This is a genomic window from Saccharomonospora sp. CUA-673, from assembly GCF_001942305.1.
Taxonomy (GTDB): Bacteria; Actinomycetota; Actinomycetes; order Mycobacteriales; family Pseudonocardiaceae; genus Prauserella.
Window position 1 is genome coordinate 115,344 of the sequence record NZ_MKKE01000055.1, and the last position, 101,001, is coordinate 216,344.

Here is a 101,001-nt window from a genome sequence, read left to right on the forward strand (position 1 = left end):
GCAGGGTGTGCTGCTCATGGCGATCATGGGCATCCTGATGACCGAGCGGCTGCAGACACTCAACGGCATCAAGAACGTGTTGTCGGCGGCGGTGAACATCGTCGCCGGCGTGGTCTACGCCTTCGTCGCGCCGATCAGCTGGCCCGTCGTCGCACTGCTGGCCGTCGGGTCGGTCATCGGTGGTCAGCTCGGTGCCAAGGTCGGCAGGAAACTGTCCCCGCGGATGTTGCGCGGCGCCATCGTGGTGATCGGCTCGGCAGCCGTCGTGCAGCTCGTCGCCACCGGCTGGTGACCCGGGAACGTAAAGGCGGGCCCTGCGCGAGGGGGGAGGTGCGCAGGGCCCGCATGTTGCAGATTACGGGGATATCGGTGATCACGCCGTGAAATCCGGGCGACGTGGCCACCTCGTGTCCACGCCGTGCCGTGGCGTTGCTCCGATCGGCCCATCCGACTGGGTCGGTTGCCTCGGTGTTTGTCCGATGTGCACCGTTCCGCCGGATGCTGTGCAGCCTGCGGCGAGGTAGTCGCGGGTCGCAGCTGCATCGTCGCCCCGATCACGGCAGACTGTTCCGCCGTGAGCAACGAGGGGGATCCGGTGACGACGACCGGTCGCACCATGCGCATCGCACGAGCATCGATCCTGGCTGCAGTGGCCGCCGGGAGTCTGGTTGTCGCCGCGTGCGGCAACGAACAGGCGCCGGAGCGGCAGGAGGCGGCGCCGGCCTCCGATCAGGCGCCGCAGGGCCAGGCCGTCGATCCGTGCGACATCACGACCGTCGACGTCATCCAGGACGTCGTCGGACATCCACTGAAGGACGCGACGACGAACGGCCCGATGTGTTCCTACACAACGACGGTCGATGCGCCGCACCTGAGCGTCTTCGTGTCGTCCGGTGTGCCGGCCATGGATGAGACCGCCGACGAGGAACAGATCACGGTGAACGGCCTCGAAGCCACTCGCGGCAGTTCCGGGGATTCGTCCTGCGTCGTCAGCGTTGAGACCGGCGACCCTGCCACGTCGCCCATCGCCATCGCCGTGGAAGCGGAGTTCGACGGCGCCGACCCGTGCGGCTGGGCCACGGGTATCGCCGAGCGGGTCGCGCAAGACCTCCCGGAGTGACGGCCGATGCCTGAATGGTTCTGGTACATCGTCTCGCCGCTCGTGTTCGGCGGATACTTCTACTACCGCTGGAAGCAGAAGCAGCAGACACACAACGAGTACGCCGAGATCGCAGACAAACTCGGCTGGGAGTACGTGAAGTCCGACCGGTCCTACGTGAGCCGGTTCGGGCGTTACGAACCGTTCGACGACGGCCGTTTCCGCCGCGCCGAGCATGTGTTCCGCGGCGTGTATCGGGGCCGCCCGTTGACGGTGTTCGACTTCAGCGCCGTGGTGGACCGCGGCGAGAACCGCACCGAGCGTCGGCACCACCAGGTGGTCGCGGTCGGACTTCCGTCACCGCAACCGTCGCTCGCCGTGGGTCCTCGCGGGTTCATCGGCGGATTGGCGCAGCGCATCGGGTTGTCGTTCAACGAAACCGGGGACGAGAAGTTCGACAGCCGGTACGCCGTGACGACCCGCGACAAAGCCTTCGCGGCGCGGTTCCTCAACGACGACGTCCGCCGGTTCCTGCTCGCCCGCAGCAGCGAAGCCGTGTTTCGCATCATCGACGACGAACTCGTCGTCTGGCGCCGCGGTCCGCTCTACATCGACGACCTCGAGCCCTACGCCGACTTCGTGAACAACCTCCTGGACCGCGTCGGCGAGTTGCGGAACGCGTAGATGGCGTTATGTTCGCCAGCGGCGGCACCGCCGCTGATCAGCAGCAACGAGCACGATCAGGAGCGGAACATGAGCACACCGAGCATTCCGGAACCGGTCGCGTCGTTCATCGAGCGCGTCAACGCCCACGACGAGCAGGGTTTCCTCGACGCCTTCACCGACGGTGGCGCCGTCGACGACTGGGGACGCACGTTCACCGGCCGCGACGCGATCAAACAGTGGAGCGACAAGGAATTCATCGGCGCCCGCGGAGTCCTGACCGTCGAGGAGGTCGAGACGTCGGGCTCCACGATCACGGTCGTCGGCGAGTGGCGGTCGAACTGGGCCAACGGACGCTCACAGTTCACCTTCGACGTCGACGGCGACAAACTGGCGAAAATGACCATCCGCGAGGGCTGACTCGCACCTGGCGCGGTTATCGGGAGTCGAGGTCGGCATCCTTGCCGGCCCGGAACGCGGGCTGAGCATGAAGTACGACCCGATCCTCGGCGAATGACCCACTCCGCCGGCCCCTGCGCCTGACCGATCTCGCCCGAGTCGCCGCGACGCGAGATGCCAACACGGCGACGTGGGGTGCTGACACGGCCGCGTGGGGTGCTGACACGGCGACGCGAGGTGCTGACACGGCGACGTGGCCTCGGCTACGGCGGCTGTCGTCGGGCGTGATCTGGGGGTGTGCCCTCGCTGGTTTGCTGAGCCAGCGGGTTCTCGACGTCGCCGTGGATGGTGGGTGACGTCGGATGCGGCTCCAGTCCTCGGGCCCTCGCGGTGGCCATGAGTGACAACACCGTGCCCACGAGACCGACGATGCACAGCAGTCCCATCGCCAGTCCGAAGCCGACGATGACGGCCGTGGGTGGGTCGCCGTCAGGGAGGGTGGCCTGGAGGACATCCTGTCCGAGCTGGGTGGACATCCCGACGGTCAACAGGGTGAAGGCCAGCGCCAGGCTGAGGACGTTGCCCGTGCTCTGCATGGCCAGGCGCATGCCGTTGACCACGCCCAGGCTGGATTCCTGAGTGGCCTCGAGCAGCGACGTGGCGTTCGAGCCGATGAACAGGCCGGTGCCACCCCCCATCAGCACCAGTCCGACCACGAGCACGCCCTCGTGCCCGGCGATCATCGCCGCAGTCAGCACACCGATGCCCAGCTGACCGACCACGGCTCCGGCGGACGAGATCTGCCGCGAGTTGAGGCGACGCGACAACCAGCCCACGCACAGCGAGCCGACGATGCTCCCCACCGGCATGGGCAGCAGCAGCGCGGCCGCCTCGAAGGGGCGCAGACCCATCGGCCCCTGCAGGAACAGACTCACGAGCACGATGGCGGGAAAACGGCCTGCACTGAGGAAGAATCCAGCGAGCAGCAGCAGTCCGATGCCACCGGTGCGCAGCGTGGCCATGTCGACGACGGGGTCCTTGCTGCGCCGTTCGGCCAGGGCGAGGAGCGGCAGGACGAGGGCAGCACCGAGCAGGCTTCCGTACACGAACGGGTTCGCCCAGCCGAGCTCGGCGACCATCGAGATGCCGATGGTCGCCAGCGAGATGAAGGCGACCACGAGCAGGTTTCCCGGCAGGTCCAGGCTCGTCGGTGGGCGCTCGGCTCGGCGGCGACGTAGCAGGAAGCACCCGAAAATGAGCCCGACAAGCCCGATCGGGACGTTCAGCCAGAAGACCCAGCGCCAGTCCGCGATCTCGAGGACAACGCCGGCCGCGATAGGCCCGGCGAGGGTGGCCACCGGGAAGGACGCCGCGTACAGGCCCATGGCGGTCCCGAGAGACGTACGGGGGAACGCCGCGTGGATCAAGGTGGCGCCGTTGCCCAACAGGACCGCACCGGCCAACGCGGCAAGAATGCGAAGGCCGATGAGCCAGTCGACGCTCGGTGCCAGCCCGCACGCCAGGCTGGCGAGCACGAAGACGGCAAGTGCGCCGAGATAGAGGAGCCTCTGGTTCACGATGTCGCTGATCCGGCCGAAGAGCAGCAGGCAGGCGGTGTTGGCCACCATGTACGACAACAGGAGCCAGCTCGCCTCGACCTGGCTGGCGTCGAAGTGACGGGTCAGCGAGGGCAGCGCGACATTCACGGTGCTGGTGTTGAGGCCGATCAGCATGCTGACGATGCACACGACGAACAACGTCGACCACGCCGCGGCGCTGGCGCCGGATCGACCTCTGCTCACGTGACCTCCAAGTAGAATCAAATTCTAAAACATGGTTCGGTCGAAAGTCGAGGCCACGGTGCATTGAGCGCACGCAGAAGGCGATCCGAATGGGATGTGACCCTTGACACAGGGGGTTTCCGGTTGGATGCTCTTTCCATCCTAGAGTGAGATTCTAGATTGGGAGTGGGCTCGTGAGCCGGCCGGGTGAGCAGATCGTCACCGTGGACGACCTCCACGTCGAGTTCGAAACCGGGGGCCGCAGCGTCGAGGCGGTAAGCGGTGTCAGCCTGGAAATCCGAGAGGGCGAAACGCTCGCCGTCGTGGGCGAGTCGGGCTCGGGCAAGAGCGTCACGGCTCTCGCGATGCTCGGCCTGCTGGGCAACGGACGGGTCAGCGCCGGGACGATCACGTGGGACGGGCGAGACATCACCAACGCGTCCAACGCCGAGATGCGGGGCATCCGAGGAAACGAGATGTCGGTGGTCTTCCAGGACCCGATGACGGCGCTCGATCCGCTGTTCACGATCGGCAGCCAGCTGCGCGAGGCACTGCGGGTGCACCGCCGGATCCCGCGCAAGCAGGCTCGCGCGCGGGTCGTCGAGCTGCTGTCGCAAGTGGGCATCCCCGACCCCGAGTCCAAGGTCGACGCCTATCCGCATCAGCTCTCGGGAGGACAGCGTCAGCGCGTCATGATCGCCGGCGCACTGGCGTGCACGCCGCGCCTGCTGATCGCCGACGAGCCCACGACCGCGCTGGACGTCACCGTCGAGGCGCAGGTGCTTCGGCTGATGCGTGACCTGCAGACCGAGACCGGTGTCGCGCTGATGCTCATCACCCACGACATGGGCGTCGTCGCCGAGATGGCCGATCGGGTCGCGGTCTTCTACGCCGGCGAGGTGGTCGAGACGGGGACCGCGGAGCAGATCCTCACCGACCCTCGACACCCATACACCCAGGCCTTGCTTCAGGCGATCCCTCGGCCCGACACCCCGCGCGACAAACCGATGCCGGCCATCCCCGGAGTGGTGCCCACGCTCGACGAGATGCCGTCGGGGTGTCGCTTCTCCACCCGGTGTCCACTCGCCGACGGCGACCGCTGCGAGCTGCCCCAGACCCTGCACGACGTGGGTGGTCGGCAGGCGAGGTGCTGGCGGGCCGAGACGCCCGCCGAGACCCGGCGCATCGCGGAGGTCGCACCGTGAACGGATCACCCGGCGTGGCCATCAACGACGCGGTCCCGTTACCGGCGACCGACACGGACGACGCGACGTCACCGATCCTGCGACTCGACAGCGTCGTGAAGCACTTCGGCGGGCGTCGGCGGAAGCCACCGGTACGCGCGGTGGACGGCGTCTCCCTCACGGTCGGCCGCGGCGAAACCGTCGGGCTGGTGGGGGAATCCGGCTCGGGCAAGTCCACGCTCGGTCGCCTGGCTCTGCGCCTGCTGGAGCCCACCGCAGGGACCGTCACCTTCGACGGCTCGGACGTCTCGCGGCTGCGCCGTCGCGAGCTGGCACGTCTGCGCCGCAGGATGCAGCTCGTTTTCCAGGACCCGCTCAGCTCTTTCAGCCCGCGCATGACGATCGAGGAGATCCTCACCGAACCCATGACGGTGCACGGCATCGGCACCCCGAAGACCCGGGTGGCCAAATGCCGCGAGCTGCTCGACCTGGTGGGCCTCCCCTCCCACGCGCTCGAGCGCTACCCGCACCAGTTCTCCGGCGGTCAGGCGCAGCGCATCGGCATCGCCCGCGCACTCACCACCGACCCGGACCTGATCGTCTGCGACGAGGCCGTCTCGGCGCTGGACGTGTCCGTCCAGGCGCAGATCCTCAACCTGCTGCGTGAGGTGCAGCGCGAACTGGGTCTCAGCTACCTCTTCATCGCCCACGACCTCAACGTCGTCCGCTACATGTCCGACCGCATCAGCGTCATGTACCTCGGACAGGTCGTCGAATCCGGTCCGGCGGACACGTTGATGGACTCGGCGATGCACCCCTACTCGCAGGCACTCGTCGGGTCGGTGCCGTCGCTCGACCGGCGCGGCGAGCTGCGCACGCCGCTGGTCGGCGAGGTCCCCAGTCCCACGAGGCCGCCCACCGGCTGTCGATTCCATACGAGGTGTCCTCGACGGTTCGAACCGTGCGACCACGTCGATCCCGAGCTCCTGCAGATCGGGCGACGGTCGGCCGCGTGCCACCTCCTGACCTCCGAGGTGGGCGCATGATCACCTACACGGGCCGGCGACTCGGCTACGGCCTCCTGGTCCTGGCCCTGGTCACCACTTTCACCTTCCTGACACTGCGGCTGATCCCGGGCGACGTCGTCCGGGTCCAGCTGGCCGACGCCCCCGGGGTCACCGAAGCGCAGGTGGCCGAGCGGGCTGCCGAACTGGGGCTGGACCAGCCGGTCACCTCGCAGTTCGTCGAGTTCATGGCGGGGGCACTGCGGCTCGACTTCGGTACGTCGTTCGCCGACGGACGACCGGTCATCGAGCACATCGCGGAGCGGCTGCCCGCCACGCTCGAACTCGGGCTCCTCGCTCTCCTGCTCGGACTCCTCCTGGGCGTGCCGCTCGGCGTGATGGCCGCCCTGCGGCAGAACTCGCTCACCGACCAGCTCCTACGGGTGCTCGCCGTGGTGGGGATGTCGGTGCCGAACTTCTGGCTCGCGCTGCTGCTCATCACATACCTCGCGCAGTGGTTCGGATGGACGCCGCCGCTGGTCTACTCCAGTCCCGGGGAGGACCTCGGCCAGAACCTCACCCACATGGCCCTGCCGGCGTTCGCGCTCGCCGTGAACTCCATGGCCGGCATCGCGCGAATGCTGAGATCGTCGATGCTCGAGGTGCTCGGGTCCAACTTCGTGCGGACGGTGCGCGCACGTGGCGCCTCCGAGTGGAACGTCCTGTTCAAGCACGCCGGCCGCAACAGTCTGATCCCGGTCTTCTCCCTGCTCGGCCTTCAGGTGGGCGGGATCCTCGGCGGCACCGTGATCCTGGAATCGATCTTCTCCATCCCGGGCATGGGCTCGCTGATCTTCGACTCCGTCCAGGCCCGCGACTACCCCGTCGTCCTGGGCTGCGTGGTGGTCTACGGCGCCATCTTCATCCTCGTGAACCTGCTGGTCGACGTGCTGTACGCCGTCGTCGACCCGCGGATCCGGTACTGAGAGGAGCTCGGACATGTCCCTTCACCTGCCCAGGCTCGGCGGCACCACCGCGGTGACCGGCCAGCGTCGCGGGGTGCTCCGCTATCTCAGGGAGCAGCCCTTCGGCGCCGTCGCCGCCACGGTGATCGTCGTGTTCGTCGTGCTCGCTGCTCTGGCACCGCTGATCACGCCGTACAACCCCCTGGAGCAGAGTCGAGACGCCATCATGGTGCCGCCCGGGGCCGACCACCTCATGGGCACCGACGAGCTGGGTCGCGATGTCCTCAGCCGCACCCTCTACGGCGCCCGCACCTCGTTGCTGATCTCGGTGGCCACGCTTGCCCTGGGAGGACTGATCGGGAGTCTTCTCGGCATCGTCTCGGGATATTTCGGCGGCACGTGGGTCGACAGCGTCATCCAGCGCATCATGGACTCCCTGATGGCGGTCCCCTCCATCGTGCTCCTGTTGTTCGTCGCCTCGCTGCTCGGACCCAGCGTCCGCAACACCATCCTGGCGCTGGCACTCCTGGTCATCCCGGCCTTCAACCGCGTCGCCCGGGGAGAGATGCTCCGGATCCGCGAGGAGACGTACGTCGAGGCCGCCAAGGCGGTCGGCTGCAGCACGCCGCGCATCCTGCGGCGCTACGGGCTGCCGAACCTCATGGCGCCGCTGTTCGTCGTCACCAGCTTGCTGTTCGCCATCGTGCTGATAGCCGAGTCCGCTCTGAGCTTCCTCGGCATCGGCACGCCACCGCCGACGCCGTCGTGGGGGCGGATGCTCAGCGAGGCCTCGCGACAGCTGGAGATCGCGCCCTGGATGGCGCTGTTCCCCGGCCTCGCCCTGGCGGTCTCGGTGCTCGCATTCAACCTGCTCGGCGACGCGCTGCGCGACTTCTTCGACCCACGACAACGTCGCTGATCCGAACCCCGCCAACCGCGCCGTACCCGTCCCCCTTCGCGGCAAAGGAGCCACGATGTCTCGTCCACACAAAACCGCCGGCGCCCTGTTAGCCGTCGGCCTCCTCACCTCGGCCTGCTTCGGCAGCGGCTCCGGCGCGTCCGACGGCGAGGCCGGCCAGCTGGTGCGCAACGACGGGCCGCCCCAGTCCGGCGGCACCTTCCAGATCGCCGGGACCACCGACACGACCTCACTCGACTTCCAGAAGGAGGCCGCCTACGCGGTCCACACCTCGGTCGGCGCGGTGTACAGCCGACTGCTGGCCTTCCGGACCGGTGACGACGTCGAGTACGGCACGAACGAAGTGGAGGGGGACCTCGCCGAGGAGTGGGAGGTCAGCGACGACGCCAGGACCTGGACGATCACCCTGCGCGACGGCGTGAAGTGGCACGACAAGGAACCGGTCGGCGGGCGCGCCCTCACCTCCGACGACGTCATCTGCACGTTCGACCGGCTCAAGGAGATCCAGGGGCACGCGCTCAACCTCATCGCCGACGTCGAGTCGATCGAGAACCCGGACGAGCGCACCGTCGTCTTCAGGTTGGGCTCGCCGTACACCGCCTTCGACGAGACACTCGCGAACCCGTTCCTCGCCATCATCCCCTGCGAAGCCGCCGAGGGCGGCGTCGACCTCGCCACCGAGGCGATCGGAACGGGGCCGTTCATGCTCGAGAGCTGGAATCGGGACCAGGAGCGGGTCTACGTGAAGAACCCCGACTACTTCGTCGAGGGACAGCCCTACCTGGACGGCTACACGACGACGATCATGCCGGACGTTCAGGCCCAGATCGCTGCCCTGCGCAGCGGCAAGATCGACATGATGACGGCGCTGTCCACCGAGAAGCGCCAGGTCGACCAGCTGCTGAGTCAGGTCGAGGGGTTGCAGAAGAGCGAGGAAGAGGGCACGACGCAGACCCGGGTGTTCATGAACGCGCAGGAGGAGCCGTTCGACCAGCTCGAGGTGCGTCGCGCGGTGGCGCTGGCGATCGACAAGCAGGGCATGATCGACACGATCCGCTCCGGCGGCGCGGTCTCGGGACCGATCACCCCGTCGATGTTCGGCTCGATGCCGACCAAGGACGTCGAGGAGCTCCTCCCGTACGACCCCGAGGAAGCCCGGCGTCTGCTCGCCGAGGCCGGGTACCCCGATGGGTTCCAGGCCACGATGGTCGTCACCACCGGATACGGCGAGACCATCGTGCGCGAGGCCCAGTGGGTACAGGAGGACCTCGCCAAGGTCGGCATCGACGTCGAGTTGGACGTCCAGGATTACGCCACCTACGCGGGCGACACCTGGCCGAACGGCGAGTACCAGATCTCCTACGGGCTGCAGACTCCGATGCTCACGGCCGACGAGTACCTGTCCACCGAGTACCACTCCGACGGCAGCCGCAACTGGTCCTTTGTAGACGATCCGACGCTGGACGACTTGATCGAGAAGCAGCGAACGATCGCAGACGCCGACGAGCGCGAGCAGGCGCTGCAGGAGATAGACCGGTACGTGCTGGAGAACGTGGCGACACCGCTGCCCCTCTACGTCTTCAACGGCCAGACCCTGCTGTCACCTCGCGTCCGCGGATGGAACCCACATCCGGACTACTCGACGCGCGAGTACGAGAACATCTGGCTCAAGGACTGACGTGTGGGATATCGACACCTCGCCTCCAGCGCCGGGCGAGCCGCTGGAGGTGGCGCCCGGCGTGCACCTCGTGCTCGCGCCCAACGCCAACGCATGGACCTTCGAGGGGACCAACACCTGGATCCTCACGCGGGCCGGGGACGCCATCGTGGTCGACCCCGGTCCCGACGACCCGGCACACCTGGACGTCATCGACGCCGTGGTGAAGAGTGCGCGGGCCCGTGTTCGCGAGGTGGTGCTGACCCATCATCACGGCGACCACTCCCAGGCCGCGCGACCGCTTGCGGCACGCTGGAAAGCCCCGATCAATCCGCGTGTCCAGCGCGGGATCGTCGCGGAGGGAACCCGGTTCGACGTCGGGACCCTCGAGGCTCGGTCCATGAGGACGCCCGGTCACACGTCGGACGGCATCAGCCTCGTGCTGCCCACGGAACGGCTCGTGCTCACCGGCGACACGGTCATCGCGAGGGTCAACTCCTACATCGGCCACCCCGACGGCACGTTGAGCGACATGCTCGGCTCGATGCAGCGCCTGGCCCAGGTCGCCGACGACGACTGGACGTTCCTCCCCGGACACGGACCCGTGGTGCGTGAGCCCCGGCGGTACGTGGCCGACCGCACGAGCGACCGCATGCGCCGGGTTGAACAAGTCGCCGCGCACGCGCACCGGGGGTGGTCCTCCGCGGAGATCGCCCGCAACCTCCACCCGCGTCTCGACGAACGTCGTCTGCGCGCCGCACAGGCCTCGATCGAGGCGATTCTGCACTACCTCGATGTCCACACACCTGAACGCACCTGAGGAGAGCCCGACCATGCCAGCGCATGACACCACCACACGTGAGGACGACGCGCCACAACGATTCGTCCCACGTGCGACCCCGGAGACCCAGCCCTACTGGGACGGCGCCGCGGCCGGCGAGCTGCGCGTCACCTCCTGCCGTGCCTGTGACCGGCCGTTCTTCTACCCCCGCTCCTCGTGCCCGCGGTGCGGTTCGTCGGACATCACGTGGATCACCTGCTCGGGCCGCGCGACGCTCTACTCCTACGTCATCTCGGCCCGTCCGGCACCGGGGTTCGATGCGCCGACCGTCATCGCCGTGGTCGAGCTCGAGGAAGGCCCGCGCATGATGACCAACGTCGTCGGGGTCGAGCCCGAGCCGGAGAACCTGCCGCTCGACCTTGCCCTGCGGGTCACCTTCGAGCAACGCGGGGACATGGCCGTGCCGGTCTTCACTCCCGACGCCGAACGAGGTGTGCGATGAGCGACGTCGTCATCATGGGCGCGGCCGAGACCGAGGAAATCGGCAAGCTGCCGCACATCTCCACACTGGAGCTGCACGTGCAGTCGGCGCGGCGTGCCCTCGCCGACGCCGGCCTCGATCTCGACCAGGTGGACGGCATCGCCTCGGTCAGCGCGGGCGGACCGGGACCCGTGGGTGTCTCGCACGCGCTCGGCATCACCCCGACCTACATCGACGGAACCTCGGTCGGCGGCTCCTCCTTCCTGTTCCACGTGCGCCACGCAGCCGCCGCGATCCAGGCCGGTCATGCGCAGGTCGTGCTCATCACGCACGGCGAGTCAGGACGTTCCCGCGTCGGGGCGTCGCCGTGGGCCAGGCCCAAGGACTCGATGCAGGCGCAGTTCGAGCTGCCGTACGGCGTGCTCGGACCTTCCACCACCTTCACCGTCCCCGCCCTGAGGTTCATGCGGGAGACCGGAACGACGCTCGAGCAGCTGGGGCAGGTCTCGGTAGCCCAGCGCCGATGGTCCTCGCGCAACTCGCGTGCCATGTTCCGGGAGGAGATCACGGTCGACGACGTGCTGGACGCCCGCGTCGTCGCCTGGCCGTTCACACTCCTCATGTGCTGCCTGGTCACCGACGGCGGCGGCGCTCTCGTGGTCACCTCACGCGCGTTCGCCGAGGCGCACGGCGCGGACAAACCTCTCGTCCAGGTGAGTGGCACGGGCGAGGCAGCCACGACGCCGTTGGTGTCCCAGATGGAGGACATGAGCCGCTGCCCGCAGTTCGAGCTTTCCAGCAGCGCCGCCTTCAAGGAGGCCGGCATGGGACCCGCGGACATCGACCACCTGATGATCTACGACGCCTTCGCCCACGTCCCCCTGTTCGGACTGGAGGACATGGGTTTCGTCGACCGCGGCGAGGCGGGTGCCTTCGTGGCGGACGGGCACACCTCGCCAGGGGGCTCGCTGCCCATGAACACCAACGGCGGCGGTCTCTCCTACACCCACACGGGCATGTACGGGATGTTCGCCATCCAGGAGTCCGTCCGACAGCTGCGCGGGGAGGCCGATGCCCAGGTCGACGACGTCGAGACGAGTCTCGTGCTGGGCAACGGCGGCATGTTCATGAGTGCCGCGACCCTCGTCCTGAGCCGCGGCTGACCCATCAGTTCCCAACCCAGGAGGTAGCGATGTCTGCATTGGACCGTCAGGTCGTCATCATCACCGGGGCCGGTCGTGGCCTCGGCCGCGCACATGCACTCCAGCTGGCCGAGCGCGGTGCGGCCGTGGTCGTCAACGATCTCGGAGCCTCGCTCGACGGCACCGGCTCGCAGGTGGAGCCGGCCGACGAGGTGGCCGAGGAGGTACGCCGTCGTGGGGGCCTGTCCCTGGTCAACGGCGACGACATCAGCGAGCCCGAAGGTGCCGCTCGGCTCCTCGAGGCCACCCTGGACGCGTTCGGCAAGGTCGACGTCCTGGTCAATAACGCCGGGATCCTACGGGACCGCATGCTCGTCAACATGTCCGTCGAGGAGTGGGACGCCGTGATCAAGGTGCACCTGCGGGGCACGTTCGCACCGACGAGCGCCGTCTCCCGGCACTGGCGCCAGCTCAGCAAGGACGGGCACGACGTGGACGGGCGGATCATCAACACCACCTCGTCGTCGGGGATCTACGGCAACGCCGGGCAGAGCAACTACGGAGCGGCCAAGGCCGGCATCGCGGCCATGACCATCATCGCGGCCCGGGAGTTGGCCCGCTACGGAGTCAAGGTCAACGCCATCGCGCCGGCTGCACACACGAGGATGACCGAGAACCTGCGTCCCGACCGGCCGGTGATCCCCGAGGGTGAGTTCGACCCCGGGGCGCCGGGGAACGTCTCCCCGCTCGTCGCCTGGCTCGCGAGCCCTGCGGCGAAGGACGTCACCGGGCGGGTGTTCAACATCCGTGGCGGGCACATCAGCGTGGCCGAGGGGTGGATCGCCGGCCCGGGCGTCGAGGAGACGCGTCGGTTCCGGGTGGAGGAACTGGACGACATCGTGCCCGACCTCCTCGACCGCGCCCGACCGCACGCGATGCCCAACGGCCGGGTTCCCGAGGAGGCATCGGCATGAGTCTCGATCACGACCTCATCGGCGTCCGCTCCGATCCGGTCGAGCGGTCCTGGGACAGCACGGACGCCATCCTCTATGCGTTGGGTGTGGGCGCCGGTCACGACAACCCGCTGGAGGACCTGGCCTACACCACCGAGCACGGCGCCCCGGGAGGCGAGGAGCAGAAGGTACTGCCGTCGTACGGCGTCATGCTGACGTGGGGCGTCCGGGGTCGACGACTCGGCGACTTCGACCCGGCGATGCTCGTGCACGCCGAACAGTCGGTGCAGCTACACCGCCCGCTGCCCACGTCGGGCACGGTCTCGATCACCTCGATGGTGACGAGCATCGAGGACAAGGGCAGTGGGGCACTGGTGCGCTCACAGGCGGAGGCGGTGCTGGCGGACTCGGGAGAGCCGCTGGTCACGGCCGGCTCGGGAGTCTTCGTCCGGGGCGAGGGCGGCTTCGGCGGCGAGCGGGGCGCGCCCTCCGGCGACATCGTGCCCGAGAGAACCCCCGAAGAGCGGGTGGAGACCGGATCATGGCCGGGCCAGGCACTCCTCTACCGCCTCAGCGGCGACCGCAACCCGCTGCACAGCGACCCGACCTTCGCGGCACGGGGCGGGTTCTCCCAACCGATCCTGCACGGACTGTGCACCTACGGAATCGCCTGTCGGGTGTTGGTCGGGGCCGTGGCCAAGGGCGACGGCGACGCGATGCGTTCGATGTCCGGCCGGTTCTCGGCCCCCGTGACACCCGGCGACGACCTGGCGGTCGAGATCTGGGACACCGACACAGGGCAGGTGGCGTTCAGGGTGCGGCGCGGTGACGGGACGGTGGTGATCGATCGCGGCCGAGCGACGTTTGCAGCGTGAGCTCCGCCCGTCAGCGGGGGCCCGGGTACAGCCGGCGAATCAGGACCACGGCGTGCTCGGCGACCCGTCGTGCCTGAGCGGCGGTGCGGCAGCCGGCGGTGATGCGGGCCGCGTCGCCGACGACGGACGTCAAGCTGGCGACGGAGAGCCGATCCTCGACGTTCTTGCCGAGGCCCAGGATCATGACGTTGCGCCGGACCCACTCCTGGCTTCGCTCGCGCCGCATGGTCTCGAACTCCGGCGGCGCGTCCCCGGAGTAGAAGATGGAGTAGAGGTGGCGCCGGCGCCACGTCGCGTCGAGGTAGGCCCGCGTGCCCGCCTCGAACTGCGCCAGCGGGTCCTCGACCCCGGAAGCCCGGACCTTGGCGACGGCATCGGCGGCGGCATGGGCGAGCTCGCCGACGTAGCTCTCCCACAGGGCGAGGTAGACCTCCGCCTTGCCGCCGAAGTGGTGGTAGACGCTCCCGACGCTGGACCCTGCGCGGGAGACGATCTCGGAAACCCCTGTCCGCGTGTACCCCTGCTCGATGAAGACCGCCGCCGCCGCGTCGAGGACCTGCTTGCGGGTCTCCTCCGTTTTGGCCCAGCGTCGTCCGGTGGTACCTGCCCGCGCCCCTGTGGCCACCGTTCGCCTCCTCGTAACTCGGTGTGACGTCGTCAAGGGTAGGCCCGAAGTGGGCCTTGACGTGAATGGGTCGAGACGTGATCCTGAAAACAATTCTAGAGTTGAGTTCTAGAAACTGGTTCAAAGGGAGAGGTCATGATCGACTTCGAGCTCAGCGAGGAGCAGCGGGCCGTCAAGGCCGCGGTGCGCCAGTTCATCACCAAGGAAGTCGCCCCGCTCGAGCCCACGGTTCTGCTCAACGAGCGCGAGGGCCGCCCCGGGATCGACCGCGAGACGCTACGCGACCTGCAGGCGAAAGCCCGCAAGTACGGGTACTGGGGCATCAACACCCCCGAGGAGTACGGCGGGATGGAGGCCGGCCCGGTCATGGCGGCGATCATCGCGGGGGAAGCCGGACGCACCTTCGTGCCGTTCCGCTTCGGTGGCTCGGCCGACAACATCCTCTACGCGGGCAACGAGGAGCAGAAGCAGGAGTACCTGGTCCCGACTATCGAGGGCGATCGTCGCAGCTGCTTCGCCATCACCGAACCCGGTGCCGGATCCGATGCTCGCAATATCCGCACCCGTGCCGTGCGCGACGGTGACGACTGGGTCATCAACGGCGAGAAGATCTTCATCACCAACGGCAACGAGGCCGACTTCGTCATGGTCTTCGCGGTGACGAACCCCGAGCTGGGCGCCAACGGCGGCGTCACGTGCTTCCTCGCGGATCGAGACATGGGCTGGGAGTCCACGCCCATCCCCACGATGGGCGAGTGGGGCCCGGCCTCGCTGAGCTTCCAGGACGTCCGGGTGCCGCACCGCAACATCCTCGGGGAGGAGGGGCGGGGCTTCGAGCTCGCGATGCAGTGGATCGGCCAGGGACGCTTCATGATCCCCGCCGGCGCGCTCGGTGCGGCCGAGCGGATGATCGAGATGGCCATCGAACACGCCAACAACCGCGAGTCCATGGGACACCCGATCGCGGAGTACCAGGCGATCCAGTGGCACATCGCTGACAGTGCCGTCGAGCTCGAGGCCGCCCGGTGGCTGACGCTCCGGGCGGCGTGGCAGGTGGAGCGCGGCGAGGATGCGCGCCACTCCTCCTCCATCGCCAAGCTCTACGGCACCACGATGGCCAACCGTGTCGTCGATCGCGTCCTGCAGATCCACGGCGGCATGGGATACACCAAGGAACTGCCGATCGAGCGCTGGTACCGCGAGTTGCGACTGCTGCGCATCTTCGAGGGGACCGACGAGATCCAACGCCGCACCATCGCCCGCAACCTCTTGCGTGGCCACGCGAAGGTGGGGGCGTCACTGTCGTGAACACTCAGCCGATCGACCCGATGGCATTCTTCCGACCGAAGTCCGTCGCGCTCGTGGGCGCAACCGACAAGTCGGGATGGTCCCTGTCAACCTTCAACAACCTGCAGGCCAACGGGTTCGAGGGCGACGTGTACCTCGTGAACCCGAGGGCCGAGACCGTGCACGGCACCCGGGCCTACCCGTCGCTGTCACACACTCCCCGCCCGGCCGACCTGGTCTATGTCATGACGCCGATCGGGGTCGTCCCCCAGGTCATCCGCGACGGGGCTGCCATGGGCATCCGCCACTACGTCGTGCTCACGGCCGGCTATGGCGAGGTCGGTGGTGAGGGGATCGTGCGGGAGGAGGAGCTACGGACGCTCGCGGCCGAGCTCGACGTCACGATCCTCGGCCCGAACGGCAACGGGTTCATCAACGCCGCGGACGCCGTCACGCCGTACGGGCTGCCCATCCCCCAGCCCCTGATCGCCGGCTCGGTCGGCGTCGTGCTGCAGAGTGGCGCCCTGGCCAGCAGCGTCCTGTCGTTCGCACAGTCGCGCAACATCGGCATCTCCTTGCTGGTGGCCATGGGCAACGAGACGGTGATGTCGGTGACCGACGTCGTGCGGGCCCTCGTCGAGGACCCGAAGACCAAGGCCATCGCGCTGTTCCTGGAGGCGGTGCGCCGACCCGAGGAGTTCGCGGCGGTGGCCCGCGCGGCACTGGACGCAGGCAAGCCGATCGTGGCGCTGAAGATCGGGCGCAGCGCCAAGGCGTCGCGCACGGCCCAGGCGCACACGGGAGCTCTCGTGGGCGACGACAAGACCGTCGGGGCCGCGTTCGAGCAGCTCGGCGTCATTCGCGTGGACTCGCTCGAGGACCTGATCATCACGTCCGGGCTGCTGGCGGAGACCGGTCCCTTCCGGGCCACCGCGTCGGCGTGGTCACGCCCTCCGGGGGTGCATCGGAGATCATCGCCGACCGCGCCGAGGACGAGGGTCTCGAGCTCGTGGAGCTCGCAGAGGAGACAACCAGTCGTCTCACCGAAGTGCTTCCGCCGTTCGCCACCCCGAACAACCCCCTGGATGTGACCGGCTACGTCCTGCTCGATCGCGAGCTCATGGGCAAGGCGCTGAGGGTCGTGGTCCAGGATCCGAACATCGACTTCGTCCTGGTGCTGCAGGATCTGCCCCGGCAGACGCCGGACATGCAGTTGGCCATCGACACCTTCCAGCGCAACGCGGCGATCATCCGCGAGTCACCGAAGTTGGTCGTCCCGGTCGGCAACGTGCTCACCGACGTCAACGAGACCGGACGCACCATCCAGGCCGAGTCCGGCTACCCGACCGTGGTCGGCGGCATCGAGCACGGCATGAACGCGATCGGACACGGGGTCCGCTGGTCTGAAACGCTGAGACGGCACCGGGAGAGCACGGCGCCTCCACGGCGGGTGGACCCCGTGATCCCCGACGGTCTTCCGCCACGCCGTGGCTCGTGGGCCGAAGCACAGGCCGCCTCGTTCCTGGCTGCCAACGGCGTGCCGATGGTTCCGGCCGAGTTGGTCACCTCGGCCGACGAGGCCGTCGATGCAGCTGGGGCCCTGGGCTATCCGGTGGTCCTCAAGGCCGCCGTCGAGGGGCTGGAGCACAAGAGCGACATCGGTGGCGTCGTGCTCGGAATCGCCGACGATGACGAACTTCGGGCGGCGGTCGACGAGGTTGGTGGTGCCATGACGAGCGCCGGGCACACCGGGACCCGACTACTGGTCCAGCCACACCGCCGCGGCGGGACCGAGCTGCTGGTCGGCGTCGTGCGGGACCCGGCCTGGGGCCTCACGCTGGCCGTCGCCCTCGGTGGTGTCTGGGTGGAGCTGCTCAACGAGAGCGCCCTACGCATCCTCCCTGTGGCGGAGGACGAGGTCCGTCGAGCCGTCGACTCGCTGCGGGGTCTGCAGGTACTGCGCGGCGCGCGGGGCGCCGAGTCCGTGGACCTCGACGAGCTTGCCCGAGTGATCGCCCGGATCGGCGCCCTGGCCCACGCACTCGGCGACGACCTCGTGGCCATGGAGGTGAACCCGTTGCAGGTCTCAGCCGAACGGATCGAGGCGTTGGACGCACTGATCACCTGGCGCGACTGAGAAATGACCTGCACCCACCTGGATCGCCAACACGGCGACGCGAGGTGCTGACACGGCCGGAAACAGAAACGGTCCGCGTCCTCTACGGACACGGACCACACATCTGTGGAGCTAAGGGGAATCGAACCCCTGACCTCCGCCTTGCAAAAGCGGCGCTCTACCAATTGAGCTATAGCCCCTGGGCCCGCGAGTGGCTCGCGGGCGCTGCTCAGTTCTGGTTGACGCTCGCGCTCGCCGGCGCGCTGCCGTTGAGGTACACGCCGTTGACGTGATTGTCGCTCGGCGCGGTCGCCTCACGCCAGAGGTCGGCCTCGGCCTTGGCGTCCTTGTTCCGCTTGATCACGAAGAACACGCCACCTGCGATCACAGCCAACGCCAACAGCTTCTTCACGGTCGTAGCCCTCCCTCTGGCACGAACTGACCCGGCCACTCGATCGTACTGCACTCGACCTCGCCCAGTTTATCTGGTGCACGTCCAGGGCAGCCGATGCGCGGACCAGGCGTGACACGACGCGTAGGAGGCTCGGATGACGGACAGGGACGAGAAACAGGAAGGCCTCAAGGGCGCGGTCGAAGACGCCAAGGGCCGCGTGAAGGAAGCAGCCGGCTCCATGCTCGGCCGGGACGACATGGAGCGCGAAGGCGCCGAGCAGCAGGAGAAGGGCCAGGCGCAGCGCGAGGTCGCCGAGAAGGAGAACGAGGCCAAGGAGGCCGAGCGCAAGGCCGGCCGCCACGAGGCCAACGAGCGTCATCGGCAGTAGCGACCCACCTCTCCTGCGAAGCGGGGTTGGTTCCACGTGGAACCAACCCCGCTTCTCTGCAGGTCGATAGGCATTTCGGTGCCGCGGACTTGCGTCGGGATATTCCGGATGTCTAGTGTCCAGGTTGTGCGGATGAACGAGGGCGTCGAGTGGGCGACCCACACGTGCCTCAACCTGGCCTGGCTCGGAGCCGAGCGTGCGGTGCCGGCCGCCCGCCTCGCTGCGTTCTACGAACTGCCCGCCGCCTACCTCAACAAGCAACTCCAGGCGTTGACCAGGGCGAACATCCTCACGTCCGTGTCCGGGCCGCGCGGCGGGTTCCGGCTGGCGAAGGCGCCGGAGCAGGTCACGCTGATGGACGTCGTCACGGCCATCGACGGCCCCGACCCCGCGTTCCGCTGCACCGAGATCCGTCAACGTGGCGGGTCCGGGGAGGCAGCCGGACCCACCTCCGCGCCCGCGGCGCCGTGCGCGATCGACGCGGCGATGCGCAAGGCCGAGCTCGCGTGGCGGCGCGAACTGGCCGCGCAGACCCTCGCCGACGTCATCGCCACGGTCGAGTCCAGCAATCCCGGCGTGCCCGACAAGGTGCGGCGCTGGTTCGACGACACCCGCTGAAGCATCCACGTGGGGCAACCGGTGCTCCACGTGGCGATTAATTCTGGATATTCAACATCCACAAATGGAGGAATCATGCAGGGACGGATCACCGAACTCCCCACCCGCGCCCGCGACGGCTACGCCGCCATGGTCGCGCTCGAGGGGTTCATCGCCGGCACGCCCATCCCCGCCGGGCTGCGCCACCTGATCAAACTGCGGGTCAGCCAGATCAACGGATGCGCGTTCTGCGTCGACATGCACGCCCGCGAGGCGCGCGCCGACGGCGAGAGCAACGAGCGCATCGACGGCGTCGCCGCGTTCCGTGAGATGCCGTACTTCGACGACGCCGAACGCGCCGCATTGGCCTTGGCCGAGGCGGCGACGCGGCTCGCCGACAACCCGCACGGCGTCGACGACCAGGTGTGGGACGAGGCCCGGCGGCACTACGACGAGGACCAGCTCGCGGCGTTGACCATGACGATCGCCGCCATCAACGCCTGGAACCGCATCAGCGTCACCAACCGCACCGTCCCGGGAAGCTTCCGCCGCTAGGAAGCCACCCCGCTTCAGTCGTCGGTGCCGCCGTCGAGCCAGATGCAGGGCGAGGATGCGCCGAGGGAGAGGTCGCCCTCGACGCTTTCGGCGATCGACATGCGGAACCCGTCGTCGGGGTGCTGCACGGACAGGAAGCGGTCCTCGGAGGAACGCCGGTCGGCGAGCACCGTGAATCCGGCTTCGGACCAGTGCGCCGACAGGGCGTCGACGACCTCGCCGTTGCGTTCGGCGGGGACGTCGTCGAGCCAGTACGTCTTGCCGACCTCGTAGCGGCCGGCCGGGCCCTTGTCGTTCGGCCGGTCGCATTCCATGGCGTCGTCGCGTTTCAACGTAGGCGTCACGGACACGTCGGACGGCAGCGCTGCGATCGCGCGGTCGATGTGTTCCTGCGCGCGTGTCCGGGCCTGTTCGTGCGTCAACGTCCGCATGGTCTCCACGTTCCCCTCTGGTCGCCGGTTCAATCCCGCGCGTTCTCGTCGTCCGGCATGGCCTCGGGTTCGCGGCCGAGCGCGATGCGCGCCATGTTCCGCAGCGACGCGGAATCGATGTTCCAGTACTCGGCGTGAGCGTGGTCGACAGTCCACCCGTGTACCACCCACCGTCGCTGCCCGGGTCGGACTCGAACTCGACGGCGCCGAACTCGTCGTCGATCGGTTGCCTGCCGTGGATGAAGTTCGGGGTCGCGCGGATGACGTCGTTCCCGGCGGTCGTGGCGTACACGTCGGCGCCGTCCGGCAGTTGCAGCTCGGACACGTCGTCGACGCCCACGCCGGGGCTGCCCACAAACACGAGCGCGTCGACGTCGAGCAGTGCGTCGCGTGCGGCGTAACCGGCCACAGTGGACCCGTAGCTGTGCCCGATGACCGTGTTGTACGAACGGTCCTCATTGGTCGCCCGAAGTCCGTGCTGGAAGTCGCGCAGCACCGTCGCGGCGTCGGCGGCCGACGAGTCGCCCGCGGCGGCAAGCAGGTGGTCGGGTGCGTCGTAGCCGATCCACGTGATGACGGAAACCGTGCTGCGGCGGGAAAGTTGGCGCACGCGGTCGAACACGGCGTCGGTTCGGTCGAGCTCGGCGCTCATGGTCGCCAGGCTGGATCCGCTACCGGGAACGTTGGTGACGACGTAGTCCGCGGTGTCCGGGTTGCCGATCGCGACGACCCCCACACCGTCGTCGTCCGGCAGGAAGTCGATCAGGTACGCCTCGGGCCGGTCGGGCCCGCGGTCCTCGTCGAGCCTGCGGCGCACGGCGACCATCCCGGGCAGGATGCGGTCGATGCGCGCACGTTCGCCGTCGCCCTCGTCGAGCTCGCCGCGCAGGGCGATCAACTCGGCGCGCTGCTCGGCGAACCGCACTCGGTTGGCGCGATCCCGCGCCGCCACGGGGATCCCGTCGAGCCGGCCGACGACGTCACCGTGCCGCGTCACCGTGGTGTCGCGCTGCGCGTCGGACAACCCGTCCCACCACGCCTTGACCTCCGACGGCGTGGAGCCGTCCGGCGGGAACGCGACATCTCCGCCGGCGCTGTTCGTGCCGGCGCCGGCATCGGTGTTGGTGTCGGTGTCGGTGTCGGTGTTGCCCGCGGTCTCGGTACCCATCTCGCCCTCACCCAGCCTCACCTCGACGGGTTCGGACCACAGGGTAACGACGCCCACCCCACCGGGAACCGCCTTTCGGTGAAGTTCACGAAGACGCCGCCGGCGTACGCGGATCGCCAACACGGCGACGTGGGTTGCTGACACGGCGACGGGGGTTAGCGTCGGGTGGTGGAGTTGGGGTTGGACGAGATCCGGGCGGTTGCCGCGTTCGCGGCCGACTGCGCGCGGCCCGCGTTGCCGATCTTCGAACGTGCGTGTCCCGGCGACGATCGTCCTCGGCGCGCCATCGACGTCACAGAGCAGTTCGCCGACGGTGGGCCTCGCACCAAGGAGATCCGGGACGTCGCGTGGGAAGCCTGGCGTGCCTACCAGGAGGCACGTGACGCCGGGATGGCAGCGGCGGCCGAGCACGTCCGCGCATCTCGAGCGCGTTCGGACTCTGGCGAGGCCGGTGGTCGTCGACGTCCTCCGCCGATACCCGGCCGCACCGGCCGGTGGCTCGCGGCCTGGCGAACTGATCCGCCACCTCGACACGGCCCTGCGCAACCCGCCCCACTGACCCCGCCCGAGCGCAGATCTCGGCGCGGGACGTACGCGGATTGCCAACACGACGACGCGAGCTGCTGACACAGCGACGCAGGATGCTGACACGCCCGCGCAGATTGCTGACACGGCGACGTGGGGTGCTGACACGGTGGGGGTGGGAAAGCAAAAGTGCCCTCCGCGTTGCGGAGGGCACCTTCTCGGTGGGCCCAGGAGGACTTGAACCTCCGACCTCATCGTTATCAGCGATGCGCTCTAACCACCTGAGCTATGGGCCCGTGCAGCGGTAGAAACTCTACCCCACCGCTGCTAAGGGAGTTACACCGGGTCACTCGCGCTCGGAGAGCGTCATCTCCAGGCCACCGGCGAGGTCGGCGGACACGTTGTAGATGAACGCACTCACCGTGGTCAGCGCCGAGATCAACACGATGTTGATCGCGCCGACGATCGCGGCGATGCCGAAGACCCGGGGTGCGGTGATGAACGGGTCGCCCGCACCCTCGGTCAGTTCACCCTGCACGAGGGAGGTGTAGGTGCCGTTGATCTGGTCCCACACGCCCATGCCCTCGAGCACCGTGTACAGCACGCCGACCGCGACCAGCCAGATGAAGAACAGCGCCACGCCCAGCACGAGCGAGAGCTTCAGCACCGACCACGGGTCGAACCGCTTGATCTGCAGGCTCGCCCGCCGCGGACCACGACCCGGCCTGCGCAGCGCACTCACCGGCGTCGACCGCTTGCCGCCACCGGACTCGGCCGAACCGCCGCCGCCCTGCGCGGCGCCGACGCCGGCCGGCGCCGCCATCTGCTCGGTCTCCGGGTCGTGCTGCGCTCGGCCGCCGAAGAGTCGCCCGGCGGCCGAGCCGGTCACGACCTGCGTGTCCGCGCCGCTACCCGCGTACTCCTGCCCGCCGAACGCACCGGCGCCCGCACCGTTGCCGGCCGAGCCCGACCCCGAACCGGCGCCCGCCGAACCGGCCGACGCCGACCCGGAGGCGGCACCGGCGGACGCGCCGCCCGCCGAGTACTGCTGGTACGACGTCTCGTCGGCGGGCAACTGCCCCGCCGACCAACGTTGTCCGAAATCGTCGTCACCGTCGGAGTCCGACACGGCGTCGGCGTCCTTCGCGACGCGCTGCCACGGCGGGGCGACGTCCTCGTCGGCCCCCGCGCCGGCCCCAGCAGAGCCCTTCGCGCCGCGCTGTTCGTTCTCGGGTGGTGTCACAACCGGTCAGTCCCTCGTCCACATCCGCGCCGTCGGTGTCGCAGCGGTGCCGTACTTATTCCTGTCCGTTCTGCGAGGATTCGTCGCTCGCGGACTCCGTATCCGTCGAGCCTGCCTCATCCGGTGTTACACCACCATCAGAAGCGGCCGCATCCTCGCCACCCTCACCCTCGTCGTCGCCGTCGGGGACGTCGGACGGCTTGTCGGCGTTGCGCGCGACCGTCAACAACGTGGTCCCGTCGTCGAGGTTCATCAGGCGCACGCCCTTGGTCTGCCGGCCGGCCTTGCGGACGTCGTCGGCGGGCGTGCGGATGACCCCGCCGCTCGAGGTGATGGCGTACAGCTCGTCGTCGGCCTCGACCACGAGCGCACCCACCAGCCTGCCACGTTTGCGGTCCTGCTGAATGGTGAGCACGCCCTTGCCGCCGCGGCCCTGCACCGGGTAGTCCTCGATGGCCGTCCGCTTGGCGTATCCGCCGTCGGTGGCCACCAGCAGGAACGTGTCCGGCTTGACGACGCTGATCTTGAGCAGCTCGTCACCCTCGTTGAACCGCATGCCGAGCACGCCGGACGTGGCGCGGCCCATCGGGCGCAGCGTCTCGTCGTTGGCGTGGAAGCGGATGGACTGGCCCTCCGCGGACACGAGCAGCAGGTCGTCGTCGGCCGAGGCCAGCACCGCGCCCACGAGCTCGTCGCCCTCGCGCAGGTTGACCGCGATCAGACCACCGGAGCGCGCCGAGTCGAAGTCGGTCAGCTTCGACTTCTTGACCAGGCCGTTCCGCGTCGCCAGCACGAGGTAGTCGGCCGCCTCGTAGTCCGGGATGTGGATGACGCCCGCGATCTCCTCGTCCGGCTGGAACGCCAGCAGGTTCGCCACGTGCTGACCACGCGCGTTGCGGCTCGCCTCGGGCAGGTCGTAGGCCTTCGTCCGGTACACCCGGCCCTTGTTCGTGAAGAACAGCAGCCAGTGGTGCGTCGAGCAGACGAAGAAGTGCTGCACGATGTCGTCCTGCTTGAGCGTCGCGCCCTGCACGCCCTTGCCGCCGCGCTTCTGCGAGCGGTACAGGTCGGTCTTGGTGCGCTTCGCGTACCCGGTGCGGGTGATGGTGACGACCACGTCCTCCTCGGCGATGAGGTCCTCGATGGACACGTCACCGTCGTAGGGGATGATCTTCGTGCGGCGCTCGTCGCCCCACTTGTCGACGATCTCGGTGAGCTCGTCCTTCACGATCTGCCGCTGGCGTTCGGGCCGCGCCAGGATGTCCTCGAGGTCGGCGATCTTGGCCTCGATCTCGGCCAACTCGTCGATGATCTTCTGCCGCTCCAGGGCCGCGAGCCGCCGCAGCTGCATGTCGAGGATCGCGGTGGCCTGGATCTCGTCGATGTCGAGCAGCTCGATCAGACCGGTGCGCGCCTCGTCGACCGTCGGCGACCGGCGGATCAACGCGATCACCGCGTCCAGCTGGTCGAGCGCCTTGACCAGACCGCGCAGGATGTGGGCGCGCTCCTCGGCCTTGCGCAGCCGGTAGCGGGTGCGCCGGACGATGACGTCGATCTGGTGGTTCGTGTAGTGCCGGATCAGCTGGTCGAGCCGCAGCGTGCGGGGCACGCCGTCCACCAGCGCCAACATGTTGACGCCGAAGTTGTACTGCAGCTGGGTGTGCTTGTAGAGGTTGTTCAGCACGACCTTCGCGACCGCGTCCCGCTTGAGCGTGATCACGATGCGCATACCGCTGCGGCTGTTGCTCTCGTCGGCGATGTCGGCGATGCCGGTGAGCTTGCCGTCGCGCACGAGCGTCGCGATGTTCTCGACGAGGTTGTCCGGGTTGACCTGGTACGGCAGCTCGGTGCACACCAGCGTCGTGCGGCCCTTGGCGTCCTCCTCGACCTCCACGACGGCGCGCATGCGGATCGAGCCGCGGCCCGTGCGGTAGGCGTCCGAGATGCCCTGCGTGCCGAGCACCAGACCGCGCGTCGGGAAGTCCGGGCCCTTGATGCGCTGCATCAGGGCGGCCAGCGTCTCGTCGTCGTCGGCGTCGGGGTTGTCCAGCGCCCAGACGACGCCGTCGGCGACCTCGCGCAGGTTGTGCGGCGGGATGTTCGTCGCCATGCCCACCGCGATGCCCGAACCACCGTTGACCAGCAGGTTCGGGATCCGGCTCGGCAGGACCTCCGGCTCCTGCGTGCGGCCGTCGTAGTTGTCGGCGAAGTCGACGGTCTCTTCCTCGATGTCCCGCAGCATCTCCATGGCGAGCGGGTCGAGGCGGGCTTCGGTGTACCGCATGGCGGCGGCGGGGTCGTTGCCCGGCGAGCCGAAGTTGCCCTGGCCGTCGATGAGCGGGTACCGCATCGACCACGACTGCGCCAGCCGCACGAGGGCGTCGTAGATCGCCGAGTCGCCGTGCGGGTGGTAGTTGCCCATCACGTCGCCGACGACGCGCGAGCACTTGTTGTACCCGCGGTCGGGGCGGAAGCCCGAGTCGAACATCGAGTACAGCACGCGCCGGTGCACGGGCTTGAGACCGTCGCGCACGTCGGGCAGCGCGCGCGAGACGATCACGCTCATGGCGTAGTTGATGTACGAGTTCTGCATCTCCTGCTGGAGATCGACCGGCTCGACACGCCCTTGCTGACCGTCGGGGGGCAGGGTTTCAGTCACGGGTGGTTGTTCCTTTCACGCCTCATACCGGATGCTCGTCGTCGCGTCGGCGGACTCCTCGGTCCACTTCGGACTCAGATGTCGAGCATCCCGGCGGCCTTGGCGTTGCGGGTGATGAACGAACGCCTCGCATCGACGTCCTCGCCCATCAGGACCGAGAACAGTTCGTCCGCCGTCGCGGCGTCGTCGAGGGTGACCTGCAGCAGCACGCGGTTCTCCGGGTCCATGGTGGTGTCCCACAGCTCGTCGGAGTTCATCTCGCCGAGACCCTTGTACCGCTGGATGCCGTCTTCCTTGGGCAGCTTCTTGCCCGCCGCGCCGCCGCCTCGAGCAGCCCGTCGCGTTCGCGGTCCGAGTAGGCGTACTGCGCCTCGGCCCGCGGCCACTTGATCTTGTACAGCGGCGGCTGCGCCAGGTAGACGTAGCCGTGCTCGATCAGCGGGCGCATGAACCGGAACAACAGCGTCAGCAGGAGGGTGCGGATGTGCTGGCCGTCGACGTCGGCGTCGGCCATCAGCACGATCTTGTGGTACCGCAGCTTCGAGACGTCGAACTCGTCGTGGATGCCGGTGCCCAGCGCCGTGATCAGCGACTGGACCTCGACGTTCTTCAGGACGCGGTCGATCCGGGCCTTCTCGACGTTGATGATCTTGCCGCGGATCGGAAGGATCGCCTGGAACATCGAGTCGCGGCCCTCCTTGGCCGAACCGCCGGCCGAGTCGCCCTCCACGATGTAGACTCGCACTGCTCGGGGTCGGTGGAGCGGCAGTCCTTGAGCTTGCCGGGCAGACCGCCGATGTCCATCGCGCCCTTACGGCGCACCAGGTCACGCGCCTTGCGCGCGGCGTCGCGGGCCTGCGCGCTCGAGATGGCCTTGTTGATGATCGTCTTGGCCTCGGTGGGGTTGCGCTCGAACCAGTCCGACAGCCACTCGTTGGCGTTGGTCTGCACGAACGACTTCGCCTCGCTGTTGCCCAGCTTCGTCTTCGTCTGACCCTCGAACTGCGGCTCGGCCAGCTTGATCGAGATGATCGCCGTCAGACCCTCGCGGACGTCGTCGCCGGTGAGGTTGGCGTCCTTCTCCTTGAGCAGCTTCTTCTCACGCGCGTAGGCGTTGACCACACGGGTCAGCGCGGCGCGGAAACCCTCCTCGTGGGTGCCGCCCTCGTGCGTGTTGATCGTGTTGGCGAACGTGTAGACCGAAGGCGTGAAGCGTTGTTCCACTGCATCGCGACCTCGACCTCGAGGCCCTCGCCGGCGGCCTCGAAGCTGATGATGCTCGGGTGGATCGGGTCCTTCGTGTTGTTGATGTGCTTGACGAAGTCCTCGAGCCCACCCGGGTAGTGGTAGACGCGCTCCTTGACCTGGGCGCGTTCGCCCGCGGCGTCCTCGCCGTTCTCCTCCGGCACGCGCTCGTCGCGCAGGACGATCGTGAGGCCCTTGTTCAGGAACGCCATCTCCTGCAGCCGGCGCGCGACCGTCTCGGCGTTGTACTCGGTGGTCTCGAACACGTCCGGATCGGCCCAGAACGTCACCGACGTACCGCTGCCGTCGGCGGGGCCTGCGTCGATCAGCTCGCCCGGCTCGGAACGTTCGTAGTGCTGCGTCCAGCGGCGGCCGTCCCGGTGGATGTCGACGTCGAGCTGCGTCGACAGCGCGTTCACCACGGACACGCCGACACCGTGCAGGCCACCGGAGACGGCGTAGGAGTCGCTGTCGAACTTGCCGCCCGCGTGCAGCACCGTCAGCACGACCTCGACCGTGGGGCGCTGCTCCTTGGGGTGCAGGTCGACCGGGATGCCGCGGCCGTCGTCGACGACGCGGACGCCGCCGTCGGCCATGAGCGTGACCTCGACCTTGGACGCGTACCCGGCCATCGCCTCGTCGACCGAGTTGTCGACGACCTCCTGGATCAGGTGGTGCAGGCCGCGCTCACCCGTGGACCCGATGTACATGCCGGGGCGCTTGCGCACGGCCTCCAGACCTTCGAGGACCGTAATGGAGGACGCACCGTATTCGTTCTCGTTCTCTGCCACCGGCCTGACTTCTCCTCACCATCGTCACACGCGCACGCGCGCGGGACACTCGAGTGCCACCGGTCCTAGTTTACTTGCCCACTCTCGCTCACATGCATCAAGGACACGTCTATTTTCGTCCGAGAGCGACGATCTCAACCGGCAGCGAGTCCCGGGGCTCACCCCGGTAGCGACACGCCGCATTGAAGAAATCGGACGCTTACGACTCGCCGGGTGTCAGCCGTACGTGTCACGTGGTCCCCTGCCGGGGACATGCCGAGGGCCCTTTCGCCAGCTCGCGCCGCCGGCCCCTGGATGCGCATGCGTTTCACGACCCCGTGCCCCACGCCGGCCGCAATCCTCGCCAGCAACTGACGCTGCAGCAACCGGAGCTGCGTGGCCCACGCGGTCGACGACGCCCTGACCACGAGTTCTCCGTCGGTGAGGCTCACCGGCTGGGCATGTTCGGCGACGTCTTCACCCACGAGGGTGGCCCAGCGGCCGAAGACATGGCCGTCCGCGAGCCGCTCGTTCCACCCCATCTGCGTCGCCATCCGCGAGGCGATCCGGCCGAGACTCTGCGGGTCGCGTTCGTCGGCACCCGCCGACGACCAGCGTCGACGGCGCGGGTTCTGCGCCGACTGCTTGGCCGGCCGGTCGCTGAGCTTACGCCGGCCCGGTTCGTGTCCGCGGCCCTTCGCCCGCTCCTGGGCGGCCTTCAACGCGGCATGGGCCAGGTCGCGGCCGCTCGACGGCTCGTCCTGCTGGGGTGCTGTTTGCTGAGGTGCGGTCTGCTGCTGGCCCGCCTGTGCACGGGACGGCGCGTTGTCCCCAGTCCCGGACGAGGACCCCGCCGTGGGGGCTGCTCCATCCGATGAGGTACGTTCACTCTCCGTCTTCCGCTCGGGCAACTCGCCGCGGAACGCCCCCACTTGGGGTGGATTGACCTGACGATCCTGCTCTGCAGTTACCCAGTGCGATAACAAATCCAGGGTGTTATCCACACTGTCCACAGAGTTATCCCCAGTTTGGCGACGTTTAGCTGTGCTTGCGGTCACGCCGCGTCGCTGATTCTTCCGATTGCCGCCGCGGTCAGACACGTGTTACCTCCCCCTCCGCGACCGCATAGCGGACGCCGGCCAGCTCAGCGGGCACATCCTCATCCACAGCCGCCGTCACGAGCACCTGTTCGGCACCCAGCGCGACCTCGGCGAGCCGCGCGCGTCTGCGCTTGTCCAACTCGGCGAACACGTCGTCGAGCATCAGCACCGGCTCACCCCCTGTGTCCCCGCGAAGCAGCTCGTACGAGCCGAGCCGCAACGCCAACGCGAACGACCACGACTCACCGTGACTCGCGTAGCCCTTCGCCGGGGCGTCCCCCAACACCAGGTCCAGCTCGTCACGATGCGGTCCGACCAGGCTTACCCCACGTTCCAGCTCCGCCGCGCGCGACTCGCCGAGCGCGGTCCGCAACACCTCCGCCAACCGCTCCGGATCGGCCCGCTCACCAGCGGGATCGCCGTACCCCTCCGGTAACGCCTCACCCAAGCTCGAGCGGTATGTCACCTGCGCCGGCCGCGAATCCGGCGCCACCCCCTGGTACGCCTCGGACGTGTGCGGAGCCAGGTCGGCCACCAGGTTCAGCCGCGCCGCCAGCAACTGCGCACCCGCCGTGGCCAGGTGGTCGTCCCACACGTCGAGCGTCGAGGCCGCGTACGGATCGTCACCCCGCTTCTTACCCGCCGACTTGAGCAACGCGTTGCGCTGTTTCAGCACCTTGTCGTAGTCCGAGCGCACCCCCGCGTACCGCGGCGCGCGCTGCACCAGCAGGTCGTCGAGGAACTTGCGGCGCTCACCGGGATCGCCGCGCACGAGCGCCAGGTCCTCCGGGGAGAACAGCACCGTACGCAGCACCCCGAGGATGTCGCGCGGCCTGCCGACCGCACCGCGGTTCACCCGCGCCCGGTTCGCGCGCCCGGCCGCGATCTCGAGTTCGACGGTCAGCTCGCGGTCCTCGTTGACCACCGCCGTGCGCACCAACGCCCGCTCACACCCGTGCCGCACCAGCGGCGCGTCGGTCGCGACGCGATGCGATGCGAGCGTGGCCAGGTACCCGATCGCCTCGAGGAGGTTCGTCTTGCCACGGCCGTTCTGCCCGACCAGCACGGTCGGGCCCGGTTCCAGTGGCAGGTCGACGTGGGTCCACGAACGGAAATCGGTCACCTGCAGGTGACGGACGTACACGGCCGGTCCGCTGCCCCTACTTGACGACGCTCTTGACGCTGTGGCCGCCGAACTGGTTGCGCAGCGCAGCCACGGCACGCATCGCCGACGAGTCGTCCTGCCGAGAGGCGAACCGCGCGAACAGCGCCGCCGAGATCACCGGGGCCGGCACCGAGTTGTTGATCGCCTCCTCGAGGGTCCACCGGCCCTCGCCGGAGTCCTCGACGTACCCCTCGAGCTCCGACAGCTCCGGATCCTCGTCGAGCGCGCGGATCAGCAGGTCGAGCAGCCACGACCGGACCACCGTGCCGCGCTGCCACGCCTTGATCGTCGCCGGCACGTCCTTGACGACGTCGGAGGCCTCGAGCAGCTCGAAACCCTCGGCGTAGGCCTGCATCAGGCCGTACTCGATGCCGTTGTGCACCATCTTCGCGTAGTGCCCCGCGCCGACACCGCCTGCGTGGGCGAAGCCCTCCTCGCGCGGCCCCTCCGGACGCAGCGCGTCGAAGATCGGCATCGCGCGTTCGACGTCGGCCTCCGAGCCACCGGCCATCAGGCCGTAGCCGTTCGCCTTGCCCCACACACCGCCGGACACGCCGACGTCCAGGTAGCCGACGCCGTGCTCGGCCAGCACCGCCGCGTTGTGGGAGTCGTCGGTGAAGCGGGAGTTGCCGCCGTCGATGACGAGGTCGCCGTCCGACAGCAGACCGCCGAGCTCGGCGACCGTCGACCGCGTCGCCTCGCCCGCCGGCACCATGACCCACACGATGCGCGGGGCTTCGAGCGACGAGACGAGCTCGGCCAGCGAGCCGACGTCGCTGACCTCGGCGTCGCGGTCGTAACCGACCACGTCGTGCCCGGCGGCGCGCAGCCGCTCACGCATGTTGAAACCCATCTTGCCGAGGCCGACGAGTCCGAGCTGCACCATCGAAATGCTTCCCTTGGTTCTTGGAGACGAATGTGGGTGGTGGCCCACTCAGCCGGGCAGTCGCACCGGCATGAGCAGATAGAGGTAGCCCGGGACGACGTCGCCGTTCTCGTCGGCCGGCTTGATCAGCGCGGGACGGTTCGGCGTGGTGAACGTCAGCTCCGCGCGGTCGGCGTGCAGCGCCGCGAGACCGTCCGCGAGGTAACCCGGGTTGAAGGCGATGACCACCGGCTCGCCCTCGAAGTCGACGGGCAGTTCCTCCTCGGCACTGCCCTCGTCGTCGCCGCCCGCGGACAGCCGCAGCGATCCGTCGGCGAACTCCAGCCGCACCTGCGTGCCGCGCTCGGCGACCAGCGACACACGTTTGATCGCCTCGGCCAACGTGGCGACGTCGAGCACCGCGCGGCAGCTGTGCTCGCTCGGCAGCAGCTGGCGGTACGGCGGGAACTCGGCGTCGAGCAGGCGCGTCGTCGTGTACTTGCCCGAGCCGGTGAGACCGAGCAGGCCGTCGCCGCTGGCGAGGCCCACCTGGATCGTCGACCCGCTCGTGCCCAGCGACTTCGCCGCGTCGGCCAGCGTGCGCGCCGGCACCAGCACCGAGGCCTCGCCGATCTCGGCGGCCGGAGCCCAGTTGAACTCCTTCATCGCCAACCGGAACCGGTCGGTGGCCACGAGGGTCAGGTTCTCGCCCGAGATCTCGACGCGCATGCCGGTGAGCATCGGCAACGTGTCGTCCTTGCCCGCCGCGACCGCGACCTGCGACACGGCCTGCGCGAACGCCTCCCCGGCCACCTCTCCGGCCAGGTCCGGCTGCGCAGGCAGCTGCGGATAGTCCTCCACCGGCATCGTCGGCAGGGAGAACCGGGCACTGCCGCACGTGATCGACGCGCGAGCACCGTCGACGGCGATCTCCACCGGCTGCGCGGGCAACGCCTTGGTGATGTCGGCCAGGAGCCGACCGGACACCAGGGTGCGGCCGCCGTCCGCGATCGTCGCCGGCACGCCGACGGTCGCCGAGACCTCGTAGTCGAACCCGGAGACGGTCAGCGCGTCGGACCCACCGTCCCCACCTGCGTCGAGCAGGACTCCGCCCAGCACCGGGACCGGAGGCCTCGACGGGAGGCTGCGTGCCACCCAGGCGACGGCGTCAGCGAGCCCATCACGCTCGACGCGGATCTTCATGGCGCCCATCCTTTCGACGGCCCGAGCCGCCGTAGCTCGAAAGACGACAACGCCCGGCCTCGGAATCCCGCCCCGTCCTCGGGGTGCGACACCTGGCCGGCTGACTGGCGGCCCGCCAACGTACCGCGTACCGGGACGACGACGCATCGACATGGAGTCCAGGCCCGCGGTCCGAGCGGACCGGATGTGTGGGTCTCCACGGTAGAGCCTGCGAGGTCGGTCCGTCATATCGGCCCGGGGCCGTCGAGAGCCGCCCGAGCGCCTTCGTCCCCAGCTTCGCCTCCACCCTCTTTTTCTTTTGTTCTTCTAAGAGAGATCTTTTGTCCAGTCGTAGTAGTAAGCGTTGTGAGTTGTGTGGACACGGCCCGTCGTCGCAGGTCGCCAGGCGCGGCGGCGTGTGGAGGACAGGGGCGGTCAACCGGTGGACGAATCGGGGGTGGTTGTGGGCGGATTCGGCCGTCCTCAACCCACCCCCAGTTGTCCCCACAGTTGTCCCCAGTTGTGGGGAGGGTTGTACCCAGACTCCTCCCAGCCGGCTCGTGCGAGAGATCGCCCGTGGGGGTGACGGATGTCTTGGCACACAAGGGAATCCACACGCTGGGGACGTTTTCGGTGGTCAGTGGTGCACAGCCGCGCGGGGGCGCGGGTCGCTGAGGTGCGGCGTTCCGGTCAGAGGCCGGTGGACAAGCCTGCGGACAGGGTGCGGACAACCCTGTGGATGCTGTGGACCACCGGTGGACAACACGTGGGCGAGCGCGTTCCGGCGCGGGGCGAGCGATTTTCGCGTCGTGGCACGGAATCCGACGAAGGTCGGTCCGCGGAGCGCTGTGCACAGTGGACGGTGCACCGGAAACGGCGCGAAACCGGCGGGCGCGAGGGTCGGTCGCGGGCTCGTTGGGCGCGGTTCCGGCCTTCGTCGGGCGGGGTTCGGGCGAGCGCGGAGCTACAACACGGCGACGCGAGGTGCTGACACGGCGACGCAGATTGCTGACACGGCGACGCGGGATGCTGACACGCGCGCGGGAAGTGCTGACACGGCGACGTGGGGTGCCAACACGGCGGGGTGGGTTACTGGCGGGCGCGTTGTTTGATGCGGGAGGTGAGTTCCTGCACCTGGTCGTAGATGCGCCTGCGCTCGGCCATCTCCTTGCGGATCTTCTTGTCCGCGTGCATGACCGTGGTGTGGTCGCGGCCGCCGAAGGTCTGCCCGATGCGGGGCAGCGACATGTCGGTGAGTTCGCGGCACAGATACATGGCGATCTGGCGCGCGGTGGCGAGGGCCTTCGTCTTCCCGGGCCCGCACAGGTCGTCCATCGTCACGTCGAAGAACTCCGCCGTGACACCCATGATCGTCGGCGCGCTGATCTCCGGCGCCTGCGAATCGGGGATGAGGTCGCGCAGCACGATCTCGGCCAGACCGACGTCCACCGGCTGCTGGTTCAGCGACGCGAACGCGGTGACGCGGATGAGCGCACCCTCGAGCTCGCGGATGTTCGCCTCGATGCGCGCGGCGATGAACTCCAGCACGTCGCCGGGCACGTCGAGCCGATCCTGCGCCGCCTTCTTCCGGAGGATCGCGATGCGCGTCTCGAGTTCCGGCGGCTGGATGTCGGTGATCAGACCCCACTCGAACCGGGTCCGCAGCCGGTCCTCGAGCGTCTCGAGGCGCTTGGGCGGCCGGTCGGAGGAGACGACGATCTGCTTGTTCGCGTTGTGCAACGTGTTGAAGGTGTGGAAGAACTCCTCCTGAGTACCTTCCTTGCCCTCCAGGAACTGGATGTCGTCGACGAGCAGGATGTCGATGTCGCGGTAGCGCCGCTGGAACGCGACCTTCCGGTCGTCGCGCAGCGAGTTGATGAAGTCGTTCGTGAATTCCTCGGTGGAGACGTACCGCACGCGCATGCCGGGGAACAGCCGCTGGGCGTAGTGCCCGACCGCGTGCAGCAGGTGCGTCTTGCCGAGTCCGGACTCGCCCCAGATGAACAACGGGTTGTAGGCCCGCGACGGTGCCTCGGCGACGGCGACCGCCGCCGCGTGGGCGAACCGGTTGGACGCGCCGATGACGAACGTGTCGAACGTGTACTTCTCGTTGAGCTTCGTCTTCGACGTCTGCGGCTGGGCGGGCGCCGTGTACGGCTGGCCCGCGGTGGGCTGGCCCGTGAACGTCGGCCAGATCTCGTGCACCGCGGCGAGGGCCTCGCCCTCCTCGTCGACCTCTTCCTCGGAGTCGTCGAGCGCATCGGCGTCGGCCGCGTGCCTGCCGGTCTGATTCCGGCCGGACGGCGGTGCGGACGCCGCGGGACCGGCGCCGTCGTTCTTCCCGGTCGCAGCGGCGGTGGTCGGTTTGTTGCGGTCGCCGTCGGCGGAGTGCTGCGGGCGCGCCGGCGTGGGCGCGTGCGGACGTCCGCCCGACTGCGCGCCCGAGTGTTGGGTACCCGACTGCTGTGCGGCGGACTGTCCCGTGCCGGAGCGACCGGCGCCCTGTGGTCCGGGCTGCTGCCGCGGCTGGCCCGACTGCCGTGACGGGGTGCCGGCGGGCGGCGGGGTGTCGTCCCGGATGACGGGCAGCACCATCGTCTCCTCGGACGCCGACAGCGGAGGCGACGTCGGTGCCGGCGGTCCGCCCTGGCGGCCGGGCCCGTTCGCGCCCTGGCCCTGCGCGGGCCGGCCGGGCGGCGTGGACTGGGGCATGGGCTGCGGGATGCCGTGCGGGGGCGAGTCGGGCGAGTGGGCCGAAGCGCCGCGCTGGCCGGTGGTCCCGAACTGCGGCGGCGGCGAGGTCGGACCGGGCGCCGGGGCGCCGTCTGCGGCGTCGACCTTCACGGCGAGGGAGACCTCACGGCCGAGGCGGCGGGACAGGGCGGCGGTGATCGGTTCGCGCAGCGCGCGCTCGATCGCCTCCTTGGCGAAGTCGCTCGGCGCGGCGAGCAGAGCGGTGCCGTCGAGAAGACCGATCGGACGGGTGACGCGCATCCAGGCGCGTTGCTGAGGGGAGAGCGTGCCGTCGGACAGCTCCTTGACGACCTGTTCCCAGACGGAACCCAGGTTCAGCTGGTGATCAGACACCCTGCTTTACTCCCCTCCCCTCGACCTTGTCGGTTCGGCCTCTTGTGTCACGTTGCCGACGCCCTCCGGCGGCCCACACTCCCCTGACGTCCGCACCGAGGACACAGCGTGGATCGAGCGGAGCCGCCGCGTAATCTGCGCAGGAGGCATCCACAAAGTTGTCCACAAGTGTGCATCAATGTACGGCGGACCCGAGAGCCCTCCTACTCGCGGGTCCGGATGTCGGACGTGTCAGTCTCGCACCTACCGCCGACGTGACACGTGCCCCTCGTCCGTCGGGTCGAGAAGGGGCACGCTAACAAGGCTCGGTCTGTGCCACAAGCGGTTCATTCAAGCAAGGATTCCACGGTCGACGGCGTGTCGCCATTCGAACCGGGAGCGTGACCAGGCCGAGTGGAACCGGGGGCGGTGTCGGACTCCGGGCGGTGGGTGCGTACCCTTTTAAGGTCTGCCGTCGACAGCGCGCCCGTTGGGGCTGCCCAGCTGACGTGGCCGGACCACAGACCTAGACGTCACCGAACCAGGAGATTGACGCCGTGAGCAAGGGCAAGCGCACCTTCCAGCCGAACAACCGCCGTCGCGCGCGGACCCACGGATTCCGGCTGCGCATGCGGACCCGGGCCGGTCGCGCCATCGTGGCCGCCCGTCGTCGCAAGGGCCGTCAGCAGCTGTCTGCCTGATCTCGTCTGCTGCCAGGAGGTGAGCGCGTGCTTCCCGCCGACGCTCGCCTGCGGCGCAGTGAGGAGTTCCGCAGCGTCATGCGCGGCGGCGTCCGAGCGGGGCGCCGCCGCCTTGTGCTGCACGCGCTCGTCGACTCCGGCGAGCAGGTGAAGGCGGGGTTCGTCGTGAGCAAGGCCGTGGGCAATTCCGTGGTGCGGCACCGGGTCACCCGGCGGCTGCGCCACCTTGTCGCGGCTCGACTCGGAACCCTTCCCCACGGTTGTGCGTTGGTCGTACGAGCCCTTCCTCCCGCCGCCGAGGCGAGCAGCCGGGAACTGGGCTCGGACCTCGACGCGGCGTTGCGGCGGTTGAAGCTGACCGGTGCCGCACCGGAGGCCTCCCGCGACAGCAATGGATCAGCGGTGTGAGAAACGAGCAGGCCGGCGCCGAGCGCAGGGACCATGACGACATGGACCGCGCCGAGTGCCAGGACGAGACGACGCATGCGGCTCCGCGGCCGACCCCGGTCGCGTGGATCCTGCTCCTGCCCATCCGCTTCTACCGCAAGGCGATCTCGCCGTTCCTCCCCCCGATGTGCCGGTTCCACCCGAGCTGCAGCACGTACGCCGCCGAGGCGCTGACGAAGCACGGCGCGGCGCGGGGCACCTACCTTGCCGTTCGCAGGCTGCTGCGGTGCGTGCCGTGGATCCCGCCGGGCCGCGACCCCGTGCCGGAGAAGTTCAGCTTCCGACGCCAAAGCCCTGGTATGTCTACCGAGGAGTAGCTCAGTGCTCGACTTTATCTACTACCCTGTGTCGTTCATCTTGTGGTGTTGGCACAAGGTGTTCGGCTTCGTCTTCGGGCCGGACAATGCCATCGCCTGGATTCTCGGCATCGTCTTCCTGACGTTCACCGTGCGCGGCATCCTGTTCAAGCCGTTCGTGAACCAGGTGCGGTCGATGAAGAAGATGCAGGACTTCGCCCCCGAGGTGAAGAAGCTGCAGAAGAAGTACAAGAACGACCGGCAGCGCCAGGCGCAGGAGATGCAGAAGCTCCAGCGCGAGCACGGCGTCAACCCGCTCGGCAGCTGCCTGCCGATGATCCTGCAGATCCCGGTCTTCATCGGTCTGAACTGGGTGCTCCGGAACTTCCAGGAGGGCCGCGAGAGCAACTACTTCTTCTCGGCTTCCGAGGTCGACTCCTACGTCAACGCGAAGGTGTTCGGCGTCAACCTCGGCGACGCCATCAACCTCCTCGGCTTCGGTGGCACCGAGCCCGGCTGGCACTGGCACGTCGCCCCGGTCGCGATCCCGCTGATGATCGCGCCGGTATCGCGACGCACATGACGGCGCGGCACTCGGTGGCCCGCCAGAACCCGGCGTCGGCTACCCAGCAGACCGCATGATGAACAAGCTGACGCTGTACGTCTTCCCCGTCGGTGTGCTCATCTTCGGTGCGTTCTTCCCGATCGGCCTGCTGCTGTACTGGCTCGCGAACAACATGTGGACCCTCGGCCAGCAGCGCTTCGTCTACACCCGGATCGACAAGGAAGAGGAAGCGAAGAAGGCTGAGGCCAAGGACAAGCGGGACAACCTCGCCCCCAAGCCGGGCGCGAAGCCGAACAAGCCGCAGCCCGGTCAGAAGCCGCAGAAACAGAAGGCCGGCCAGAGCACGGCCGACACCTCCGGCAAGACGGACGCCGAGGCGGCCGACGCCCCGGACGCTACGGACGCTTCGGACGCCGGGGACTCCTCGGGCTCGGGCGGTGCGAAGTCGAAGAAGGCCGCGGCGACGTCCGGCCAGGCCTCGGCGGGCGCGAACAAGAACGGCTCCGGTGCCAAGAACGGCGTGAAGGGCGGCGCCTGGGCGAAGAACGGCGGCAACCAGCAGCGGCCCGCGAACCAGAAGAAGAAGTCGAAGGGCGGCAAGCGCCGCTGACGCGACCGGCGCGCGCCCGACCACGAACAGACATTGCAGGGGCCTGAGAGGAGAAACGACATGTCCGAGACCGCAGAGGTGATCGGCACGGAGGAGGACAGGGCCGCGGCCGGTTCGGCCGGGCCCGAGGACGAGACAGTCGCGCCGGCGGAGACGTCGGAGGATTCCGGGGCGGAGTCCTCTGGCGAGTCGGCCGAGGCGAGCGGCAGCGCCGACTCCGCGGCGGACGGTGACGACGCCGACGGCGAGGACGAGGCGGACGGCGACGACCTGCTCGTCCAGGAGGGCGACATCGCGGGCGACTACCTCGAGCGCCTGCTGGACCTGCTCGACTACGACGGCGACATCGACCTCGACGTCGAGGCCGGGCGGGCGATCGTCAGCATCGACGGCGGCGACGATCTCGAGAAGCTCGTCGGCCCCCGCGGCAACGTGCTGGAGGCGCTGCAGGAGCTGACGCGCCTGGCCGTGCAGCAGGAAACCGGCTCGCGCAGCCGGCTGATGCTCGACATCGCGGGCTGGCGTGCGGGCCGTCGCGAGGAGCTGCGGCGGATCGGCCGGACGGCTGCCGAGAACGTGGCGAAGACCGGTGAGAAGGAGAAGCTCCAGCCGATGAGCCCGTTCGAGCGCAAGGTCGTGCACGACGCGGTCGCCGAGGTCGACGGCGTGACGAGCGAGAGCGAGGGCGAGGAGCCCAAGCGGCGCGTCGTGGTGGTCCCCGAGTAAGGAGCCGCACGGCTACACAGGATCGACGAAGCGGCCCACCGGAACCCCGGTGGGCCGCTTCTTTTGTGCGCGCCCGCGCCGTGGTTTCACGTGGAACATGCGGGGCCGAACTACGGCACGACGGCCGTCATGGCGCGAGCGAGCAGTTCGTCGATCGTGGTGGCGGTGTCGTCGATGTCGGCGGCACTCCACGCGGCGAGGGCGGCGTCCGCGCAGGACAGCGCCGAGGAGATCAACGCGTGCGGACGTGGATCCGTTCGATCGTCCGGGTCGATCCCGAGCCTGCGGGAGACCTCGGGACGCAGGAGCGGGGACCAGTGTGCGTGTTTGGCGAGGTGGGTGGCGGCCAGCGACGGAGCGCTGTCCATGAGGGCCATCAGCCGGCGGGTCCGCGCTGGGTCCGCGCCGTACGTGCGGCTGAGTGCTCCGAGCGCGTACCCGAGTGACCGCCACACCGGTTCGTCGTCGGGACGTTCCCGGAGCGCCTCGAGCAGTTCCGTCCCGATGGCATCGACGTCGCCGAGCAGTGCGTCGTCCTTCGAGGCGAAGTAGCGGAAGAAGGTCGCGCGCGAGATCTCTGCTGCCGCGCAGATCTGCTCGACGGTGGCGGCGTCGTACCCGGATTCCACACACAGGTCGAGGGCGATCTGGGAGATCTGGGCACGCATGGCCCGTCTCGCACGCTCCCGCGCCCCACCTTGCCCGCCGTGCCGCACCATGACTCGACGTTACAACATGCCGAAGATGATACTGTGTCTCATAACAGAGACGACGTATCGTTGGAGTTGGCATGGGCGAGCAGAAGACCATCGTGATCACCGGCGCGAGCGACGGGATCGGAGCCGCGGCCGCCCGACGGCTCAGCCACGACGGTCAGCGGGTCGTCGTTGTCGGCCGCTCACCCGAGAGGACCTCCGCCGTGGCGCAGGAGATCGGCGCCGAGCACTTCGTCGCGGACTTCACCGAGCTCGATCAGGTCCGCTCGCTCGCCGAGGCGTTGAAGGCGGCTTGTCCCCGCATCGACGTGCTCGCCAACAATGCGGGTGGGGTCTTCGGTGACCCGACGAAGACCGTCGACGGGTTCGAGCGCACGTTCCAGATCAACCATCTGGCGCCCTTCCTGTTGACCCGGCTACTGATGGACACGCTCGTCGACTCCCACGCGAGCGTCATCCAAACCTCGAGCACCCTGCGTCCCGCGCGGACGATCGATCTCGACGACCTCAATCACGACAAGAACTTCAGTCCGGTCCGCGCCTACACGGCCGCGAAGCTCGAGAACGTCTTGTTCACCACGGAACTGCAGCGGCGGTTCGGCGGCAAGGGGATCTCGGCGGCGGCCTGCTACCCCGGCAACGTCGCCACCAGTTTCGGCGCACAGTCCGAGAGCAGGCTCATGCGCTTCATCACCACCAACCCGATCTCGCGGCGTCTGATGCTCATCAGCCCGGACCGCGGTGCCGACACGCTCGTGTGGCTCTCGTCAGCGACGCCGGGTCGCGACTGGGAGCCGGGGCGGTACTTCTACAAGCGCACGCCGACCAAGCCGGGCAACGCCCAAGCGCTCGACGCCGACCTGGCCCGGCGGTTCTGGGATCGTTCGGAGGAACTGCTCGGCCTCTGACAGGTCGGCCGGACGCCCGGCCCGACACCGAACTCCCGAAGCGGCCCACCGGATGCAGTGGGCCGCTTCTTCTGCGCCCGTGGCTCGCCGTGGTTTCACGTGGAACGTGCCGGCTGATCGACAGGCGTCTGCGGGCCGTTTCACGTGGAACATGCGACGGGAAGCGAGCGAGTCGCTCTCACGGGAGCCGAGGGGCGGCGGCGGGTCGGGCGCGAGGTTCCACGTGAAACACGGGGCCGCCGATGACAGCCCAACCGCGGGTGTCGTTCCCCGTGAAACGGGGATCCGGCGACCCTCCCGCTTCCCTCCCCGCGCGGCCGGCCGGCCGCGCGTCGCTCGCTCTCGGCGCGTGCGCGTTTCACGTGAAACGGTGCGTGGACTTGTCCACATCTTCGGTCTGTCTACGCGGTGCGGCGCCGAGTTCGTGGACAATCGAAGCGGGCCGTTTCACGTGAAACTGCGAGCCCGTGACACCGGTGAGGAGATGAGTAGTGGGTCTGGACGGACTCGAGTCCACCACCCCGGCGGCGGCGATCGCCGTGTTCGGAGATCACGTCGACCGCGCGGAGCGGTTCGTGGCGATGCTGCGGGAGGACGGTGTCCGGCGCGGGCTGATCGGACCCCGGGAACTGGACCGCCTGTGGGACCGGCACGTCCTCAACTCGGCAGTTCTGGGTGAAGAGGTTCCACGTGAAACATCGGTCGTCGATGTGGGGTCCGGAGCGGGCCTTCCTGGAGTACCGTTGGCGATCAGTCGCCCCGACCTCGATATCGTTCTCCTCGAACCCATGGCACGTCGCGTGGAGTGGCTCGAGGAAGTCGTGGAGGAGCTCGATCTCGACGGTGTCACCGTTGTCCGGGGGCGTGCGGAGGAGAAGTCCGTACGCAAGCAACTCGAACCCGCGGACGTGGTGACGGCACGTGCCGTCGCTCCCCTGGCCCGCCTCGCCGGCTGGTGCCTGCCGTTGGTGCACGAGTCCGGGACCTTGGTGGCACTCAAGGGAGCCAGCGCGGCCGAGGAGATCGAACGCGACCGCGCGGCGGTCGCGAAAGTCGGAGGCGGCGAGCCACGCATCGCGCAGTGCGGCGCGGACATCCTCGACATCCCCACGACGGTCGTCGTGGTCGAGCGGGTGGCGCGACAGAAATCGGGTTCGCAGCGGAAGCGGTCGACGAAGAAGGGTCAACGGAGCGCATGACGAGCAGGACTGAGCAAGGCATGTTCCACGTGAAACAGAGCGGGCACGGGCGCGCTTCTGAGAAGGGAGAGGCTCGGTGACGACACCAGCTGACCAGACCCAGACCGGCGGCTCCACCCCGATCGGTGAGGAAGCGCTGCGTGCCGCACGCGTGCTGCACCCCGACGACAACTTCATGCCCCGCCCCAGTAAGCGCCGCATCCTCACCGTCGCCAACCAGAAGGGCGGCGTCGGCAAGACGACGAGCACGGTGAACCTCGCGGCCGGCCTCGCGCTGCACGGCGTGAAGACCCTCGTGATCGACCTCGACCCGCAGGGGAACGCGAGCACCGCGGTCGACGTGGACCACCGCTCCGGCACGCCGTCGGTGTACGAGATGCTCATCGGCGAGGTCTCGGTCGTCGATGCGGCGCAGGTGAGCTCGCAGAGCGAGAACCTGCTGTGCGTGCCCGCAACGATCGACCTCGCCGGTGCCGAGATCGAACTCGTCTCGATGCAGTCCCGGGAGTCGCGGCTCAAGGAGGCGCTGTCGGAGGAGGTGCTCGAGCAGCTCGACGTCGACTACGTCTTCATCGACTGCCCGCCCTCGCTCGGCCTGCTCACGGTGAACGCGCTCGTGGCCGCGCACGAGGTGCTGATCCCGATCCAGTGCGAGTACTACGCGCTCGAAGGGCTCGGCCAGCTGCTGAGCAACATCGAGCTCGTGCAGAAGCACCTGAACCGCACGCTGTCGGTGTCGACCATTCTGCTGACGATGTACGACGGCCGGACCAAGCTGGCCGATCAGGTCACGCAGGAGGTGCAGAATCACTTCGGGGAGGTCGTCCTGAAGACGATCATCCCGCGCAGTGTGAAGGTCTCGGAGGCCCCGGGATACGGCCAGACGGTCCTGGCCTTCGATCCCGGTTCACGTGGCGCCATGAGCTACCTGGACGCCGCTCGCGAACTCGCCGAACGTGGCGTGGAGGGGAAGTAGGACATGACCGAACGCAGAGGCGGCCTCGGCCGCGGCCTGGCAGCGCTGATCCCGACGGGACCGGTCGAGGAGGAGGGCAGCAACGGCAACGCGAGCAACGCGACCGTCGCCGAGGCGCCCTCCGTGCCGATCCCCGATGTCACAGCGGTCACGTCGAAGGGTGCCGACGACAGTGGATGGTTCGCCGCCAACGGCGCCATCGACGGCACCCCCACGGTCAGCGGTCAGGTCGCCGGCGCGGTCTATCGCGAGGTTCCGATCGAGTCGATCGAGCGGAACCCCAAGCAGCCACGCCAGGTCTTCGACGAGGAAGCCCTGGCCGAGCTGGAGCACTCGATCCGCGAGTTCGGCCTCATGCAGCCGATCGTCGTGCGCGTGCTCGCCGACGACAAGCTCGAACTCGTCATGGGCGAGCGCCGGCTGCGCGCCTCGCAGCGGGCCGGTCTCGAGCACATCCCGGCGATCGTGCGGCAGACGACCGACGACGCGATGCTGCGGGATGCGCTCCTGGAGAACATTCACCGCGTGCAGCTGAACCCGCTCGAGGAGGCAGCGGCGTATCAGCAGCTGCTCGAGGAGTTCGACGTGACGCACGACGAGCTCGCCTCGCGGATCGGGCGCAGCCGTCCGGTCATCACCAACACGATCCGCCTGCTCCGTCTCCCCCTGCCCGTGCAGCGGCGCGTCGCGGCGGGCGTGCTGTCGGCGGGTCACGCGCGGGCGTTGTTGTCGCTCGAGGACGCCGACGCGCAGGAGGAGCTGGCCGGTCGGATCGTGTCCGAGGGGTTGTCGGTCCGCGCGACCGAGGAGGCGGTGACCCTCCACAAGAACGGTCCGAAGAAGAAGGAGCGCAAGCAGGCCCGTAAGCCGATGGAGGCCCCCGGCCTCCAGGAGTTGGCGACGCGGTTGTCGGACAGCTTCGACACCAAGGTGAAGGTCGACCTCGGCCGCCGGAAGGGCCGGATCGTCGTGGAGTTCGGGTCGGTGGACGACCTCGAGCGCATCGTCGGCCTGATGGATCCGAAAAAGGGCAAACCGGACACGTAACGGAACGTCCCGTCACACCGGGTCATTCCGTCACGGTGACGATTACCCGTGGTGATCCAGCGTCGCGGAGTGTAGGCAGAGAAAAGGCCGCCCGAGCGAACCTCGCTCGGGCGGCCTTTTCTCGTGTCCGGGGTCAGTCGGCCCGGGCGGTGGCGCGTTCGACGAGCTCGCCGAACACCGCGCCGAGCGAGGTGCCGGCGGCCTCGAGCGCCATCGGCACCGTCGAGGTCTCGGTGAGTCCGGGCGAGCAGTTCACCTCGAGGAAGTGGACGCTCCCGTCGGCGGCGACGATCGCGTCGGTGCGGGAGATGTCGCGCAGGCCGAGCAGTCGGTGTGCGCCGACGGCCAGCTCCCCCACCGCCTTCTCGGCGTCGGCCTCGAGCCGGGCGGGCGTGAAGAAGTCGGTCAGCCCGGCGGTGTAGCGCGCCGTGTAGTCGTAGATCCCGCTCTCCGGCACGATCTCCACCGCAGGCAGGGCGCGGGGCCCGTCGGCACCCTCGACGACCGTGACGGCCACCTCGGTGCCCTCGATGTACTGCTCCGCGAGGACGGTGTCGCCGTAGGCGAAGCAGCCGACCATCGCGGCGGGCAGATCGGCGGCGTCGCGGACGACCTGCGCGCCGAGCGCCGAGCCGCCCTGGTCGGGCTTGAGGATCAGCGGCAGCCCGAGGCGTTCGACCATCGCGTCGAGCACCGTCTGCGCGCCCAGCTCGCGGAACGTGCTGTGCGGCAACACGATCCAGTCCGGCGTGCCGAACTCGCGCCGGCGACGAGCGCCTTGGCGATCGGCTTGTCCCATGCGCGTCGGCAGCCCTGCGAGTGCGTGCCGACGAACGGGATGGAGAACATCTCGAGCACGGTCTGCACCGAGCCGTTCTCGCCCTCCCCGCCGTGCAGCGCGACGACGGCCGCGTCGGGGCGTTCGTCGCGCAACCGGGCGATGAGGCCGGCGTCGGTGTCCCACTCCTGCACCGTCAGACCCGCGTCGCGCAGTGCGACCGACAGGCGCCTGCCGGAGCGCAACGAGACGTCCCGTTCGTGGGACAGTCCGCCCGCGAGGACGGCGACAGTGCGTTCGGCCTTACCTTCGGCCACCCGAAACTCCTTGGGACTGCGAGAGAAAACTGGAGACGTCGGCCCGCGGGCGACGTCGGATCAGGCCGTGTCGGGGCCCGGCGTCTGCGGGCCGGACACGCGCGCGTGGTCACGCTACCGAACGTCCGCATCAAGTCCATTTCGGACTCGAGTACGCCGGCGAGTCGGCGCACACCCTCGCGGATCCGTTCGGGTGTCGGGTAGCAGTACGACAGGCGCATCTGCCTGCTGCCCAGGCCGTCGGCGTAGAACCCGGTGCCGGAGGCGTAGGCGACGCGGGCGGTGACGGCGCGGGCCAGCATCGCCTTCGCGTCGACGCCCTCGGGCACGGTGAGCCACACGTAGAACCCGCCGTCGGGGTGGGTCCAGCTGCAGCCGGCGGGCATGTACTGCTCGAGCGCGCCGATCATGGCGTCGCGGCGTTCGCGGTAGTTCTCGCGGAAGGTCTTGATCTGCCCCTTCCAGTCGTGCGTGGCGAGGTACTTCGACACGACGAGCTGGTTGAGCGTCGGCGGGCACAGCGTGGCCGATTCGGAGGCCAGGACGAGCTTCTCGCGCACGGCGTGCGGGGCGAGCACCCAGCCGACACGCAGACCGGAGGCGAACGTCTTGGAGAACGAGCCGAGGTACACGACGTTGTCGGGGTCCATCGACCGCAGCGCCGGGTAGGTCTGGCCGTCGAAGGCGAGCAGGCCGTACGGGTTGTCCTCGAGGACGAGCACGTCGTACTGCCGGCAGATCTCGAGGATCTCCGCGCGGCGGTCGACGGCGAGCGTCACGCCGGCCGGGTTGTGGAAGTTCGGGATCGTGTAGAGGAACTTGACCCGCTTGCCGGCCTTCTCGCACTCGGCGAGGGCGGCGCGCAGGTTGTCGGGCACGAGGCCGTCGTCGTCCATGGCGACGTGCACGACCTCGGCCTGGTAGGCGGCGAACGAGCCGAGCGCGCCGACGTACGACGGTCCCTCGGCGAGCACGACGTCGCCCGGGTCGCAGAACAGCCGCGTGACCATGTCCAGCGCCATCTGCGAGCGACGGTGACGACGACGTCGTCGGGGTGGCCGGTGATGCCCTCCATCGCCATGACGTCGCAGATCTGCTCGCGCAGCTCGGCACGCCGTGCGCGGAGCCGTACTGCAGCGCCGTGAGCCCCTCCTCGGCGACCAGTTCGCCCATCTGCTGCGACAGGGAGTCGAGCGGCAGCGCCGTGAGGTTGGGCATTCCGCCGGCGAGCGAGACCACCTCGGGCCTGCTGGCCACGGCGAAGAGCGCACGGATCTCCGAGGCCGTCATCCCGGCGGTCCGGGCCGCGTACCGGTCGACGTGCGGGTCGAGGTTCGTGCGGCTCCCCGGTTCGGTGCCGGGTCTGTGCTCTGGGAGCTGGTCTTCGCTCATGAGATACTTCCGTCTGCTTCGAGGAAAGCGTTCGGCGGCTGGACAACTACCGGCAGGCAGTTATCCGAGTGTAACGGGCACCCCGGTGCCCCTCCCGCCGTTGGCGCGCTTCTCACATCGGCATATGCTTGCCGGTGTTACCGGTTGCCGGTTCGAGGATGCTCGCCGGCGCGCCGCACTCAGCCTGGGAGGTTCGGTGTCACGTCAGATCGTGGGCGTCACGCTGGACAACCTGGAGGAGTTGCCGCTGCACTGCCGGCGTTGCGTGTTCTGGGAGCTGGCGCCGCATCTGCGGGAGCAGGCCGAGGAGTACGGCGAGACCGAGGTCGAGAAGGAGGCCTGGGTCTCGGGTGTGCTGCTCGAATGGGGTTCGTGCGGGCGCATCGTCTACAGCGGCAAGGTGCCGGTGGGGTTCGCGTTGTACGCCCCGCCCAGCGCCGTCCCCCGCGCGGACGCGTTCCCGACGTCGCCGGCCAGTCCGGATGCCGTGTTGCTGACGGCGTTCCACGTCGTGCCGGAGTTCCGCGGCGGCGGGCTCGGGCGGATGCTCGTGCAGGCGGTGGCGAAGGACCTCACGCGGCGCGGGGTGAAGGCGATCGAGGCGTTCGGCGACGCCGAGCCCGGCACCGCCGACAACGACACCGACGGCACCGGTCGGGGCGAGGAGCATGCGTGCGTCGTGCCCGCGCCGTTCCTACAGGGTGTGGGGTTCAAGACGGTCCGCCCGCATCCGCGGTGGCCGCGGCTGCGTCTGGAGCTGCGTTCGTCGATCACGTGGAAGGAAGACGTCGAGGCGGCGCTGGAGAAGCTGCTCGGCGAGGTCACGATGACCACCGCGACGTCGTCCAGCACCCGCGTCTGATCCGGGATGTTCTAGACAGAGTTATCCACAGAAGTGTGCACAACTCATAGGGTTGTCCACAGTTTTGGTGCTGCTTGTGCACAGTTGTCCCCTTCGACAGTCGCGTTCCGTCGAAGGGGTGACACTGCGCGTGACAGGGCCGCGTGTCGAGGCCGGCGGTTCGTCGGCGGTGACTACTCGACTGCCTACTCGGCCTTGGCGAGTTCGTGGGCGAGCACGTCGGCGAACGTGAACGTGCCGGTCGGCTGGTCGCCCTCGCCGAGCAGGTACAGCCGTTTCACGGCGATGAGGATGCCCTCGGCGACGACGTCGCGGAACGCCGGGTCGGACAGCCGCAGCCGGTCCTGCTCGTTGGTCAGGTAGCCGATCTCGACGCGCACCGCGGGGCAACGGGTGCGGGTGAAGATGTCCCACGTCTTGGGGTGGGTGCGGCAGTCGAGCAGCCCGGTGCGGGCGGCCAGCTCGCGCTGGATGTACCCGGCGAGCAGCTCCCCGACGGTGGACGTGGTGCCGTTGCCGGTGCCGAAGTGGAAGCTCGCGACGCCCTGGGCGTGCGGCGAGGCGTTGCCGTCGCAGTGCAGCGACAGGAACAGGTCGGCGCCCGCGTCGTTGGCGAACTGGGCGCGGTCGACCTCGGACGGGCCCTGCGCGGGGCCCGCGAGATGAGCGCCTCCATGCCGGTGGCCTTCATGCGGCCCTCGAGCCGACGTGCGAGGTCCCAGGCGATGTCGCGTTCGACGACGCCCCCGACGTGCACGCCGGCATCGTCGCCGCCGTGCCCGGGGTCGATGACGATGCGCTTGCCACGCAGCCGCGGTCCCGCCTGCCGCACCTGCTCCTGCTCGCGCAGGAACACCGGGCGGCCACCGCGGGCACGCGGGGAGAGCTGGCGCAGCGCCCGCACGGTCGAGGCACCGCAGATGCCGTCGACGGTGAGCCCGTAGTCGCGTTGGAAGTTCTTCAGGCCACGTTCGGTCTGGGCTCCGAAGTGCCCGTCGGGGCGGCCGGCGTTGTAGCCGAGCTCGGTGAGGCGCTCCTGCAGCGAGAAGACGTCGTCACCGTGGACGGGTGCGGAGATCAGATAGGCCAGCGGTCGGCTGCCTAGGTGGTAGCAGGATCCGCGGAGCGCGCGATACGTCGCCGCGCCGACCACGCCGTCCGTGATCAGCCCACGGCGCTGCTGGAACGCGCGCACCGCGTGCTCGACGTGGTGGTCGAACACCGCGTCGGCACCGTCGGGGTGGCCGTGGGAACCGTTCGCGCGTGCGAACCGCCCGGGCCGTGGGAGCCGTTGGTCGCGATCGCGCCGCTTGCGCTTGGGAGCAGGTCCAGACTCGTGAGCATGGACCTGATCTCGGCGACGTCCGCTCCGGTGTCGCCGCGGCGGAGTACCCGCATGCACTCCTCGCTCTGCGTTGGGCATCGGATCGAACGGGCCTGCCATCACCCGATCCGGTGCTTGTGCTGTGTAAACCAATTGCAGGGCGCCGGGGGCCCTGCGCCCGTCTATTGTGCCTTGTGCCCACCGACGCGAGCGCGAAGGCCCGTCTCACGCCGCGTTCACAGGGGAGACGAGCAGGTCCACCCGTCATGACGCGGAAGATCGACTCGGTTCGGCTGAGTAATCGCCCGCGCCGAGCCGAGCATGACATACGACGAGCCCGGGGCGCGGAGTCCGCGCCCCGGGCTCGTCGCCACGTGGTTCGCCGGACGGCTCAGAGCACGTCCGCGAGGTCGTCCAGCAGGGCCGCCTTGGGCTTGGCGCCGGTGATCTGCTTCACCGGCTGGCCGTTCTGGAACAGGATCAGCGTCGGGATCGACATGACCTTGTAGTCGCGGGCGGTGCCCGGGTTCTCGTCGATGTCCAGCTTGGCGATCTGGATCTTGTCCTTGTGCTCGCTGGCGATCTCCTCGAGCACCGGGGCGATCATCTTGCAGGGGCCGCACCAGGTGGCCCAGAAGTCGACGAGCACGGGCTTGTCGTTGGCGAGGACGTCGTCGCCGAAGCTGGAGTCGGTGACCTTGACGGTGTCGGTCATGGTTCCTCTTTCTTCTCGTGAGTCCTGGGTCGGGAACGTCAGTTGGCCGCGGTGGCGTAGCCGCCGCCGACGAGCTCGGGCGTCTGGGCGGCCTCGTCGACCTGTGCGTGTTCGGCGAGCCAGCGTTCGGCGTCGATGGCCGCGGTGCAGCCGCTGCCGGCCGCCGTGATCGCCTGCTGATAGGTGTGGTCCACGAGGTCGCCCGCGGCGAACACGCCGTCGACGTTCGTGTAGGAGCTGCGGCCCTGGGTGAGCACGTAGCCCGATTCGTCGACGTCGACCTGGCCGTGGAACAGCTCGTTCCGCGGGTCGTGGCCGATGGCGACGAAGAATCCGGTCACATCCAGCGTCGACTCCTCGCCGGTGACGGTGTCGGCGACCTTCAGACCGCTCACGGTCTCGTCGCCGAGCACCTCGGTGACCTGCGAGTTGAGCTGCCAGCGGATCTTCTCGTTCTGCTGGGCGCGCTCGAGCATGATCTTGGAGGCGCGGAAGTCCTCGCGGCGGTGGACGATCGTGACGGTCTTGGCGAACTTCGTCAGGAAGGTCGCCTCCTCCATCGCGGAGTCGCCGCCGCCGACGACGGCGATGTCGTGCTCACGGAAGAAGAACCCGTCGCACGTGGCGCAGGACGACACGCCGTGGCCGAGCAGCTTCTGCTCGCCGGGCACGCCCAGGTAGCGGGGCGCGGCGCCGGTGGCCAGGATGACGGCGCGGGCGGCGTAGCGCGTGCCGTTGGCGGTGACGTACTTGATGTCACCGGTGAGCTCGAGCTTCTCGACGTCCTCGGTGCGCAGGTCGGCGCCGAACGTCTTGGCCTGCTCGCGCATCTCCTCCATGAGCTCGGGGCCCTGGATGCCGGACCGGAAGCCCGGGTAGTTCTCCACCTCGGTGGTGGTCATCAATGCGCCACCGAACTGGGAGCCCTCGAACACCAGCGGCTCGAGTTGCGCACGGGCCGCGTACACGGCGGCCGTGTATCCCGCGGGACCCGACCCGACGATGATCAGGTTCCGAACGTCCTCTGCAGCCACTGCTTTCCTCCGCTTCGATAACGCCTGACACCAGGTCCAACAGCATCGTAGGTGTGGGTGTTCCCGAAACGTGTCGGCGCCCGCCTGTGACCCCCTGCACCCGCGTGTCGCACGGCGAAAGGCCGCCGGCTCCGGTGGGAGTCGGCGGCCTTTCGGTGCTGGTCAGTGCGCTGGTCGGCGGCCCCGCGGCAGGCGGGTCAGCCTCGGCCGACGAGTTCGTCGAGGACCGGCTGCGGGCCGCAGTCGGGGCTGACGGCGACCATGCGGAACTGGGCGAGTTCGCCGGTGGTGTAGAGCGCCATGACCGCTTCCTCGCCGTCGATGGTGACCGGGCGGACCCCCACGGGCTGACGGTCCGTGTCGATGCCCGCCTGCGCGACGCACTCGTCGAGCTGTTCCTTCGTACCGAGCGGGCCGAAGTCGCGCACGTTGCTGACGTCGCCGACGGCGGCCGACAGTTCGCCCTGGTCGTTGCTGAGCGTCAACGGCCCGGCACCGTCCGAGCCGTCCGCGCCGCCTGCCGGCTCCGAGGCCTCCTCGGTCGGTGCGGGCTGGGCCACTCCCGGGGTCGCGTCGTCGACGCCGAGCGTCGGCACCACGATCGCCACCGCCGCGACGACCGCCGCGGCGCCGGCGAGCAGTCCCGCCGCGATGCCGGCCTGCTTCTTCCGCCTGCTGCGTGCCCGGTCGAGGCCCACGACGTTCGTGGTCCCCTGCGACTCGCGGGCGCGCTGCTCGTCGGCGATCGCCGCGTCGAGCCGCGCCGCGACGTGCGCGGGCATCGGTTCCACCGGCTCGTCGGCGAGCGAGCCCAGGTCGGCCTGTGCGGCCTCCAGCGCCTCGATGATCGCCCGAGCCTCGGGGTCGGCGTGCACACGAGGCCACAGCGCGGCTGCTTCGCTCTCGCTCAGCACGCCGGCGTGCAGGTCGGAGAGCACGTCGACAGACAGAGCCGTCTCGTCCTGGCCCTTGAATTCGCCGCTCATCGTCGTCCCTCCCCGTGTTTGCTTTCGTAAGTTGGGACGTCGCCCTCGTCGGTCGGGTTCCGTAGATGACCGAGAAGTTTCGCGAGTTTCGTGCGACCTCGAGCACACCGGCTCTTGACGGTGCCCTCGGCGATACCGAGCATCTCGGCGGTCTCGGACACCGAGTACCCCTCGACGTCGACGAGCACGATCGGGGCGCGCTGGTCCTCGGGAAGCTGGTCGAGGGCCTCCTTGATGACCAGTCGCGTCTCCCGTTCGCCCATCGAGTCGCGGGGCACGGCGGGTTCCTGCGGGCCCTGTTCGTCGAGGGGGACGGTCGGGCGGGCCTGCTTGCGCCGGATCCGGTCGAGGCAGGCGTTCACCACGATGCGGTGCAGCCACGTCGTCACCTGGGACTCGGCGCGGAAGTTCGAGGCGGCGCGGAAGGCGGAGATGAACGCGTCCTGCAGGGCGTCGGCTGCTTCCTCCGGATCCCGGACGGTGCGCAGGGCGACGGCCCACATGCGGTCTCGATGTCGGCGGACGAGCTCGTTGAACGCATGCGGATCGCCGGCGGCGTGCGCCTTGATCAGATCCGCATCCGTCGGCTCGGCGGTGGGCGCTGTCACCCGGAAGAGATTACTAAGACCGGGCAGTCCGTACCCGATCGGATCGCCGCGTTCCCCGTGTCTGTCGCCGTCAGCCCGCGGACAGGAACCTGAGCTCGCCGAACTCGGAGTAGAACTCCGGTTCCTCGCCGCCCAGCCGGCTGATCCACACGATCACGTACTGGGTCTGGGGCGGCTGGTCGAGCTGGACCTCGTTGACGACCTCGCCCATCGTCGCCTCGCCCACGACCTGCGTGGCGTCGAGCGGGACGTCGGGTGCGCTGGCCGTGCGGACCTCGACCTCGGTGCCCGGGCTGTCACCGATGACGCGCACCGCGGACAGGTCGACCGGCTCGTCGAACGTCGCGACGAGGCCGACGCCGGTCTTCAGCGCCGGCAGCTGCTGCTGGTACGTGTCGGTGCGCCAGATGGTGGTGGGATCGCCGTCGATGGCCAGCGGCGCGGTGCCCGGGCTGTCGGGCGAGCCCTCGGGGCTGTAGACGTCGATGCTCGACGGGGCGACCGGCGGGCCTGCCTGCTGGCCCGCCCCGTCGGCGCCGTCGGCGCCATTGCCGCCGCCGCCCGGTTGGCCCTCCTGCTGGGTGGGTGTCGGGTCGGCGAGGTTGACGTCGGGTCCGCCGGTGTCGGCGTCGTCCTGGAAGAAGCTGATGGCCATCATGCCGAGCCAGGCCAGGACGCCGACGGCGGCGCACACGAGCACGGTGACGCCGAGGGCGAGCTTGCGCCGGCGCGCCTTGTCGGTGGTCGGTTTCTTGGTGGTCCAGACCGTGCCGTCGGACTCGGCGGGTTGGGCGGGCTGCTTGGCGCGTTCGGCGGCCTCGGCGGCGTGGTCGAGGGCGCGCAGGATCGCGGCGGAGGTGCGGATGCCGCCGTGGTCGCCGTCCTCGATGGTGCGCACCGACAGCGCGGACAGTTCCTGCGGCACGCGGGGCTGCAGCGATTTGGCGGGCACGATGCGTCCGGTCGGCGACTTCGGCGCGGGCGCCAGCGCGGGCGGTCCGCCCGGCAGCGCCCACCGGCCGGTGAGCAGCAGGTACAGCACCGAGCCGAGGGCCTTGACGTCGTCGCGCAGTGTCGCGTCGGGCAGCGGGCCGGGGAACGCGAGGCGCAGCCTGCCGTCGGGCGTCAGGCGTAGCCGCTGCGGGTGGTCGATGCCGAGCACGAGGCCCGACTGGTGCGCCTGGTCGACGGATTCGGCCAGCGCGCGCACCATGCGGGCGGCGGCGCCGGGTTCGACGGGCCGTTCGGCGACCAGGTCGATCAGGTCGGTGCCCTTGGTCCACTCGGCGACGACGATGCCGAGCAGACCCTCGCTCGAGGAGATCCCGCTGCCGAGGCTGAGCACGTCGAGCACGCGGGCGACACCGGGGTGCTCGAACGTGGCCGCGTGCGCGGCGCGTTCGAGGGTGCGCCTGCCGAGCAGGGCCGCCTCGGGGTCGGCCGGGTCGCCGACGAGCATCGTCAGGGCGACGTCGCGGCGCAGCTGGCCGTCCCGTGCGCGCCACAGGTGGGCGCCCGCCCGCTCGTCGATGCCGAACTGCGCGAGCAGCCGGTATCGGCCGTCGCCGACGACTCCGCCGGGCGCCAGCGCACCCCGCTGCGCTCTCGTGCCCATCCGGCCTGACCCCCTCTTGCGGTTCCGACTCCGGTGATCTCTAGATGAGGGTACGTGAACACGCGCCGCGAGCGGCTCATCTAACCGCGTCGGACCAACCGGGTGACACGGCGAGTGACGGGGGCCAGTTCATCCACCTTGAGTGCCATCAGCACCCCGAACGAGACCCCCATGCCGACAATGCCCTGCAGGATCAGCTTCACCCAGGCCCCGCCGACCGTGCCCAGGAAGTCCGGCACGAGCCAACCGGCGACGACGGCGGCCAGCGCGCCGAGCAGGCTGGCCACGACCGTGAACAGGATGACGCCCACCACGCGCTTGCTGCGCAGGTTGCCGAGCTTGACCCACAGCCACACCTGGCCGAGGACGGCGCCGACGACGAACACGAGCGAGTTGACCATCATCACGCCGAGCACGACCTGCGTGGGCGTGAGCACGGCCTGCGCCAGATACAGCAGCGGGATCTTCACCGCCGTCATCACGACCATGATCAGCGTGGGTGTGCGCGAGTCCTTCATCGCGTAGAACACGCGCATCTGCAGCATCACCAGCGCGTACGGCAGCAGGCCGAACGCGCTGACCGCAAGCGCTTGCCCCAGGCGTTCGGCATCCTCGACCGAACCGCGGCCGAGCGCGAACAGGGCGACACCGATCGACGTGCCGGCCACGGCCATGACCGCCGACACCGGCAGCAGCATCAGCGTCGTCAGCCGCGAGCCGTAGGACAGGTCGCCGATGAGCCTGCGGTCGTCGCCGTCGGCGGCGGCGCGGCTCATCTTCGGCATGAGCGCGGTCAGCAGCGACACGCCGATGACGCCGTAGGGCAGCTGGAACAGCAGCCACGCGTTCGAGTAGATCGACGCACCACCGGCGGCGCCCGCGGTGAGCACGCGGGTGTTGACGACCATGCCGATCTGGCTGACCACGACGTAGCCGAGGATCCACGCGGCCAGGCCGCCGAACTCCTTGAGCCGCTCGTCGAGGCCGAAGTTCCACTTGAACCTGAAGCCCGACCGGCGCAGCGCGGGCAACAGGAACAGCGCCTGCGCCGTCATGGCCGACAGCACGCCCAGGCCCAGCACGAGCACCTGCGGGTCGGTCATGTTCGACGGCACGATCGTCGGATCGCCCGGCACGAGCGCGAACGCGATGATCGCGACGATGATCACCAGGTTGTTGACCACCGGCGCCCACTGGGCGGGGCCGAAGATCTGCTTGGCGTTCAGCACGGCCGACAGCACCGCGAACAGGCCGTAGAACAGCAGCCCCGGCAGCAGCAGGTAGGCGAACCACGTCGCGAGCTCGGAGTTCGCGTCGCCCGAGTCGTCCATCAGCAGCGACGTCAGCCACGGCGCCGCGGCGGTCGAGAGCACGGTGCCGACGCCGAGGATCGTGATCGCCATCGTGATCAGCCGCTGGGTGTAGCGCTCACCGCCGTCGGGGTCGTCCTGCGAGCGCACGAGAAGCGGCACGACGACGCTGGTGAGCACACCGCCGAGCAGCAGCTCGTTGATGATCAGCGGCATCGTGTTGGCGACGGTGAACGAGTCGTAGAGCACGCCGAGCGTGGCCACCCACGCCAGCAGCACCTTCCACAGGAAGCCGGTGATGCGGCTCGTCATGGTCGCGATGGCCATCCGGCCCGTGGCCTTGGCCAGCGAGACCTTCTTGGCCGACGGCTTCTCCTGCGGCTCCTCGACGCCGACGGCCGGGATGCGCTCGCCGATCTCGGTGTGCCGCGGACCGTCGAGGATCCGCGGCATCATCTGCGTCGCGAGCTCGTCGTACGGGCCCTGCACGTCCGGGTCGATGCCCGGCCAGCGCGCCGACCGACGCGGGATGTACACCGTCGCGTCCGGCTCCTGCGGCGGAGCGGGCGGCGGCGGGGTCACCGAGCGCGCCTGCTCGGGCGCCGGGCGTTCCTCGCGGCTCCAGGGGCGCACGGGCGCGCGCCGCTGGGTCCGCTCCTCGCCGCGGCGGGGCGGCTTGCGGCGCGGATCCGGCGGCAGCGGTTCGTCCTGCGGCGGCCAGCGGTCACCCGGCGCGGGTGGCGGCGGCTGCGGCGGGAGCTGTTGTGGTCCGGACGATTGCCGCGGTGCCCGCGGCGGCGGTTCCTGCCCGGGCGGTCCGGGAGGCGGTCCGGCAGGAGGAGGTCCCTGCGGGGAGCCCTGTGCCGGTCCGGGCGGGGGCGGTTGCCGGCGCGGCGGACGCTCGCCGCGCCCGCCGTCCGGCGGCCCGGGCCGTTCGGCCGCCGGACGTTCGGGCGGCGGGCCCTGCCTGCGCGGCGGTTGCTGGCCGGCAGGAGGCTGCCCCGGAGGCGGCTGGTGTCCCGGCGGCGGCCCGCCGGGCGACTGCTGCGGAGGCTGCGGAGGCTGCGGAGGCTGCGGAGGTTGGGACTGCGGAGCCTGCGGTGGACGCCGGTCCTGGCCACGTCCGTCGGGCGGGACCTGCCCGGGGTTGCGGCCGCGAGCTCGCGGGTCCGGTTCGGGCGCGCGGTGTCCGTTCCTGCGGGCCTCGTCGGGCGTCGCAGGAGGGACCTCCGGTGTGGGGTGTGGTGGTCGCGGCCGGCGAGGGGGACGGGGCGCCCGCTGGGGACGCTGGGTCTGTGGCGGCTGCGCGCGTGGCGGCTCGCCGTCGGGGCGTTCGCGCTGGTCGGCGGCGCGCCGGGACAGTTCTCCGCCCGGGTCGTCGGCGTCCGGCCACGGGACTGGGTCGTCCCCGGCGCCTTCCCCCTGACGGTCTGCTGGCCCCCCTGGCCTTGCCGGTCCGCCCGGCCTCCCCTCGTGTTCGGGTGGCCGGCCCGGCTGTCTGTCCAACGCGTGCCCCATCAACTCGGCGTCAAGCTCGGTCGATTCAGGGTAATGCGCGGCGCGGGAAAACTCAGGTCGCCTCGGCGGCAGAGCCGTTCTCGTCACTCCTGCGCCGCACGCGGCGGACGATCCGTCGGCCCGACAGCAGCACGAGCGCCACGCCGGCGACGATGGTGATGACGAGGGTCACGGTCGAAAGTTCGGTCGAGGAGAGCTCGAGTTCGGCCGGTTCGCCCAGGGGCGTGCCCTGTGGGGTCGTCAGGTTGACGGTGATCTTGAACCGGCCCGAGCGCAGCGTCTCGGCGGGCACCTGGGGGCTGATGGTGCTGTTGGCCGACAGCGTCTGGATCGGGATGTGCGCGGGCCGCAGTCCGGCGATGTTCTCCAGCTGCAGGCGCACGCGGATCTCTACGGGCAGGTCGTTGCGGACGCTCACCGGCAGCGGTGCCGACTCCGAACCCCGCAGCACCGGCTGGGCCAATGTGGCCACGGTGACGTGGCTGGTGAGCTCGTCGAGCTGGTCGTCGGCCTGCGCGGCGGCGGCCAGGCCGTGGCGCGGCCGGTCGTGCCACGTCACCGACGTCGCGCGGATGACGGCGTTGTGCAGCGGCTGCAGCAGCTGGGCTGGCGTGACCTGCCTGGTCGGGTCGACGCTCATCGCGCGCGCGAGGCCGGCGGTGGTCGCCTCGGTGGCCGACAGCGAGTCGACCCGCCCGGCGTCGAGGGCGGCCGCGGTCGTCTCGGCCTCCGAAGGGCGCGTCGGGGTGGCGCCGTTGACGGGTTCGGCGAGGACGTCGTCGAGGGCCGTCGGCGCGAGCATCCGCGCGCGGATCAGCTCGGAGTAGGAGTCGAGGAACGCGGTGAGGTCGACGGACGTGCCGGTCAACTGCGGCGGCGGGGACACCACGACCGGTCCCGGCGGCTGCTCGCCGAGCCCGCCGCGGAACGCCAGGGCGGCGATGCCGTTCTGGGTGGCCACGTCCGGATCGTCGACGGCGGTGCGGTTGTTGCTCGTGGCCGGCGTGCCGGCGAGCGCGTCCGCGACCAGCGGGTCGTAGGTGATGCGGCGCGCCGCGGCGGCGCTGTCGATGTCGGAGACCCGGCCGATGTCCTCGACCGCGGCGTCGGCGCGCACGGGCGGGGTGAGGAACGTGTGCGCCCCGGCCGACGTCGCGGCGTGCAGCGCCTCGTCGGTCAGCGAACCGCCCGTCCACACGACGCCCTCACGCGGTTCGACGCCCGTGCGCTCGGTGATCGACCGGCCGTTCAGCGCCATCCCGACCAGGCCCGCGTCGCTGTCGACCCTGGCGAGCGTGCCCAGGTCGCGTCGGCGTAGGGCATCCGCACGACGCAGTGCGCCGACACCAGCGTGCGCAGCCGGTCGAGCCAGCGCTGGGCGTGCTCGGCGCCGCCGCCCGGCACGTCGCCGCGGTCGGTGCGGACGCGGTAGCCGCCCGCCATCTGCTCGACCGTGCCGAGCAGTTCGGGGTCGATCGCGAAGCACATCGACCGGAACAGGGCCGCGTCCTCCTGCTTGGCCAGCGCCGATTCGACGAGCGCGTCGAGCCGGCCGCCCGGGGCCACGGCGTTGGCGAGGCCGTCGTCGGCGAGCACGATCGTGTCGTCGTGCGGGTCCGACACCACCGCGGGGCGTTCGGCGGTCAACGGCCACAGCAGCGACGTGCGGGCGGGCGGCACGCCGCTCGGCGGGTCGATGACCGGCAGCATCATGTTCATCGACGCCAGCCGTGCGGGTCCGCCGTAGGCGGGCGTGCCGTTGACGTTCACCAGCAGCGGGTACACCCCGGGCGTGCCGAGCGGCAGCTGCGCGGCGGGGACGTCGAACTCGACGCGCGTCGACTGTCCCGGCCTGAGCGAGTCGGCCAGCGTGATCCACTCCGACATGCCCGCGTCGGTGGGCGGCGGTTCGCTCGTCACCGAGTGGAACTGCGCCGACGACTGCACCGGCTGGCCGATCTGCAGCCGCGCGACGACCTCGGAGATCTCGCGGTCGCCGGTGTTGGTGACGGTGCCGCTCACCCGGATCCGGCCCTCCGGGCCGCCCGCGGTGAGCAAGCGCGGTTCGAACTCCTCGACGTCGAGGGTCAGCAGGTCGGGCTCGCTGAGCTGCTGTTCGGGCTGCGGTTCGTACTGCCCTGGTTGCTGAGCCGGGTGAGGTTGCGCGCCGGCGGGCGCGTGCGCGAAGAGCCCCTGCGTGAGGAGGAAGGCCAACGCCAGCGCGAACGCGCTGAACCTGCTCACTGCTCGCCGCCTCCGTACCTCGTGTCGAACAAGCACCTAGTCGAACAACTCTCGTGCCTTGCGCACGAGCTTGCGCTCATCGGTGTAGGCGAGCCGTGAGTCCAGTTCCCCGAGCGGAACCCACGCCACTTCGGTGACTTCGACGTCCTCGTCCGACAGCTCGCCGCCGACCGCTTCGAGGAGGAAATGATGCACCGTCTTGTGGATGCGTCTGCGCTCGGCCACGAACCAGTAGTCGATGGAGCCGAGCGGGCGGACGACCTCGGCGACGATGCCCGTCTCCTCCCGAACCTCGCGCACGGCAGTGTCCTCGACGGTCTCACCGTCCTCGATGTGGCCCTTCGGCAGGGACCACAGCAGACGCCCGTGCCGGTTCAGTCTGCCGATGAGCGCGGCGTGCGTGCGCGCGGGATCGACGACGAGACCTCCTGCGGACGTCTCGTTGACGGTCGTCATCCGCCGCCGGTGCCTCCGCCGCGACCGGCGTCGCGGTGTGGCGTCACCGGGCCGGCCGGCCGATCCAGGCATGCTGCGATGCTAGATCACCGGGCGGCCCCGGTAGGCTGGCTTGCTGTGTCCGTGTTGAATCGATTCCCCCGTCGGGGCGCTGTCGCGGAGGTCGCCCAGGCGTGAATCAGACCGCCGTGAATCCCACCGGAGCCCAGCTGAAGGCCAGGGCCGAGGCGCAACGCAACGCCGTGGCCGAGCTGTTGCGGGTCTCCCCCGTGGCCGACGACCTCGCCAAGCGATTCGCCGAGGCGGGGCATTCGCTGTACCTCGTCGGCGGAAGCGTGCGGGACGCGTTGCTGGGGCGCCTGTCGTCGGACCTCGACTTCACGACCGACGCGCGCCCCGAGGCGATCCAGAAGCTGGTGTCCGGGTGGGCCGAGGCCGTGTGGGACACGGGCATCGAGTTCGGCACGGTCGGCGCGGCCAAGGGCGGCGTGCAGCTGGAGATCACCACGTTCCGCGCCGACGTCTACGACCGCGTCAGCCGCAACCCCGACGTCTCGTTCGGCGACACGATCGAGGGCGACCTGGTGCGCCGCGACTTCACGGTGAACGCGATGGCCATCGAGTTGGCCACGAAGACGTTCGTCGACCCGCACGGCGGCATGGACGCCCTCGCCGCGCGCACCCTCGACACGCCGGCCACGCCGGAGGAGTCGTTCGCCGACGATCCGCTGCGGATGCTGCGCGCGGCCCGGTTCACCGCGCAGCTGGACTTCACGCCCGCCGACCGGGTCGTCGCGGCGATGCGGGACATGGCAGGCGAACTGGAACGCATCACCGCCGAGCGCGTGCAGGCGGAGCTGTCGAAGCTGATGGTCAGCGCGGCGGTCCGGCGCGGCCTCGAGCTGATGGTCGACACCGGGCTGGCCGACATCGTGCTGCCCGAGGTTCCCGGCATGAGCCTGGCGATGGACGAACACCACCAGCACAAGGACGTCTACCAGCATTCGCTGACGGTGCTGGACCAGGCGATCGACCTGGAGACCACGCACGAGCCGACGTCCGAGCCCGACCTGGTGTTGCGGTTGGCGGCGCTGCTGCACGACATCGGCAAACCGGCGACGCGCAAGTTCGAACCGGGTGGGGGCGTCAGCTTCCACCACCACGAGGTCGTGGGCGCGAAGATGGCGCGCAAGCGGTTGCGGGCGTTGCGGTACCCGAAGGACGTCGTGGCCGACGTGTCGCAGCTGGTGTACCTGCACCTGCGGTTCCACGGCTACGGCAAGGGCGAGTGGACCGACTCGGCGGTGCGGCGGTACGTCAACGACGCGGGTCCGCTGCTGACGCGCCTGCACAAACTGGTGCGCGCCGACTGCACGACCCGCAACCGCCGCAAGGCCGCCGCGCTGCAACGCACCTACGACGACCTCGAGGCGCGCATCGCGCGGATCGCCGAGGAGGAGGACCTCAAGCGCGTCCGACCCGACCTCGACGGCAACGAGATCATGCGCATCCTGGGCGTCGAACCGGGCCCGATCGTCGGCAAGGCGTGGAAGCACCTCAAGGAACTGCGCCTCGACCGCGGCCCCCTCGACCACGACGAGGCCGTCGCCGAACTCCACCGCTGGGCCGCCACCCAAGGCATCACCCCGCCGGAGTAAGCGGTTCGGCTAGTCGGGCAGGGTAATGCCTGGTTGTCTGGGTCGTGATCAGGCACTGCGCCACAAGTCGACGATCCTGTCGACGTCCTCGACGAGACGATTCCACCCGTCGAGACGCGAGATCGGTCCGTGCGGGTCCAGGCGTTCGAGGAGTTGCCTGCGATGGCTGTCGAACCGGTTCGCACCCCGTTCACGCCGGCGGCCGGTCTTGTCGGCTGCGGCAAGTAACGCATCACGGAGCCGCTGCTTGGGGTCTGCGATCCGCTCGACTTCGCGTGGGTGCGGAAGACCGAGATCCGACTTCCCCTTGGGGTTACCGGCGACGCGGCGGATCGCACCGTCGTCGAGGAGCAACCACGCTTCGGTCATCCGGATCGGGATCACAGGGCAGCATGTCAGCGTGGCGCTGACTTCAGTCACGCCGTCGGTGATCTCCGCTCGCCGCGCGGGTACTCCTGCGTTGTCGGCGTCGCGATGGACGATCACCACGTCCGGTTCCGCCCCCAGGAGGCTGATGCCCGCCCGCACTTTGGCTGCGACGGTCTTCTTCACCTGCTTTTCGAGCAGGGCAAAGTTCGGACTGGAGACTCGTAGCTCCACCCCGCGTTCCCGGAACAGGTCTTCAACGAGTGGGCTCAGCGGTGCGTCGGAGGTGCCTTCTGCGACGAACAGCCCTTCGTAGGTTTGCCGCTTCATCCTGCGAGGTCCATGGGGAGCCCGATCTGGCTACCAGCGGGTGCCGTCAGGTAGGTGATCAGATCTGCGCGAGTGGCTACGGCGGAAGCATGAGGAGCTCGCCAGGTGTCCCGAAGGGGCAGAAGGGACAACGCTTCTGCTACACGCCCGTCTGGTCCCGACCGTCGCCGTGTTTCCGCCACGAGGATGTCTCCAAGGTCGCACAGTTGGACGATGCCAGGCGAATGCGTGTTGATGATGACCTGGCGGAACGGGTTGTCGAGAGCAGGTTGCTGCTCGCTGTCCACTGCCAGGTCGCGGACGAGATCCAGCATGGCTTCCAGGTTTGCAGGGTGGATGCCGTTCTCCGGCTCTTCCATGCAGATCAAGCCGTGAACCGTGGGATCTTCGAGCAGGACACAGAGCGCGAGGAACCGCAGCGTTCCCTCGGACAGTGCGCGGGCGGGAAGTCGCATGCCGCTGCGTTCATTCAGGAAGAGGGTGAGTACTTCCCGCTTCTGATCGGGCTCGACGCCGATACTGTCAACACCGAGGTCGCCCAGATCGGCAAGTCGGCTGGCGACCTCGGCGTAGACAGCCTCTTCGTCGACGCCCCCATCATCCCGTGCAGCGTCCTGGGCGATACGGAAGAGCGTCGCAGCCACGTGCCGACCGTCCGACCGCAGTGTGCGCGGGTCGGCAAAGCTGTCCGGCGCGCGGAGTGCGGACGGTTCGAGTGCGAGTCGCCGCCAGCTTTCCATTTCTCGCCGCGCAGCGAGCAAGGTGGGCTGGTCGTTGGTCGTGATTGTGCTGAGTACGGTACGTCCTGCTTTGGCAGCGGCTCGCGGCTGCGGGCGCCCTGAGGTGCCGTCGCCGTGCACATTGACGACAATGCCCTCGTCTCGTTGCTCGGTGGACATGAATGGCCCACCGCGTCGTTCGCCGACCACGACGGCGTTACGAAAGTTCTTCGCGCTGTGCTTGAACCTCAGGTGTTTCGCCGCGTCCCCACGTTTGATGTGCGTGAGGCGCTCGTGCTGGAGTACGAGACGCCCGATGCTGGCTTCACCGTCAGACCGTGCGTACGCCAGACGTAGTTCGTACCGTAGGAACGTCGTCGCGGGTTTGGCCGGGGACCCGAGGTCGTCCTCGACTTCGGGCGGCACGATCATCTCCACCGCGAGGTCCATCGTGCGCTCGTGGTCGCCATAGCCGTCCCAGAAGAGGTCGCGAGGGTCGGCGCTTGACCCCTCGGAAAGGCTGCGCACCTTCTGCGCGGCGCCCATCAGGGTATCGGTGGACAGGTACGAGAGGAACTCGATGGCGTCGAAAACGTTCGACTTACCCACGCCGTTCGCACCAGCAATGCACGTGAACGGGCCGAAGTCGACCTGCACGTCGAGCAGATTCTTGAACCCGTGCACTTCCAGCCTGGTGAGCATGTGAGCAGGTTATCGCGCTTGCCGGGCCGGCGGGTGCTTGCCGAGGCCCGCTAGGCGCGTTCGAGGGCTCCGGACTCGAGGTGGGCGCCGATGGCGTGGGGCAGGAGGTAGGCGACGGCGCCGCCGGGCAGGGGTCCCCACGGTGCGGTGACGCCGGTGAGCACGTGCACGGGCCTGCGCACGACGTATGTCCGCAGGTCGCCCTCGCGTTCGAACGTCAGCGACGTCTCGGGGAACGGCGTCCGGTCGGGGTGGGTCAGGTTGCCTGTTCGTTGCCGAACCGGCGCAGCCGCGTCCCGGCCGGCAGCGTCACCATGCGCTTGTTGCGGTAGAACGGCAGCGGCGGTTCGCCGCGCAGCGGCTGGACCGGCCAGTCCGTGGGGTGTTCCTGTTCGGCCGACGTGCCGCCGCCCATCCGGCCCGGCACGAGCAGCAACGCCCCGAGCAGCGTCTCGGCGGCCTCGTGGACGCGGCGGAACGTGCGTGGTTCGACGGCCTCGCCGTCGGCGTACCGGGCGACCTCCCAGCCGTCGGCGGCGCGGTGCAGACACCACACGTCGTCGGCGGTCTCGCCGATGCGGAACGCCGACTCGGGGATGCCGTACTCGGCGAGCCGCAGCCGCAACGTGGTCAGCACGTCGGAGGCGCGCAGACGCCGCGGTTCGTCGCCGCGTTGCACCTTCGTGACGGTGCTGGGTTCGGCGACGTCCTCGGGTGCGCGCGGCGGCCGCGGCTTGCCCTGGACGTCGGCCTCGGCCGTGGCCCGCACTGATCGGCGGGCGTACGGCACGGCGTACTGGTTGGCGCGGATCGCGTCGAGCAGTCCCTGCTCGGGCGGGACGCCGTACTTGCGCAGGTAGTGCGGCACGGCCGCGGGCCAGATCCACGTGCCGTCGGTGTGGAACGCGTCGGGCACGTCGGCGGGGGCGCCGGGCGGTGCGAACAGGTCCCGCAGGCCGCCCTGCCTGGCCAGCACCACGGGCGCGCGGTACAGGTAGCCCAGCACCCGCGGGATCTCCTCCTGCGGCAGCGGCGGCCGGTTGACGACGGGCTTCTCGCCCTCCCCGCCGCCGTCGACGACGCGGGCGTGCCGGAACTCGATGTCGAGCGGTTTGCCCGCCTTGCCGGCCAGCCACGCGGGCGGATCGGGACGCGGGAAGTACTCGAGCTCGGCGTCGTAGGTGCGCGCGGTGCGCCGGCCCTCGGGCGGCAGCTGCCAGAGCGGCTCGGACGTGGTGTCGAAGTCGAAGTCGAAGTTGCGTTCGGTGTCCAGGGAGTAGGTGCCCTGGAACCAGGTGCCGTGCTCGGCGGTGTACATCGCCGAACGCAGCTGCGCGAGCAACTGGCCCAGCTGCGGCGGCGCCGACAGCGACACCGCGGTGTCCTCGCCCGCGTCGGCCTTCACCTCGAGTTCGGAGTAGTCGCCGACCTGTCGGAACTGGGCCGCCACGCGCTGCCAGCCGGTGGGCAGGAAACCCAGCAGCGTGCGGCCGATGGCCTTCAACAACGGTTGGACGTCGTCGCCCTTGCCCGGTTCGGTGCGCGGTGTGCCGGGTGCGGCGAAGTCGTGGCGTTCCTGCCACAACGCCGTGATCGTGTCGGGGTCCTGCACGCGCGTGGTGAAATCCGTCAGCCCGAGGTCGCGGGCGCGGCGTTCGTCACCGCCGGTCCAACGCAGGACGAGCTCGTCCTCGTCGGAGGCCGGCTCCACCAGGTACGGCTCGTCGTCGTGCAGGCAGTAGGTGTGTACGGCGAACGTCGCGGGCGCCTCGGACGCGGGCACGACCTTGCCGCGGGTCCCCTGCGTCTCGGTGTCGAAGTCCTCGGGCGGTTCGGTGCCGGGCAGCGGCGTCAGCAGCACGCTCGAATCGGCCGTCGAATGCTGCGCCCGGAACATCCCGCCGTCCCACAGCGCGTACAACCCGTCGGGCCGATCGGCCACTTCCACTCGAAAACGCACGCGTGCTCGCCCCCTCGCTCAGGTGATCGCGGGTTCCCCTCCCGCGGTTCGCGCGGGCCTTACTGTATCGACACCTGCCGTTTCGGCCAGGTGGACCGCCGTCGGTGGGAAGGCCTCACCTTAGCGCCGACGGGTGACCGCGAGGTACGAACCGCCCACTTACCGCAACTTGCGCTCTGGGTCCAGAGCGACGTATTCGATGCCGCAAAGCGAACCCTCCGCGGCGTGCCGCCACCCACCCGGGTGGGATCATGGGACACGTGCACGCGGACTCCGAGGTTGAACCTGGAACCCTCCTGGTCGCCGCTCCCACGATGTTCGATCAGAACTTCCGGCGGACGGTCGTGTTCGTGATCGACCACAGGGACGAGGGAACGCTCGGTGTCGTGTTGAACAAGCCGAGCGAGGTGCCGGTCAACGAGGTGTTGCCGGGCTGGGGTTCGCACGTCGTCGAACCGGAGTCGGTGTTCGTCGGCGGTCCGGTGGAGAAGAAGACGGCGCTGTGTCTGGCTGCCCTGCGCACGGGCGAGGACGCCGAGGAACTGCCGGGTGTGATCGCCGTGCGCGGCCCGGTGGCGCTGGTCGACCTCGACGCCGATCCCGACAGCCTCGTCAGCAAGGTGCGCGGCATGCGGGTGTTCGCCGGGTACGCCGGCTGGGACGCGGGTCAGCTCGCCGCCGAGATCAACCGCGGCGACTGGCTGATCGTGCCCGCCCTGCCCGGCGACGTGCTGGCCACCCCGAACCGCGACCTGTGGTCGCACGTCCTGCGTCGCCAGGGCCTGCCCACCGCCCTGCTCGCCACCCACCCGGGAGACCTCCAACTCAACTGACCGCACGGGTGCGTGTTCGGTGCGGGCCGGGTGGGAGCTCCGTACGGTGGGTGGCATGCGCCGTCTGCTGCTCGCCGCCCTGGCCGTCCTCGCCGCCGCGGGCGGTGCGTTCGTGGTCGGGATGCGCCGGAAATCGCCGGTTCTGCAGGATCTGATCCGACAGTTCAGCAAGCATTACGTGACGCCCATGGTGCTGCCGAACGCCGGCGGCGCGGGTGACGGCAACGCCGTGGTGCACCACCGCGGCCGGACGAGCGGCCGCGAGTACGCCACGCCGGTCACGCCGATGCCGGTCGAGGGCGGTTTCCTCGTCGCGCTGCCGTACACGGCGCGGGTCGACTGGGCACGCAACGTCCTCGCCGCCGGCGGGGCGACGGTGGACTTCGACGGCGCGAGCCACGAGGTCACCGACCCGGCCGTGGTGCGCTACGCCGACATCGCCCACCTGCTGTCGCCGAGCAGTCGCCTCGTGGCCAAGGTCTTCGCCCTCGAGGAGTTCCTCCGCCTCCGCACCCACCCCTGACCGGGAGCGGTCACGGCGGGGGTTCGAGTAGGGCGGCGATGTCGGTGCCGGCTCGGAGGAGGGCGAGCATCCGGCGTCCGATGTCGTCGAGCCGGCGCTGCAACGCGTCGAGCGGGTCCGCCGCGGCGGGCGGTGCCACGTCGAGTTGCCGGACGGAGTCGAGCGCGGCGCGCACGGCCGGGATCGGATAGCCGGCCTCGCGCAGCGCGGCGGTGATGCGTGCGTCGCGGATCGCGCCGAGCGGGTAGCGGCGGACGGCGCGCGACGTGACGCGTTCCGGGGCGACGAGCCCTTCCCGCTCCCAGAACCGCAACGTCGAGGTGCGCACGCCGAGCGCCCCGGCCAGCTCGGTGATCGTCATGGCGTCGGTGTCGGTATCCGTGCCGGGGGCGTGAGTCGTCCTGCTCCGCGGTGTCGCCGGGTTCGGCGCGGATCGCGGTGAGAGCGTCGATCGCGTCGAGTGCCTGCGTGCGTAGCCGGGCGAGGTCGGTGTGCAGGGCGTTGACGCGGGCGGCGGCCTCGTCGGCGGGCAGCGAGCGGACGTCCCGGAGGGTGCTGCGCGCGACGACCGGCCCGACCGCCTCGGCCAACCGCCGGTAGGCGCGCAGTGCGACGACGTGCTCGGCGCCGAAGTGCCGGTAGTTGTTGGCGGCCCGGGTGGCCGGTGGCAGCACGCCGAGCCGTTCGAGGTCGCGGATCTGCTGCGGGCTGTACCCGGACGTCGCGGCCAGCGCGGCTGTCGTGAATCCTGCGGTCAGTCCCTCGGTCGGTGTCTCCGAACCCTCCATAAGCACTTCAATAACAAACTTGAAGGCATGACACCCGACGACATTCTCGAACTCGTCCGCGGACTACCCGGTGCGCTCGTGCTCTCCCCCGAGCCCGGTGGTCCCCATCCGGAGGCGGCCTGGGGCGATCATTTCGTCTACCACGCCCCGGGCGGGGAGGTTCCGCAGCGCACGCAGCCGCACGTGACCGTCGTGACGAAGAACGGCCCCGGCGACGAACGGTCGAACCTCGACGTCGACGGCCGGTGGCGCGTCAACGTGCGGGTGCCGCGCGACCGGTTCGCCGAGCTGACCGGCCACGACCCGCGCACTGTGGACTTCGGAGGCGCAGACTCCGGAGGCGCAGACTCCGGAGGTGTGGACTTCGCGGCGGTCGACACGGTCCTGCCGCATCCGCTGTACGCCCGCGCGGGCTTCGTCGCGGTGGTCAACCCGGGCCCGCGCACCACCGACCTGCTCACCACGCTGATCCACGAAGCACACGCCCGCGCAGCCGAGAAAAGCCCCTGACACCCCCGTACGAAAAAGCACCCGAGGGTCCTCGAACGCAGCCACGCGGCAGCGCGTCGTTGAGGGGCGGTGGTCGGGCGACGGGCGGGCGACGGGCGGGCGCGTTGAACGCCGGCCCTTGGGTGCTTGAGAACTGGGGGTCAGGCGTTGCCGGTGAGGGCTCCGCAGCCGCCTCCGCCGCAGGCGCAGCCGCCGCAGCCGGCGGGCTCGGGCTCGGGTTCCGGCACGGTCAGCGCGGCGCGGTGGCCGAGCGCCCCGCCGCCGGCGACCAGGACGAACATGCCCACGACGCCGAGCACGGCCGCGATCACGGTGCCCCAGACGGTCGGCATGACGATGCCGGCGACACCCGCCGCGATGCCGACACCGCCCGCGACCAGCGTCGGCAGTCCGGCGACGCGGTTGGCCAGGCGGAACGCCTCGTCGCTCCGCAGCGTGGCCTGCGTGCGCACGCCCGCGCCGCGCTCACGCGGCAGCTTCTCCCGCAGCCCGAGGTAGCCGCCCCAGCCGACGAGGATGCCGAGCAGTGCGGGAATCAACGCAACGACGATCACGACCTCGAGAATACGGCCCCACCACCGGTCGTCTTGTCGACACCCGAACGGGCTGTGCCCGGCGTCATGTCCGGCCCTCCGGCGCCCACCCACCCCACCCGGTCCGGCCCGAATCGCCCGTCTGCGAAAACCGGGTGAAGCAGGGAGTTACCATAGAAGTGTGAATTCGGCGAGCCTGCTCCTTAGCGGGCCGCGCTGACGACAAGCGTAGGTCGGCGCGGCTACCCCTCATGCCTGCTTGGCTGGGGGGTTGATTGCTTTCAAGGGCTCAATCCCTTCCTGCTACGTCGACCACAGGCGGCGGCCACACGAGTGCGGAAAGGTTCCGGCGATGACAGAGGGCAGCGACACGACCCCGGCGCAGCGGTACAACGCGGCGCTGGCCGGGCAGATCGAGCGGCGCTGGCAGGACTACTGGTCCGACCACGGCACGTATCACGCGCCGAACCCGGCCGGTCCGCTCGCGGACAAGTCCGCGCCCTTGCCGTCGGACAAGCTGTTCGTGCAGGACATGTTCCCGTACCCCTCGGGGTCGGGCCTGCACGTCGGCCACCCGCTGGGCTTCATCGGCACGGACGTGTTCGCACGGTTCAACCGCATGATCGGCCGGAACGTGCTGCACACGATGGGTTTCGACGCGTTCGGCCTGCCCGCCGAGCAGTACGCCGTGCAGACGGGCACGCATCCGCGCACCACCACCGAGGCCAACATCGAGCGGTACCTGGACCAGATCCGCAGGCTGGGCTTCGGGCACGACGAGCGGCGCCGCGTCGCCACGACCGACATCGAGTTCTACCGGTGGACGCAGTGGATCTTCCTGCAGATCTTCAACTCGTACTACGACGAGACGCAGGACAAGGCGCGTCCGATCGCCGAACTGGAGAAGCAGTACGTCGCCGGTGAGCGCACCACCCCGGACGGGCGTGCCTGGTCGGACCTGTCGGCCGCCGAGCAGCGCACGGTCATCGACGAGCACCGGCTCGTCTACATCTCCGAGGCGCCCGTCAACTGGGCGCCGGGGCTGGGCACCGTCGTCGCGAACGAGGAGGTCACCGCCGACGGCCTGACCGAACGCGGCAACTACCCCGTCTTCCGCAAGCCGCTGCGCCAGTGGATGATGCGCATCACCGCCTACGCCGACCGGCTCGTCGACGACCTGGAGCTGCTGGACTGGCCCGAGAAGGTCAAGTCCATGCAGCGCAACTGGATCGGCCGCTCACGCGGTGCGAACGTCCGGTTCGCCGCGGGCGACGAGGCCATCGAGGTGTTCACGACGCGTCCGGACACGCTGTTCGGTGCGACGTACATGGTGCTGGCGCCCGAGCATCCGCTGGTCGAGACGTTGACGGGCGAGGCGTGGCCCGAGGGCGTCGACGAGCAGTGGACCGGCGGCGCCGCGACGCCCGCCGAGGCCGTCGCCGCCTACCGCGACCGCACGGCGCGCAAGTCCGACCTGGACCGGCAGGAGACGAAGGAGAAGACCGGCGTCTTCCTGGGTTCGCACGCGACGAACCCGGCGACCGGCGAGCCGATCCCGGTGTTCATCGCCGACTACGTGCTGATGGGCTACGGCACCGGCGCCGTCATGGCCGTGCCCGCGCACGACGAGCGCGATTTCGAGTTCGCCACCAAGTTCGGCCTGCCGATCGTGCAGACGATCCAGGCGCCGGACAACGCGCCCGCCGACCAGGCCTACGTCGGCGACGGGCCGGCGATCAACTCGACCAACGAGGACGTCAGCCTCAACGGCCTCGGCGTCGACGACGCCAAGAAGACGATCATCGGCTGGCTCGAGGACAACGGGCACGGCGAGGGCACAGTGCAGTACAAGCTGCGCGACTGGCTGTTCGCGCGCCAGCGGTACTGGGGCGAGCCGTTCCCGATCGTCTACGACGAGAACGGCACGCCGATCCCGCTGCCGGAGGACCAGCTGCCCGTCGTGCTGCCCGACGTCGACGAGTACTCGCCGAAGACGTTCGACCCGGACGACGCCGACTCCGAACCCGAGCCGCCGTTGGCGAAGGCCACCGACTGGGTCGAGGTGACGCTCGACCTGGGCGACGGGCCGAAGACGTACCGCCGCGACACCAACGTGATGCCGCAGTGGGCGGGCTCGTGCTGGTACCAGCTGCGCTACATCGACCCGACCAACGACGAGAAGTTCGTCGACCCGGACAACGAGAAGTACTGGATGGGTCCGCGGGCCGCCGAGCACGGCGTCAACGACCCGGGCGGTCTGGACCTGTACGTCGGCGGCGTGGAGCACGCGGTGCTGCACCTGCTGTACTCGCGGTTCTGGCACAAGGTGCTCTACGACCTGGGCTTCGTCACGTCGGCCGAGCCGTACCGGAAGCTGTTCAACCAGGGCTACATCCAGGCCTACGCCTACACCGACTCCCGCGGCGTGTACGTGCCCGCCGAGGAGGTGACCGAGGCCGACGGCAAGTACTTCTACAACGGTGAAGAGGTCACCCAGGAGTACGGGAAGATGGGCAAGAGCCTGAAGAACTCGGTCGCGCCCGACGAGATGGCCGACACCTTCGGCGCCGACACCTTCCGCTTCTACGAGATGTCGATGGGGCCGCTGGCCGACTCGAAGCCGTGGGCGACCAAGGACGTCGTGGGTGCGCACCGGTTCCTGCAGCGGCTGTGGCGCCTGGTGGTCGACGAGGAGACCGGTGAGCTGCGGGTCGCCGACGTCGAACTGTCCGAATCGGACCTGAAGCTGCTGCACAAGACGATCGCGAGCGTCCGCGACGACTACGCGGAGCTGCGGTTCAACACGGCGGGCGCCAAGCTGATCGAGCTGAACAACCACGTCACGAAGACGTACGGCTCGGCGGAGGCCACGCCGCGCGCGCTGGCCGAGGCGATGGTGCTGATGCTGGCGCCCCTGTGCCCGCACATCGCCGAGGAACTGTGGAACCGGCTCGGACACCCGGACACCCTGGTGCACGGCCCGTTCCCGGTGCCCGACGAGAAGTACCTGGTCGACGACACGGTCGAGTACCCGATCCAGGTCAACGGCAAGGTTCGCTCGCGGATCACCGTGGCGGCCGACGCCAACGCCGGCGACGTCGAGGCGGCGGCCCTCGCCGAGGAGAAGATCGCCGCAGCCCTCGACGGCGGCACCCCGAAGAAGGTCATCGTCGTCCCGGGCAAACTCGTCAACGTAGTCCTCTAGCGGCGGTTTGGAGCTCCCAAGGGCCCCATAGTTGCGTTGAACGCGACTAATCTTCCCTTCGCGGCGGCCGTCCGAGGGGTGCTCGCCGCGAGGGCTCCGTTGGTCGGTCAAGGTGCACCCAAGGGCCCTTTAGTTGCGTTGAACGCGACCATGGGGCCCTTGGGACAGCTCGCCGGGCGGCGCACCGGCACGGGTTCGGCCGGAGTTGTCCACATCGACCCGGTTATCCACAGATCTCGATTTTGGGAGTTCCCGGGCCCGGCACCCGCGCAGCACGATCGACGTTGTGAGACGTGGCAGATGGGCAGACGACCCCGAAACACTGCGTGCGCACAGCCGGCTCGGCGTCGTGCGCGCCGCGACCCTGCAAGCCCAGACGGTGCACAAGAGCACCATCTACCGACGATGCCTACCCGGTGGGCCGTGGCGTTGGGTGCTCCCGGGCGTCATCGTGCTGCAGAACTCCCCGCCGACGGCCGATCAACGATTGGTCGCCGCGCTGTTGTACGGAGGTCCGCACACGCTGATCACCGGGCTGGAAGCATGCCGCCGCCAGGGCCTTCGCCTGGGCGATATGCCTCCCGACGACCGGGTCCACATCCTCGTTCCGCACGCGTGTCGCGTGCGGAGCACGGGCTATGTCCTGGTCGAACGCACCCTGCGCATGCCGCGGGGACGCATCATCGGCGAGATTCCGGTGGCCCCGGTGATGCGCGCATCGCTCGACGCCGCACGTCGGATCCGCGCCGAGACGCCCGTGGCGAATCTGCTGTTCGAAGCCGTTCAGCGGGGTGGCTGCACCCCGGCCGCCCTGAGCGCCGAGCTGGACCTGGGGAACGCGCGGGGAACGGCAATTCCGCGCCAGGTCCTCAAGAAGATCACCCCGTTGCGGTCGGTGGCGGAGCTGAACGCGAAACACTTGGCCGAAAGCTGCTCGCGGCCCCCTACCCATTGGAATCCCAAGCTCTACACCGCGGACGGCCACTACATCGCCACCCCCGACGCGTGGTGGGACGACGTCGGCCTGGCGTGGGAGATCGACTCCGTCGAATTCCACTACTCCCGCGATGCGTACGGGCGGACCGTCAGGCGCAACTCCCGCTACGGGCAGGCCGGTGTCCCGGTGGTCCAGACGTTGCCGTCGCAGGTCTCGTCGACCCCGGTGAGTGTGGTGCGCGAACTCGAGGCGGCCCACCAGGGGCGGCGTCGGAACGCGGCCGCGCGGATGTCCGAGTCGTCCCGAACGACGCAGACGGTCAGGGCGAGCCTGCTGCTTGACGGCCCACCCCCGCGTCAGGCGAGGCCGATCTCCCTTGCCAGGTCGGACAGCAGGGCCTCGAAGAGGGTGTCCGGGTGGGCGATCGGGATGGGGTAGTTGCCGAAGACCTCGAGCGTCACGTGGCCGTACAGCCGGGCCCAGAACTGCATCATCAGGTACGTCGTGCCGACGGTGAGCCGATCGGCGGGGACCTCGGTGCCCGCCTCGGCGAGCACCGCCAACAGCACGTCGCGGTAGCCGGCGAGGTCGTTGCGCAGCTCGGTGGGCATCCCGTCGTCGGACGGCAGCGCGACGTCGTCCGACAACAACACGTCTCCCGCCGCCAGCAGGAACAGCCTGCCGAACGGTTCGCTGAGCTGCTGCAGCTTCGCCGTGCTGCTCGCCGCGCCCGCCGCGCCGGAGGCGAACACGAGCGTGAACTCGTTCGTGTGCGTCAACGCCCAACGCCGGAAACCCCGGCAGATCGCGAACAGGCGCGCAGGCCCGCCACCGTCGTGGTCGGCGCTGCCCGCGACGTCACGTTCGAGTGCCTCGCCCAGATCGCGCACCACGTCGGCTCGCAGGTGCTCGAGCAGGTCGTCCCGGGAGCCGTAATAGCGGTACAACGCCGGCGCGGTGATGCCGAGTTCACGGGCGATCGCTCGCAGCGTCACCGCCTCGGGGCCGTCGCCGACGAGCAGCGCGCGGGCCGTCTGCCGGATGTCGCGGTCGGTCGCGGCGCGTTCCCTGCGCGGCCTGCTTGCGCGGGTCTGGCTCGGCGCGCTGTCCATCGTCAAAGTCTAGATCACATCGCAGGGCCGACCGCTGGAGCGAAGGGAAGATTCGTCCCTCCCGCCCGTCGCCCACCGCCACCCAACCGGACGCGCTTCGCGCGGCAGCATTCGATTCCACGCGACCATGGGGCCCTCGGGGGGTTGAGCCGGGGCTTCCCAGCGTGGGCTTGAACCGGGGCGCCGCCGGCACCGATCACTCGGGGGGCTACGTGACCGATGCCGGCGACCCGATGCCCGGCTCGACCGGTGCGACCGGCCGGACAACACACCGCGCGTACGCGGTATGCCTGGGAGAGTCCGTTCGGACTCCAGCCATGACGTCCCCGCGCCGATGTCACCCGAACGTGGGTATCGATGTCATGGTCCTCCCCTGATTGTCGCATCGATCGCCTCCGGGGTTGCAAAAAAATTCACATCCGGTCGGGCTTATCTGCATCTGCAAATGCCGCAGCGGCGGTCGTGGCAGGGTGGAGACGTGACAGCAGCAGTCCTCGTGGTCGGATCGGCCAACGCCGACCTGGTCGTGACCACCGATCGGCGCCCCGCCGGCGGTGAGACCGTCCTCGGCGGCGACACCCGCATCATGCCCGGCGGCAAGGGCGCCAACACCGCGGTCGCCGCCGCCCGCCTCGGTGCGGACGTCGCACTCGTCGGCGCCGTCGGCGACGACGCCCACGGCCGGTTGCTGCTCGACTCGCTCCGCACCGCCGGCGTGCGCACCGACCACGTGCGCACCGTCGACCGGCCCACCGGCGCCGCCTACATCACCGTCACGCCCGACGGCGAGAACTCCATCCTCGTGTCCCCCGGCGCCAACTACGCCCTCACCGCCGCCGACGCGACCACCGCCATCGACAGCGGCACCGTGGACCGGACCACCGACGACAGCGCTGCCGGCGAGCGGGTGCTGGTCGCCTCCCTCGAGGTGCCGCTGGACGTCATCGACGAGGCCGTCACCGCGGCAGCCCGCGCCGCACCCGGACCGTGCTGAACCTGTCGCCGACCACCGAGCTGCCCGACAAGACGCTGCGCGCCCTCGACGTGCTGATCGTCAACGAGCACGAGGCCGCCTGGCTCCTCGGCCGGAACACCACGAGCGCGACCGGCACCGACACCGCCGACGTCACGGCTCTGCTCGACCTGGGCCCACGCGCGGCCGTCGTCACCCGCGGAGCAGAGGGCGCCACGGTCGTCACCCGAACCGAGAACACCGAAACCACCCCGGCCACCGCCACGAACATCCCGTCCCCGCAGGTCACGCCGGTGGACACGACGGGAGCGGGGGACGCCTTCTCGGGTGCGTTCGCGACGTGGCTGGCGGCGGGTGCGACGGTGGTGGACGCGGCGCGGCGTGCGGTGGCGGTCGCGGCCGTGTCGGTCACGCGGCCCGGTGCGCAACCGTCGTATCCCCAGCTCGACGAACTGAACGACGCACTAAACTGACCATCCACACCGTCTTGGGAGGATCATGGCCGAGGCAAAGTTGTCCGGCGTGGGCGTCAGCCCCGGTCGCGCGAGCGGTCCGGTCGTCCGGGTCACCGATTCCATCGCGGAGCCGGCGAGCACCCCGGGCCCGGAGGATCCGTACGCCGAGGCCGAACTGATCGCTCCCGCGGCGAAGAAGGTCGCCGGCAGGCTCGAGACGATGGCCGATGCCGCCACGGGCGACGCCGCCGCCATTCTCAGCACCACGGCCGCGATGGCCGCCGATCCGTCACTGGTCAGTCAGGCCGAGCAGCTGGTCACGGCGCAGCGCATCCCGGCCGCGCGGGCGGTGTTCGATGCGGCCGGTCACTTCGCGCAGGCGCTGGCCAACGCGGGTGGCTACATGGCCGAGCGGGTGCGCGACGTGCACGACGTGCGCGACCGGATCATCGCCGAGGTGCTCGGGGTCGCCCCGCCGGGCGTGCCGGAGCTGACGACGCCGAGCATCCTGGTCGCCCGGGATCTCGCGCCCGCCGACACGGCAGGCCTCGACCCGGCGAAGGTGCTCGCGCTCGTCACCGAGGAGGGCGGTCCGACCAGCCACACGGCGATCCTCGCGCGGTCCGTCGGCATCCCGGCGGTCGTCGCGGTGCGCGGTGCGTTGTCGTTCGCGGCGACGGCGTGGGCGGTCGACGGCGATGCGGGCACGGTCGAGTCGGTCGACCCGGAGGCGCCCATCGTGACGGCCACGGCCGCGGGCGCCGCCGACTGGAACGGCCGCGGCGAGACCGGCGACGGGCACGTCGTGAAGGTGCTGGCCAACGTCGGCTCCCCCACCGACGCGCGCGCCGCCGCCGACGCGGGCGCCGAGGGTGTGGGCCTGTTCCGCACCGAGTTCTGCTACCTCGACGCCGACACCGAACCCACGGTCGACGCCCAGCGCGCCGCCTACGCCGCCGTGCTGGAACCGTTCCGCGGCAAGCCCGTCATCGTGCGCAGCCTCGACGCGGGCGCCGACAAGCCGATCGGTTTCCTGTCCCCGGACGTCGAGCCCAACCCGGCGCTCGGCGTGCGCGGGGTGCGGGTGGCGTTCGACCGGGTCGGCGTGCTGGACCGGCAGCTCGAGGCCATCGCCGGCGCGACCGCCGATGCGGGCGCGAGGTGTCGGTCATGGCGCCGATGGTGGCCACCGCGGAGGAGGCCGCGTGGTTCGCCGACCGGGTGCGGGCCGCCGGCATCGCGCGCGCGGGCGTGATGATCGAGGTGCCCGCCGCCGCGTTGAGTGCCCGCGAGGTGCTGGACGCGGTCAACTTCGTGTCGGTGGGCACCAACGACCTCGCCCAGTACACGTTCGCCGCCGACCGTCAGCTGGGCGCCGTCGCGACCCTGAACGATCCGTGGCAGCCGGCGTTGCTGCGGCTCATCGGCATGGTCGGCGAGGCGGCGAAGGCGACGGGCAAGCCGGCGGGCGTCTGCGGTGAGGCGGCCTCGGACCCGAACCTGGCGCGCGTGCTGGCCGGGCTCGGCGTGACGAGCCTGTCGATGAACGCGGCGTCGGTCCGCGCGGTCGGTGCGGCCCTCGCCGGAGCGACCCTCGCCGACTGCGAACGCGCGGCGCAGGCCGCCCTCGACACCTCCAGCGCCGGAGCCGCCCGCACCGCGGCGAGCCGGTAGACCGTGGACAGCCTGGCCGGCGCTCCAACCGAGGAAAGCGCCGACCAGGCTTCGAGCGCGGGGCCGAGGGCCCCGCGAGGCCTGCAGTCGGAGGGGCCTGCCCTGGGCGGGCCCGCGAATGAAGGGTTGACCACGTTACCGACGCCACACGGCGCTCGGTAGCCGCCGACCGAGCTAGCTCCAGTCGAACCAGCTGCGGCGCGGATGGCGGAGCGTGACCGACCCGCCGCTCACACGGCCGCTGAGGATGAACCGCCGCGCACCGGGGGCGCCGGGCGTGTTGGTCTTGTCGTTGAGCGTCGACCACTTGAGCTCGTCGAGGTCGGTGAGGTCGACCGCCGCGTCGGCGGGCACGACGATCTCGATCGAACCCCATTTGATCTCGAGTTCGATGTCGACGACGTTCGACTCGAAGATCGCCTCGGAGAAGTCGAGCTTCGTCTCGCCGTACTTGTTGCGCACGTGCAGCGCGGACGGCACGTGCCAGCGTCCGCGGCGCACCACGGTGCTGCCGACGCCCTTGATCTCCGCGCGCTGCGTCGGTCGGGCCGGGCGGCCCGGCGCTCCCCCCGCGACGGCTCCCGGTGCGGGCACGGCGTCCTCGTGGTGCAGACCGGGCAGGTCCACGAGCACGGCGTTGAGCTCGCCGCGGGTGCGGGCGGCGAGTGCGGTGTCGGTGCGTTCGGTGAACTCGTCCAGGTCGAGCATGCCGTGTCCGATCGCGCGTTGGAGCAGTTCGACGACGTGCTCGCGTTCGGCGTCGGACACGCGCAGGTTGCGCTGTCGTTCACGTTCGAGGTTGCCGGGCTCCGGGTGCTGCGCGTTGTCGGTCACGGGAAACAGCCTAGGACGTCGGCGGGGTCGGTGGATCCGGGAAAGCCCTGAAACCCGACCCCGAGGCCGACCCCGGGACGGGCGCTATTCGCGTTCGCGATCCAGCCCGTGCTCGATGGCGTAGCGGGCCAGTTCGACCCGGTTGTGCAGTTGCAGTTTCCGCAACGTCGACTGCACGTGGTTCTCCACGGTGCGGTGCGAGATGACGAGCCGGTCGGCGATCTGCCGGGCGGTGAGGCCCTTCGCGACGAACCGGAGCACGTCCTGTTCGCGTTCGGTCAGCTGCGGCGGCGGTTCGCTGCCGGTGGGCGCCTCGGCCATCCGTCGGTACTCGCCGAGCACCATGCCCGCCAGGCCCGCGGTGAACACGGGGTCGCCGTCGGCGGTGCGCCGGACGGCGTCGACGAGCTCGGCCACCGACGCCGACTTGACCAGGTATCCGGACGCGCCGGCCTTCACCGCCTCGAGGACGTCGGTGTGCTCGCCGCTGGCAGAAAGGACCAGCACACGCGTGTCCGACAGTTGGCCGACGATCGCGCGGATCGCCTCGACGCCCGACTGTTCGCCGAGGTTGAGGTCCATCAGCACCACGTCGGGCACGACGGTGCGGGCGATCCGCACCGCCGAGGCGACGTCGGCCGCGGTGGCGCGGACGTCGAAGCCGTGTTCGCCCAGGTCGCGGGCTACGCCGTCCCGCCACATGGGGTGGTCGTCGACGATCATCACCGACACGGTCATCGGGCGGTCCTCCTCCGGTTGGCCGGTCGTGGAACGTGCATCTCCCATTCGGTGCCCGCACCGGGAGCGGTGTCGAGCCTTGCCGTGCCGCCGAGTTCGGCCAGTCGCCCCCTGATCGACTGTGCGATCCCGATGTGTCCTTCGGCCGCCGCGGCCTCGAGCCTGCCCTCGGGGATCCCGGGGCCGTCGTCGCGGACCGTCAGCACGATCTCGTCCGTGAGCTCCTCGAGCAAGACCCACGCCTCGGCGCCCTCGCCCGCGTGTTTGTCCACGTTGGACAGGGCTTCCTTCACGGCGGCGACGAGTTCGGCCACCGTCCCCGAGGGCAGCCGCACCTCGCAGGCCGGTCCGGACACGTGCACCCGTGACGTCGCGAGCACGCCGAGCGCGGCGCGCAGGTCGGCGTCGCTGCCGTTGGGTCCGGTCGGTTCGGACGTCACGAGCGCCCGGAGTGCGATCTCCTGCTCCCCGGCCAGTTGGGCGAGCTCGGCCGCCTCCCCGCCGAGCTCGCCGCCGCGCCTGCGCACGCGCGCGAGCACCTGCAGGACGCTGTCGTGGATGGAGCGGGCGAGCCGTTCGCGTTCGGACGTCGCCGCCTCGGTGCGCATCGCCTGCGCGAGCGCGGCCTGCGACGCGCGCGCGGTCGTGGCGGCGATGCCGACGACGAGGCCGCTGGCGAACAGCAGCACCCCGTCGCGGGCGACGTCGAGGTCGAACAGCCCGCGGGCCAACGACGTGAAGCCGCCGACGACGAGCCCGGCGAGCCCGCCGACGACGGCACCGAACCGTGCGCCCGCCGTCAGCGGCGCCAACGACGCCCACACCGTCGTCACCAGCGGTGCCGCGGACGTCAGCTGACCCTCCGACAGGGCCCACGGCGAGAGCATCATGATCCCGCACGTCACGACGAGGTCGGCCAGCACGAGAAGCCGCCAGCGGTAGCGCTCGCGGGAGAACAGCACCGTCGTGGCGATGGTCCAGACGACCATCGCCGCGAATCCGATCCACGCCAGCCGGATGTCCCGGTACTCGCCCCAGTGGTGGAAGATCGCGCCGAAGGCGAACGCCAGCGTGATCCACCGGAGCACCACGGTGCCCCACCAGAGCGGAGTCGTGGGGTCGCGGAGCTGCGGATCGGTGGTCGTGGTCATCTGGTGTCCGGCTTGTCCTCGCTGCTCTCGTCGGCGTCGTCGTCCGGGGAGTTGTCGCCGTCGGTCTCCTGCTCGGCGCCGATCCGCGCCGGCGTCGCCGGGCCGCCGGCCTCGCCGGATTCGGACGCACCGCTCGGGTCCCCGGTTCCGTGGCCCAGTTCGGCCGCGTTCTCGGGGTCGTTCGGGTCGTCGTTGTACAGCGACTTGATGCCGGCGTTGAGGACGGCCAGCAGCGGCACCGACAGCAGCGCACCGGGAATGCCCGCGACGGCGAGACCGATGGTGATCGCGATGACGACGGCGAGCGGGTGCAGCTTCACCGACCGGCCGAGCAGCATCGGCTGCAGCACGTTGCCCTCGACCTGCTGCACACCGAGGACGATGGCGAGGACGATGAGGGCGGCGATGAACCCGTTGGTCACCAGCGCGACGAGCACGGCCACGGCGCCGGTGACGACCGCACCGATGATCGGCACGAACGCACCGAGGAAGATCAACGTCGCCAGCGGGACGACCAGCGGCACGCCCACGATCGCCAGACCGACACCGATCAGCACGGCGTCGACGACGGCGACCAGCGCCGTGGCACGCACGTAGTTGACCAGCGAGCGGAACGCGTGCCGGCCCGCGAGGTCGACCTTCCTGCGCACGTGCGACGGCACGAACATCGTGGAGTAGCGCCAGATCTGTTCGCCGCTGATGAGGAAGAACAACAGGACGAACAGCATCAGCACGAACCCGGTGAGGAACGTGCCGATCGCCGTCGCCGTCGTCACGGCGCTCGAGGTGACCGCGGCCTGGTTGTCCTGAATGAACTGAATGCCGGCGTTGATCGCGTCCTCGATCTGCGTTTCCCGCAGATGCAGCGGACCGTTCACCAACCAGTCCTCGATCTGCTGGAGGCTCTGCGTCAACTGCCGTTGCATGGCAGGAAGGCCCTCGGTGAACTGGACGATCACGAACGTCAACAGTCCGCCGACCACGGCGATGCCGCCGATCAGCACGATCACCGACGACAACACGTGCGGCACGCGCAGCCGGTTCAACTGGTGCACAGCCGGGATCAGCAGCGCTGCGAACAACAGCGCCAGTGCCACCGGAATCATGATCAACGACAGGTAGCCGACGACCTCGCCGATGATGTACAGCGCACCGACGATGACGAGGAAACGCCAGGACAGCGCCGCCGCTACCCGGACACCCTTGGGGATCTCCTGGGCCGCGTCGGCGGAGTGCGGTGCGGCTTGGATCGCCTGCTGCTCCACCCTTCGGCCGCCCCGTTGCTCCTCACGTCGGTCGCCGCGTTCGTCGCCGCCGGGATCGGGGGTCGTCGCGGAAGTGTCGCGCGTCGTGTCGTTCACAAGGGTCACCGTATCGAGATCGAGGGCTTCGCGTGGGATGTGACCGCAGGAGTGGATCTACTCCCCGTCGGGATCACGTGATGTGACCGACGAGTACGCACTGTCAGTTTCACACCTTCGGGCCATTAAGTCGCGTCGAGCGTGATTTCCGAGCGTTGCGTTTGCGAGTCTCATGGCGCACAAGGAAAAACGAACGCCGGCGTCCGCGAGGTCACCGAGAGGTGCACACCTCCGGACGTTCACCGGAAACATATTCGGATTTCTTTTCACGTTTTCGCAAGGAGTATGTGTGGGCGCTGAGCGCGCGATGACACCGAGGCCGGACGCTGGTCGCGTCCGCCGGTGGTTGTCGCGTGCACTCGTGGTCTCCGGCGGCGCCGTCGCCGCGACCGCGATCGCCTGGGGCGCCTCGACCGCCTCCGCGGCCGCCGACGAGAACCCGTTCGGCGACGTCTCCTTCGGTGGCGACACGTCCTCGTCCGCCGAGCACGCCGAGCAGTCGACGCCGCACGACTCCTCGAAGTGGGCCGACATCACGAAGGCCGCCGAGCGCGCCTTCACCCACGGCTCCGACTCCGACTCCGACTCCGACTCCGAGGCCGCCGAGAAGGGCGAGGCAGGCGACGCCGACACGGGCGGCGCCGATTCCGAGGACACCGCGAAGCCCGCAGACACCGCGCCCGCCGGCGAGGCGGGGCCGGACGACGCGGCCACCGCCGACGACGCAGAGGACGCGGCGAAGCCGGCCGTGCAGGGCGACTCGACGGGCACCGCCGAGACCAAGGCGGTCGAGCCGGTCGCCGACGAGCCGACGTCGAAGCTCAAGGCCGCGCACCAGAACGCCAAGCGCGCCTGGCAGCGGCACGTCGCCGAGCCGACGCGCGCCGCGCTGCACGAGGTGGGCAACGTCCTGCGCTCCGTGGGCGGCCTCGGCGGCGGCCTGTCCGGTGTGGACTCCCCGGACGTCGACGTGCCGTCGGCACCGGCTCCCGAGCTCGACGGCCTGCCGAAGCCCGAGGGGCTTCCGCTGGGTGCGGGCGAGGACGGCCGTGCCTCCGCGCAGACCGAGTCCCACGACGCCGACGCCCGCGCACCGGGCGCGAGCGTCGACGAACTCACCACGTCCGCCGTGTCCGATTCGGACGCCGGTGAGTCCTGGATGTCCGGCGCCGAGCGCGCCGGCAACGGCGCCTTCGACGCTGCGGGCGCCGAGCACTCCGACGCGCCGACCAAGCCGGTCGGCCCGGAGAAGAACCGGCATGTGCCGGCTCCGATGCCGACACAGTCGTCCCACGTCACCGCGGCGCCCGCAGACGCGCCGACCGGTGCGGCCATGACCGCGGCAGACCCGTTCGCCGCGTCCGCCGTGGGCGCCCTCGTGCGCTCCGGCCACTCGTTGTCGTCGATGTCGCCGGGTTCCCAGCCCGGCGTGACGCCTGACTGATCACCTCCGCGGGGTAGCCGGCGCGCCCCTGCGGTGATCCACGGCAGTTCTCACGCCCTGCCGACCGCTTCCTCCCTCCGCGTCGGCTTTCCTTCCCCGCGCTCCCGCGAGTCGCCGTGTTCGGCGCGGCTCGCCATCCGTCACATGTCCCCTCGCGTTCGGCGGAGCGCACGAAGACCCCTCCAAGGGAACCAAGGAAAAGGAGAACACCCCACGATGCAGACCTGGGCGAAGCGCGGATTGCAGACCGCGCTGGTTACCGGTGGCATGTTGATGCTGGGCACCGGCATCGCTTCCGCTGACGAGACGGTCGACCCGGACAGCCCGGCCGGCCCGCTCGACGCGAACGTCAGCGTTCCCGTTCAGATCGAGGACAACGCCGTCGGCACCCCGTTCGGGCAGGCCAACCTGCCGGGCGTCGACACCGAGATCAGCACCAAGCCCGTCACCGATGCGGTGAACAAGGTCGCCGGGCCGGTCAAGGAGAAGGCCTCCGAGGCCGCCGCGCCTGCGTCCGAGGCCGCGGCCCCGGTCAGCGACCGCGTCACCGCTCCGGTGCAGGAGCAGACCGACCGGGTCACCGACGCCGCCTCCGAGGCGAAGGGCACCGCGCAGCAGGCCGTGCAGCAGACCGGCCCCGAGCCGGTCGCGAAGCAGGACGCCAAGCAGGCCCCGTCCCCGGACGACGTGACGCCGCCGTCGGTCGACCCGACCGACGACCCGTTCATGGGCAACAAGATCGACGGCAACCTGGCGCTGCCGATCCAGATCACGGGCAACGCGGTCGGCATCCTCGGTGACGCCGAGGTCGAGTCCGACCACGAGCAGTCCTACGAGCACAACTCCGACGTCAGCACCGACGGCGCCTCCGGCGGTCTCGCGGGCAACGTCGTGGCGCTCGACTGGGCCCTGCCGGTGCAGATCTCCGGTAACGCCGGCGCCCTCGGCGGTTCGGCGCAGTCGTCGGGCAGCGCGTCGCAGAGCGCCGCCACGACGGGTGACGTCGAGACCGACGGCACCAACGGCGCGCTCGCGGGCAACATCGTGTCGCCGCAGTTCGCCACCCCGGTGCAGCTGTCGGGCAACGCGCTCGCGTGGTTCCTCGGCTCCTCGCAGACCGACTTCGACGCCAGCAGCGAGGCCGACTCGGGTGGCTTCCTCGCCACCGACGGCGAGTACGGCGGGGCGACGGGCAACGTCGTGGGCGCCCCGGTCGCACTGCCGGTGCGCGTGGCCAACAACGCCGCCACGTGGGGCGGCGACGCCGACGCGGTCGGCTCGTCCGAGGTCGCCGCGAACTCCGGTGACACCTCGCCGGGCATGCACGACATCGACAGCTACATCCAGACCACGGGCCAGAACGGTTTCCTCGCCGGCCAGATCGCGCAGCCGCAGATCGCGTCGATGGCGTCGGTGACCGGCACGGCCGCCGCGTGGATCGGCAACGCCGCCACCGGTGGCAGCGCCTACTCCGACGAGGACCGTCAGGCCGGCGCCACCAGCTCCGACGCCGTCATGACGGCCGGCGGTGCCTCCAACACCAACGGCAACGAGGCCGCCGGTTCCGGCAACATCGCCGACGCCCCGATCGCCCTGCCCGTCGAGGTCTTCGGCGTGGGCGGCACGTGGATCGGCAACGCGCACTCCTCCGACCACGTCAACAGCACCGAGGCCGTCGCCGGTGGCGACACGCTGACCCCGGGCAACGAGTCGGTCCTGTCGTCGAACACGGTGGCCCCGGCCCTCGCGTCGACCGCCGAGGTCTTCGGTGTCGGCGGCAGCTGGATCGGCAACGCCTCCGGCGACGCCGAGTCCGACAAGCTGGTCCAGTCCGGTGGCTACAACGGCACGCTCGCCGACGAGGCCTCCGGTTCCGGCAACCTGGTTCAGGTTCCGCTGGCCGCGCCGGTCGAGGTGTTCGGCGTGGGCGGCTCGTGGATCGGCCAGGGCATCGCCTCGGCCGAGGAGAGCAAGGAGGTCGTCGCCGGTGGCGGCGGCAACACCGAGGACGACTACGGCTTCGTGAACGCCAACCTGGTGCAGGTTCCGGGTTCGGTGCCGGTGCAGGTGTTCGGCGTCGGCGGTTCCTGGATCGGCCAGGGCATCGGCGAGGGCACGACCGACACGGTCTCCGAGGCCGGTGGCGACGTGAACGCCAACGGCGACAAGGGCACGGGCGCGGGCAACGTCGGCGTCGTGCCGGTGTCCCTGCCGACGCAGGTGCACGGTGTGGGCGGCAGCTGGATCGGCAACGGTGTCGGCACCAGCTCGAACCTGACCGACTCGATCGCCGGTGGCGACGCCACGGCCAGCGGTGAGGAAGGCGCCTCGCGGGCAACATCGTCCAGGCGCCGGCCGGTGCCGCGGCGACCGTGTTCGGCGTCGGTGGCTCCTGGTTCGGCCAGGGCCACGGCCAGGGCGTCAACGACGTCATCTCCGAGGCCGGCGGCGACGCCGACGCCATGGGTGACGGCGGCGCGTTCTCCGGCAACGTCGTGGGCGCGCAGGCCATGCCGATCGCGCAGGTCTTCGGCGACGCGGCGAGCCTCGTGGGTGTCGCCAGCGGTGCGGGCGCCAACGTGACCGACGTCGAGTCGGGCGGTGACATCGACGCCTCCGGCCAGGACGGTGCCGTGTCCGGCACGATCGTCGACGTTCCGGTCGGCGCCGTGGCGCAGGTCTTCGGTGTCGCCCCGTCGGTCGCCGGTGTCGCGAACGCCGTCGCCGACAACACCACCGAGGGCGAGGTCGGCGGCGAGACGTCGACCGAGGGCAACAACAACGCCCTGTCCGGTGTGGACGCGCAGCTGCCGGTGGGCGCCCTCGCGCAGGTCTACGACCTGCCGCTGGCGCTGCTGGCCGAGGCCACCTCGGTGACGGCGAACGACACCGACGTCGAGGTCGCCGAGAACGAGCCGCAGATCAACCTGCCGATCGACGGTTCGGAGCTGCCGGCCACCGAGGTGCCGAACACGCCGTACGTGCAGGCCGCGTTCGACCGGGTGGCCGAGCTGGCCGGTTCGTCGCCGATGCAGCGTTCGGCCATGCCGACCGACGCGGGCGTGCCGTCGCTGCCGGGCGTTCCGGCCGCGCCGTCGCTGCCGTCCGCCCCGTCCCTGCCGGAGGCCCCGGAGGTGCCGGTGGACGCGTTCTCGGGTCAGCTGCCCGTCGACGGCCTGCTCCCGCAGGTCGAGGGCGCCGGCCTGCCGGCCGGTCTGCCGACCGAGGTTCCGACGGAGCTGCCCGCCGGTGAGCTGCCGGCCGGTGAGCTGCCCGCCGACCCGACCGCGGGTGCTTCGACGGCGTCCTCGACGGCGTGTCGCTGAACGGCATGACGCTGGGCGGTGCGGAGCGTTCCGCCGAGCTGCCGGTGTTCGACTCGGTCGTGGGCGACCTGCCCGCGGGCGACCTGCCGACGGACGTCCCGTCGGTCGACCGCGACTCGGCGAAGGGCCAGCTGAAGGGCACCCTGGACAAGGCCGCGATCCACGGCTACAGCCTGGGCGCGCTCGTCTGATCGAGTAGCACAAAAAACGGGCCCTGGGAGCAAAGCTCCCAGGGCCCGTTTCTTCGCGCGCGCCGTGAAAGTCCCCCAAGCCGCCGTGTCAGCAACTCACGTCGCCGTGTTGGCAATCCACGCGGGCGTGTCAGCGATCCGCGTCGCCGTGTCAGCGTTTCGCGTCGGGCGTGTCAGCAATCCACGCGCGCGTGTCAGCAGTTCGCGTCGCCGTGTTGGCGTTCCGTGTACGGATCAGGCGGTTCGGCGGGCGCGGAGGACGACGTCGTTGTGGTGGTGGGTCCCCTCGGGCGGCGGGGTGGTGCGGGCGCGGAGGGCGTTGTCCTCGATCGTCCAGTCGTCGCCGAGTAGTTCGGCGACCTCGCCGGGCTGGTAGTAGAGGTGCGGTTCGAAGGACGGGTCGACGTCGGCGATGTCGTGGCTGACGTACAGCAGCGTGCCGCCCGGTGCGACGGCGGCGAGGAGTCCGCGCAGCGCGGCGTCCCCGGGTTCGCGCTTCAACGGGAAGTAGTGCACGGACACGAGGTCGAACGTGTCGGCGGGCGGCGCCATGCTGGTCGGATCGCCGTGCACCCAGCTGATGTGCTCGGCGACGTCGACGTTCCCGGAACCGCCGGAACCGCTCTCGGCCGAAGCGGCGTGTGCGGCGGCGGCACCGCGTTGGAGGGCGACGCGGGAGATGTCGATGGCGGTGACCTGCCATCCGCGGCGGGCGAGCCAGATCGCGTCGCCGCCCTCGCCGCAGCCGACGTCGAGTGCCTGCCCGGGCGGCAGGTCGGCGACGTCGGTGACGAGCACCCCGTTGGGATTCCCGCTGAACAGCTGCTGCTGACTGCGATACCGCTCGTCCCACGCCTCGGCGGTGTGCTCGTGTGCGGGGTGCGGCTCGTGCTGCTGAGTCATGACTCCAGATTGCGCCGCAGCACACACCCCTGCCAACTCCCGTTGCCACCCCGGCAAACCCCGCCCGGGAACTCCGCGCTCCGGAAGGGTCTGTGCACCCTCCTCAGCCGTGGCGGGTGGGGCGGTAGGTGAGCTCCTGGGTGTGGCCGTCGAGTGTGCGGCACTCGATCAGTTCGAGGTCGAAGTCGGCCGCGTCGCGGAAGATCGGAGCCAGCCCGGTCTGCCCTGTGATCACGGGAAAGAGCGTCACCTGGACGCGGTCGACCAGGCCGGCGGCCATGAGCGCCCGGTTCATCGCCAGGCTGCCGTGCGAGCGCAGCGGCACGTCGGACTCCTCCTTGAGCCGGGCGACGACGTCGACGGCGTCGCCGCTCTCGACGGTCGCGCCCGGCCAGTCGAGCGGTCCGGACAGCGTGCTCGACACGACGGTCGCCGGCAGGTGCCGCATGCGGGTGACCCACGCGTCGTGCACCTCGGAGTCCGCGGTGGCCGAGCCCACCATCTGCACGAACTCGCGATACGTGTTGGCCCCGAGGACCATTCGCTGCTCCGTGCTGTGCAGGGCGAGCCGGTGTTCCAGGAGCTCCGGGCCCTGCTTGCCCCAGTAGCCGCCCCAATCGCCGCGGTTCGAGCCGAAGCCGTCGAGACTGGAGAAGACGTCGAACGTGTAGGTGGTCGTCATGATGTTCCCCGGTGTGGTCAGGCTGCGAGCAGCTCGTCGATCTGGTTGATGGCGGACGTGGCGCCCTCGACGGTGCCCATGTCCAGGACTGTCTGCAGGCCCTCCGCGGAGGCGAAGCGGTTGACGAAGGTGACGCGGGTGCGACCGTCGATCTCGCTGAAGGTGTAGGTGCTGTACGAGACCGGCATGTCCGGCAGCGGGTTGAAGTCCTCGTCGGCGAAGCCGTCCTCGAAGGTGAATTCGCGTGGCTCGTCGACGGTCCGCACCGCCCACCAGCCGCAGTACTTCTCGCCGTCGGGGCCGGTCATGTAGTAGGTGACCCGTCCGCCGGGGCGCAGGTCGTGGTCGACGACGGTCGCGGGGTACGAGGGCGGTCCCCAGATCCGCTCGAGTTGGCGTGGGTCGGCGTAGATCTGCCACACGCGCTCGGCGGGTGCGGCGAATTCGGCGGTGATGGTGAGGGTCAGGTTGTCCGGGTCGTGCCGGACGTCGGTGACGGGCATGGCTCGTTCTCCTCTGTCGGTTCGGGTTCTTGCCCGGCGGCGAGGAGCTCGTCGATGCGGGCGACGCGGCCGCGCCACACCTCTTCGAACTCGCCCAGCATCGACGCCACCGAGCGCACCGCATCGACCTCACCGGTGGCGAGGTTTTCGCGTCCGCTGCGGCGCTTGGTGACAAGGCCCGCGCGTTCCAGGACGGCGACGTGCTTCTGCACCGCCGCGAAACTCATCTCGTAGTTCGCGGCGAGCGCCGTGACCGAGTGCTCGCCGGCCAGCACGCGACGCAGAATGTCGCGCCGGGTCTGGTCGGCGAGTGCATGGAAAAGAGCGTCCGCCCGGTCTTCTGCCTCGACGTCATCCACCTCACAAACATACAACCAATCGGTTGTATGTTTCAACCCCGAGGCGAAGAAGGCCTGGTCAGCCGCGGCTCCAGACGGCGGCGGCGTCGCGTGCGGTGTCGTAGGGCCGTGCGCGGCCCACGACGGTCAGCCGGTCGTCGTCGGCACCGGTGATCGACCACAGCTCGCTGACCGAGCCGGCTTCCCGGTCGTCGAACGCGCGGATGCCGGTGTCCCGGTGCCATTCCTGCCCATCGGCCGAGGTCCACAGGGCGGCGCGGACCGGAGCTTCGTCGTCGCTCCGGGCACCGGTGACGGCGAACTGCTCACCGGTCCAGGTCACGTCGATTGCCGTGGCGAAGCCGTCGTCGACGCCGAACGTCCGCGGGCGGTGTGGAACTCGCGACCACGTGCGGCCGTCCGGTGACGTCCAGACGACGGCGACGGCGGTGTCGGCGCCGGTGTCGCCCACGGCGACGTAACCGTCGGGGCCGGCCGCGACGCCGGCCATGGTGGTCTCGTCGTAGCCCTCGCCGAACGCCTCACCGAACACGTCGTCGTGCGGCGCGCGTTCCCACCGGGATCCGTTGTCCGAATGCCACACCGCGCCGACAATGCCGAATCCGGGCAGTTCCTCCGTGCCGGTGGCGACCAGACCCGAGGGTCCGCTGGTCACGGACCTCATGCTGGTGGTGCCGGGCGTTCGAACGGGGAATTCTCGTGTGTCGCGCGGGTCCAACTGCGGCCGTCGTCGGAGGTCCAGACCGCGGCCTCGTCGCCGCTGTCGCCAACGGCGACGAAGCCCGAGCCGTGAGTGGTGACCGAGCGGATCTGGGTACTGCCCTGGCCCTGTCCGCCGAACACGTCATCGTGTGGGACGCGCTGCCAGTCGACGCCGCCGGCCGACGTCCACACGGCGCCGACGACATCCCCGTCGCCGAGTGCCTGGTCGACGCCGGTGGCGACGAAGCCTTGGTCGTTCGCGGCGACCGACAGGGCCGCGGCGCCGTCGTCGGGGTTGCCGAACACGGCGTCGTCGTGCGGTGCCCGTTCCCACTCGTCGTCGCCGTGGGAGTACCAGACTGCGGCGGTCGACGGGGTGAGGTCGCCGCGTTGCCATTCCTCGGAGCCGACGGCGACGGTCGTGCCATCGTGCGTGGCGACCGATGCCATGAGGGCACTCGAGTCGCGGCCTCCGAATCCGGGCGAGTCCGGTTCGTACCGCGTCCAGCCGGCGTCGTCGGAATCGGCTCCCGACGTCACCCAGAGCACGACGCCGACGGCGACCACGACGGCCATGAGCACGGCGATCGCGATGACGACGGGTGCACGCCGGCGGCGTGCGGCGGAAGGGTCAACGTTCACGGCGGTCACCGGTGGTGTCGTGGCCGTCGGGGGTGGTGAACCAGGCGGGGTTGACCCGGCCGGTGAACATCTCCTCGCCCAGTTCGGGGAAGAGCTTGCGGAATTCGGCCGCGCTGCCCTTGAAGTCGATGACGTCGCAGAGGTGGCTGATGTTGGGGTCCTCGAGGATCTCCCACACGTGCACGTCGCTGAGCTGCGACACGTAGATCTTGCGCGGGCCGTCGGGGTAGCGCAGTTCGGGGACGAGTGCGAGCTCGAGCATGCCGCGCGCGTTCGGGTTGACCGACGCGCCGGCGGCGACCGAATGCAGGATCCCGTTGTAGACGAGGTCCCACAGCCGCCGGTCGCCCTGCCATTCGTGTTGGACCAGGCGGATGTGACCGGCGTTCTCGCCGCTGCCGCTCTCGAGGGTCAGGGAGAGCCCGGCGCCTCCGGCGACGACGTCCCCCGAGACGGTGTGCAGCTCGTACAGGTCGATCACCTGACGGCGCCGCGTGACACCGAAGGTGATCGTGTGCAGCTGGGCCCAGTCCGCACCCGCCGACAACACCCGGTACGTCGCGGGCCGCGTGATGAGCAAGGCCCCGACCACGTAGACCACCCACGGCTGCCAGACGAGCATCCAGGAGAAGGGGTTGCCGTCGCCGTCGATCATCTGGATGAACGTCATGCCGACGATCAGGATCGCCATGCTGGCAGCGAACACGGCGACCTTGCCGCGCTTGTTGGACTTGTGCCAGGCGAGGACGGGTCCTCGGCCTTCCGGTGGCGAGGGTTTGTGGGACAGCCGGAGTTCCCGGTTGCGGTCCTGTTCCGGCGCGCGGTCCTTGCCGGTCCAGCCGAGGCCGTGCGGCGGGAACGGCTCCCCGGTCTCCGGGTCGGGCCGTGGCGGCAACCCGGGCCCGGTGCGCTCGTCGCTCATTGCCCGCTGGTGCCCCACTTCCCTGCCGGCCTGAGACGGTCCACCTCCTCAGGGAGGTCCGACTCGTCGGGAATGATCGTGTCGACGATCTTATCGCCGGCAATGGCGCCGAACCCCATCCCCGCAGCGCCGCACACGACCGGCCCGACGGGCGGGAACAGGGACGAACAAGCCGCAGCTCCGGTGACCCCGCCGACCCAGCCACCACCGAGCTGACCAGCGCTGCTCGCGACAGCTTTTCCCCAGGTCTGCTCTCCGGTTGCGGCTCCCAGAGCTTCATTGCCTGCAGTGAGCAACCCTCCGACCCAAGGTACTTTGCGTGCAACGCTGCCGACCTTGTTGCCCAGCGGGGTGTTCGGCGCGATGTCTCCTGGGCTGGCAGTCGCAGCGACCCGAACCGACTCCGGGACGTGCTGGCGCACCTTGTCCAGCTGCTGCATCTGGGTGCGGTAGGTCGTCTCGCTTCCCTTGGCACGGGAGAGGTCCCGCATGATCTGGGTCCGCTGCTGCGCCGGCAGGCCATTCAGGTTGACGGCACCGGCGGCGAGAGACTGGTAGGTCTTCGACGCACCCTCCAGAGACGAGATCTTCCGCAGCAGATCGGCCCTGGTGTTCTCCATGCTCGCGACGGTGTTCAGGGCATGAGACGCGGTCGTCCGTCCCATGTCCCAGGCCTCCTTGAGGCCGAAGCCCTGGTCGGCATCGAGGGCTTCCCAGAATTCGGTGTGCGCCTGCTCCTCTTTCTTGCGCGCATCGGTGTAGATCTGGAGACAGGTGTTGAAGACCTCCGCTTTCGCGTTGAAGTCACCGATCAGGTTGTTCCAGGTCTCGCGGTCGCTGAAGAAGTCCGACTTCGCGTTGGGACCCGAGTAGTTCGTCGGCATCGGCCTCTCCATCGCCGGCTCCTCCGGACGACGGATGAACGGGCCCTCCACCTCCAACCCGCCTTCCGTCGCCGTCCGCCGGGCTCTGCCCATCTCCTTGTTGACGGATTCGATGGCGCCGCCAAGGTCGGCGAAGGCTTCCGCGTAAGTTCCGCAGGTAGCTCCCAGCTGCCGGGTGTACTTCAGGTGCGGAGCAAGTTCGTCCAGGAAGGCGCCGGCCGCGTCACCTTCCCAGCTCGAGTAGGCGGTGTTCCGGGCGGAGCAGTGGGAGTCGTCGGCGCTCTCGGCGGCCTTCTTGGCCTCGCGGAGAGCCTGCGCGGCTTCTTCGAGCATGCCGACGCTTCCGTTGACGGTGGTGTTGATGTGAGCCGGTGTTCCCATGTTGTCCCCTTGTGCGGATCAGGGCGTCGGGCTCGGAGGCGGCGTTGGTGCCGGAGCGGTTTCGGTCTGCGGTTGCGGACGGTTCTTGTGCTCCTCGGGGTCCGGTGGAGCCTCTTCGAGCTTCGGGGGCGCTTCGGCTCGTTTCCGCTTCTCGTGTTGGTCAGTGGTCTCGACATCAGGATCGGTCGTTTCGACCTCGTTGCGGTGCTCGTCCTCCGCCGCCTGATACATCCCTTCGGCCGTGTCGACGTTCGCCGCAATGGTCTGACCTTGCTGCGCGAGGGCGAGCGCGATCTGACCCACCCGAGCCAATGCCGCGTTGGCGACGTCGGAGGAGAATCCGGCGTTGACCGCCTCGGGCAACTTTTCGGCGACTTCGTCCAACGACGACGATCCTGCTCTGAGGTCCCGCACGATTGTCGAGAGCTTGCCCTCGTCGACCCGGTAGTTGCTCACGTCATTCCCCCAACTCACCGATGCGCATGACGTTGTCGTCGCGGGCCCGGCTTCGGCGGTCCTGGACCGGCGTGCGGTGTCTGGCGTCCTCGTCCAGCCACCCGTTCCTGACCACTGCGCTGGCGCCGCATTCGTTGGCGACTGCCTCGACCCGCTCCATGCTGATTGCCGAAAGCGGCTGGTACGGGCCGCATGCTGCCCACGCTTCCTCGGGTGTGGAGAAGACGAGCAACAGGTTCTCGCCGGGCTTTGTTCCGTGTAGTTCCGCGACGACCTCTCGGTCTCCTGAACGTGCCGGGCGCGTCGGAATCCAGACGACAGGCTCCTCAGGGGCGTCTGCGGGCAGCGGGTCCAGTGGCGCGATCTCCGTCCACGGCGTCCCCGGGTATCGCGCGCGGCGGGGTGTTGGACGTCGATCGCGACGAGGACCGTTCTGTCGATGTCCGCCGCGAAGTTCCGGAGCTGCGCCGGAGTGACCGTGGTGTATGGCTGCCCGTCGCCGCAGGATTCGGTCAGCAATTGCAGGCTGGTGTATGCCCAGAGGCTGACCTCGTCGGCCTGGTCCGTCGTCGACAGTTCGGGCCGGTCGGCCTCGGGGTCGATGAGCAGGTAGAGCCGGCCGGGCGTATCGCCCAGGCCCTCGACGAGCATGAGTCGCGCGCGGTCGTAACCCTGTAATACCTCAACCAACTGCGTCCCCCTCCTGGTCACAGTTTCCCCAGTACAACATCGCGCCACTGGGTCAGCAAGCGAACGCGGAGGGGTGCGACATCGGGGGCTCGCTCGTCGTCGCGACCGGGTGACCAGCGACGTCGCCGGGGCACGCGCAGTACCCCGGCGACGGCGGGCCGCGGCTCAGCTGCCGGCGGTCGTCATGGTGCGGTCGGTTTCGAGCAGGGTCTTGAGGCTGGCCAGGACCCACGGCCATCCGCCGCCGCCCTGTTCGACCTTGCCGTTGCCGGCGACGTCCTTCGCCGTTTCGGGGGCGTCGGTGACGTCGTGGGTGAGCGTCACGCGGCACAGCCCGGGCGCGACCTCGTCGATGTCGTAGGTGAGGCGCTGCGGGGGTTCGTCGGTGTGCCAGGCCGCCTGCCAGTCGAGGATCAGTCTGCGCGGCGGGTCGAGTTCGACGACGGTGGCGGTCAGGGCTTCGTCGCCCATGCCCATTTCCTTCATCGCCGGTGTCGTGTGGTGGATCATCTGGCCGCCCGGCTTGGCTCGAAGGTGAGGTCGCCGCCGTAGCCGTACCGGTTGGTGTACTCGGAGCTGGTGAGCGCCTGCCACACCTTCTCGGCCGGTGCGTCGATGTAGATGGAGTGGATCTGCGTGATGCGGGTGTCGGTCATCGTTCGTGTCCTTCGGTGTCGGCCGGCGTCTCGGATTCGGCCAGCGTCTTGAGGTCGGTGAGCGCGCGGATGTGCGGCTCGGTGTACTTGTCGATCCACCGGTCGTGGATCAGTCGAATCGGGACCGCGTTGAGGTAGTGCAGGCGTTCCCGGCCGGATTTGCGGACCGTGACGAGATCCGCCTCGGCGAGAAGTCGCAGATGCTTGGACACCCCGTACCTGGACATCTCGGTGTGCCGGTTGACGACCTCTTCGAGTTCCCCGAGCGAGCGGCCGTCGCGCTCGAAGAGCGTGTCGAGGAGCAGGCGGCGTGTCCGGTCCGCCAGGGCCTTGAACACGAGGTCGTCCTCCATGCACCGAAGATAGGTGACCAAAAGGTCACATGTCAACGGTTGGTGGGTGCGGCTAGCGTCGGTGCATGGCTGACGTGGGGTTCGTGCCCGGGGATTTCGTGCCGCCGACGTCGCTCGTCACCGAGCGGTTCCGGCTCGAACCGTTGGGGCCGCGGCACAATGCGGCCGATCACGCGGCGTGGATGTCGAGCATCGAGCACATCCGCGCGACGCCCGGCTACCCGGACGGCAGTTGGCCCCCGGTGGACGGCATGTCGCTCGAGGACAACCGCGCCGACCTCGCCCGGCATGCGGCGGATTTCGAGAATCGCCGCGGGTTCACGTTCACGGTGCTCGACCCGGCCGACGGCGACGTCATCGGCTGCGTGTACCTGTACCCACCGTCCACACCGGACCACGACGTGACGGTCCAGTCGTGGGTGCGCGCCGACCGCGCCGACCTCGACACCCCCCTGGCCGACACCGTCGCCACCTGGCTCGCCACCGAATGGCCCTGGCGCCGCATCGACCGCTGCGGACGGTGAGTCGTCGAATTCCGCCGCTCGTGAACACCGGCCGAACGACCGCGAATGAGCCTAGGTTCGGTGTCATGTCGACTGTCACGACGCGTACGGTCACCTACCCGGCCGACGGCTTGACGATGATCGGGCACCTCGCGGTTCCCGCCGGTGATGCCCCTAGGCCTGCGGTGTTGATCGGCCCCGAGGGGCCGGGGCTCAACGATCTCCAGCGGCGCCGGGCCGATGCTCTGGCCGAGCTGGGGTACGTGGCACTGGCCTTCGACCTGCACGGCGGGCACTGGTTCACCGACCCGGACGAGATGTTGGCCCGGGTGATGCCGCTGCTCGCGGACCCCGACCGGCTACGCGACATCGGCCACGCCGCCCTGGACGTGCTGCGGGCCGAGCCGCGCACCGACCCCGACCGGATCGCCGCCGTCGGCTACGGCACCGGCGGAGCGGTCGCGTTGGAACTCGGCCGCTCCGGCGTGGATCTCCGCGCGATCGGCACGGTCAACGGTCTGATCACGGGAAGACCCGGCGAGGCGCGGAACATCCGGTGCCCCGTGTGGGCCGGCGTCGGCTCGGAAGATCCGATCATGCCGCCCGAACAGCGGGACGCGTTCACCGCCGAGATGCAGGATGCGGGCCTCGACTGGCGCCTCGTGGTCTACGGCGGGGCGCTGCACGCGTTCCACCATCCGACGGTCGACCAGGAGGTCGTCCCCGGCGTCGCCCATCACCCGCTGCACGCCGAGCGGGCGTGGCGCGACGTCGTCGCCATGCTCGACGAATGTTTGCCCGTGACCGAGTGAATCGTGCTCACTCACGCGTTTCGCCGAACCCCGCTACTCCCGGGCGAGGTCGGCGAAGCGGCTGTAGTGGAGTTGGTGGGCGACGGCGATGGTGCTGGTGGGGCCGGCGCGGTGTTTGCCGAGGATCAGGTCGGCCTCGCCTGCGCGCGGGTCGTCCTGTTCGAACGCGTCGGGCCGGTGGATCAGCATGACGATGTCGGCGTCCTGTTCCAGCGAACCGGATTCACGCAGGTCCGACAGCATCGGGCGTTTGTCGGTGCGCTGTTCGGGACCACGGTTCAGCTGGCTGATCGCGATCACCGGCACCTCGATCTCCTTGGCCAGCAGCTTCAGCTGACGCGAGAACTCCGACACTTCCTGCTGACGTGATTCGACGCGTTTACCGGACGTCATCAGCTGCATGTAGTCGACGACGACGAGCTTGAGGTCGTTGCGCTGCTTGAGCCGGCGGGCCTTCGCGCGGATCTCCATCATCGTCAGGTTCGGCGAGTCGTCGACGAACAGCGGCGCCTCGCTGATCTCGCTCATCCGCCGCGCCAGCCGGGTCCAGTCGTCGTCGGACATCCGCCCACCGCGCATGTCCGCCAACCGGATCCGCGCCTCCGCCGACAACATGCGCATGACGATCTCGGTACGGCTCATCTCCAGCGAGAAGATCGCGCTGGTCATCCCGTGCTTGATCGAGCACGACCGGGCGAAGTCGAGGCCCAGGGTCGAGTTGTGCGTCGGGATCATCGACCGGCCCGCGAGGTACAGGTGGTCGTCGGCGCTGACCTCGACACACCGCACCGGCACGCTGTCGATCGGCCGCACGTCCACGATGTAGCGCGGCGTGGGCCGCGGACGACGGCCGGTCATGCGCTCCTTGTGCAGCAGGTGCTTGCGCTGCAACCAGAAGACGCGGTCGTGCGTGGTGAAGTTCAGCGTGTACGCGGTCGACGACGCCTCCGTGCGACCCCGCACCCGCTTCGTCGTCAACGAGCACCGGTAGCCGAGGCTGACGATCAGCTCGTAGACATCGGCGGCCAGCCGGTGGTCGGTGACCGAGAACTGCACACCGCCCGACCCGCCGACGGTGCCGTCGGTGTCGAGCAGTCCCGCCAGCAGCGCGCGCCGCTGGTACACCGAACCGCGCAGGTACTCGGCCGGCACGTGCTTGTTGCCGAGCACCCCGAGCGACCGCAGCACGGGGTCGATCTCCGGCGACGAGTCGAGATCCGGGGTCGGGAAGCGGAGGGAGTAGGCGTAGGTGCCGCGCCGGGGGCAGTACAGGTCGGCCTCGGCCTCGAGGTAGGTGATGATCTCCGGGTCGGCGGTGGTGAAGCGTGCGCCGTCGGAGTGGCCGTCGCCGAGCCAGGCGCCGAGCGCGTACGGGTGCAGCGGCAGGTCGCGTTCGGGCAGCTCCAACGGTTCGGCCAGCCGCACGGAGTGGTTCACGCGCCCGTCGGCGGTGTCGCAGCGGACGGTGTCGGCGAGTTCGGCGGTGGTCCGGACCTCGGCGGGGCCGCGGACCCGGCGACTCGCGCGGGTGTCGGTCAGCCACTGGTGCTCGGCGTCGGCGACGATCGTCGAACCGTCGGAGAACTCGACCTCGTAGCAGGGCCGTCCGTGCATGACGTCGGTCGCGGCGACCACGGTGGTGGGCGTGCCGTCGGAGCCGATCAGCCGGTCGCCCGGCTGGACCTGGCCCATCGTGGTCCAGCCGTCGGGCGTCGGCAGCGGGGTGTCGAGCGCGAGCGCCTTCCCGACGCCGGGACGGGCGGCGATGATGATCATCTGGCCGGGGTGGAGGCCGTTGGTGACCTCGTCGAGGTCGGCGAAGCCGGTGGGGATGCCCTGCGCGTCGCCGCCGCGGGAGGCGATCGCGTCGATCTCGTCCATCGTCGGCTGGAGGAGTTCCTCGAGCGCGACGTAGTCCTCGCTGGTGCGGCGTTCGGTGACCTCGTAGATCGCGGCCTGCGCGCGGTCGACGACCTCGTTGATGTCGCCGCCGTCGTTGTTGTCGGCGCCGTAGCCGTACTGGACGATGCGCGTGCCGGCCTCGACGAGGCGGCGCAGCACCGCCTTCTCGGCGACGATCTGCGCGTAGAACCCGGCGTTCGCGGCCGTCGGCACCGTCGCGATCAGCGTGTGCAGGTACGGCGCCCCGCCCACGCGGGCCAGTTCGCCGCGGCGTTCCAGCTCCGCGGACACGGTGATCGGGTCGGCCGGTTCGCCGCGCCCGTACAGGTCGAGGATGCAGTCGTAGACGGCCTGGTGCTTGGGCAGGTAGAAGTCCCCGGGCCGGAGCACCTCCACGACGTCGGCGATCGCGTCCTTCGACAGCAGCATGCCGCCGAGCACGGACTGCTCGGCCTTCGAATCCTGCGGCGGCTGGCGTTCGAACGTGCCGTGCTCGCCGCCTGCCACGTCCGTGCCGCGGTCGTCGGTGATCGCCACCGGTGTGGGCACCCCCTTATTCGTCTGCTGCCTCGCCCGCTGCCCGCATACAGGCAGCTCGAACGCCAGTTCGATGATACCTCGAATCCGACGTCGAGCGTCGCAGGCTCGGCGGCGTTTCGTGGCGCGACGTTAGATCGCCCGAACAGCCTCGTGCAATTGACCCTGGGGACTGGTGCGGACCTCTCTGTGCATCGCCTGTGGATGACTCGGCCCATCCAGCCACAAAGGCGGATCTTGCTGTGCACAAGTTGGGGAAAGGGTCACCCGAACGAGTCAGATTTCCTGGTCAGCGCCTGATGGGGGATGTGGACAACTTTGTTCGTCACACCCTCGGCGTGTCCCGCGAAGGTCGTTGTTCGGCGTGTCGGTTCAGCCGGCCACGCCCGACTGGGCCTCGCGCAGCTTCGACGTCAGTACGGCGGTCGTCGCGGGCGTGGCGACGAGCATCGGCTCGCCGGTGCCGGGCTGCTCCTCCAGGAGCCACCGGCCCTCGGTGTTGTCGATGTAGGTCACGGGCTTGGCGGAACGGTTGCGTTGGCCGGACCGGCCGCGCGCCGCGACGTACAGCTGCCCGCCGCCGCTGCGCTCGGCCGACAGGATGCGCTTGAACTCGCTGACGTCCTTCTGCGCCGCGCTGGGCGAATCGGACCGCAGCACGGTGAGCTCCTCGTTGGTCCCCTCGCGGCGCGAACCGTCGATCTTGCTCTTCGGCACCGAGATCGCGCGGGAGGCGGCGGGAGCCCAGTGCGGAACCTGCGTCAGGAACGACTCGAGCAGTTCGTGCGCCGGAACGCTCACCAGCACGATCACGCCGGCGTCCTCGTTGTGGACGAGCGTGAACGCCTCACCGCGGCCGCTGCCCGCGAGCACGGCGAGCTTCAACGGCCGGCCCTCGTGCACGCCGGTCATCCACCCGTAGTACTCCAGGTCGGGGTGGGCGATCGCCTCGACGGTGGCGTGCAGGTGCGGGTGCAGGCCGTGGTCGTTGGCGAGACCGTCACGGGCGAGTTCGGCGTGCATCTCCGCGTCGAGCCGGCGCAACGTGTCGGGGTCGTACCACGTGGCGCCCTTCTGGACCGTCTGGTGCGGTTCGGTCCCGGCCCGGCGGAGCAGTCGGGCGAGGGTGTCGGCGCGGAGAATCACCTGGTGATCAAGCACAGTTCAGCCTCTTCGGGAGTGATACGTCGCGGGCGGCGGGTGCGGTCGGCAGAGCGGGCCGCCGCCTGACGATGCAGGCAGCGGCCCGATCTTATGACCGTTTCGGGGCTCGCGCCCCACCGGTTACAGCGTGTCGTATTCGGCCGGCTCGCGCAGCCACGTTCCGCCCGGCCGTTACGCAGTGGTGTCCTATTCGCCGATGACGGGCGGCGCGGTCTTCTGGTCGGTGCCGAACAGTTCGTTGCCGTCCTCGGGGATCATGAACTTGCGTTCGTGCTCCTCGTCGTCGTCACCGGGACCCCGGCGACCGGCGGCACCGGCCATCGGCATCATGCCCGCGCCGCCGCGCATCGCGCCCGCGCCGGCCGCGCCGGAACCACCCGCCGCGGTGCCACCCGCGACGCCGCCGCCCGCACCACCGGCGCGCCGGCCCCGGACGCACCGCCCGCGCCGAGTCCACCGGCCGCCCCCATCGGGCCGCCGACCACACCGCCGACGCCACCGCCGGGGCCGAACCCGCCTGCCGCCGAGCCGGCACCCGCGCCCGTGGGGCCGAAGCCGGTGCCGGTCGGACCGAAGCCCGTCGTGCCCGTCGTGCTCGTCGGCGTGACGGTCGACGAGGTGGTGCTGTCGTCGTACGGGTCCCGGCCGGTCGTGTCGGACGGGTCGAGCGGACGGGGTGGCGTGCTGCCGTCCCACGGCGGACGGGGCTCGATGTCCCGGTCACGCGGCGGCTCGATGAACGGCGGGTCCCACCTGGGCGGCTCGTAACGGGGCGGCGTGTCGTACCTGGGCGTGTCGTACCTGGGCAGGTCGGTCCGCCTGGTGTCGTCGGCGGGCGGAACCAGCATGGTGCCGCCACCACCGCCGTCGCCACCGTCACCGCCACCGCCGTCACGGTCGTGGGAACCGCCGCCGCCGTCCTCGGTGCGGCGGTTGTAGATCGGGCTGCCGTCGTCGAGGCGGGGGTCGATGCGGGTGGTCGTGGTGGTGTCGTTGCCGTGTCCGGTGGTGATCGGCGTGCCGGGGCCGCCCGGGCCGCTGTGCTGGGAGGCCTGGGTCTGGTGCGCGCCGTCGCCGCTGACGCCGGACGAGCGGTAGCCGGTGCCGGCGCCGTTGTCGTTGCCGGGTCCGACCTGGGGTGCGTCGCCTGCGGTCTTGTCGCCGCTGACGTTCGTCCCGGCCAGCGCGACGTCACCGATCGCGCCGTGCCGCGTGGCGTAGTGCGGCAGTGCGCTCGCGTTGCCGGTGCTGGCCGAGTGGTAGTCGTTGAAGACCTGGACGTTCTTGTTCGCCTTGTCGTTGTAGTCGGCGATCTTCTTGTCGAGGTCGGTGTCCCACGGGGCGAGGTCGTTGAAGATGTGGCTGCTCGGCGGGTGCTCCGGGATGGGCTCGACCTCGGTGCGCACCTTGTTGTGCGCGTCGGCCTGGGTGCTGAGAACGGAACTGCTCTTGCCCAGGTCGCTTCCGGTTTCCGTCATCCACTGGCGGAGCGGCTGGGCGCCCATGCGGGCGCTCTCGGCGCCGTCACCGGTCCAGGCCGCGCTCATCTTCGCGTCGAGATCCTGGATCTGTTTGACGCGGTCGTCGTATCGTTCGGACATGGCGGAGCTGGCGGTGTGGCCCTGGTTGAGCGAGGCGGTGCCGGGACCGCTGGTGATGCGTTCGTAGATCTGATAAGCGTCGATGCCGCCGCCCTGGGCGCTGGTCTGTTGCCGGCCGCCCTCGGTGATGCCGTGTTCGAGCACGAGCGAGACGATTTCCTGTTGCATCGCAGGTCAACTCCCCTGGTTGCTGTCGATGAGTCGGGACGCGGAGGCGTGTCGCGGGCGACGCATCAGAGGTTGCCGCCGGAGGTGACGGCGTCCTGGGCGGCTTGCGCCTCGGCGGCCTCGGTGACGGCCTTGGCCTCCTCGAGGGCCTCGACGTACTTCTCGACGTGTTCGAGCACGCTCTTGGTCTGCTCGACGAGGCTGTTGCCCGCGCTGGTGGCGACCTTCAGGAACGTGGCGCTGGCCGGCTCCGCGGACGGCGCCTGCACCTGGCTGATCGATTCGGCGTCGGCGAGGTCCTGTTGGAGACCGTCGCGCAGTTCCTTCCACTGCGTCAGGACGGCGTCGATCTCCTCGGGGGTGAACTCGTAGCCACCGCCGGAGCTCCCGTCCAGAAGTGCCCCTGCCTTCCCCGCGGCGCCGGCCACCCCGGCTCCGGCGCCTTTGAGGCCCTTGACGAAGATCTGCGGTGTTCCTGCGGGTGATCCCGGGTCGTGCACGGTCGGCCCCTTCCTCGTCCCCTCGTCACGCTTCTGATTGAAAGCTTTACCGGATTCGGGCAAAGCGTCAACCGAGTCGAAAGTAGGACGATTTCGGGCGTCGGATGGTTTCCGTTGCACGCGAAAATTGTTCGGGGTCACGCTCGCCCAGGCGTGTGACCTGCGGTTTCTGCTGTGGTGGTGGGCAGTGTTCACACGGGTGGAGCCGCCCGGTCACCGGAATGTCATCGTTCGGTGACGAACGACAGTGGCGGCCTCCCGGTTCGGAAGGCCGCCACTGTTCGGGTATTGCGCGATGCGTTGTTGTCCGAGGTGTTGTTGTCGGCGGGTTATTCGCCGATGACGGGCGGCGCGGTCTTCTGGTCGGTGCCGAAGAGTTCGTTGCCGTCCTCGGGGATCATGAACTTGCGTTCGTGTTCCTCGTCGTCGGAGCCCTGCTGGCCGCGTCCGGCGGCGCCGCCCATGGGCATCATGCCGGCGCCGCCGCGCATACCGCCTGCGGCGCCACTACCCGCGGCGCCAGCGCCACCACCTGCGGCGCCTGCCGCGCCGGCACCGCCGGCTCCGGCGCGGTCGCACCGCCGGCGCATGCCACCGGCCGCTGCGCCACCGCCCATGGCGCCGCCCATCGCGCCGCCGCGGCCTCCGCCCATCGCCGCCGACGCCGAGCCGGAGCCGGGCGCCAGCCTGCGCGCCGCGTACCGCAGGGCCGGAACCGGTCGGG

General features: G+C 69.8%; 91 protein-coding genes, 2 tRNA genes and 12 pseudogenes (1 of these 105 cut by a window edge). 46 read left to right on the plus strand and 59 right to left on the minus strand.

What is annotated here, in order from left to right:
* From BJF85_RS21145 to BJF85_RS21160, 4 genes are all read left to right on the plus strand, one after another.
* Positions 1-292 carry the 3' end of a sulfite exporter TauE/SafE family protein gene (locus BJF85_RS21145; RefSeq protein ID WP_075849781.1) on the plus strand. The gene continues 488 nt to the left of window position 1, outside the view, so only the last 292 of its 780 coding nucleotides appear in the window; the start codon falls outside the window, past its left edge; the stop codon is at positions 290-292.
* 303 nt (positions 293-595) lie between these two features.
* Entirely contained in the window at positions 596-1,120 is a 525-nt protein-coding gene (locus tag BJF85_RS21150) for a DUF3558 family protein (RefSeq protein WP_158057059.1), read from the plus strand.
* A gap of 6 nt (positions 1,121-1,126) precedes the next feature.
* A complete protein-coding gene (locus BJF85_RS21155) occupies positions 1,127-1,783 on the plus strand; it encodes a hypothetical protein (RefSeq protein ID WP_075849783.1) in 657 nt (218 codons plus the stop codon).
* Positions 1,784-1,852: 69 nt separating this feature from the next.
* Positions 1,853-2,182 carry a nuclear transport factor 2 family protein gene (locus BJF85_RS21160; protein WP_075849871.1) on the plus strand — a complete coding sequence of 110 codons (330 nt, stop codon included), beginning with the start codon at positions 1,853-1,855 and terminating at the stop codon, positions 2,180-2,182.
* Positions 2,183-2,424: 242 nt separating this feature from the next.
* Here BJF85_RS21160 and BJF85_RS21165 read toward each other — a convergent pair whose 3' ends face one another.
* The gene (locus BJF85_RS21165) at positions 2,425-3,963 is read right to left on the minus strand and encodes an MFS transporter (RefSeq protein WP_139320767.1); all 1,539 of its coding nucleotides are present in this window, start codon (positions 3,961-3,963) and stop codon (positions 2,425-2,427) included.
* A gap of 173 nt (positions 3,964-4,136) precedes the next feature.
* Between BJF85_RS21165 and BJF85_RS21170 the strand changes: the two genes are divergently transcribed.
* The 10 genes from BJF85_RS21170 to BJF85_RS21215 are packed head-to-tail and all read left to right on the plus strand — an operon-like array spanning position 4,137 to position 13,903.
* Positions 4,137-5,147 (plus strand): ABC transporter ATP-binding protein, encoded by a 1,011-nt coding sequence (locus BJF85_RS21170; protein WP_075849785.1) that lies wholly within the window; start codon positions 4,137-4,139, stop codon positions 5,145-5,147.
* On the plus strand, positions 5,144-6,172 hold the full coding sequence (locus BJF85_RS21175; RefSeq protein WP_369822256.1) for an ABC transporter ATP-binding protein: 1,029 nt from the start codon (positions 5,144-5,146) through the stop codon (positions 6,170-6,172). The genes BJF85_RS21170 and BJF85_RS21175 overlap by 4 nt, the downstream gene beginning before the upstream one ends.
* Positions 6,169-7,116 carry an ABC transporter permease gene (locus BJF85_RS21180; protein WP_075849786.1) on the plus strand — a complete coding sequence of 316 codons (948 nt, stop codon included), beginning with the start codon at positions 6,169-6,171 and terminating at the stop codon, positions 7,114-7,116. The genes BJF85_RS21175 and BJF85_RS21180 overlap by 4 nt, the downstream gene beginning before the upstream one ends.
* 13 nt (positions 7,117-7,129) lie before the next feature.
* Positions 7,130-8,014, plus strand: a complete 885-nt coding sequence (locus BJF85_RS21185) for an ABC transporter permease (RefSeq protein WP_075849787.1) — start codon at positions 7,130-7,132, stop codon at positions 8,012-8,014.
* A gap of 55 nt (positions 8,015-8,069) precedes the next feature.
* Positions 8,070-9,692, plus strand: a complete 1,623-nt coding sequence (locus tag BJF85_RS21190; protein ID WP_075849788.1) for an ABC transporter substrate-binding protein — start codon at positions 8,070-8,072, stop codon at positions 9,690-9,692.
* Position 9,693: 1 nt separating this feature from the next.
* On the plus strand, positions 9,694-10,491 hold the full coding sequence (locus tag BJF85_RS21195; RefSeq protein ID WP_158057061.1) for an MBL fold metallo-hydrolase: 798 nt from the start codon (positions 9,694-9,696) through the stop codon (positions 10,489-10,491).
* 13 nt (positions 10,492-10,504) lie between these two features.
* Positions 10,505-10,954, plus strand: a complete 450-nt coding sequence (locus tag BJF85_RS21200; protein WP_075849789.1) for a Zn-ribbon domain-containing OB-fold protein — start codon at positions 10,505-10,507, stop codon at positions 10,952-10,954.
* Positions 10,951-12,096, plus strand: coding sequence for a thiolase (locus BJF85_RS21205; protein ID WP_075849790.1), 1,146 nt, complete (start codon positions 10,951-10,953; stop codon positions 12,094-12,096). The genes BJF85_RS21200 and BJF85_RS21205 overlap by 4 nt, the downstream gene beginning before the upstream one ends.
* A 29-nt stretch (positions 12,097-12,125) precedes the next feature.
* Positions 12,126-13,049 carry an SDR family oxidoreductase gene (locus BJF85_RS21210; RefSeq protein WP_075849791.1) on the plus strand — a complete coding sequence of 308 codons (924 nt, stop codon included), beginning with the start codon at positions 12,126-12,128 and terminating at the stop codon, positions 13,047-13,049.
* Positions 13,046-13,903 (plus strand): MaoC/PaaZ C-terminal domain-containing protein, encoded by an 858-nt coding sequence (locus tag BJF85_RS21215; RefSeq protein ID WP_075849792.1) that lies wholly within the window; start codon positions 13,046-13,048, stop codon positions 13,901-13,903. The genes BJF85_RS21210 and BJF85_RS21215 overlap by 4 nt, the downstream gene beginning before the upstream one ends.
* Positions 13,904-13,913: 10 nt before the next feature.
* Here the strand turns inward: BJF85_RS21215 and BJF85_RS21220 are convergent, their stop codons facing one another.
* A complete protein-coding gene (locus BJF85_RS21220; RefSeq protein ID WP_075849793.1) occupies positions 13,914-14,528 on the minus strand; it encodes a TetR/AcrR family transcriptional regulator in 615 nt (204 codons plus the stop codon).
* A gap of 138 nt (positions 14,529-14,666) precedes the next feature.
* Between BJF85_RS21220 and BJF85_RS21225 the strand changes: the two genes are divergently transcribed.
* Genes BJF85_RS21225 through BJF85_RS29160 form a run of 3 tightly spaced genes read left to right on the plus strand, consistent with a single transcriptional unit; the run spans position 14,667 to position 17,952 of the window.
* On the plus strand, positions 14,667-15,836 hold the full coding sequence (locus BJF85_RS21225; RefSeq protein ID WP_075849874.1) for an acyl-CoA dehydrogenase family protein: 1,170 nt from the start codon (positions 14,667-14,669) through the stop codon (positions 15,834-15,836).
* Positions 15,833-16,906: a CoA-binding protein gene (locus BJF85_RS29155; RefSeq protein ID WP_222844623.1), complete on the plus strand. Its 1,074-nt coding sequence runs from the start codon at positions 15,833-15,835 to the stop codon at positions 16,904-16,906. The genes BJF85_RS21225 and BJF85_RS29155 overlap by 4 nt, the downstream gene beginning before the upstream one ends.
* Positions 16,789-17,952, plus strand: coding sequence for an acetate--CoA ligase family protein (locus BJF85_RS29160; RefSeq protein WP_255375833.1), 1,164 nt, complete (start codon positions 16,789-16,791; stop codon positions 17,950-17,952). Before BJF85_RS29155 ends, BJF85_RS29160 begins: the two co-directional genes overlap by 118 nt.
* 106 nt (positions 17,953-18,058) lie before the next feature.
* On the opposite strand, the gene BJF85_RS21235 is transcribed toward BJF85_RS29160, so the two are convergent.
* Both BJF85_RS21235 and BJF85_RS21240 read right to left on the minus strand, forming a co-directional pair.
* Positions 18,059-18,131 (minus strand) — tRNA-Ala (locus BJF85_RS21235).
* Between the two features lie 29 nt (positions 18,132-18,160).
* On the minus strand, positions 18,161-18,343 hold the full coding sequence (locus tag BJF85_RS21240) for a DLW-39 family protein (protein WP_075849794.1): 183 nt from the start codon (positions 18,341-18,343) through the stop codon (positions 18,161-18,163).
* 136 nt (positions 18,344-18,479) lie between these two features.
* On the opposite strand from BJF85_RS21240, the gene BJF85_RS21245 reads away from it, so the two are divergent.
* The 3 genes from BJF85_RS21245 to BJF85_RS21255 all read left to right on the plus strand — a co-directional run bounded on the left by BJF85_RS21245 (position 18,480) and on the right by BJF85_RS21255 (position 19,865).
* Positions 18,480-18,713 carry a CsbD family protein gene (locus BJF85_RS21245; RefSeq protein ID WP_075849795.1) on the plus strand — a complete coding sequence of 78 codons (234 nt, stop codon included), beginning with the start codon at positions 18,480-18,482 and terminating at the stop codon, positions 18,711-18,713.
* Between the two features lie 132 nt (positions 18,714-18,845).
* Positions 18,846-19,331, plus strand: a complete 486-nt coding sequence (locus BJF85_RS21250) for an Rrf2 family transcriptional regulator (protein WP_083666604.1) — start codon at positions 18,846-18,848, stop codon at positions 19,329-19,331.
* A gap of 75 nt (positions 19,332-19,406) precedes the next feature.
* On the plus strand, positions 19,407-19,865 hold the full coding sequence (locus BJF85_RS21255) for a carboxymuconolactone decarboxylase family protein (RefSeq protein WP_075849797.1): 459 nt from the start codon (positions 19,407-19,409) through the stop codon (positions 19,863-19,865).
* A gap of 14 nt (positions 19,866-19,879) precedes the next feature.
* On the opposite strand, the gene BJF85_RS21260 is transcribed toward BJF85_RS21255, so the two are convergent.
* The 3 genes and pseudogenes from BJF85_RS21260 to BJF85_RS31675 form a co-directional block, all read right to left on the minus strand.
* Positions 19,880-20,296 carry a hypothetical protein gene (locus tag BJF85_RS21260; protein WP_075849798.1) on the minus strand — a complete coding sequence of 139 codons (417 nt, stop codon included), beginning with the start codon at positions 20,294-20,296 and terminating at the stop codon, positions 19,880-19,882.
* A gap of 29 nt (positions 20,297-20,325) precedes the next feature.
* On the minus strand, positions 20,326-20,463 hold the full coding sequence (locus tag BJF85_RS28175; RefSeq protein ID WP_158057063.1) for a hypothetical protein: 138 nt from the start codon (positions 20,461-20,463) through the stop codon (positions 20,326-20,328).
* A gap of 134 nt (positions 20,464-20,597) precedes the next feature.
* A pseudogene (locus tag BJF85_RS31675) lies at positions 20,598-21,017 on the minus strand (alpha/beta fold hydrolase); the annotation flags it as partial.
* Here BJF85_RS31675 and BJF85_RS30615 point away from each other — a divergent pair.
* Both BJF85_RS30615 and BJF85_RS21275 read left to right on the plus strand, forming a co-directional pair.
* Positions 20,898-21,605: a hypothetical protein gene (locus tag BJF85_RS30615; RefSeq protein ID WP_255375829.1), complete on the plus strand. Its 708-nt coding sequence runs from the start codon at positions 20,898-20,900 to the stop codon at positions 21,603-21,605. The pseudogene BJF85_RS31675 and the gene BJF85_RS30615 overlap by 120 nt on opposite strands.
* Positions 21,606-21,632: 27 nt before the next feature.
* The gene (locus BJF85_RS21275; RefSeq protein WP_369822257.1) at positions 21,633-22,091 is read left to right on the plus strand and encodes a putative immunity protein; all 459 of its coding nucleotides are present in this window, start codon (positions 21,633-21,635) and stop codon (positions 22,089-22,091) included.
* Between the two features lie 120 nt (positions 22,092-22,211).
* On the opposite strand, the gene BJF85_RS21280 is transcribed toward BJF85_RS21275, so the two are convergent.
* From BJF85_RS21280 to dnaA, 9 genes and pseudogenes are all read right to left on the minus strand, one after another.
* A tRNA-Ile gene (locus tag BJF85_RS21280) sits at positions 22,212-22,285 on the minus strand.
* Between the two features lie 50 nt (positions 22,286-22,335).
* Positions 22,336-23,064, minus strand: coding sequence for a DUF3566 domain-containing protein (locus BJF85_RS21285; protein ID WP_075849875.1), 729 nt, complete (start codon positions 23,062-23,064; stop codon positions 22,336-22,338).
* Between the two features lie 223 nt (positions 23,065-23,287).
* Positions 23,288-25,891: a DNA gyrase subunit A gene (gyrA, locus tag BJF85_RS21290; protein WP_075849800.1), complete on the minus strand. Its 2,604-nt coding sequence runs from the start codon at positions 25,889-25,891 to the stop codon at positions 23,288-23,290.
* Between the two features lie 74 nt (positions 25,892-25,965).
* A pseudogene (gene gyrB, locus BJF85_RS21295) lies at positions 25,966-27,927 on the minus strand (DNA topoisomerase (ATP-hydrolyzing) subunit B).
* A gap of 216 nt (positions 27,928-28,143) precedes the next feature.
* A pseudogene (locus BJF85_RS21300) lies at positions 28,144-28,643 on the minus strand (DciA family protein).
* A 355-nt stretch (positions 28,644-28,998) separates the two neighbouring features.
* Positions 28,999-30,150, minus strand: coding sequence for a DNA replication/repair protein RecF (gene recF / locus BJF85_RS21305; RefSeq protein WP_075849801.1), 1,152 nt, complete (start codon positions 30,148-30,150; stop codon positions 28,999-29,001).
* Positions 30,151-30,166: 16 nt separating this feature from the next.
* A complete protein-coding gene (gnd, locus tag BJF85_RS21310; RefSeq protein WP_075849802.1) occupies positions 30,167-31,057 on the minus strand; it encodes a phosphogluconate dehydrogenase (NAD(+)-dependent, decarboxylating) in 891 nt (296 codons plus the stop codon).
* Positions 31,058-31,105: 48 nt separating this feature from the next.
* Positions 31,106-32,239 (minus strand): DNA polymerase III subunit beta, encoded by a 1,134-nt coding sequence (gene dnaN, locus BJF85_RS21315; RefSeq protein WP_075849876.1) that lies wholly within the window; start codon positions 32,237-32,239, stop codon positions 31,106-31,108.
* 1,068 nt (positions 32,240-33,307) lie between these two features.
* The gene (dnaA, locus tag BJF85_RS21320) at positions 33,308-35,305 is read right to left on the minus strand and encodes a chromosomal replication initiator protein DnaA (protein WP_139320769.1); all 1,998 of its coding nucleotides are present in this window, start codon (positions 35,303-35,305) and stop codon (positions 33,308-33,310) included.
* A gap of 536 nt (positions 35,306-35,841) precedes the next feature.
* Here dnaA and rpmH point away from each other — a divergent pair.
* The 5 genes and pseudogenes from rpmH to BJF85_RS21350 all read left to right on the plus strand — a co-directional run bounded on the left by rpmH (position 35,842) and on the right by BJF85_RS21350 (position 38,629).
* Positions 35,842-35,985 (plus strand): 50S ribosomal protein L34, encoded by a 144-nt coding sequence (rpmH, locus tag BJF85_RS21330; RefSeq protein ID WP_048807381.1) that lies wholly within the window; start codon positions 35,842-35,844, stop codon positions 35,983-35,985.
* A 27-nt stretch (positions 35,986-36,012) separates the two neighbouring features.
* Complete coding sequence (rnpA, locus tag BJF85_RS21335; protein WP_075849803.1) at positions 36,013-36,393, plus strand: ribonuclease P protein component; 381 nt, start codon at positions 36,013-36,015, stop codon at positions 36,391-36,393.
* A gap of 41 nt (positions 36,394-36,434) precedes the next feature.
* Positions 36,435-36,749: a membrane protein insertion efficiency factor YidD gene (gene yidD, locus BJF85_RS21340; protein ID WP_075849877.1), complete on the plus strand. Its 315-nt coding sequence runs from the start codon at positions 36,435-36,437 to the stop codon at positions 36,747-36,749.
* 4 nt (positions 36,750-36,753) lie between these two features.
* A pseudogene (gene yidC, locus BJF85_RS21345) lies at positions 36,754-37,903 on the plus strand (membrane protein insertase YidC).
* A gap of 60 nt (positions 37,904-37,963) precedes the next feature.
* Positions 37,964-38,629 carry a R3H domain-containing nucleic acid-binding protein gene (locus BJF85_RS21350; protein WP_075849804.1) on the plus strand — a complete coding sequence of 222 codons (666 nt, stop codon included), beginning with the start codon at positions 37,964-37,966 and terminating at the stop codon, positions 38,627-38,629.
* A gap of 110 nt (positions 38,630-38,739) precedes the next feature.
* Here BJF85_RS21350 and BJF85_RS21355 read toward each other — a convergent pair whose 3' ends face one another.
* Positions 38,740-39,297, minus strand: a complete 558-nt coding sequence (locus BJF85_RS21355; protein WP_075849805.1) for a TetR family transcriptional regulator — start codon at positions 39,295-39,297, stop codon at positions 38,740-38,742.
* Positions 39,298-39,419: 122 nt separating this feature from the next.
* Here BJF85_RS21355 and BJF85_RS21360 point away from each other — a divergent pair, with 122 nt between their 5' ends.
* The 4 genes from BJF85_RS21360 (at position 39,420) to BJF85_RS21375 (ending at position 43,475) form a co-directional block, all read left to right on the plus strand.
* Complete coding sequence (locus tag BJF85_RS21360; RefSeq protein ID WP_075849806.1) at positions 39,420-40,253, plus strand: SDR family NAD(P)-dependent oxidoreductase; 834 nt, start codon at positions 39,420-39,422, stop codon at positions 40,251-40,253.
* A 491-nt stretch (positions 40,254-40,744) separates the two neighbouring features.
* Positions 40,745-41,452, plus strand: a complete 708-nt coding sequence (gene rsmG, locus BJF85_RS21365; RefSeq protein ID WP_075849807.1) for a 16S rRNA (guanine(527)-N(7))-methyltransferase RsmG — start codon at positions 40,745-40,747, stop codon at positions 41,450-41,452.
* Between the two features lie 76 nt (positions 41,453-41,528).
* Entirely contained in the window at positions 41,529-42,428 is a 900-nt protein-coding gene (locus BJF85_RS21370; RefSeq protein WP_075849808.1) for a ParA family protein, read from the plus strand.
* Between the two features lie 3 nt (positions 42,429-42,431).
* Positions 42,432-43,475, plus strand: a complete 1,044-nt coding sequence (locus tag BJF85_RS21375) for a ParB/RepB/Spo0J family partition protein (protein WP_075849809.1) — start codon at positions 42,432-42,434, stop codon at positions 43,473-43,475.
* Between the two features lie 133 nt (positions 43,476-43,608).
* Here the strand turns inward: BJF85_RS21375 and BJF85_RS21380 are convergent.
* Positions 43,609-44,570, minus strand: a pseudogene (locus BJF85_RS21380) (D-alanine--D-alanine ligase).
* Positions 44,571-44,630: 60 nt separating this feature from the next.
* Positions 44,631-45,962, minus strand: a pseudogene (locus tag BJF85_RS21385) (PLP-dependent aminotransferase family protein).
* Between the two features lie 196 nt (positions 45,963-46,158).
* Here BJF85_RS21385 and BJF85_RS21390 point away from each other — a divergent pair.
* On the plus strand, positions 46,159-46,824 hold the full coding sequence (locus BJF85_RS21390) for a GNAT family N-acetyltransferase (RefSeq protein ID WP_075849810.1): 666 nt from the start codon (positions 46,159-46,161) through the stop codon (positions 46,822-46,824).
* A 185-nt stretch (positions 46,825-47,009) separates the two neighbouring features.
* Here BJF85_RS21390 and BJF85_RS21395 read toward each other — a convergent pair.
* The 10 genes and pseudogenes from BJF85_RS21395 to BJF85_RS21435 form a co-directional block, all read right to left on the minus strand.
* Positions 47,010-48,222, minus strand: a pseudogene (locus BJF85_RS21395) (N-acetylmuramoyl-L-alanine amidase).
* 317 nt (positions 48,223-48,539) lie between these two features.
* Complete coding sequence (gene trxA, locus BJF85_RS21400) at positions 48,540-48,905, minus strand: thioredoxin (protein ID WP_369822261.1); 366 nt, start codon at positions 48,903-48,905, stop codon at positions 48,540-48,542.
* A complete protein-coding gene (gene trxB / locus BJF85_RS21405; RefSeq protein ID WP_075849812.1) occupies positions 48,902-49,897 on the minus strand; it encodes a thioredoxin-disulfide reductase in 996 nt (331 codons plus the stop codon). The genes trxA and trxB overlap by 4 nt, the downstream gene beginning before the upstream one ends.
* A gap of 197 nt (positions 49,898-50,094) precedes the next feature.
* Positions 50,095-50,883: a hypothetical protein gene (locus tag BJF85_RS21410; protein WP_075849813.1), complete on the minus strand. Its 789-nt coding sequence runs from the start codon at positions 50,881-50,883 to the stop codon at positions 50,095-50,097.
* The gene (gene sigM / locus BJF85_RS21415; RefSeq protein ID WP_075849814.1) at positions 50,880-51,491 is read right to left on the minus strand and encodes an RNA polymerase sigma factor SigM; all 612 of its coding nucleotides are present in this window, start codon (positions 51,489-51,491) and stop codon (positions 50,880-50,882) included. The genes BJF85_RS21410 and sigM overlap by 4 nt, the downstream gene beginning before the upstream one ends.
* A 70-nt stretch (positions 51,492-51,561) precedes the next feature.
* Positions 51,562-53,106 (minus strand): protein kinase family protein, encoded by a 1,545-nt coding sequence (locus tag BJF85_RS21420; RefSeq protein WP_075849815.1) that lies wholly within the window; start codon positions 53,104-53,106, stop codon positions 51,562-51,564.
* A gap of 80 nt (positions 53,107-53,186) precedes the next feature.
* Positions 53,187-55,049: a murein biosynthesis integral membrane protein MurJ gene (murJ, locus tag BJF85_RS21425; RefSeq protein WP_083666607.1), complete on the minus strand. Its 1,863-nt coding sequence runs from the start codon at positions 55,047-55,049 to the stop codon at positions 53,187-53,189.
* A 937-nt stretch (positions 55,050-55,986) separates the two neighbouring features.
* A complete protein-coding gene (locus BJF85_RS26820) occupies positions 55,987-57,192 on the minus strand; it encodes a DUF6049 family protein (protein WP_083666608.1) in 1,206 nt (401 codons plus the stop codon).
* Positions 57,183-58,178 carry a DUF6049 family protein gene (locus tag BJF85_RS26825; protein WP_083666609.1) on the minus strand — a complete coding sequence of 332 codons (996 nt, stop codon included), beginning with the start codon at positions 58,176-58,178 and terminating at the stop codon, positions 57,183-57,185. Before BJF85_RS26825 ends, BJF85_RS26820 begins: the two co-directional genes overlap by 10 nt.
* A gap of 36 nt (positions 58,179-58,214) precedes the next feature.
* Complete coding sequence (locus BJF85_RS21435; protein WP_075849816.1) at positions 58,215-58,706, minus strand: NUDIX hydrolase; 492 nt, start codon at positions 58,704-58,706, stop codon at positions 58,215-58,217.
* A gap of 101 nt (positions 58,707-58,807) precedes the next feature.
* Here BJF85_RS21435 and BJF85_RS21440 point away from each other — a divergent pair, with 101 nt between their 5' ends.
* A complete protein-coding gene (locus BJF85_RS21440; protein WP_075849817.1) occupies positions 58,808-60,292 on the plus strand; it encodes a CCA tRNA nucleotidyltransferase in 1,485 nt (494 codons plus the stop codon).
* Between the two features lie 48 nt (positions 60,293-60,340).
* On the opposite strand, the gene BJF85_RS21445 is transcribed toward BJF85_RS21440, so the two are convergent.
* The 3 genes and pseudogenes from BJF85_RS21445 to BJF85_RS21455 all read right to left on the minus strand — a co-directional run bounded on the left by BJF85_RS21445 (position 60,341) and on the right by BJF85_RS21455 (position 64,369).
* Complete coding sequence (locus BJF85_RS21445; protein ID WP_075849818.1) at positions 60,341-60,988, minus strand: DUF4276 family protein; 648 nt, start codon at positions 60,986-60,988, stop codon at positions 60,341-60,343.
* Positions 60,985-62,409 carry an AAA family ATPase gene (locus BJF85_RS21450; protein WP_075849819.1) on the minus strand — a complete coding sequence of 475 codons (1,425 nt, stop codon included), beginning with the start codon at positions 62,407-62,409 and terminating at the stop codon, positions 60,985-60,987. Before BJF85_RS21450 ends, BJF85_RS21445 begins: the two co-directional genes overlap by 4 nt.
* Before the next feature lie 50 nt (positions 62,410-62,459).
* Positions 62,460-64,369: pseudogene (locus tag BJF85_RS21455) on the minus strand (TNT domain-containing protein).
* Between the two features lie 251 nt (positions 64,370-64,620).
* Here BJF85_RS21455 and BJF85_RS21460 point away from each other — a divergent pair.
* Positions 64,621-65,202, plus strand: a complete 582-nt coding sequence (locus BJF85_RS21460) for a YqgE/AlgH family protein (RefSeq protein WP_075849820.1) — start codon at positions 64,621-64,623, stop codon at positions 65,200-65,202.
* A gap of 55 nt (positions 65,203-65,257) precedes the next feature.
* Positions 65,258-65,725, plus strand: coding sequence for a hypothetical protein (locus BJF85_RS21465; protein WP_083666610.1), 468 nt, complete (start codon positions 65,258-65,260; stop codon positions 65,723-65,725).
* A 10-nt stretch (positions 65,726-65,735) separates the two neighbouring features.
* On the opposite strand, the gene BJF85_RS29165 is transcribed toward BJF85_RS21465, so the two are convergent.
* Positions 65,736-66,086: a MerR family transcriptional regulator gene (locus tag BJF85_RS29165; protein ID WP_222844624.1), complete on the minus strand. Its 351-nt coding sequence runs from the start codon at positions 66,084-66,086 to the stop codon at positions 65,736-65,738.
* Positions 66,087-66,366: 280 nt separating this feature from the next.
* Positions 66,367-66,513 (minus strand): annotated as a pseudogene (locus BJF85_RS31680) (hypothetical protein); the annotation flags it as partial.
* A gap of 27 nt (positions 66,514-66,540) precedes the next feature.
* Here BJF85_RS31680 and BJF85_RS21475 point away from each other — a divergent pair.
* Positions 66,541-67,023 carry a DUF6194 family protein gene (locus BJF85_RS21475; RefSeq protein ID WP_075849821.1) on the plus strand — a complete coding sequence of 161 codons (483 nt, stop codon included), beginning with the start codon at positions 66,541-66,543 and terminating at the stop codon, positions 67,021-67,023.
* A 140-nt stretch (positions 67,024-67,163) separates the two neighbouring features.
* On the opposite strand, the gene BJF85_RS21480 is transcribed toward BJF85_RS21475, so the two are convergent.
* Entirely contained in the window at positions 67,164-67,577 is a 414-nt protein-coding gene (locus BJF85_RS21480) for an SdpI family protein (protein WP_075849822.1), read from the minus strand.
* A gap of 331 nt (positions 67,578-67,908) precedes the next feature.
* On the opposite strand from BJF85_RS21480, the gene leuS reads away from it, so the two are divergent.
* Positions 67,909-70,761 carry a leucine--tRNA ligase gene (gene leuS, locus BJF85_RS21485; RefSeq protein ID WP_075849823.1) on the plus strand — a complete coding sequence of 951 codons (2,853 nt, stop codon included), beginning with the start codon at positions 67,909-67,911 and terminating at the stop codon, positions 70,759-70,761.
* A 286-nt stretch (positions 70,762-71,047) separates the two neighbouring features.
* On the plus strand, positions 71,048-72,136 hold the full coding sequence (locus tag BJF85_RS21490) for a hypothetical protein (protein WP_187346946.1): 1,089 nt from the start codon (positions 71,048-71,050) through the stop codon (positions 72,134-72,136).
* Here BJF85_RS21490 and BJF85_RS21495 read toward each other — a convergent pair.
* Positions 72,055-72,810 carry a TetR/AcrR family transcriptional regulator gene (locus BJF85_RS21495; RefSeq protein WP_075849825.1) on the minus strand — a complete coding sequence of 252 codons (756 nt, stop codon included), beginning with the start codon at positions 72,808-72,810 and terminating at the stop codon, positions 72,055-72,057. The genes BJF85_RS21490 and BJF85_RS21495 overlap by 82 nt on opposite strands.
* Positions 72,811-73,288: 478 nt before the next feature.
* Between BJF85_RS21495 and BJF85_RS21500 the strand changes: the two are divergent.
* Both BJF85_RS21500 and ptsP read left to right on the plus strand, forming a co-directional pair.
* Positions 73,289-74,256: pseudogene (locus BJF85_RS21500) on the plus strand (ribokinase).
* Positions 74,257-74,281: 25 nt separating this feature from the next.
* Positions 74,282-75,912, plus strand: a pseudogene (ptsP, locus tag BJF85_RS21505) (phosphoenolpyruvate--protein phosphotransferase).
* A gap of 174 nt (positions 75,913-76,086) precedes the next feature.
* On the opposite strand, the gene BJF85_RS21510 reads toward ptsP, so the two are convergent.
* The 4 genes from BJF85_RS21510 to BJF85_RS21525 form a co-directional block, all read right to left on the minus strand.
* Positions 76,087-76,746 carry a DUF1707 domain-containing protein gene (locus BJF85_RS21510; RefSeq protein ID WP_075849826.1) on the minus strand — a complete coding sequence of 220 codons (660 nt, stop codon included), beginning with the start codon at positions 76,744-76,746 and terminating at the stop codon, positions 76,087-76,089.
* A gap of 84 nt (positions 76,747-76,830) precedes the next feature.
* Positions 76,831-77,484 (minus strand): response regulator transcription factor, encoded by a 654-nt coding sequence (locus BJF85_RS21515; RefSeq protein ID WP_075849827.1) that lies wholly within the window; start codon positions 77,482-77,484, stop codon positions 76,831-76,833.
* Complete coding sequence (gene macS / locus BJF85_RS21520) at positions 77,481-78,635, minus strand: MacS family sensor histidine kinase (protein ID WP_075849828.1); 1,155 nt, start codon at positions 78,633-78,635, stop codon at positions 77,481-77,483. The genes BJF85_RS21515 and macS overlap by 4 nt, the downstream gene beginning before the upstream one ends.
* On the minus strand, positions 78,632-79,885 hold the full coding sequence (locus BJF85_RS21525; RefSeq protein ID WP_075849880.1) for an AI-2E family transporter: 1,254 nt from the start codon (positions 79,883-79,885) through the stop codon (positions 78,632-78,634). The genes macS and BJF85_RS21525 overlap by 4 nt, the downstream gene beginning before the upstream one ends.
* Positions 79,886-80,285: 400 nt before the next feature.
* Here BJF85_RS21525 and BJF85_RS21530 point away from each other — a divergent pair, with 400 nt between their 5' ends.
* The 3 genes from BJF85_RS21530 to BJF85_RS21545 all read left to right on the plus strand — a co-directional run bounded on the left by BJF85_RS21530 (position 80,286) and on the right by BJF85_RS21545 (position 84,957).
* Positions 80,286-81,440 (plus strand): hypothetical protein, encoded by a 1,155-nt coding sequence (locus BJF85_RS21530; RefSeq protein WP_139320770.1) that lies wholly within the window; start codon positions 80,286-80,288, stop codon positions 81,438-81,440.
* Positions 81,441-81,656: 216 nt separating this feature from the next.
* Entirely contained in the window at positions 81,657-84,023 is a 2,367-nt protein-coding gene (locus BJF85_RS21535) for a hypothetical protein (protein ID WP_075849830.1), read from the plus strand.
* 733 nt (positions 84,024-84,756) lie between these two features.
* On the plus strand, positions 84,757-84,957 hold the full coding sequence (locus BJF85_RS21545; RefSeq protein WP_075849832.1) for a hypothetical protein: 201 nt from the start codon (positions 84,757-84,759) through the stop codon (positions 84,955-84,957).
* Between the two features lie 234 nt (positions 84,958-85,191).
* On the opposite strand, the gene BJF85_RS21550 is transcribed toward BJF85_RS21545, so the two are convergent.
* From BJF85_RS21550 to BJF85_RS27650, 10 genes are all read right to left on the minus strand, one after another.
* On the minus strand, positions 85,192-85,860 hold the full coding sequence (locus BJF85_RS21550) for a bifunctional 2-polyprenyl-6-hydroxyphenol methylase/3-demethylubiquinol 3-O-methyltransferase UbiG (RefSeq protein WP_075849833.1): 669 nt from the start codon (positions 85,858-85,860) through the stop codon (positions 85,192-85,194).
* Between the two features lie 103 nt (positions 85,861-85,963).
* A complete protein-coding gene (locus BJF85_RS21555; protein WP_075849834.1) occupies positions 85,964-86,542 on the minus strand; it encodes a dihydrofolate reductase family protein in 579 nt (192 codons plus the stop codon).
* A gap of 17 nt (positions 86,543-86,559) precedes the next feature.
* Positions 86,560-87,045 (minus strand): SRPBCC domain-containing protein, encoded by a 486-nt coding sequence (locus BJF85_RS21560; RefSeq protein WP_075849835.1) that lies wholly within the window; start codon positions 87,043-87,045, stop codon positions 86,560-86,562.
* Complete coding sequence (locus BJF85_RS21565) at positions 87,006-87,419, minus strand: helix-turn-helix transcriptional regulator (protein WP_222844625.1); 414 nt, start codon at positions 87,417-87,419, stop codon at positions 87,006-87,008. Before BJF85_RS21565 ends, BJF85_RS21560 begins: the two co-directional genes overlap by 40 nt.
* Positions 87,420-87,462: 43 nt before the next feature.
* Positions 87,463-88,059: a hypothetical protein gene (locus BJF85_RS28180; RefSeq protein ID WP_158057065.1), complete on the minus strand. Its 597-nt coding sequence runs from the start codon at positions 88,057-88,059 to the stop codon at positions 87,463-87,465.
* Between the two features lie 5 nt (positions 88,060-88,064).
* Positions 88,065-88,748, minus strand: a complete 684-nt coding sequence (locus tag BJF85_RS21575; protein ID WP_139320774.1) for a hypothetical protein — start codon at positions 88,746-88,748, stop codon at positions 88,065-88,067.
* The gene (locus tag BJF85_RS21580; RefSeq protein ID WP_075849839.1) at positions 88,738-89,670 is read right to left on the minus strand and encodes a hypothetical protein; all 933 of its coding nucleotides are present in this window, start codon (positions 89,668-89,670) and stop codon (positions 88,738-88,740) included. The genes BJF85_RS21575 and BJF85_RS21580 overlap by 11 nt, the downstream gene beginning before the upstream one ends.
* Complete coding sequence (locus BJF85_RS21585) at positions 89,667-90,935, minus strand: hypothetical protein (RefSeq protein WP_075849840.1); 1,269 nt, start codon at positions 90,933-90,935, stop codon at positions 89,667-89,669. The genes BJF85_RS21580 and BJF85_RS21585 overlap by 4 nt, the downstream gene beginning before the upstream one ends.
* A gap of 18 nt (positions 90,936-90,953) precedes the next feature.
* Complete coding sequence (locus BJF85_RS21590; protein WP_139320775.1) at positions 90,954-91,319, minus strand: hypothetical protein; 366 nt, start codon at positions 91,317-91,319, stop codon at positions 90,954-90,956.
* Between the two features lie 73 nt (positions 91,320-91,392).
* Positions 91,393-91,623, minus strand: a complete 231-nt coding sequence (locus tag BJF85_RS27650) for a hypothetical protein (RefSeq protein ID WP_139320776.1) — start codon at positions 91,621-91,623, stop codon at positions 91,393-91,395.
* Between the two features lie 170 nt (positions 91,624-91,793).
* Between BJF85_RS27650 and BJF85_RS27655 the strand changes: the two genes are divergently transcribed.
* Positions 91,794-92,069: a hypothetical protein gene (locus BJF85_RS27655; protein ID WP_158057067.1), complete on the plus strand. Its 276-nt coding sequence runs from the start codon at positions 91,794-91,796 to the stop codon at positions 92,067-92,069.
* A 177-nt stretch (positions 92,070-92,246) separates the two neighbouring features.
* Here the strand turns inward: BJF85_RS27655 and BJF85_RS21595 are convergent, their stop codons facing one another.
* From BJF85_RS21595 to BJF85_RS21600, 3 genes are read right to left on the minus strand one after another with little or no spacing between them, the layout of a single operon-like run.
* Positions 92,247-92,591, minus strand: a complete 345-nt coding sequence (locus BJF85_RS21595) for an SRPBCC domain-containing protein (protein WP_222844626.1) — start codon at positions 92,589-92,591, stop codon at positions 92,247-92,249.
* Entirely contained in the window at positions 92,588-92,737 is a 150-nt protein-coding gene (locus BJF85_RS29175; RefSeq protein WP_222844627.1) for a hypothetical protein, read from the minus strand. The genes BJF85_RS21595 and BJF85_RS29175 overlap by 4 nt, the downstream gene beginning before the upstream one ends.
* Positions 92,734-93,090: a helix-turn-helix transcriptional regulator gene (locus BJF85_RS21600; protein ID WP_075849842.1), complete on the minus strand. Its 357-nt coding sequence runs from the start codon at positions 93,088-93,090 to the stop codon at positions 92,734-92,736. The genes BJF85_RS29175 and BJF85_RS21600 overlap by 4 nt, the downstream gene beginning before the upstream one ends.
* 65 nt (positions 93,091-93,155) lie before the next feature.
* Between BJF85_RS21600 and BJF85_RS21605 the strand changes: the two genes are divergently transcribed.
* Both BJF85_RS21605 and BJF85_RS21610 read left to right on the plus strand, forming a co-directional pair.
* Positions 93,156-93,614, plus strand: coding sequence for a GNAT family N-acetyltransferase (locus tag BJF85_RS21605; RefSeq protein WP_075849843.1), 459 nt, complete (start codon positions 93,156-93,158; stop codon positions 93,612-93,614).
* Between the two features lie 65 nt (positions 93,615-93,679).
* The gene (locus tag BJF85_RS21610) at positions 93,680-94,405 is read left to right on the plus strand and encodes a dienelactone hydrolase family protein (RefSeq protein ID WP_075849844.1); all 726 of its coding nucleotides are present in this window, start codon (positions 93,680-93,682) and stop codon (positions 94,403-94,405) included.
* Positions 94,406-94,438: 33 nt separating this feature from the next.
* Here BJF85_RS21610 and dnaB read toward each other — a convergent pair whose 3' ends face one another.
* The 6 genes and pseudogenes from dnaB to BJF85_RS28185 all read right to left on the minus strand — a co-directional run.
* Positions 94,439-96,736: a replicative DNA helicase gene (gene dnaB, locus BJF85_RS21615; protein ID WP_369822262.1), complete on the minus strand. Its 2,298-nt coding sequence runs from the start codon at positions 96,734-96,736 to the stop codon at positions 94,439-94,441.
* A 480-nt stretch (positions 96,737-97,216) separates the two neighbouring features.
* Positions 97,217-98,005 (minus strand): ESX secretion-associated protein EspG, encoded by a 789-nt coding sequence (locus tag BJF85_RS21620; protein ID WP_075849846.1) that lies wholly within the window; start codon positions 98,003-98,005, stop codon positions 97,217-97,219.
* A 189-nt stretch (positions 98,006-98,194) separates the two neighbouring features.
* Positions 98,195-98,356, minus strand: coding sequence for a hypothetical protein (locus BJF85_RS28545; protein ID WP_187346947.1), 162 nt, complete (start codon positions 98,354-98,356; stop codon positions 98,195-98,197).
* Positions 98,335-99,777, minus strand: coding sequence for a PPE domain-containing protein (locus BJF85_RS28550; protein ID WP_075849847.1), 1,443 nt, complete (start codon positions 99,775-99,777; stop codon positions 98,335-98,337). The genes BJF85_RS28545 and BJF85_RS28550 overlap by 22 nt, the downstream gene beginning before the upstream one ends.
* Before the next feature lie 65 nt (positions 99,778-99,842).
* On the minus strand, positions 99,843-100,277 hold the full coding sequence (locus BJF85_RS21630) for a hypothetical protein (protein WP_075849848.1): 435 nt from the start codon (positions 100,275-100,277) through the stop codon (positions 99,843-99,845).
* A gap of 329 nt (positions 100,278-100,606) precedes the next feature.
* Positions 100,607-101,001, minus strand: a pseudogene (locus BJF85_RS28185) (hypothetical protein); the annotation flags it as partial.

Coding starts and splice junctions, on each gene's coding strand:
- BJF85_RS29175 (WP_222844627.1), bottom strand. CDS start 92,737: ATGACCGACACCCGCATCACGCAGATCCACTCCATCTACATCGACGCA.
- BJF85_RS21445 (WP_075849818.1), bottom strand. CDS start 60,988: ATGAAGCGGCAAACCTACGAAGGGCTGTTCGTCGCAGAAGGCACCTCC.
- BJF85_RS21465 (WP_083666610.1), top strand. CDS start 65,258: ATGCGCCGTCTGCTGCTCGCCGCCCTGGCCGTCCTCGCCGCCGCGGGC.
- BJF85_RS21255 (WP_075849797.1), top strand. CDS start 19,407: ATGCAGGGACGGATCACCGAACTCCCCACCCGCGCCCGCGACGGCTAC.
- BJF85_RS21550 (WP_075849833.1), bottom strand. CDS start 85,860: ATGACTCAGCAGCACGAGCCGCACCCCGCACACGAGCACACCGCCGAG.
- BJF85_RS21360 (WP_075849806.1), top strand. CDS start 39,420: ATGGGCGAGCAGAAGACCATCGTGATCACCGGCGCGAGCGACGGGATC.
- BJF85_RS21605 (WP_075849843.1), top strand. CDS start 93,156: ATGGCTGACGTGGGGTTCGTGCCCGGGGATTTCGTGCCGCCGACGTCG.
- BJF85_RS26820 (WP_083666608.1), bottom strand. CDS start 57,192: ATGGCGCTGAACGGCCGGTCGATCACCGAGCGCACGGGCGTCGAACCG.
- BJF85_RS21245 (WP_075849795.1), top strand. CDS start 18,480: ATGACGGACAGGGACGAGAAACAGGAAGGCCTCAAGGGCGCGGTCGAA.
- BJF85_RS21535 (WP_075849830.1), top strand. CDS start 81,657: ATGCAGACCTGGGCGAAGCGCGGATTGCAGACCGCGCTGGTTACCGGT.
- BJF85_RS21160 (WP_075849871.1), top strand. CDS start 1,853: ATGAGCACACCGAGCATTCCGGAACCGGTCGCGTCGTTCATCGAGCGC.
- BJF85_RS29165 (WP_222844624.1), bottom strand. CDS start 66,086: ATGACGATCACCGAGCTGGCCGGGGCGCTCGGCGTGCGCACCTCGACG.
- gnd (WP_075849802.1), bottom strand. CDS start 31,057: ATGGTGCAGCTCGGACTCGTCGGCCTCGGCAAGATGGGTTTCAACATG.
- BJF85_RS21410 (WP_075849813.1), bottom strand. CDS start 50,883: ATGAGCGGCGAATTCAAGGGCCAGGACGAGACGGCTCTGTCTGTCGAC.
- dnaB (WP_369822262.1), bottom strand. CDS start 96,736: ATGCTGCTGTCGAAGGACGCGATCGCCGACGTCGTGGAGGTGCTCCGG.
- BJF85_RS21600 (WP_075849842.1), bottom strand. CDS start 93,090: ATGGAGGACGACCTCGTGTTCAAGGCCCTGGCGGACCGGACACGCCGC.
- dnaN (WP_075849876.1), bottom strand. CDS start 32,239: ATGAAGATCCGCGTCGAGCGTGATGGGCTCGCTGACGCCGTCGCCTGG.
- BJF85_RS28545 (WP_187346947.1), bottom strand. CDS start 98,356: ATGCGCGGCGGCGCGGGCATGATGCCGATGGCCGGTGCCGCCGGTCGC.
- BJF85_RS21450 (WP_075849819.1), bottom strand. CDS start 62,409: ATGCTCACCAGGCTGGAAGTGCACGGGTTCAAGAATCTGCTCGACGTG.
- BJF85_RS21185 (WP_075849787.1), top strand. CDS start 7,130: ATGTCCCTTCACCTGCCCAGGCTCGGCGGCACCACCGCGGTGACCGGC.
- BJF85_RS21585 (WP_075849840.1), bottom strand. CDS start 90,935: ATGGGAACACCGGCTCACATCAACACCACCGTCAACGGAAGCGTCGGC.
- BJF85_RS21460 (WP_075849820.1), top strand. CDS start 64,621: ATGGGACACGTGCACGCGGACTCCGAGGTTGAACCTGGAACCCTCCTG.
- BJF85_RS21350 (WP_075849804.1), top strand. CDS start 37,964: ATGTCCGAGACCGCAGAGGTGATCGGCACGGAGGAGGACAGGGCCGCG.
- BJF85_RS21475 (WP_075849821.1), top strand. CDS start 66,541: ATGACACCCGACGACATTCTCGAACTCGTCCGCGGACTACCCGGTGCG.
- BJF85_RS21580 (WP_075849839.1), bottom strand. CDS start 89,670: ATGAGCGACGAGCGCACCGGGCCCGGGTTGCCGCCACGGCCCGACCCG.
- BJF85_RS21355 (WP_075849805.1), bottom strand. CDS start 39,297: ATGCGTGCCCAGATCTCCCAGATCGCCCTCGACCTGTGTGTGGAATCC.
- BJF85_RS21190 (WP_075849788.1), top strand. CDS start 8,070: ATGTCTCGTCCACACAAAACCGCCGGCGCCCTGTTAGCCGTCGGCCTC.
- BJF85_RS21180 (WP_075849786.1), top strand. CDS start 6,169: ATGATCACCTACACGGGCCGGCGACTCGGCTACGGCCTCCTGGTCCTG.
- BJF85_RS21250 (WP_083666604.1), top strand. CDS start 18,846: ATGAACGAGGGCGTCGAGTGGGCGACCCACACGTGCCTCAACCTGGCC.
- BJF85_RS21610 (WP_075849844.1), top strand. CDS start 93,680: ATGTCGACTGTCACGACGCGTACGGTCACCTACCCGGCCGACGGCTTG.
- yidD (WP_075849877.1), top strand. CDS start 36,435: ATGGACCGCGCCGAGTGCCAGGACGAGACGACGCATGCGGCTCCGCGG.
- BJF85_RS21515 (WP_075849827.1), bottom strand. CDS start 77,484: ATGACCGTGTCGGTGATGATCGTCGACGACCACCCCATGTGGCGGGAC.
- BJF85_RS21555 (WP_075849834.1), bottom strand. CDS start 86,542: ATGACGACCACCTACACGTTCGACGTCTTCTCCAGTCTCGACGGCTTC.
- BJF85_RS21595 (WP_222844626.1), bottom strand. CDS start 92,591: ATGATCCACCACACGACACCGGCGATGAAGGAAATGGGCATGGGCGAC.
- BJF85_RS21215 (WP_075849792.1), top strand. CDS start 13,046: ATGAGTCTCGATCACGACCTCATCGGCGTCCGCTCCGATCCGGTCGAG.
- macS (WP_075849828.1), bottom strand. CDS start 78,635: ATGACCACGACCACCGATCCGCAGCTCCGCGACCCCACGACTCCGCTC.
- BJF85_RS21155 (WP_075849783.1), top strand. CDS start 1,127: ATGCCTGAATGGTTCTGGTACATCGTCTCGCCGCTCGTGTTCGGCGGA.
- BJF85_RS21210 (WP_075849791.1), top strand. CDS start 12,126: ATGTCTGCATTGGACCGTCAGGTCGTCATCATCACCGGGGCCGGTCGT.
- BJF85_RS21200 (WP_075849789.1), top strand. CDS start 10,505: ATGCCAGCGCATGACACCACCACACGTGAGGACGACGCGCCACAACGA.
- BJF85_RS21435 (WP_075849816.1), bottom strand. CDS start 58,706: ATGCCTGGATCGGCCGGCCGGCCCGGTGACGCCACACCGCGACGCCGG.
- BJF85_RS21205 (WP_075849790.1), top strand. CDS start 10,951: ATGAGCGACGTCGTCATCATGGGCGCGGCCGAGACCGAGGAAATCGGC.
- BJF85_RS21375 (WP_075849809.1), top strand. CDS start 42,432: ATGACCGAACGCAGAGGCGGCCTCGGCCGCGGCCTGGCAGCGCTGATC.
- BJF85_RS21260 (WP_075849798.1), bottom strand. CDS start 20,296: ATGCGGACGTTGACGCACGAACAGGCCCGGACACGCGCGCAGGAACAC.
- leuS (WP_075849823.1), top strand. CDS start 67,909: ATGACAGAGGGCAGCGACACGACCCCGGCGCAGCGGTACAACGCGGCG.
- BJF85_RS21495 (WP_075849825.1), bottom strand. CDS start 72,810: ATGGACAGCGCGCCGAGCCAGACCCGCGCAAGCAGGCCGCGCAGGGAA.
- BJF85_RS21560 (WP_075849835.1), bottom strand. CDS start 87,045: ATGCCCGTCACCGACGTCCGGCACGACCCGGACAACCTGACCCTCACC.
- BJF85_RS21420 (WP_075849815.1), bottom strand. CDS start 53,106: ATGGGCACGAGAGCGCAGCGGGGTGCGCTGGCGCCCGGCGGAGTCGTC.
- BJF85_RS28550 (WP_075849847.1), bottom strand. CDS start 99,777: ATGCAACAGGAAATCGTCTCGCTCGTGCTCGAACACGGCATCACCGAG.